This is a genomic window from Delftia acidovorans SPH-1 (assembly GCF_000018665.1).
In the GTDB taxonomy this organism is placed as follows: Bacteria; Pseudomonadota; Gammaproteobacteria; order Burkholderiales; family Burkholderiaceae_C; genus Comamonas; species Comamonas acidovorans.
This window is the reverse complement of sequence record NC_010002.1, coordinates 4796236-4909337: the sequence shown is the minus strand read 5'-3', so window position 1 is coordinate 4909337 and position 113102 is coordinate 4796236. Positions and strand designations below refer to the sequence as shown.

108 protein-coding genes, 3 pseudogenes and 1 riboswitch (2 of these 112 only partly in view) are annotated in these 113102 nt (G+C 66.3%); of the genes and pseudogenes, 72 read left to right on the top strand and 39 right to left on the bottom strand.

Features of this window, described 5'->3' with window-relative positions; translation table 11 throughout:
- The 12 genes and pseudogenes from DACI_RS22585 to DACI_RS22545 form a co-directional block, all read left to right on the top strand.
- On the top strand, window positions 1-294 hold the final stretch of the coding sequence (locus tag DACI_RS22585; protein ID WP_012206285.1) for a branched-chain amino acid ABC transporter permease. Its footprint begins 669 nt before the window's first position; only the last 294 of its 963 coding nucleotides appear in the window; its start codon lies beyond the left edge, outside the window; its stop codon occupies window positions 292-294.
- The gene (locus tag DACI_RS22580; RefSeq protein ID WP_012206284.1) at window positions 291-1085 is read left to right on the top strand and encodes an ABC transporter ATP-binding protein; all 795 of its coding nucleotides are present in this window, start codon (window positions 291-293) and stop codon (window positions 1083-1085) included. Before DACI_RS22585 ends, DACI_RS22580 begins: the two co-directional genes overlap by 4 nt.
- A complete protein-coding gene (locus tag DACI_RS22575; RefSeq protein WP_012206283.1) occupies window positions 1085-1798 on the top strand; it encodes an ABC transporter ATP-binding protein in 714 nt (237 codons plus the stop codon). Before DACI_RS22580 ends, DACI_RS22575 begins: the two co-directional genes overlap by 1 nt.
- Before the next feature lie 235 nt (window positions 1799-2033).
- Window positions 2034-4370 (top strand): type VI secretion system Vgr family protein, encoded by a 2337-nt coding sequence (gene tssI / locus DACI_RS22570; RefSeq protein ID WP_012206282.1) that lies wholly within the window; start codon window positions 2034-2036, stop codon window positions 4368-4370.
- 78 nt (window positions 4371-4448) lie between these two features.
- Entirely contained in the window at window positions 4449-9035 is a 4587-nt protein-coding gene (locus DACI_RS22565; protein WP_012206281.1) for an RHS repeat-associated core domain-containing protein, read from the top strand.
- Window positions 9014-9604: a DUF6714 family protein gene (locus DACI_RS32225; RefSeq protein ID WP_012206280.1), complete on the top strand. Its 591-nt coding sequence runs from the start codon at window positions 9014-9016 to the stop codon at window positions 9602-9604. Before DACI_RS22565 ends, DACI_RS32225 begins: the two co-directional genes overlap by 22 nt.
- 153 nt (window positions 9605-9757) lie before the next feature.
- Window positions 9758-10127: pseudogene (locus DACI_RS32835) on the top strand (RHS repeat-associated core domain-containing protein); the annotation flags it as partial.
- Window positions 10128-10217: 90 nt separating this feature from the next.
- Window positions 10218-11026 (top strand): IS5 family transposase gene (locus DACI_RS31610; protein ID WP_085930546.1). Its coding sequence is split into 2 segments (ribosomal slippage): window positions 10218-10548 and window positions 10548-11026, totalling 810 coding nucleotides; the frame shifts between segments, so codons are not numbered across the junction.
- A 9-nt stretch (window positions 11027-11035) separates the two neighbouring features.
- Window positions 11036-11170 (top strand): annotated as a pseudogene (locus DACI_RS32880) (DUF6973 domain-containing protein); the annotation flags it as partial.
- A gap of 5 nt (window positions 11171-11175) precedes the next feature.
- Window positions 11176-11601 carry a DUF6896 domain-containing protein gene (locus DACI_RS32220; protein WP_012206278.1) on the top strand — a complete coding sequence of 142 codons (426 nt, stop codon included), beginning with the start codon at window positions 11176-11178 and terminating at the stop codon, window positions 11599-11601.
- A gap of 311 nt (window positions 11602-11912) precedes the next feature.
- On the top strand, window positions 11913-12131 hold the full coding sequence (locus DACI_RS32635; RefSeq protein WP_225970982.1) for an SCO4402 family protein: 219 nt from the start codon (window positions 11913-11915) through the stop codon (window positions 12129-12131).
- A gap of 176 nt (window positions 12132-12307) precedes the next feature.
- Window positions 12308-12709, top strand: coding sequence for a hypothetical protein (locus DACI_RS22545; RefSeq protein ID WP_012206277.1), 402 nt, complete (start codon window positions 12308-12310; stop codon window positions 12707-12709).
- Window positions 12710-12728: 19 nt separating this feature from the next.
- On the opposite strand, the gene DACI_RS22540 is transcribed toward DACI_RS22545, so the two are convergent.
- On the bottom strand, window positions 12729-13475 hold the full coding sequence (locus DACI_RS22540; RefSeq protein WP_012206276.1) for a hypothetical protein: 747 nt from the start codon (window positions 13473-13475) through the stop codon (window positions 12729-12731).
- Window positions 13472-13726 (bottom strand): DUF7661 family protein, encoded by a 255-nt coding sequence (locus DACI_RS22535; protein ID WP_012206275.1) that lies wholly within the window; start codon window positions 13724-13726, stop codon window positions 13472-13474. The genes DACI_RS22540 and DACI_RS22535 overlap by 4 nt, the downstream gene beginning before the upstream one ends.
- A 187-nt stretch (window positions 13727-13913) precedes the next feature.
- Between DACI_RS22535 and DACI_RS22530 the strand changes: the two genes are divergently transcribed.
- The 7 genes from DACI_RS22530 to DACI_RS22500 are packed head-to-tail and all read left to right on the top strand — an operon-like array spanning window position 13914 to window position 21699.
- Window positions 13914-16262, top strand: a complete 2349-nt coding sequence (locus DACI_RS22530) for a bifunctional salicylyl-CoA 5-hydroxylase/oxidoreductase (RefSeq protein WP_012206274.1) — start codon at window positions 13914-13916, stop codon at window positions 16260-16262.
- A complete protein-coding gene (locus DACI_RS22525) occupies window positions 16259-17071 on the top strand; it encodes an SDR family NAD(P)-dependent oxidoreductase (protein WP_012206273.1) in 813 nt (270 codons plus the stop codon). The genes DACI_RS22530 and DACI_RS22525 overlap by 4 nt, the downstream gene beginning before the upstream one ends.
- A gap of 45 nt (window positions 17072-17116) precedes the next feature.
- Window positions 17117-17974, top strand: a complete 858-nt coding sequence (locus DACI_RS22520) for an enoyl-CoA hydratase family protein (protein ID WP_012206272.1) — start codon at window positions 17117-17119, stop codon at window positions 17972-17974.
- A gap of 2 nt (window positions 17975-17976) precedes the next feature.
- Complete coding sequence (locus DACI_RS22515) at window positions 17977-19146, top strand: acyl-CoA dehydrogenase family protein (protein ID WP_012206271.1); 1170 nt, start codon at window positions 17977-17979, stop codon at window positions 19144-19146.
- A gap of 41 nt (window positions 19147-19187) precedes the next feature.
- Window positions 19188-20828, top strand: a complete 1641-nt coding sequence (locus DACI_RS22510) for an AMP-binding protein (protein WP_012206270.1) — start codon at window positions 19188-19190, stop codon at window positions 20826-20828.
- A gap of 9 nt (window positions 20829-20837) precedes the next feature.
- Window positions 20838-21290, top strand: coding sequence for an acyl-CoA thioesterase (locus DACI_RS22505; RefSeq protein ID WP_012206269.1), 453 nt, complete (start codon window positions 20838-20840; stop codon window positions 21288-21290).
- Between the two features lie 4 nt (window positions 21291-21294).
- Entirely contained in the window at window positions 21295-21699 is a 405-nt protein-coding gene (locus tag DACI_RS22500) for a RidA family protein (protein ID WP_012206268.1), read from the top strand.
- A gap of 54 nt (window positions 21700-21753) precedes the next feature.
- Here the strand turns inward: DACI_RS22500 and DACI_RS22495 are convergent, their stop codons facing one another.
- Window positions 21754-22032: an H-NS histone family protein gene (locus DACI_RS22495; RefSeq protein ID WP_012206267.1), complete on the bottom strand. Its 279-nt coding sequence runs from the start codon at window positions 22030-22032 to the stop codon at window positions 21754-21756.
- A gap of 767 nt (window positions 22033-22799) precedes the next feature.
- Here DACI_RS22495 and DACI_RS22490 point away from each other — a divergent pair.
- From DACI_RS22490 to DACI_RS22465, 6 genes are all read left to right on the top strand, one after another.
- Window positions 22800-23414: a TetR/AcrR family transcriptional regulator gene (locus DACI_RS22490; protein WP_012206266.1), complete on the top strand. Its 615-nt coding sequence runs from the start codon at window positions 22800-22802 to the stop codon at window positions 23412-23414.
- Between the two features lie 134 nt (window positions 23415-23548).
- On the top strand, window positions 23549-23938 hold the full coding sequence (locus DACI_RS22485) for a DUF2946 family protein (RefSeq protein ID WP_012206265.1): 390 nt from the start codon (window positions 23549-23551) through the stop codon (window positions 23936-23938).
- Window positions 23939-24055: 117 nt separating this feature from the next.
- On the top strand, window positions 24056-26266 hold the full coding sequence (locus DACI_RS22480) for a TonB-dependent siderophore receptor (RefSeq protein ID WP_043782297.1): 2211 nt from the start codon (window positions 24056-24058) through the stop codon (window positions 26264-26266).
- Window positions 26267-26274: 8 nt separating this feature from the next.
- Window positions 26275-27096 carry an ABC transporter ATP-binding protein gene (locus DACI_RS22475; RefSeq protein ID WP_012206263.1) on the top strand — a complete coding sequence of 274 codons (822 nt, stop codon included), beginning with the start codon at window positions 26275-26277 and terminating at the stop codon, window positions 27094-27096.
- Window positions 27093-28520 carry an ABC transporter permease gene (locus DACI_RS22470; RefSeq protein WP_012206262.1) on the top strand — a complete coding sequence of 476 codons (1428 nt, stop codon included), beginning with the start codon at window positions 27093-27095 and terminating at the stop codon, window positions 28518-28520. The genes DACI_RS22475 and DACI_RS22470 overlap by 4 nt, the downstream gene beginning before the upstream one ends.
- Window positions 28517-29881, top strand: coding sequence for a DUF3526 domain-containing protein (locus tag DACI_RS22465; RefSeq protein ID WP_012206261.1), 1365 nt, complete (start codon window positions 28517-28519; stop codon window positions 29879-29881). Before DACI_RS22470 ends, DACI_RS22465 begins: the two co-directional genes overlap by 4 nt.
- Window positions 29882-29995: 114 nt before the next feature.
- Here the strand turns inward: DACI_RS22465 and DACI_RS22460 are convergent, their stop codons facing one another.
- Complete coding sequence (locus DACI_RS22460; RefSeq protein ID WP_012206260.1) at window positions 29996-30421, bottom strand: Fur family transcriptional regulator; 426 nt, start codon at window positions 30419-30421, stop codon at window positions 29996-29998.
- 653 nt (window positions 30422-31074) lie between these two features.
- Between DACI_RS22460 and DACI_RS22455 the strand changes: the two genes are divergently transcribed.
- Entirely contained in the window at window positions 31075-31590 is a 516-nt protein-coding gene (locus DACI_RS22455; protein WP_012206259.1) for a phage late control D family protein, read from the top strand.
- 68 nt (window positions 31591-31658) lie between these two features.
- Here DACI_RS22455 and DACI_RS22450 read toward each other — a convergent pair whose 3' ends face one another.
- The gene (locus DACI_RS22450) at window positions 31659-32435 is read right to left on the bottom strand and encodes an SDR family oxidoreductase (protein ID WP_012206258.1); all 777 of its coding nucleotides are present in this window, start codon (window positions 32433-32435) and stop codon (window positions 31659-31661) included.
- A 145-nt stretch (window positions 32436-32580) separates the two neighbouring features.
- Window positions 32581-33468 carry a LysR family transcriptional regulator gene (locus DACI_RS22445; RefSeq protein WP_012206257.1) on the bottom strand — a complete coding sequence of 296 codons (888 nt, stop codon included), beginning with the start codon at window positions 33466-33468 and terminating at the stop codon, window positions 32581-32583.
- Between the two features lie 122 nt (window positions 33469-33590).
- Here DACI_RS22445 and DACI_RS22440 point away from each other — a divergent pair, with 122 nt between their 5' ends.
- The 14 genes from DACI_RS22440 (at window position 33591) to DACI_RS22375 (ending at window position 47104) form a co-directional block, all read left to right on the top strand.
- Entirely contained in the window at window positions 33591-34454 is an 864-nt protein-coding gene (locus DACI_RS22440; RefSeq protein WP_043782290.1) for an amidohydrolase family protein, read from the top strand.
- Complete coding sequence (locus tag DACI_RS22435) at window positions 34451-35461, top strand: tripartite tricarboxylate transporter substrate binding protein (RefSeq protein WP_012206255.1); 1011 nt, start codon at window positions 34451-34453, stop codon at window positions 35459-35461. The genes DACI_RS22440 and DACI_RS22435 overlap by 4 nt, the downstream gene beginning before the upstream one ends.
- 184 nt (window positions 35462-35645) lie before the next feature.
- On the top strand, window positions 35646-36164 hold the full coding sequence (locus DACI_RS22430) for a hypothetical protein (RefSeq protein ID WP_034395652.1): 519 nt from the start codon (window positions 35646-35648) through the stop codon (window positions 36162-36164).
- A 180-nt stretch (window positions 36165-36344) separates the two neighbouring features.
- Window positions 36345-37469 carry a 4-oxalomesaconate tautomerase gene (locus DACI_RS22425; RefSeq protein ID WP_043782284.1) on the top strand — a complete coding sequence of 375 codons (1125 nt, stop codon included), beginning with the start codon at window positions 36345-36347 and terminating at the stop codon, window positions 37467-37469.
- A 101-nt stretch (window positions 37470-37570) separates the two neighbouring features.
- Window positions 37571-38953, top strand: coding sequence for an MFS transporter (locus DACI_RS22420; protein ID WP_012206252.1), 1383 nt, complete (start codon window positions 37571-37573; stop codon window positions 38951-38953).
- A gap of 49 nt (window positions 38954-39002) precedes the next feature.
- On the top strand, window positions 39003-40031 hold the full coding sequence (locus tag DACI_RS22415; RefSeq protein WP_012206251.1) for an amidohydrolase family protein: 1029 nt from the start codon (window positions 39003-39005) through the stop codon (window positions 40029-40031).
- A 33-nt stretch (window positions 40032-40064) separates the two neighbouring features.
- On the top strand, window positions 40065-40748 hold the full coding sequence (gene ligK, locus DACI_RS22410; RefSeq protein WP_012206250.1) for a 4-carboxy-4-hydroxy-2-oxoadipate aldolase/oxaloacetate decarboxylase: 684 nt from the start codon (window positions 40065-40067) through the stop codon (window positions 40746-40748).
- Between the two features lie 10 nt (window positions 40749-40758).
- Entirely contained in the window at window positions 40759-41676 is a 918-nt protein-coding gene (locus DACI_RS22405; RefSeq protein ID WP_012206249.1) for an amidohydrolase family protein, read from the top strand.
- 48 nt (window positions 41677-41724) lie between these two features.
- Window positions 41725-42183 (top strand): protocatechuate 4,5-dioxygenase subunit alpha, encoded by a 459-nt coding sequence (ligA, locus tag DACI_RS22400; protein WP_012206248.1) that lies wholly within the window; start codon window positions 41725-41727, stop codon window positions 42181-42183.
- A gap of 1 nt (window position 42184) precedes the next feature.
- Window positions 42185-43054, top strand: coding sequence for a class III extradiol dioxygenase subunit beta (locus tag DACI_RS22395; protein ID WP_012206247.1), 870 nt, complete (start codon window positions 42185-42187; stop codon window positions 43052-43054).
- Window positions 43055-43136: 82 nt separating this feature from the next.
- Entirely contained in the window at window positions 43137-44096 is a 960-nt protein-coding gene (locus DACI_RS22390) for a Gfo/Idh/MocA family oxidoreductase (RefSeq protein WP_012206246.1), read from the top strand.
- 51 nt (window positions 44097-44147) lie between these two features.
- A complete protein-coding gene (locus tag DACI_RS22385; RefSeq protein WP_012206245.1) occupies window positions 44148-45032 on the top strand; it encodes a 4-hydroxyphenylpyruvate dioxygenase in 885 nt (294 codons plus the stop codon).
- Between the two features lie 77 nt (window positions 45033-45109).
- A complete protein-coding gene (locus tag DACI_RS22380; RefSeq protein ID WP_012206244.1) occupies window positions 45110-46006 on the top strand; it encodes a sugar phosphate isomerase/epimerase family protein in 897 nt (298 codons plus the stop codon).
- A gap of 72 nt (window positions 46007-46078) precedes the next feature.
- Entirely contained in the window at window positions 46079-47104 is a 1026-nt protein-coding gene (locus DACI_RS22375) for an aldo/keto reductase (protein WP_012206243.1), read from the top strand.
- A 16-nt stretch (window positions 47105-47120) separates the two neighbouring features.
- Here DACI_RS22375 and DACI_RS22370 read toward each other — a convergent pair whose 3' ends face one another.
- Both DACI_RS22370 and DACI_RS22365 read right to left on the bottom strand, forming a co-directional pair.
- Entirely contained in the window at window positions 47121-47558 is a 438-nt protein-coding gene (locus DACI_RS22370) for a nuclear transport factor 2 family protein (protein ID WP_225970981.1), read from the bottom strand.
- Window positions 47559-47575: 17 nt separating this feature from the next.
- Window positions 47576-48346 (bottom strand): IclR family transcriptional regulator domain-containing protein, encoded by a 771-nt coding sequence (locus DACI_RS22365; RefSeq protein WP_012206241.1) that lies wholly within the window; start codon window positions 48344-48346, stop codon window positions 47576-47578.
- 186 nt (window positions 48347-48532) lie between these two features.
- Here DACI_RS22365 and DACI_RS22360 point away from each other — a divergent pair, with 186 nt between their 5' ends.
- The 6 genes from DACI_RS22360 to DACI_RS22335 all read left to right on the top strand — a co-directional run bounded on the left by DACI_RS22360 (window position 48533) and on the right by DACI_RS22335 (window position 54948).
- On the top strand, window positions 48533-49927 hold the full coding sequence (locus tag DACI_RS22360) for an MFS transporter (RefSeq protein WP_012206240.1): 1395 nt from the start codon (window positions 48533-48535) through the stop codon (window positions 49925-49927).
- 48 nt (window positions 49928-49975) lie between these two features.
- A complete protein-coding gene (locus DACI_RS22355) occupies window positions 49976-50809 on the top strand; it encodes a shikimate dehydrogenase family protein (RefSeq protein WP_012206239.1) in 834 nt (277 codons plus the stop codon).
- A 91-nt stretch (window positions 50810-50900) separates the two neighbouring features.
- Window positions 50901-52052 carry a porin gene (locus DACI_RS22350; RefSeq protein ID WP_012206238.1) on the top strand — a complete coding sequence of 384 codons (1152 nt, stop codon included), beginning with the start codon at window positions 50901-50903 and terminating at the stop codon, window positions 52050-52052.
- Between the two features lie 11 nt (window positions 52053-52063).
- A complete protein-coding gene (locus tag DACI_RS22345) occupies window positions 52064-53122 on the top strand; it encodes a Gfo/Idh/MocA family protein (protein ID WP_012206237.1) in 1059 nt (352 codons plus the stop codon).
- 56 nt (window positions 53123-53178) lie between these two features.
- Window positions 53179-53616 (top strand): type II 3-dehydroquinate dehydratase, encoded by a 438-nt coding sequence (aroQ, locus tag DACI_RS22340; protein ID WP_012206236.1) that lies wholly within the window; start codon window positions 53179-53181, stop codon window positions 53614-53616.
- A gap of 84 nt (window positions 53617-53700) precedes the next feature.
- Window positions 53701-54948, top strand: coding sequence for an MFS transporter (locus tag DACI_RS22335; protein ID WP_012206235.1), 1248 nt, complete (start codon window positions 53701-53703; stop codon window positions 54946-54948).
- Between the two features lie 6 nt (window positions 54949-54954).
- On the opposite strand, the gene DACI_RS22330 is transcribed toward DACI_RS22335, so the two are convergent.
- Window positions 54955-55611, bottom strand: a complete 657-nt coding sequence (locus DACI_RS22330) for a GntR family transcriptional regulator (RefSeq protein WP_012206234.1) — start codon at window positions 55609-55611, stop codon at window positions 54955-54957.
- Between the two features lie 187 nt (window positions 55612-55798).
- Between DACI_RS22330 and DACI_RS22325 the strand changes: the two genes are divergently transcribed.
- From DACI_RS22325 to DACI_RS22315, 3 genes are read left to right on the top strand one after another with little or no spacing between them, the layout of a single operon-like run.
- A complete protein-coding gene (locus DACI_RS22325) occupies window positions 55799-56686 on the top strand; it encodes an NAD(P)-dependent oxidoreductase (RefSeq protein WP_080518217.1) in 888 nt (295 codons plus the stop codon).
- A 47-nt stretch (window positions 56687-56733) separates the two neighbouring features.
- Window positions 56734-57720 (top strand): Bug family tripartite tricarboxylate transporter substrate binding protein, encoded by a 987-nt coding sequence (locus DACI_RS22320; protein WP_012206232.1) that lies wholly within the window; start codon window positions 56734-56736, stop codon window positions 57718-57720.
- Window positions 57721-57760: 40 nt separating this feature from the next.
- Window positions 57761-58435: an RraA family protein gene (locus tag DACI_RS22315; protein WP_012206231.1), complete on the top strand. Its 675-nt coding sequence runs from the start codon at window positions 57761-57763 to the stop codon at window positions 58433-58435.
- 55 nt (window positions 58436-58490) lie between these two features.
- Here DACI_RS22315 and DACI_RS22310 read toward each other — a convergent pair whose 3' ends face one another.
- Window positions 58491-58829 (bottom strand): DUF6616 family protein, encoded by a 339-nt coding sequence (locus DACI_RS22310; RefSeq protein ID WP_012206230.1) that lies wholly within the window; start codon window positions 58827-58829, stop codon window positions 58491-58493.
- A 213-nt stretch (window positions 58830-59042) separates the two neighbouring features.
- On the opposite strand from DACI_RS22310, the gene DACI_RS22305 reads away from it, so the two are divergent.
- On the top strand, window positions 59043-60557 hold the full coding sequence (locus tag DACI_RS22305) for a leucyl aminopeptidase family protein (RefSeq protein WP_043783614.1): 1515 nt from the start codon (window positions 59043-59045) through the stop codon (window positions 60555-60557).
- Window positions 60558-60672: 115 nt separating this feature from the next.
- Window positions 60673-62343, top strand: a complete 1671-nt coding sequence (locus tag DACI_RS22300) for an ABC transporter substrate-binding protein (protein WP_012206228.1) — start codon at window positions 60673-60675, stop codon at window positions 62341-62343.
- A 2-nt stretch (window positions 62344-62345) separates the two neighbouring features.
- On the opposite strand, the gene dmeF is transcribed toward DACI_RS22300, so the two are convergent.
- Window positions 62346-63401 carry a CDF family Co(II)/Ni(II) efflux transporter DmeF gene (gene dmeF / locus DACI_RS22295; RefSeq protein WP_012206227.1) on the bottom strand — a complete coding sequence of 352 codons (1056 nt, stop codon included), beginning with the start codon at window positions 63399-63401 and terminating at the stop codon, window positions 62346-62348.
- Window positions 63402-63446: 45 nt separating this feature from the next.
- Between dmeF and DACI_RS22290 the strand changes: the two genes are divergently transcribed.
- Window positions 63447-63722, top strand: coding sequence for a metal/formaldehyde-sensitive transcriptional repressor (locus tag DACI_RS22290; RefSeq protein ID WP_349682252.1), 276 nt, complete (start codon window positions 63447-63449; stop codon window positions 63720-63722).
- A 197-nt stretch (window positions 63723-63919) separates the two neighbouring features.
- Window positions 63920-69970 (top strand): DUF4011 domain-containing protein, encoded by a 6051-nt coding sequence (locus DACI_RS22285; protein ID WP_012206225.1) that lies wholly within the window; start codon window positions 63920-63922, stop codon window positions 69968-69970.
- Window positions 69971-70030: 60 nt separating this feature from the next.
- On the opposite strand, the gene ppk2 is transcribed toward DACI_RS22285, so the two are convergent.
- A complete protein-coding gene (gene ppk2, locus DACI_RS22280) occupies window positions 70031-70951 on the bottom strand; it encodes a polyphosphate kinase 2 (RefSeq protein WP_043782280.1) in 921 nt (306 codons plus the stop codon).
- A gap of 140 nt (window positions 70952-71091) precedes the next feature.
- Window positions 71092-72066: a magnesium/cobalt transporter CorA gene (gene corA / locus DACI_RS22275; RefSeq protein WP_012206223.1), complete on the bottom strand. Its 975-nt coding sequence runs from the start codon at window positions 72064-72066 to the stop codon at window positions 71092-71094.
- Window positions 72067-72247: 181 nt separating this feature from the next.
- Between corA and DACI_RS22270 the strand changes: the two genes are divergently transcribed.
- On the top strand, window positions 72248-73141 hold the full coding sequence (locus tag DACI_RS22270) for an amino acid ABC transporter substrate-binding protein (protein WP_012206222.1): 894 nt from the start codon (window positions 72248-72250) through the stop codon (window positions 73139-73141).
- A 31-nt stretch (window positions 73142-73172) separates the two neighbouring features.
- Here the strand turns inward: DACI_RS22270 and DACI_RS22265 are convergent, their stop codons facing one another.
- From DACI_RS22265 to DACI_RS22240, 7 genes are all read right to left on the bottom strand, one after another.
- A complete protein-coding gene (locus tag DACI_RS22265) occupies window positions 73173-74540 on the bottom strand; it encodes an LLM class flavin-dependent oxidoreductase (protein WP_012206221.1) in 1368 nt (455 codons plus the stop codon).
- A gap of 47 nt (window positions 74541-74587) precedes the next feature.
- On the bottom strand, window positions 74588-75313 hold the full coding sequence (locus tag DACI_RS22260; protein WP_012206220.1) for an ABC transporter ATP-binding protein: 726 nt from the start codon (window positions 75311-75313) through the stop codon (window positions 74588-74590).
- Window positions 75310-75786, bottom strand: coding sequence for an ABC transporter permease (locus DACI_RS32630; RefSeq protein ID WP_232244033.1), 477 nt, complete (start codon window positions 75784-75786; stop codon window positions 75310-75312). Before DACI_RS32630 ends, DACI_RS22260 begins: the two co-directional genes overlap by 4 nt.
- A 32-nt stretch (window positions 75787-75818) precedes the next feature.
- Complete coding sequence (locus tag DACI_RS32625; RefSeq protein ID WP_225970980.1) at window positions 75819-76172, bottom strand: hypothetical protein; 354 nt, start codon at window positions 76170-76172, stop codon at window positions 75819-75821.
- 19 nt (window positions 76173-76191) lie between these two features.
- Window positions 76192-77184, bottom strand: coding sequence for an ABC transporter substrate-binding protein (locus DACI_RS22250; RefSeq protein WP_012206219.1), 993 nt, complete (start codon window positions 77182-77184; stop codon window positions 76192-76194).
- Window positions 77185-77296: 112 nt separating this feature from the next.
- A complete protein-coding gene (locus DACI_RS22245) occupies window positions 77297-77602 on the bottom strand; it encodes an NIPSNAP family protein (protein WP_012206218.1) in 306 nt (101 codons plus the stop codon).
- 26 nt (window positions 77603-77628) lie between these two features.
- Entirely contained in the window at window positions 77629-79185 is a 1557-nt protein-coding gene (locus tag DACI_RS22240; RefSeq protein ID WP_012206217.1) for a methyl-accepting chemotaxis protein, read from the bottom strand.
- A 206-nt stretch (window positions 79186-79391) separates the two neighbouring features.
- Here DACI_RS22240 and DACI_RS22235 point away from each other — a divergent pair, with 206 nt between their 5' ends.
- Both DACI_RS22235 and DACI_RS22230 read left to right on the top strand, forming a co-directional pair.
- A complete protein-coding gene (locus DACI_RS22235; RefSeq protein ID WP_043782279.1) occupies window positions 79392-79655 on the top strand; it encodes a VF530 family protein in 264 nt (87 codons plus the stop codon).
- A gap of 103 nt (window positions 79656-79758) precedes the next feature.
- The gene (locus DACI_RS22230; protein ID WP_157059694.1) at window positions 79759-80259 is read left to right on the top strand and encodes a hypothetical protein; all 501 of its coding nucleotides are present in this window, start codon (window positions 79759-79761) and stop codon (window positions 80257-80259) included.
- A gap of 35 nt (window positions 80260-80294) precedes the next feature.
- Here DACI_RS22230 and DACI_RS22225 read toward each other — a convergent pair whose 3' ends face one another.
- On the bottom strand, window positions 80295-80996 hold the full coding sequence (locus tag DACI_RS22225; protein WP_012206215.1) for a pentapeptide repeat-containing protein: 702 nt from the start codon (window positions 80994-80996) through the stop codon (window positions 80295-80297).
- 451 nt (window positions 80997-81447) lie between these two features.
- Between DACI_RS22225 and DACI_RS22220 the strand changes: the two genes are divergently transcribed.
- From DACI_RS22220 to DACI_RS22195, 6 genes are read left to right on the top strand one after another with little or no spacing between them, the layout of a single operon-like run.
- Window positions 81448-82290: an STAS domain-containing protein gene (locus tag DACI_RS22220; protein ID WP_012206214.1), complete on the top strand. Its 843-nt coding sequence runs from the start codon at window positions 81448-81450 to the stop codon at window positions 82288-82290.
- A gap of 7 nt (window positions 82291-82297) precedes the next feature.
- A complete protein-coding gene (locus tag DACI_RS22215; RefSeq protein WP_012206213.1) occupies window positions 82298-82672 on the top strand; it encodes an STAS domain-containing protein in 375 nt (124 codons plus the stop codon).
- Window positions 82662-83066 carry an anti-sigma regulatory factor gene (locus DACI_RS22210; RefSeq protein ID WP_012206212.1) on the top strand — a complete coding sequence of 135 codons (405 nt, stop codon included), beginning with the start codon at window positions 82662-82664 and terminating at the stop codon, window positions 83064-83066. Before DACI_RS22215 ends, DACI_RS22210 begins: the two co-directional genes overlap by 11 nt.
- A gap of 47 nt (window positions 83067-83113) precedes the next feature.
- Window positions 83114-84100 carry an ATP-binding protein gene (locus DACI_RS22205; RefSeq protein ID WP_232244034.1) on the top strand — a complete coding sequence of 329 codons (987 nt, stop codon included), beginning with the start codon at window positions 83114-83116 and terminating at the stop codon, window positions 84098-84100.
- The gene (locus tag DACI_RS22200; RefSeq protein WP_012206210.1) at window positions 84097-84957 is read left to right on the top strand and encodes a sensor histidine kinase; all 861 of its coding nucleotides are present in this window, start codon (window positions 84097-84099) and stop codon (window positions 84955-84957) included. The genes DACI_RS22205 and DACI_RS22200 overlap by 4 nt, the downstream gene beginning before the upstream one ends.
- Before the next feature lie 45 nt (window positions 84958-85002).
- The gene (locus DACI_RS22195) at window positions 85003-86964 is read left to right on the top strand and encodes a hybrid sensor histidine kinase/response regulator (RefSeq protein ID WP_012206209.1); all 1962 of its coding nucleotides are present in this window, start codon (window positions 85003-85005) and stop codon (window positions 86962-86964) included.
- Here DACI_RS22195 and DACI_RS22190 read toward each other — a convergent pair.
- Window positions 86936-87832: a LysR family transcriptional regulator gene (locus tag DACI_RS22190; RefSeq protein ID WP_012206208.1), complete on the bottom strand. Its 897-nt coding sequence runs from the start codon at window positions 87830-87832 to the stop codon at window positions 86936-86938. The two genes, DACI_RS22195 and DACI_RS22190, sit on opposite strands and share 29 nt — an antisense overlap.
- Before the next feature lie 140 nt (window positions 87833-87972).
- Between DACI_RS22190 and DACI_RS22185 the strand changes: the two genes are divergently transcribed.
- Both DACI_RS22185 and DACI_RS22180 read left to right on the top strand, forming a co-directional pair.
- Window positions 87973-88968, top strand: a complete 996-nt coding sequence (locus DACI_RS22185; RefSeq protein ID WP_085930558.1) for an NAD(P)H-quinone oxidoreductase — start codon at window positions 87973-87975, stop codon at window positions 88966-88968.
- Between the two features lie 166 nt (window positions 88969-89134).
- Window positions 89135-89440, top strand: coding sequence for an antibiotic biosynthesis monooxygenase family protein (locus DACI_RS22180; protein WP_012206206.1), 306 nt, complete (start codon window positions 89135-89137; stop codon window positions 89438-89440).
- Between the two features lie 115 nt (window positions 89441-89555).
- Here DACI_RS22180 and DACI_RS22175 read toward each other — a convergent pair whose 3' ends face one another.
- Window positions 89556-90194, bottom strand: coding sequence for a LysE family translocator (locus DACI_RS22175; RefSeq protein WP_012206205.1), 639 nt, complete (start codon window positions 90192-90194; stop codon window positions 89556-89558).
- The gene (locus tag DACI_RS22170; protein WP_043782274.1) at window positions 90191-91552 is read right to left on the bottom strand and encodes an MFS transporter; all 1362 of its coding nucleotides are present in this window, start codon (window positions 91550-91552) and stop codon (window positions 90191-90193) included. Before DACI_RS22170 ends, DACI_RS22175 begins: the two co-directional genes overlap by 4 nt.
- A gap of 90 nt (window positions 91553-91642) precedes the next feature.
- Between DACI_RS22170 and DACI_RS22165 the strand changes: the two genes are divergently transcribed.
- A complete protein-coding gene (locus DACI_RS22165; protein ID WP_012206203.1) occupies window positions 91643-92578 on the top strand; it encodes a LysR family transcriptional regulator in 936 nt (311 codons plus the stop codon).
- 2 nt (window positions 92579-92580) lie between these two features.
- Here DACI_RS22165 and DACI_RS22160 read toward each other — a convergent pair whose 3' ends face one another.
- The 7 genes from DACI_RS22160 to DACI_RS22135 all read right to left on the bottom strand — a co-directional run bounded on the left by DACI_RS22160 (window position 92581) and on the right by DACI_RS22135 (window position 99523).
- The gene (locus tag DACI_RS22160; RefSeq protein ID WP_043782271.1) at window positions 92581-92955 is read right to left on the bottom strand and encodes a cytochrome c; all 375 of its coding nucleotides are present in this window, start codon (window positions 92953-92955) and stop codon (window positions 92581-92583) included.
- 150 nt (window positions 92956-93105) lie between these two features.
- Window positions 93106-93513 carry a PRC-barrel domain-containing protein gene (locus DACI_RS22155; protein WP_012206201.1) on the bottom strand — a complete coding sequence of 136 codons (408 nt, stop codon included), beginning with the start codon at window positions 93511-93513 and terminating at the stop codon, window positions 93106-93108.
- 164 nt (window positions 93514-93677) lie between these two features.
- Window positions 93678-94247: a manganese efflux pump MntP gene (mntP, locus tag DACI_RS22150; RefSeq protein ID WP_043782270.1), complete on the bottom strand. Its 570-nt coding sequence runs from the start codon at window positions 94245-94247 to the stop codon at window positions 93678-93680.
- 19 nt (window positions 94248-94266) lie between these two features.
- Window positions 94267-94438, bottom strand: a riboswitch (yybP-ykoY riboswitch).
- 93 nt (window positions 94439-94531) lie between these two features.
- Window positions 94532-96316, bottom strand: coding sequence for a putative bifunctional diguanylate cyclase/phosphodiesterase (locus DACI_RS22145; RefSeq protein WP_012206199.1), 1785 nt, complete (start codon window positions 96314-96316; stop codon window positions 94532-94534).
- A gap of 60 nt (window positions 96317-96376) precedes the next feature.
- A complete protein-coding gene (locus tag DACI_RS22140; RefSeq protein ID WP_012206198.1) occupies window positions 96377-96778 on the bottom strand; it encodes a BLUF domain-containing protein in 402 nt (133 codons plus the stop codon).
- A gap of 248 nt (window positions 96779-97026) precedes the next feature.
- The gene (locus DACI_RS32415) at window positions 97027-97182 is read right to left on the bottom strand and encodes a hypothetical protein (protein WP_012206197.1); all 156 of its coding nucleotides are present in this window, start codon (window positions 97180-97182) and stop codon (window positions 97027-97029) included.
- Window positions 97183-97408: 226 nt separating this feature from the next.
- Entirely contained in the window at window positions 97409-99523 is a 2115-nt protein-coding gene (locus DACI_RS22135; RefSeq protein WP_012206196.1) for a metallophosphoesterase family protein, read from the bottom strand.
- Between the two features lie 189 nt (window positions 99524-99712).
- On the opposite strand from DACI_RS22135, the gene DACI_RS22130 reads away from it, so the two are divergent.
- On the top strand, window positions 99713-100792 hold the full coding sequence (locus DACI_RS22130) for a glycosyltransferase family 9 protein (RefSeq protein ID WP_012206195.1): 1080 nt from the start codon (window positions 99713-99715) through the stop codon (window positions 100790-100792).
- A gap of 51 nt (window positions 100793-100843) precedes the next feature.
- Here the strand turns inward: DACI_RS22130 and DACI_RS22125 are convergent, their stop codons facing one another.
- The 6 genes and pseudogenes from DACI_RS22125 to DACI_RS22100 form a co-directional block, all read right to left on the bottom strand.
- On the bottom strand, window positions 100844-102007 hold the full coding sequence (locus DACI_RS22125; RefSeq protein ID WP_012206194.1) for a GGDEF domain-containing protein: 1164 nt from the start codon (window positions 102005-102007) through the stop codon (window positions 100844-100846).
- A 330-nt stretch (window positions 102008-102337) separates the two neighbouring features.
- Window positions 102338-103009, bottom strand: a pseudogene (locus DACI_RS22120) (energy-coupling factor ABC transporter permease); the annotation flags it as partial.
- A gap of 267 nt (window positions 103010-103276) precedes the next feature.
- Complete coding sequence (locus DACI_RS22115; protein ID WP_012206192.1) at window positions 103277-104077, bottom strand: amino acid ABC transporter permease; 801 nt, start codon at window positions 104075-104077, stop codon at window positions 103277-103279.
- Window positions 104074-104736: an amino acid ABC transporter permease gene (locus DACI_RS22110; RefSeq protein WP_012206191.1), complete on the bottom strand. Its 663-nt coding sequence runs from the start codon at window positions 104734-104736 to the stop codon at window positions 104074-104076. The genes DACI_RS22115 and DACI_RS22110 overlap by 4 nt, the downstream gene beginning before the upstream one ends.
- A gap of 3 nt (window positions 104737-104739) precedes the next feature.
- Window positions 104740-105642 carry a glutamate ABC transporter substrate-binding protein gene (locus DACI_RS22105; RefSeq protein ID WP_043782268.1) on the bottom strand — a complete coding sequence of 301 codons (903 nt, stop codon included), beginning with the start codon at window positions 105640-105642 and terminating at the stop codon, window positions 104740-104742.
- A gap of 120 nt (window positions 105643-105762) precedes the next feature.
- Window positions 105763-107073 carry a flavin-dependent oxidoreductase gene (locus DACI_RS22100; RefSeq protein WP_043783611.1) on the bottom strand — a complete coding sequence of 437 codons (1311 nt, stop codon included), beginning with the start codon at window positions 107071-107073 and terminating at the stop codon, window positions 105763-105765.
- 70 nt (window positions 107074-107143) lie between these two features.
- On the opposite strand from DACI_RS22100, the gene DACI_RS22095 reads away from it, so the two are divergent.
- From DACI_RS22095 to DACI_RS22070, 6 genes are all read left to right on the top strand, one after another.
- The gene (locus DACI_RS22095; protein ID WP_012206188.1) at window positions 107144-107749 is read left to right on the top strand and encodes a TetR/AcrR family transcriptional regulator; all 606 of its coding nucleotides are present in this window, start codon (window positions 107144-107146) and stop codon (window positions 107747-107749) included.
- Window positions 107750-107821: 72 nt separating this feature from the next.
- Window positions 107822-108823 (top strand): NADP-dependent oxidoreductase, encoded by a 1002-nt coding sequence (locus tag DACI_RS22090; protein WP_012206187.1) that lies wholly within the window; start codon window positions 107822-107824, stop codon window positions 108821-108823.
- Between the two features lie 30 nt (window positions 108824-108853).
- The gene (locus DACI_RS22085) at window positions 108854-109558 is read left to right on the top strand and encodes an SDR family oxidoreductase (RefSeq protein WP_012206186.1); all 705 of its coding nucleotides are present in this window, start codon (window positions 108854-108856) and stop codon (window positions 109556-109558) included.
- A 166-nt stretch (window positions 109559-109724) separates the two neighbouring features.
- The gene (locus DACI_RS22080; RefSeq protein WP_012206185.1) at window positions 109725-110048 is read left to right on the top strand and encodes an ArsR/SmtB family transcription factor; all 324 of its coding nucleotides are present in this window, start codon (window positions 109725-109727) and stop codon (window positions 110046-110048) included.
- Window positions 110049-110088: 40 nt separating this feature from the next.
- The gene (locus DACI_RS22075; RefSeq protein ID WP_012206184.1) at window positions 110089-110604 is read left to right on the top strand and encodes an arsenate reductase ArsC; all 516 of its coding nucleotides are present in this window, start codon (window positions 110089-110091) and stop codon (window positions 110602-110604) included.
- A 76-nt stretch (window positions 110605-110680) separates the two neighbouring features.
- A complete protein-coding gene (locus tag DACI_RS22070; RefSeq protein WP_012206183.1) occupies window positions 110681-111967 on the top strand; it encodes an arsenic transporter in 1287 nt (428 codons plus the stop codon).
- Between the two features lie 49 nt (window positions 111968-112016).
- Here DACI_RS22070 and DACI_RS22065 read toward each other — a convergent pair whose 3' ends face one another.
- Together DACI_RS22065 and DACI_RS22060 are read right to left on the bottom strand one after the other, a co-directional pair.
- A complete protein-coding gene (locus DACI_RS22065; protein WP_012206182.1) occupies window positions 112017-112397 on the bottom strand; it encodes a hypothetical protein in 381 nt (126 codons plus the stop codon).
- A 450-nt stretch (window positions 112398-112847) separates the two neighbouring features.
- Window positions 112848-113102, bottom strand: partial view of an FAD-dependent monooxygenase gene (locus DACI_RS22060; RefSeq protein ID WP_043783608.1) — the 3' end only. The gene runs 972 nt beyond the window's last position; only the last 255 of its 1227 coding nucleotides appear in the window; its start codon lies off the right edge, out of view; the stop codon is at window positions 112848-112850.

Below are 113102 nucleotides of genomic sequence, written 5' to 3'. Positions count from 1 at the left end.
GGCGCCGTGGCCGGGCTGGCGGGCGCGCTGCTGGCCAACCACAACCTGTTCATCTCCCCCAGCCTCATGCACTGGACCCAGTCGGCCAACCTGCTGATCATGGTGCTGGTGGGGGGCGTGGGCCTGCGCTGGGGCGGCGTGGCCGGCGCCGTCGTCATGCTGACGCTGGAGGAAGTGCTGCGCATGTGGACCGAGTACTGGCACCTGCCGCTGGGCCTGCTGCTGCTGTGCGTGGTGTTCGGTGCGCCGCGCGGCCTGATGGGCCTGTGGCCCGCACGCGGGAGGCAGGCATGAGCGGCGCGGCCACACTTATCTCCATTCCCACTCCGGCCCTGGAAGCCAAGGGCCTGGTGCGCCGCTTTGGCGCGCTGCTGGCCACCGACCATGTCTCGCTGTCGCTGGCGCCTGGCGAGATTCATGCGCTGATCGGCCCCAATGGCGCGGGCAAGTCCACGCTCATCCATCTGCTGTCCGGCACGCTGGCGGCCGATGCGGGCACGCTGGTGCTGGCGGGGCGCGATGTGAGCGCGCTCAACGCCCACCAGCGCGTGGCGGCGGGGCTGTCGCGGTCTTTCCAGATCACCAACATCTTCAAGCAGTCCAGCGTGCTGGACAACCTGGTGCTGGCCGTGCAGGCGCATGCGGGCAGCAGCTTCAGCTTCTGGCGCCCGCGCGCGGCCGAGACCGCGCTCTACGAGCAGGCCCGCGAGCTGGCGCGCGAATGCGCCATTGACGCCAGCCTGCTGCAACGCCCCGCAGGCACGCTGCCGCATGGCGAGCAGCGCAAGCTGGAATTCGCGCTGGCCCTGGCTGCGCGCCCCGGCGTGCTGCTGCTGGACGAGCCCATGGCCGGCATGGGGCCTGATGAAACACTGCGCCTGACCGAGCTGATCGAGTCCCTGCGCGGCCGTGCCGCCATGCTGCTGGTGGAGCACGACATGCAGGCCGTGTTCCGCCTGGCCGACCGTATCTCCGTGCTGGTCTACGGCCGCATCATCGCCACCGGCACGCCCGACGAGATACGTGGCAACGCCGATGTGCGCCAGGCCTACCTGGGCGACGAAGAAGTGAAGGAGGGCGCGTGATGCTCGAAATGCAGGCCGTGCAAAGCGGCTACGGACCCAGCCAGGTGCTGTTCGGCGTGGACCTCCGCATCGAGGCAGGCCAGGTCGTCACCCTGCTGGGTCGCAACGGCATGGGCAAGACCACGCTGCTTCGCACGCTGCTGGGCCAGCTGCCCCTGCGCGCCGGCCGCATGGTGTTTGCCGGGCAGGACATTGCCGGCTGGGCCACCGACCGCATCGCCCGCGCCGGCGTGGCCATCGTGCCCGAAGGCCGCCAGTGCTTTCCCAATCTCACGGTGCGCGAGCACCTGACGGCCTTTGTGGCCCATCGCAATTCGGGCAGCCCCGGCGCGGCCCAGCCCTGGACGCCCGAGCGCGTGTTCCCGCTGTTCCCCCGCCTGCGCGAGCGCGCCTCCAACATGGGTAACCAGCTGTCAGGCGGCGAGCAGCAAATGCTGGCCATAGGCCGCGCCCTGGTCACCAACCCGCGCCTGCTCATCCTGGACGAAGCCACCGAGGGCCTGGCCCCCCGCATCCGCGAAGAGATCTGGGCCTGCCTGGCTCAGCTGCGCGCCGCCGGCCAGACCATCCTGGTCATCGACAAATACGTGGAGCGCCTGCTGGGCCTGGCTGACCGCCACCTCATCCTGGAGCGCGGCAAGGTCGTGTGGAGCGGAGACTCGGCCGCGCTGGATGGGGACAGAGCGCTGTGGGAACGGTATTTGGGAGTGTGAGCACGCGCAATGCATTCGCAGTTCAAGGCGAAATTCAAGGCGCGATGGAGGGTTGAATGGCATTGAAGATCAATGGGTGGCATGCCATTCAAATACATGCCTGTATCCAAGATAGGCAATTGCTTACATTTACAGGATGTATCCGGCCCTGCATTTGATTGCCCTATGGCCATCGGCTTGTCTATGATCCCCGCTCACCAAGAGCAGGGAGGCCGCCCCCAGGGCGGCGCGCACTATGACACGCCGAGTCACCATACACACGCCATTGGGCGAGCAGCTGCATTTCCGTGAATTGCGCGGCCAGGAAAACATCAGCCAACTCTTCAGCCTCGATGTGGAAATGCTCAGCGAAAGCGAAAGCATCGATCCCAAGGCCCTATTGGGTAAAAACGCCACCATAGAAATAGAAACCCAGGGCGGCGGCAGGCGCTTCATCGACGGCATCGTCACCCGCTTTGGCATGCAGGGCCAGGACCACCGCCACTACGCCTACAAGGCCCGCCTGAGCCCCTGGCTGTGGCTGGCCACGCGCAAGAGCGACTTTCGCATCTTCCAGAACCAGACCGTGCCCGACATCATCGAGCAGGTATTGGGCGTCTATGGCCATCCCCTGCAAAAGAAACTCACGCGCGCCTATCGCAGCTGGGACTACTGCGTTCAATACAACGAAAGCGATTGCGACTTTGTCTCGCGATTGATGGAGCACGAAGGCATTTACTACTTCTTCGAGCATGCCTCGGGCCAGCACACCCTGGTGCTGTGCGACGACATCATTGCCTCGCACAGCGTATTGCCCGGGGGCGCCTCCATTCCCTTTTATCCCCCGGAAAAAGCCGCTGCAGGCGATCAGGAAAACATCCACGCCTGGCAGCTGGAGCAGGAAATCAAACCAGGCCGCCATTACAGCGACGACTACGACTTCAAGAAGCCCCGGGCCGACCTCACCCACCTGCGGCGCGACCCGCCGGGCCACGCCCATGACGGCCATGAAATCTACGAATGGCCGGGCGGCTACACCCAGCTGAGCGACGGCGAGGACTACATCCGCGTGCGCCTGAAGGAAAGCCTCACGGGCCAAAGCCGGGTGCGGGGCCAGTCCTGCCACCGGGCGCTGGCCACGGGCTACACCTTCAGCCTCTACAACTACCCGCGCGGCGACCAGAACCAGCAGTACCTGATCACGGGCCTGAGCTACCACTTGAAGGAGAACCCCCGCGTCAGTGCCGTGGCCCCGGGCGCCAAGGGCAGCGCCGCGGAAGACGGCTCCTTCCAGCGCTACGAGTTGCAGGCCCAGCCCACGAGTCTTGCCTACACGCCCGCGCGCACCACGCCCAAGCCGCGCACCACGGGCCCGCAGACCGCCGTCGTCGTGGGCCCGGCCGGAGAAGAAATCTGGACCGACGAATACGGCCGCATCAAGGTGCAGTTCCACTGGGACCGCCTGGGCGCCATGAACGAGAACTCCAGCTGCTGGATCCGCGTGGCCACGAACTGGGCAGGCCCGGGGTTCGGGGCCATCTCCATTCCCCGCATAGGGCATGAAGTCGTCGTCGACTTCCTCAATGGCGACCCGGACTACCCGCTGGTCACGGGCTGCGTCTACAACGCGGCCAACATGCCGCCCTGGGCGCTGCCGGCCAACGCCACGCAATCGGGCATCAAGACAAGATCGAGCAAGGGCGGTGCCGCAGGCGCGGGCCTGAAGAACGGCCCGGGCGACGCCAACGCCATCCGCTTCGAGGACAAGGCGGGCGCCGAACAGCTGTGGCTGCACGCGCAAAAGGACCAGCTCACCGAAGTCGAGAACGACGAGGACAAATGGGTGGGCAACGACCGGCGCAAGACCATCGACCGCGACGAGACCAACATCATCCACCGGGACCGCACCGAGACCGTGGACCGCGACGAGACCATCACCGTGCACAACAACCGCACGGAGCGAGTGGACCACAACGAGAAGATCAGCATTGGCGACAACCGCAACGAGGATGTCGGCATCGACGAGAACATCTCCATCGGCAAGAACCGCAGCAAGACCGTTGGCAAGACCGAGACCGACAAGATAGGCCAGAACTGGCACGTCACGGTGGGCCTGCTCAAGACCCAGACCATAGGCATGGCCTACATGCAGAACGTGGGTGTGATGAAGATGATGAACATCGGCGTCAACTACATGGAGAACATCGGCGTGGCCATGCAGACCACGGTCGGCATGAGCCAGAACCTCACTGTGGGGCAGGAGCGCCAGGTCAAGGTCGGCAGCAAGCAAAGCACGGAAGTGGGCTCGCAGTACTCGCTGACCGTGGGCGGTGGTGGTGGCGCGGGAGGCGGAGGCGGAGCCGGTGGCGGCATGGCCATGAACATCACGTCGCCCGGCAGCGGTGGGGGCGGTGGAGGCGGAGGTGGCAAGGCCTCCCAGCTCACCATGGATGGGCAAAGCATTGAGCTCAACGCCGCCAAGATCCGGCTCGAAGCCCAGCAGGAAATCCTGCTGACCTGCGGCAAAAGCACCATCCGCATCACGCCCGGCGACATCCAGATTCTCTCGCCCACGGACCGGCTCAACTGCTGAGGCCCGCATGTCCTGCAGCCCCTGCATTCCCCTCATCCGCCGTCCCGTTCTCTCTCACCTCTCCAGGAGCAGCCTCGCATGAGTGGCAAACCCGCAGCCCGCATCACCGACAGCGTCGTCAAGGGCAAGATCGTCACCGGTTCGCTCACCGTGCTCATTGGCAGCCAGGGGGGCCTGGCCTGCTCCGTCTGCCCGGGCGGCATCACCGTCGGCTCCCCCGTCAACCCCCAGCTGGGCGCCAAGGTCCTGCTGGGCGCACAAGACCTGGACTTCGCCCTGCCATCGGCTGCGCTGCCTGTGGCCTGGCAGCGCCAGTACAGCAGCTACGTCAACCCCGAGCACGGCGCCGCCTGCGGCCTGCTGGGCCATGGCTGGCACCTGCTGCAGGAGCTCAGCATCCGGCTGCAGGACGAGGCCACCTTGCTGCTGGATGCCAGCGGCCGCGTCATCACCTTCGACCAGCCTCTGGTGCCGGGCGGCCAGCTGCACAGTGCCAGCGAAGACCTCTGGCTGCTGCGCGGCGGCAGCACGGAGCCGGACGGCGGTACCGCGCCTTGGGCCGCCAATCCTCGCTGGTCGCATGTGGAGCAGGCACTGGTGCGCAACCCGCAAGCCATCCTCGCGGTCAGCGGCGATGGCGACACCCTCTGGGGCTTTGGTCCTGCGCCCGGTGAACCTGTCGACGGTCCCTGGCGCCTCATGGCCCAGATCGACCGCTTCGGGCGCCGCCAGCTCTACCACTACAGCGACGGCACCACGCCCGAGGCCGGCCACAGTGCGAGCAAGGACCTCATCCCCGCAGGCCGCCTGGTCTCGCTGAGCGACGGCACGGGCCGGCGCTACCGCCTGCTGCACCAGCGCATCCATGGGGGCAAGGATGCGCAGGGACTGAACGGACTATGGGGCGCCGACGACGGCTGGCGAGTCACAGGCGTGGACCTCACACAGGACCCGTTGAATCCCCTGTCCACCCCCATCGCTCCCATCACGCTCGTGCGCTACGGCTACAGCAGCGCAGGCGACCTCATCACCGTCCACGACCGCGCAGGCCAGCTCGTGCGTGAATTCGAATGGGACCACCACCGCATCAGCGCCCACCGCCATGCCAGCGGACCCTGGCACCGCTACCGCTACGAGAGCGCCCAGCCCGGCGCCCGCGTCATCGAGCACAGCAACCAGGAAGGCCTCAGCTACCGCTTCGACTACCTGGCCCAGCCCCCGGGCCCTGACGGCCAGCCGCGTGCCGCCACCCGCGTCAGCGACAGCCTGGATCGCATCGAGACCTACTACTTCGAAGGCGCAGCGGGCCTGTCGCGCCTCATCGCCCACCACAAGGCCGATGGCAGCCGCTGGCTGCAGGCCTACGACAGCTTCGGCCGCCTGGCCTCGCGCACCGACCCGCTGGGGCGCAGCGTGCACCTCAGGCGTGATGGCCAGGGCCGGCTCATCGGCGTGCAACTGCCCGACGGGCGCAGCACCCAGCAGGAACACGACGAAGCCACCGGCCGCCTGCTGCAAAGCACTGACACCGCAGGGGCCACCACCGGCTACCAATACGACGCCTGGGGCCGCCTCACCCAGATCACCCAGGCCGATGGCAGCACCGAGCGCTACCACTACCCCGACCCCCAGGAAGCGCCGCTCACCTGCGACAGCCCCCGGCGCATCGAAGACGCCCAGGGTGGCAGCAAACAGCTGGCCTGGAGCGACGCGGGCCAACTGCTCAGCTACACCGACTGCTCGGGCCACAGCACGCACTACCACTACGACCGCTGGGGGGCGCTCATCGAAGTGGACAACGCCCTGGGCCAGCGCCAACGCCACCAGCGCGACGGCCAGGGGCGCATCGTGGCCAGCGAACTGCCCAACGGCCAGATCGAGCGCTACCACTATGACAGCGCAGGCCACCTCACGCGCATCGATCCAGCCCAGCCTGCGGGCACCTCCAGCGAAACCCAGACCGCCGACCCCAGCATCCACCTGCGCTACGACCTCTGGGGCAGGCTGGTCCAGCGAACACATGGCGGCCTCACCCTGGCCTTCGAATACGACAGCGCCGGCCGCCTCCTGCGCCTCGTCAACGAGAACGGGTCGCAAAGCCGCTTTGCCTGGGACGCGCTGGACCGGCTCGTGCAGGAAGAAGGCTTCGACCAACGGCTGCAGCGCTACCGCTGGGACGCGGCAGGCCAGCTCATGGAAGCCACGGACGGCAACGCCGCGCAGCAAAGCAGCAGCCACTATCGCTGGGACGAAGGCGGGCGCCTCGCCGAACGCCAGCTGCCCGCTACGCCCCACGCGCCCGCACAAACCCACCGCTACGAATGGGATGCGGCCGGGCGCCTCACGGCGGCCAGCGTCTGGCAGCACACCGGCGAGAACACCGCAGAGAACACCATCCAACGGCAAAGCCGCATAGCATTGGAACGCGACGCCCTGGGCCGCATCACGGCAGAAGTGCAGCAGCTGTACCGCCCAGGCAAGGACGGCAACGTGGGCGGCGGCGCAGACCAGATCGAATACGAACACCGCATCGCCCACACGCTGGACCGCCTGGGCGGACGCCAGCACAGCCAGCTGCAAGGCCTGGGAGAGATCGCCTGGCTCACCTACGGCTCAGGCCATGTGCACGGACTGCAGCTCAACGGAGCCAGCCTCATCGACTTCGAGCGCGACAACCTGCACCGCGAAGTCCGCCGCAGCCTGCACCCACCCACCCCTGCAGCAGACGCACACCACCCCCTGCAGGTGCAACGCCAATGGGACAGCCTGGGCCGCCTCACGGCCCTGGGCACCACGGGCCTGCAAGCGCTGCAGCCCACCGACGCCCAGGCCCACGCCCTCATCGGCCAGATCCTCGGCCGCCGCTACCACTACGACAGCCTGGGCCAGCTCGTCGCCATAGAACAGGCCGGCGCCCCGGGCCAGGCCGCGCAACTGCTGCGCTACGGCTACGACAGCGCCGGGCGCCTGAGAGCGGCCACCGACAGCCAGCACCCCCAGACCACCACCCGCTGGCAGCTCGACCCCGCAGGCAACCGCCTGCCAGCACCCGGTGCACCCGGCGCAACGGGCCAGACGAACACCCAGGACAACTGGGCCGCCCAGGTCCACGCCCACTGGCGGCACACCGACTTCAACCTCATGGGCCTGGGCCACCTTGCAGGCCAGCGGCAAGGCCCCGTGCAGCGCTGGGAAGACAACCGCATAGGCTTCACCGAAGACCGCGTCTGGCGCTACGACCCCTGCGGCAACCGCATCGCGCAAATGCAGGCAGACCACAGCCAGCAGCAACTGCACTACGACGGAGCCCACCAGCTCATAGCGGTGCGCAGCAGCCAGATCCAGGGCAACGCCGAGCAACTGCGCCACCACAGCCGCTACACCTACGACGCCCTGGGCCGCAGGCTCAAGCAGCAAGTGGAAAGCGCAGACGGCAACCCCACCCGCACCCACTACTACGGCTGGGACGGAGACCGCCTCATCCACACCGAACGCCAGCAGCATGGCGACGACACCCGCCACATAGAACACACCATCTACGAACCCGGCAGCTTCACGCCCCTGGTGCGCCTGAGCACTACGGCCAGCGGCGACCCCCAAAACGAGCCCCACCTGCTGGTGCAGGCCATCGCCGCAGGCCTGCCCGACCAGGACGACCCCAATCACAGGCCGGCCCTGGCCCTGATGCAAACCATGCTCAGCGCCATGCCGAGGGACATGCAGCAAGACGCCGCCCGCCACCTGCGCCACACCCTGGAGCACGGCCTGCCGCCCGGCGCCCAAGCCATGCTGGGCGAACAGGCCGAGAGCACCGCGCGCCTGCTCAGCGGCATGCAGGCAAAGCTGCAGGAACAGGAAAAAGAACAGCACGCCCGCATCGCCATCCACCACTACCACTGCGACCACCTGGGCACACCCATGGCCCTGACGGACCAGACCGGCCAGGTGGCCTGGGCCGCAAAGCTGGACCCCTGGGGCAATGTGCTGCAGGAATACAACCCGCAAGGCATCCACCAGGCGATCCGGCTGCCGGGGCAGCACCATGACAGGGAAACGGGGCTGTATTACAACCGGCATCGGTATTACGATCCGGTGGTGGGGAGTTATGTGAATCAGGATCCGATTGGTTTGGCAGGTGGTGTAAATAAAATTTTGTACTCAGAGTCTTCTCCAACATCAAAAATTGATCCCACAGGATTGAATACAGTCGCTATAGGGGCAGGAGTCGGGGCTTCTGTTGGTGGACCAATAGGTGCAGTAGTGGGGGCTGCGATTGGTGTCGCGGTTCTGGGGGTTCTTTGGATGGCATCCAGGCCAAGTTCAAATACGACTTCTGTATCAAAAACGGCAAGTGAATTATCTATTGCACACAATAATGCAGCCCAGATAGGTGATCGCTCATCGTATCAAGGGTACGGAGGGAATTGCACGCCAGATGATCATGACAAACTTGACGATGAAAAGAAAGATGCATGCGATAAATCAAAAGGTCTTACGTGCGGAAAAAATGAAATTGATTATGGGAAGGCGGATAAGATCAAGAAATGTATTGATGCTCGAATAAACATTGCAAGAAAATGCTTTAATGGTGGTGATAAAGGGCATAATACACAAATAAATCAATTGTATTCCATAATAGGAAAATGCACAGGACAGGCGGAATAAATATGAATTTAAATAATATAATTTCAGAAAGATTGCGTGATAGTAAACTTGAGCCTTCTTTACGGGAAAGGTACAACATTGCATTAAAGAAAGAATTTTCTGATGATCTGCCGAATTGCGGATTGTTTATTGATAATACATTCTCCGGGGATGATTCTATTGACTATGAGAAGGGTATTAGACTATTTCTAGGAAAAAAATGGACCGAAGTTGATCTTGATTATTTGTATGAAGAATATGTGCAGTTTTTAATGTTGAATGACGACGGTTTTATTTATTACCTTCCGTCATTTTTGCTATATTTCTATGATCTAAAACATTTTGCATTGGAATATTATATTTATTTTATGGATAAGTTGGAGTTGGGGCTGAATGAATCCAAGGCTACTTACAACGTAGGCAGACGACGGCAGGATTATTCTGGATTCAACAAATTGAGTCACGAGCAATCCAAGCTTGTTGCATTGTTTTTGGTAAATACAGCTAATTTGCTTCCAGATGGATACATGGAGAAGGCGCAAGCACAGAGAGCGCTAACCAACTATTGGGGTAATTTTTTACTATTCTGATTAATAAATCAAGGGGTTCATATAATCTTATTGATTAATGCATTCATTCTTTGATTAATGATAATTAGATTGATATAAAAGATTAATGACCAAGAGTTGGCTATGCTACTCTAATTATTATCTCCAGAACATAGCCTGAAATACTGCTACGACATGCAGACAAAGGTTCAGGAACAGGAAAAAGAACAACACGCCCGCATCGCCATCCACCACTACCACTGCGACCACCTGGGCACGCCCATGGCCCTGACGGACCAGACCGGCTAGGTGGCCTGAGCCGCAAAGCTGGACCACTGGGGCAATGTGCTGCAGGAGCACAACCCGCAGGGCATCCACCAGGCGATCCGGCTGCCGGGGCAGCACCATGACAGGGAAACGGGGCTGTATTACAACCGGCATCGGTATTACGATCCGGTAGTGGGGAGTTATATCAATCAGGACCCGATTGGTTTGATGGGTGGGACTAACCCCTGCGGATATGTTAGAAATTCGCCTGTTAATCTGGCCGACCCGCTTGGTCTTGAGCCAGGAACAATGGCGCAACGGGGCTATTTAGAGTGGCTAACACCACTTCGTCACAGGCCCCCGCAGAGCAGTTATGCTCGCTGCCCTCATGGCAAGACGACCCGTTAGCAAAGAACTGTGGCGACAGCTACAACCCCTGATCCCAGCCTTCGTGCCTTCTGCCAAAGGCGGTGCGCGCAAACTCGCAGTCAGCGATGAAGCTGCCCTCAACGGCATCTTGTTCGTGCTGCAAACAGGCATTCCATGGGAAGACCTTCCCCAATCCCTGGGCTACGGCAGCGGCATGACTTGCTGGCGGCGTCTGCGCGACTGGAATGCCGCTGGTGTCTGGGAGCAGCTGCACCAAGCCATGCTGACTCGCTTGCGTGAACATGACCAAATCGATTGGAGCCGGGCCAGCATTGATGGCTCCTCGGTACCAAGCCCCCGGGGGGCCAGGAAACGGGCCCAAACCCCACGGACAGAGGCAAGCTCGGCTCCAAGCGGCACATCGTCGTAGATGCCAGAGGCATCCCGCTGGTGATCTTGGTCAGCGGCGCGAACCGGCACGACTCCAAGATGTTCGAGAGGTGCGTGGACGCGATTCCTGCGATTGCTGGCCTGCCAGGACGTCCCCGTAGAAGACCGGCAAAGCTGCACGCCGACAAAGGCTACGACTTCAAGCGATGCCGAGCCCACCTGAGGCAGCGGGGCATCATTGGCCGGATTGCCAGACGAGGCATTGAGAGCAGCGAGAGGCTGGGCAAACACCGGTGGGTGGTGGAGAGGACGCACAGCTGGTTTGCAGGCTTTGGCAAGCTGCGAATCCGCTTTGAACGACGGCTGGATATCCACGAAGCGCTGCTGAAACTGGCAGCGGCGATCATCTGTGCGCGCTTCGTGGATCGGTGGTGTTAGCCACTCTTAGTGATCTGGGCCGCAAAGCTGGACCCCTGGGGCAATGTGCTGCAGGAGTACAACCCGCAAGGCATCCACCAGGCGATGCGGCTGCCGGGGCAGGCTCAAGACGCCGCCGCTGCTCGTTTAAATAGAACAAGGTATTGATTATGGTAGATTATTCCCTTATCAAAAATATTGCTTTTGGCATTAAAAAATATGTAGAAAAACAGGAGATTCTACATCTTTCTTTCATCAGAGCCCATAGTGATCTTGTGAAGCTATCAAATATAGAATTTCTTCCTCGCAACGGATTTGTTTTTGATGAAGAAATGAATAAATGGGAATTTAAAAAGCATGGGTGTGGTTATGAATTTTCTCATGAAGGTACGGTTATTGATATAAATGATTATTTCCTGTCGAATGGAGATTTTTTTAGCGCAAATAGATTGTTCTTCTATTTTGAATCGATTAAATTTAATTTCAAAAACCAAGATGCAGACGATGCGATTAAATCTGCCTTGATTTATTTGGAATCTACAGGGGAGATCGTGAAGGTGCTACCAACGGGGTATTATAAGTTCCTTTCGTCTTAATGCTGTCATTAATTTAATTATTAATCTAGTTAATAAAGGAGATAAAATCTTATTGATTTTATAAAGTGCATAACACGCTCCAGGGCTACTCACAATCGGCGGGTAACAGGATAGGAAGATATTGAGATGCCTCGCTTGAGATATCCAGAAATGAGGATGGAGCTGCTAGGCTATCTAAGAAAACTCAAGGATTTGAAGTATCAAATGAAAGCCTGGGTGAACCATGATTTCCCTGCAGACGTTCAATACGACCATCTTGATTTGGCCATACATTTCATTTTGATGATACGGATCTTGGCAGTGATGCTCGTATGGCGATCGGTGAAATTCTTCTCGATGAGCAGGAGGCAGCACTGATGGGGCAATTGGTGGATGCCATCAATGCCGTCTTTGAGGCGTACGGCACGGACATGCCGGACGGCTTCTACATACAAGTTGCCGAATGGACGAGAGTGGTGGCCTGTGCCGAAAGGGCGTTCGATTGTCTGGAGGGGCGCCACGCCGCTGGCTGCCCCGAGCCGCTGGATTGACACGGGCATGCCTGCCAGCCGACTGGTCGGGGCAAGACCATGGCTGATCGTGATGTCCAGTCGGTGGTGAAGACTACCGTACCGTTTCCCGGTTCGTGGAACAGCAAGATGTTTTCCACGCCGGTAGCCCGCCCCCAAACCTGCCGGACAATCCATGGAAACCAAGGCACCGTTCCATGACAACTTCAACCCCCCTTCCCGAACCCGAATTGAGGGCCTTCGCTGCGGCGGCGGCCGAGCAGCAGCGATGCGCGGACTGCGCTGTGCTGTGGAGGCCGGGCTGGGAGTCCTTGTCGGGGGCGGACAAGACTTCGCATCTGCAGCAGGTTGGTGCGCTGGGCACGCCGGAGACACGGGAATTGCTTGATGAATACCACCCCCAGGGCACGAACCAGTGGTCACCGGATGCCCCCATCGCCCTGGGCTGGCACCCGTACAACCGCTGCACGCTCTGGCGCTGCCACCATTGCAATGCCGCCTTTCTGCGCTACACGGAATACGGCGGCTACTACCAGGACGATCGCATCCGGCCGCTGCTGGCGCATCTGATCGTCACGCCTGAGCAGGGCCGCGTCTGAGCGGCGCTGCTCGGCCGGCTCAGGTCCAGTCGAACGTGAACAGCACCGTGCGGCTTTCCGGCTCGTAGAACAGCAGGATGCTGTCCGCACCCGTGGCGCACCAGTTGTAGCCGGCCACGTTGGCCACGTGGAAGAAGGGCTTGCCGTCGCGGGTGATGCGGATGCCGTCGTCTTCCAGTTCATCGCCCATGCCGGCGTTTTCCGCTTCGTCCAGCTGGAAGGCCGGGGGAATGGGCGGGTGGCTGGTCCAGTTGCCGTACCAGATGCCGCCGCCCAGGCTGTCCAGGTAGTCCTGCTCCATGGGCTCGCCCTTGCCGTAGCGCGAGTAGCTGGCCAGGCGGCCGTGCTCGGCGTAGTAGGCACTGGCCTTGGCGTGGCTGGCCAGCATTTCGTCGGTGTGCTCGCAGGCGAAGGCATCCTTGGTGAACTGGCCGCCATGCTGCGGCGCGCGCTGGAAGAAGCCTTCGTTGCCCAGGAAGCGATAGCGGTTGTCGGGCGTCAGCTCCAGCGCAAACCAGTTGGGGGCGGTGAAGGCGTTGTGGTGGGCTTCGGTCTCATCGCCTATGCAGCCCTCGAAGGGCTCGACGGGGCACAGCATGTGGACCACGGTGCCGGCCAGTTCGGGCCGCACCAGGCCCAGGTCGATGGAGATCAGCGGCAGCAGGTGCTCGGCCAGCCAGGGCTGGTCGGCCACGAAGATGTCGGCGGCGGCGGGAAAGGGGCTGAGGCCCGGCTTCAGTTCGCGGACTTCGGTTTGCTGGGTCAAGAGGAACTCCTGGGTGAGGGGTTGGTGGTGCCGGGGGTGATCTCGAAGATGTCCTGGTCCGATGCGGCCGCGCTCTCGTGGTAGATGTCGTAGAGGTACTGCGCCAGTTCGGCATGGGTGACATCGCAGGGAATGGCCAGCAGGGCGGGGGCGCGCTTGCCGTCGGCGCCGACGTTGAAGCAGCGCCACTGGGCCTGCGCGCGTTCGATGGCGATGATGCGGCCGAAGACATTGAACCGGTATTTTTCCAAGGGAGATCCTCCTGGCGATCCGGCATCGTAGCGGCTGTCGGGGGGCTCATGCGTGTTCTCCCTAGGTTCGTGCCGGCGTTTCGTCTATATATTTCAAACCTAAACTATTCAGGCTTAAAGTTCTTGGGCCTGGATTCTGAACCTGGGGCGTCCTGTGCCGTCGCCCTGCGAGAAAAGGGTTTGCGGTATGAAGATCGTCTGTATCGGTGGAGGTCCCGCCGGCCTGTACTTCGGCCTGCTGATGAAGCTGCAGGACCCCGCCAACGAGGTCACGGTGGTGGAGCGCAACCGGCCCTACGACACCTTTGGCTGGGGCGTGGTGTTCTCGGACGCCACCATGGACAACCTGCGCGAGGCCGACCCGGTGTCGGCCCGCACCATTGGTGACGCCTTCAACCACTGGGACGATATCGACATCCACTTCAAGGGCCGCAGCCTGCGCAGCAGCGGCCATGGCTTCATCGGCATAGGCCGCAAGAAGCTGCTCAACATCCTGCAGGCGCGCTGCGAGGACGTGGGCGTGAAGCTGGTGTTCGAGAACTTCGTGCAGGACGACCAGGCGATGGCGCGCGAGTACGACGCCGACCTGGTCATCGCCTCGGACGGCATCAACAGCCAGGTGCGCACGCGCTATGCCGATACCTTTCGGCCCGATATCGACCAGCGCCGCTGCCGCTTCGTGTGGCTGGGCACGACCAAGGTGTTCGATGCCTTCACCTTCGCCTTCGTGCAGACCGAGCACGGCTGGTTCCAGGCCCATGCCTACCGCTACGAAGACGGCATGTCCACCTTCATCGTGGAGACGCCCGAGGAGACCTGGCAGGCCGCCGGCATCGAGCAGATGAGCCAGGAAGAGGGCATTGCCTATTGCGAGAAGCTGTTCGCCCCCTGGCTGGACGGCCATGCCCTGGTCAGCAATGCCACGCACCTGCGCGGCTCGGCCATCTGGATCCGCTTTCCGCGCGTGATCTGCAATACCTGGGTGCACTGGAATGCGCTGGACACGCCGCGCGGCCCGCGCAGCGTTCCCGTGGTGCTGATGGGCGATGCGGCGCACACGGCGCATTTCTCGATTGGCTCGGGCACCAAGCTGGCGCTGGAGGATGCGATCGAGCTGGCGCGCAGCCTGCGGTCTGCGGGGGGCATCGAGGCCGGCCTGCGCCACTACGAGGAGGTGCGCAGCGTGGAGGTGCTCAAGATCCAGAACGCGGCGCGCAATTCCACGGAATGGTTCGAGAACGTGGAGCGCTATGCGGGCCTGGAGCCGGAGCAGTTCGCCTATTCGCTGCTGACGCGCTCGCAGCGCATCTCGCACGAGAACCTGCGCCTGCGCGATGCCGCCTGGCTGCAAGGCTTCGAGCGCTGGATTGCCGAGCATGCGGGCGAGACCGTGCCCGCAGGCCGCCGCCCGCCCATGCCCATGCTCACGCCCTACCAGGCGCGCGGCCTGCGGCTGAAGAACCGCATCGTGGTCTCGCCCATGGCCATGTATTCCTGCACCGACGGCGTGCCTGGCGACTTCCACCTGGTGCACCTGGGCGCGCGCGCCATGGGTGGTGCGGGCCTGGTGATGGTGGAGATGACCTGCACCTCGCCCGACGCGCGCATCACGCCCGGCTGCCCCGGGCTGTGGAACGACGAGCAGGCGCAGGCCTTTGCGCGCATTGTCGATTTCGTGCACGCGCAGGGCGGTGCGCACATTGGCGTGCAGCTGGGGCATGCGGGGCGCAAGGGATCGACCCAGCTGGGCTGGCAAGAGATCGACCATCCGCTGGAGCAGGGCAACTGGCCGCTGCTGTCGGCATCGGCCCTGCCCTATATCGAGGGCCTCTCGCAAGTGCCCGCCGCCATGACCCGCGCCGACATGGATCGCGTGCGCGAGGACTTCGTGGCCGCCACGCGGCGCGCCGCGGCAGCGGGCTTTGACTGGCTGGAGCTGCACTGCGCCCACGGCTATCTGCTGTCCAGCTTCATCTCGCCGCTGACCAACCGGCGCGATGACGAATATGGCGGCAGCCTGGACAACCGCCTGCGCTTTCCGCTGGAGGTGTTCGAGGCGGTGCGTGCAGCCTGGCCGCAGGACAAGCCCATGTCGGTGCGCATCTCGGCCCATGACTGGGTGGAGGGCGGCATCACGCCCGACGATGCGGTGGAGATCGCACGCCGCTTCAAGGCGGCGGGCGCCGACATGATCGACTGCTCCTCGGGCCAGGTCAGCCCCGACCAGAAGCCGGTGTACGGCCGCATGTACCAGACGCCGTTTGCCGACCGTGTCCGCAACGAGGCTGGCATACCGACCATTGCCGTGGGCGCCATCTTCGAGGCCGACCATGCCAACGCCATCATCGCCTCGGGCCGGGCCGACCTGTGCGCGCTGGCGCGCCCGCACCTGGCCGATGCCGCCTGGACGCTGCGCGAGGCTGCGCGCCTGGGCGCCCACGATGTGGATTGGCCGCCGCAGTACCAGCCCGGCAAGCGCCAGTTGGAAACCAACTTTGAACGCGCCGCCGCCATGGCGCAAACGGAATCCAAATGACCATGACTTCACAACCCCTGGAAGGGCGCCATGCCCTGGTGACGGGCGGGGCGCGCGGCATAGGCCTGGCCTGTGCGCGGGCGCTGCTGGCGCGCGGCGCGCGGGTCACGCTGCTGGGACGCGATAGTGCGGCGCTGGAGGCTGCCGTGCGCGAGCTGGGCGGCACGGCACAGGCAGCACAGGAAGCACAGAAGGTGCAGTCCGTGCAGGCGGATATTGCCGACGAGGCCTCGGTGCGCCAGGCCTTCGCGCAGGCCGAGGCGGCCTTCGGCCCCGTGCAGGTGCTGGTCAACAACGCGGGCCAGGCCAGCAGCCAGAAGTTCGAGCGCACCGACGCCGCACTGTGGCAGGGCATGCTGGCCGTCAACCTCACGGGCACCTTCCACTGCATGCAGGCCGCGCTGCCGGGCATGCTGGCTGCGCGCTGGGGCCGCATCATCAATGTGGCCAGCACGGCAGGGCTGATCGGCTATGCCTATGTCAGCGCCTATTGCGCGGCCAAGCATGGCGTGATCGGCCTCACGCGCTCGCTGGCGCTGGAGACCGCAGGCAAGGGCGTGACGGTGAACGCCGTCTGCCCCGGCTATACCGAGACCGACATCGTGCGCGGCGCCGTGGCCAACATCGTGGACAAGACCGGCATGACGGCGGATGAGGCCCGCGCCAGGCTGGCCGAACGCAACCCGCAGGGCCGCCTGGTCCAGCCCGAGGAAGTGGCCGAGACCGTGGCCTGGCTGTCCCTGCCGGCGTCCGCCTCGGTCAACGGCCAGTCCATTGCCGTCGACGGCGGCGAGGTGATGACCGGCTGAACCCGGTCCACTCCCCCCGTTTTCTGAATTCTTGATGGAGACACCATGAGCACCCAGCCCGAAGAACACAGCATGAAGCACCACAAGCGCCCCCTGGCCGGCTACGAGGCCAGGACCTTTGTGTGGCAGGTATCGGCCGACGGCAAGATCGGCACCATCACCCTGAACCGGCCCGAGCGCAAGAACCCGCTGACCTTCGGCTCCTACGCCGAGCTGCGCGACCTGTTCCGCGCCCTGGTCTATGCCACCGACATCAAGGCCGTGGTGGTCACGGGCGCGGGCGGCAATTTCTGCTCTGGCGGCGATGTGCACGAGATCATCGGCCCGCTCACCAAGATGAGCATGCCCGAGCTGCTGGACTTCACGCGCATGACGGGCGACCTGATCAAGGCCATGCGCGCCTGCCCGCAGCCCATCGTGGCGGCGGTGGACGGTATCTGCGCGGGCGCGGGCGCCATGGTCGCGCTGGCGGCCGACATGCGCCTGGGCACGCCCGCGGCGCGCACGGCGTTTCTCTTCACCCGCGTGGGGCTGGCCGGTGCCGACATGGGCGCCTGCACGCTGCTGCCGCGCATGATCGGCCAGGGCCGCGCCTCCGAGCTGCTGTACACGGGCCGCGCCATGACGGCCGAGGAGGGCGCTGCCTGGGGCTTCTTCAATGCCCTGCATGGCGCCGAACAGATCGGCGAAGCCGCCCACGCGCTGGCCGCCCAACTGGCCGCAGGTCCCACCTTTGCCCATGGCGTGACCAAGAAGCTGCTGCACCAGGAATGGAACATGGGCGTGGACGAGGCCATCGAGGCCGAAGCCGAGGCCCAGGCCATCTGCATGCAGACGCGCGACTTCCACCGCGCCTACGAGGCCTTCGTGGCCAAGCAAAAGCCTGTCTTTGAAGGAAACTGAAAATGCGTGATTCCTCCTGGCTGGACTGGCCCTTCTTCGACGACGCCCACCGCACGCTGGCGCATGAGGCCGATGCCTGGTGCGCCCAATCCCTGGGCGACGTGGACCACCACGATGCCGATGCGGCCTGCCGCCAACTGGTGAAGGCCCTGGGCGAGGCCGGCTGGCTGCGCTATGCCGTGCCGTCCGGCCCCGGCGGCGCATGGGGCGGGGCCTTGCCCGAGGTGGACTCGCGCGCGGTCTGCATCCTGCGCGAGACCCTGGCCCGCCATGAAGGCCTGGCCGACTTCGCCTTTGCCATGCAGGGCCTGGGCAGCGGTGCGATATCGCTCATGGGGTCGGATGCGCTGCGCCAGCGCTACCTGCCGCGCGTGGCGCGCGGCGAGGCCATTGCGGCCTTTGCGCTGTCCGAGCCCGATGCCGGCTCCGACGTGGCCGCCATGGCCTGCGAGGCGCGGCTCGAAGGCGACCACTATGTGCTCAACGGCGCCAAGACCTGGATCTCCAACGGCGGCATTGCCGACTTCTACTGCGTGTTCGCCCGCACGGGCGAGGCGCCGGGAGCGCGCGGCATCAGCGCCTTCGTGGTCGATGCGGACACGCCGGGCTTTTCGATCGGCGAGCGCATCGAACTGATCGCGCCGCACCCGCTGGCCACCATCCGCTTCGACAACTGCCGCATACCCGTGTCGCAGCGCCTGGGCGAGCCGGGGCAGGGCTTCAAGCTGGCCATGATGACGCTGGACATCTTCCGCGCCTCGGTGGCCGCCGCCGCACTGGGCTTTGCGCGCCGCGCGCTGGACGAAGGCCTGGCACGCGCCAAGTCGCGCCGCATGTTCGGCCAGACCCTGGGCGACCTGCAGCTGACCCAGGCGGCGCTGGGCGACATGGACACGGCCATCGACGCATCGGCCCTGCTGACCTACCGCGCCGCCTGGATGCGCGATGTGAAGAAGACGCGCACCACGCGCGAGGCGGCCATGGCCAAGATGACGGCCACTGAATCGGCCCAGGCCGTGATCGACCGTGCGCTGCAGATGTTCGGCGGGGCGGGCGTGGTCTCGGGCATGCCGGTGGAGACGCTGTACCGCGAGATCCGCGCGCTGCGCATCTACGAGGGCGCGACCGAGGTGCAGAAACTCATCATCGCGCGCGAGCTGCTCAAGGCCTGAGCGGCAGGCTGCCCATTCAACGCAAAGCCAGGGAACATCGCATGCAAGCCTCCGCCCACATCGATACTTTCGCCCGGGACAATCTGCCGCCGCCCGACCAATGGCCCGAGTTCCTGCTCGACGGGCCGGACGTGGCCTATCCCGAACGCCTGAACTGCGCGGCCGAACTGGTCGATGCCATGGTGGCGCGCGGCCAGGGCGGGCGCGTTGCCCTGCGCTGGAGGCAGGGCGCGGACCAGGCCGCCATGACCTATGCCGAACTGCAGGCACTGACCAACCGCATCGCCCATGTGCTGGTGGAAGACCTGCAGCTGGTGCCCGGCAACCGGCTGCTGCTGCGCGGCCCCAACAACGCCATGATGGCCGCGTCCTGGCTGGCCGCCATCAAGGCCGGGCTGGTGACGGTGCCCACCATGCCGCTGCTGCGTGCCAAGGAGCTGCAGCAGATCATCGCCAAGGCCCAGGTGCAGGCCGTGCTGTGCGATGTGCGCCTCAAGGACGAAGTGCAGCTGTGCCTGCAGCCCGGCCATGAACACCATTGCCCGGGCCTTTCGCGCGTGCTGTATTTCAACGACGGCGCAGCCGATGCGCTGGACGCCCTGGCCGCAGCCAAGCCCGACACCTTTGCCTGCTGCGATACATCGGCAGACGATGTCTGCCTGATCGCCTTCACCAGCGGCACCACGGGCGCGCCCAAGGGCTGCATGCATTTCCACCGCGACGTGCTGGCCATGTGCGACCTGTTCCCGCGCCATGTGATCCGGCCTGGCCCGGACGACATCTTCTGCGGCACGCCGCCGCTGGCCTTCACCTTTGGCCTGGGCGGGCTGCTGTGCTTTCCGCTGCGCGTGGGCGCCAGCACCGTGCTGGCCGAAAAGCTCACGCCCGAAGGGCTGCTGCAGCTGGTGCAGGATTTCCGCGCCACCATTGTCTTCACCGCGCCCACCTTCTACCGGCAGATGGCGGCGCAGGCAGCGCGCTTCGACCTGTCGTCGCTCAGGAAAAGCGTGTCGGCCGGCGAGGCCCTGCCGGACGCCACGCGCCAGCTGTGGAAGCAGGCCACGGGCATCGAGATGATCGACGGCATCGGCGGCACCGAGCTCATCCACGTCTTCGTGTCCAGCCCGCCCGAGGAGGTGCGCGCAGGCGCCATCGGCAAGGTCGTGCCCGGCTACGTGGCCCAGGTGGTGGACGACGACATGCAGCCCGTGCCCGACGGCACGCCCGGCCGCCTGGCCATCAAGGGACCGACCGGCTGCCGGTATCTTGCAGACGAGCGCCAGAAGCGCTTTGTGCAAAACGGCTGGAACCTGCCCGGCGACACCTTTGTGCGCGACGCCGACGGTTATCTGTTCTACCAGGCGCGCAATGACGACATGATCATCTCGGCCGGCTACAACATTGCCGGCCCCGAGGTGGAGGATGCGCTGCTGCGCCACGAGGCCGTGGCCGAATGCGGCGTGATCGGCGCGGCAGACGACGAGCGCGGCCAGGTGGTCAAGGCCTTTGTGGTGCTCAAGCCCGGCTTTGCGGCCGGCGACGACATGGCCGCCACGCTGCAGGCCTTCGTCAAGGCCAGCATTGCGCCCTACAAGTACCCGCGCGCCATTGTCTTCGTGCCGGCCCTGCCGCGCACCGAGACCGGCAAGCTGCAGCGATTCGTGCTGCGCAAGATGCCGTGAGCGCGCGCCATGGCCTCCGCCTTCGTCAGCCAGGTGCAGGTGCTGTTTCGCCATTGCGATCCGGCCGGCATCGTCTTTTACCCGCGCTATTTCGAGATGGTCAACGACCTGGTCGAGGAATGGTTCGACAGGGGAATGGGCCTGCCATTCCACACCCTGCATGTACAGCGCCAGGTGGGCACGCCCACGGTGTCGGTGCAATGCGATTTCACGGCGCCCAGCCGCTGGCACGACACGCTGCGCCAGGTATTGGAGGTGCGCCGCATCGGCGGGGCATCGTTCCAGTTCGATGTGCGTTTCGAGGGGCCAGATGGCCAACGCCGGCTGTCTGCACGCATGACCATCGTCACCATGGATTTGCGCAGCATGAAGGCCACGCCACTGCCTTCCGATCTGCGCGAGCGCCTGCAGGCCTATCTGGTGCCGCAGGACGGTTTTACGGATTCAACGAGAACAGGATGAAGCAATGAAGACTCTGCAACCCCCGGACTGGCTGGCGCCCCGAGGCTATGCCAATGGCATCCTGACCGAGATGACGGTCGGCTCCCGGCTGGTGTTCGTCGGCGGCCAGATTGGCTGGAACGGCCAGCAGCAATTCGAGTCGGACGACTTTGCGGAACAGGTGCGGCAGGCGCTGGCCAATATCGTCGCCATCCTCGCCGAAGGCGGCGCCAGGCCCGAGCACATCGTGCGCATGACCTGGTATGTGACCGACAAGCAGGAATACGTGGCGGCCTATCCGGCCATTGGAAAGCACTACCGCGAACTGATCGGGCGGCATTTCCCGGCCATGACGGCGGTGGAGGTGGCGGATCTGGTGGAAGACCGGGCCAAGGTGGAGATCGAGGTCACGGCGGTGGTGCCTGCATGACGCTCATCCGCGCATGTGCGCCGCCGTGCGGGCGGGCCCATGCGCGGCAGGGACTCACTTGATTTCGAACAGGGTGCGGTCCTTGCCCAGGATCCAGTTCGGCGGCTTGCCGCGGCCGGTCCAGGTCTTGCCGGACTCGGGGTCCTGGTATTTGGCGGGAGCGCTCTTTTTGCCATCGGGCTTCCAGGGGAAGACCTGTTGTGCCGTGAAGCCGAACTCACGGACCAGCTCCTGCACCGATGCCAGGGCCGCTTTGGACTCCAGCTTGCGGGCATCGTCGATTTGCTGGTCGAGCAATTTTTTCTGGGCAATCAGCTCTTGGTATGTAGTCATCTTGATGGAAGAATTTCTAAGTGCGGCTATTTGTGTGAAAACTGCGCAGCAAGAGCCTGGACCCAGGACTCTTTGCAGAATGGTCAATTCTGGTGCATGTGCAGTGGGGATGAAGAACTCACCGTAAGTACAAATACTGATGATGTTGGCGCTCTATGGAGGGTAGGGCGCTTCTTCTCATGCCTGGGCATATTCCAAGGCGATCCGCATTATATCCAGGGCAATCTGGATAACCGGCACTTTACAAAAGCTGTTGTGCCGTTGTTACATTTGCAGAGCACTGTGGTTGGCGCTTCCTCCTCTGGAGACGACGTGCTGTCATGGCTTTTTCAGGGGAGTGCGCAAGGTTGGCCGCGAAAGTTCCGCCTTGGTTATGGAAAACAATCAACATTTGCATTTTAACAATCAAATCATAAAATCGATTTATAAAATATATTACATGTGATTTGATCGAGTTATTCAATGCATTTATTGATGCATGTGGTTTCATTTGAATAATCGATTTGCGGGATAGGTTTTTTTATTGTCAAAGACCGCTTGTTCGAATGGTGAATGGCGGCGCCTTCTGTCTATACAGGACAAGCGCATCGGCTTCCCGATTGCCGGAGCCATTGCAGCCTGCAGTTGTTTCAAGGGTGATTCCTGAATCGGATTTCGCGGCCCGGCCATGCGGCAGTCGGCGGGCGGCAGGCACCGAACGCTTGATTGGCGCGCTACCAACAGCCTGTTAGGATCGCCGCACTACAACGATCCACCACCTGGCAGACATGGCAAGAAGGCAGACCAGCGCCCACGACGGCAACGAGACCCGCGAGACCCTTCTCAAGCTGGCCGCCCGCACCTTCGGTGAGCAGGGCTACTCTGCCACCACCATGCGCAACATTGCCGAGCAGTCCGGGATCGAGGCCGCCAGCATCTACTACCACTTCGCCTCCAAGGAGGAGCTGGTGGACGAGGTCATGGAGCAGGGCGGCAACCGCATCATCAGCCAGCAGCAGGAGCGCCTTGCCGCGCTGGGCGCCGACGCCACGGCCGAGCAGCGCTTTCGCGCAGCCGTGCTGGGCCAGATGGCGGGGCTGGTAAAGCATGGCGACTTCGCCCTGGCCCACGGCCGGCTGCTGGGCCAGCTGCCCGACAAGGTGCGCGAGCGCCAGATCAAGCGCCGCGAGCGCCACCAGAAATTCTGGAGCGGCCTTCTCGAAGACCTGCGTGCCGAAGGCCGCCTGCGGGCCGACGCCGACATCCACCTGGCGCGCATCATGATCCTGGGCAGCATCAACTCCATACAGTCCTGGTTCAACCCCCGCAAGGGCTCGCTGGAGAAGGTGGCGGACCAGATCTGCGACATGTTCTTCCGGGGCGTGGGACCGGCAGATAAATAGGCGCAAGGCTGAAAATCGCCAATCGGCCTGTCACATGCCGGTGGCATATTCCCGCGCTGCTGTCCCGGCCCTGTGCAGAAAATGGCGGCGGGTTGTTAATGATATTCAACTGTCAATAGTAAGATCGCCGTCTTATGCGTCTGCTTGTTTTGCGCCTGCTATTGCTGGCCGTGTTCTTCAACACGGCCATTGGCATGCCCTTGCACGGCGCAACGCATATCCGGCAGGCGGCGGCCGGGCCTGCCCAGGCTTTTGTAGGCCTCAACGGCTGCGAAGATGATGCGCTGACCGGCCAGGCCGGCCAACGCGGCCAGGCTGGCGAAAAGGCTGAAGTCGTCGAAGCCGCCGAAGCCGTCTGCGTATGGTGCATGGGCCATGCACCGCATGCGGCGGCCTGGCTGCCGCACTTCGGCCTGCCGCTGGCCGTGGCCGCGCCGCCCGAGAGGGTGCCGCCGCGCACCGTGGGCGGCACCATCCCCTCGCAGAACCGCTGGGCCTTTGCATCGCGCGACCCGCCGCGCTGAACCCGCAAGCACTTTTCTCCTTCTCTGCCGCCAGCGCCCATTGGTGCTGGCGGCATGTCCGTGTTTGCGCGCGCCGGCTGTGGATGCCGGCGGCATGCGCCTGTGCCCGTTTTCACCATGACTGCTTTCTTCTTCCCCGCGAAGCCGCTTCCCCGCCTTCGCCCGCTGCCGCTTGCCCTGAGCGCTGCCGCCTTCCTGTCCATGCCCGCACTGGCCCAAGGCCAGGATCCGTCCTCCGGCCCCGCCCCCGCCGCCGCCACCGCCGCCTCCGCTTCCCCGCAGGAGCAGGTGCTGCTGCCTGCCGTGGAAGTCGTGGGCCGAACGGCCTCGGGCGCCTATCACACCGACGAGGCGGCCGGCGCCAAGACCGACCTGCCGCTGCGCGAGCTGCCGCAGTCGGTGCGCGTGATCACGCGCCAGGCCATGGACGACCTGGGCGCCACCAAGCTTGACGACGTGCTGGACTACGTGGGCGGCGTCTCGCGCCAGAACAACTTTGGCGGGCTGTGGGACAACATCGTCATCCGCGGCCTGCCCGGCGACCAGAACGTGGGCATGGCCACCCTGTTCAACGGTTTTTCCTCGGGGCGCGGCTTCAATGCGCCGCGTGATCTGGCCGGCGTGGAGCGCATCGAGTTCCTCAAGGGCACGGCCGCTGCGCTCTACGGTAGCAGCGAGCCGGGCGGCACGCTGAACGTCGTCTCCAAGCGCCCGCTGTGGACGTCTTCGCATTCCGTGGAAGCCTATGCGGGCAGCTACGGCCTGCGGCGTGGCGCGCTGGACACCACGGGACCGGTGGGCGAGAACTTTGCCTACCGGCTCAACATCGCCGTGGAGGACCGCGACAGCTTCCGCGATTTCGTGGGCGCCAGCCGCCAGGTGATCGCACCGGCCTTCACCTGGAAGCTGGGGCGCGATACGGTGCTGGAGTACTCGGGCGAGCTGCTGCGCCACAAGACGCCGCTGGACCGCGGCGTGGTGGCCGTGGGCGACCGGCTGGGCGCCATCTCGCGCAGCCGCTTCCTGGGCGAGCCGGGCGACGGCGATGTGACGGTGGAAAACCGCACCCACCAGTTCATCCTCTCGCACGAGTGGAACGCGCAGTGGCGCAGCCGCCTGGGCCTGTCCTATCGCGAAACCTCGATCAACGGCTTTTCCACCGAACCCCACGCGCTGCTGGCCAATGGCGACCTCACGCGCCAGCGGCGTTTCCGCGACTACCAGTCCGACGATATCGCCGTGCAGGCCGAGCTGCAGGGCACGGTGAAAACGGGCGCCGTCGAACACGAGCTGCTGCTGGGCCTGGAGAGCTTTCGCTTCGAGATGGACACGCTGATGCTGCGCGCCAACCCGACGGCGGCCAATCCCTACGCCATCAACATCTACAACCCCATCTACGGCGGCGCGCGCCCCGTGCCCACGGCCAACACCGACACCTTCGAGCGGCAGCGCAACACGGCCTTCTACCTGCAGGACGCCATCAAGCTCTCGCCCCAATGGCGCGTGGTGGCCGGCCTGCGCATGGACCGTTACGACCAGTCGCTGCACAACCGCCGCACGGGGGCGACCACGCAGCAGGACCCGGCCTCGACCTCGCCGCGCTTGGGCCTGAGCTGGCTGCCGCTGCCGCAATGGACCTTCTATGCCAACGCGGGCCGCTCGTTCCGGCCCAACGTGGGCATCGATGTGGCCGGTGCGGGCTTCAGCCCGGAATCCGGCCGTTCCATGGAGCTGGGCGCCAAGTGGGAAAGTGCCGACCAGCGCATGGGTGCCACGGCCGCGCTGTTCGACATCCGCAAGCGCAATGTGCTGACGGCCGACCCGGGCAACGCCGGCTATTCGGTCTCGGCCGGCGAGATCCGCAGCCGGGGCCTGGAATTCGACTTCGCCGGCCAGGTCACGCAGCGCTGGCGCCTGAATGCGAGCCTGGTGCTCAACGATGTAGAGATCTCCCGCGACAACACGCTGGAGGTGGGCGGGCGCCTGCTCAACGTGCCCAAGGTCAACGGCAGCGTGCTGGCGGTCTACGAGAACGCCTTCTCCAACGGCCAGCGCTACGGCATCGGCGGCGGCGTCACCCACATGGGCAAGCGCCTGGGCCAGGCCCGCACGCAGGCCGAGGCCGATGCCGGCAAGGCCGCCTTCGAGCTGCCCAGCTACACCACGGCCAAGCTGGTTGCCTACTGGCGCATCAGCCCCACGCTGCGCCTGACGCTGGACGTGGACAACCTCTTCGACAAGACCTACTACACCAGCTCGTACAGCCGGCTGTGGGTGACGCCGGGCACGGCCCGCACCGTCACCGTAGGCCTTCAAGCAAAGTTCTGAGCCCCGCCATGCATCCATCCCTTCCTGTTTCTTCCAACCCCACTTCTGCCTCCACGCCCGTGCTCCAAGCGCTGGGCGCCGTGGTGGACTATGGCGAGCGCACCATCCTCCAGGGCCTGGACCTGGCCGTGAATGCGGGCGAGATCTATGCGCTGCTGGGCGCCAACGGCGCGGGCAAGACCACCACGCTGAGCATGCTGCTGGGCTTTGTGCGGCCGCGCAGCGGACAGGTGCGCGTGCAGGGCGTGGACCCGGTGACGGCGCCTGCGCAGGCGCGTGCCCTGATCGCCTATATCCCCGAGAACGTGGCGCTGTACGAGCACCTGAGTGCGCGCGAGAACGTGGCCTACCTGCTGGAGCTGGCGGGCCAGCCGGCCGCGGCCGGCGCCATCGGCCAGGCGCTGTCTGCCGCAGGGCTGGACGCTGCCGCGCACGACCGGCGCGTCTCCGGTTTTTCCAAGGGCATGCGCCAGAAGGTGGCGATTGCGCTGGCGCTGGCGCGCAGGGTGCCGGCGCTGCTGCTGGACGAACCCACCTCGGGCCTGGACCCGCAGGCCACGGCCGAGTTCAGCCGGCTGCTCATGCAGTTGCGCGGGCAGGGCGTGGCCATTCTCATGGTCACGCACGACCTGCTGGGCGCCGCCGACGTGGCCGACCGCATGGGCTTCATCGCAGGCGGGCGCCTGGTCGAGGAAGTGGCGGCCAGCGGAGAGGAGCGCTTCGATGTGCGCGCACTGCACCGCCACTATGCAGGGGTGGGCACACACACGGGCACGGACACGGACGCGCACACGCACATTGAAGCCGACACGCAGGGGGCAGCGGCATGAGCGCGGCCTGGACCATTGCGCGCGAGGAATGGCGCCTGCTGCTGCGCGACCGCGTGGCCGTGCTGGGGATGGCGCTGTGGCTGCTGCTCAGCGCCGCTGCCGCCTTCACCGCCTGGGACCAGCGCAGCGCGGCCCAGGCCCAGCGCGAGCGCCACCAGTCCCAGGTGGACAGCGAGTTCGAAGCCCAGCCCGACCGCCATCCGCACCGCATGGTGCATTACGGCCATTTCGTGTTCCGCCCGCTCAATCCGCTGGCGGCCTTTGATGCGGGCATCGACGCCTACACCGGCCACACGCTGTTTCTGGAGGGCCACCGCCAAAACAGCGCCAACTTCGGCGATGTGCGCCAGTCCTCGCTGCTGCTGCGGTTCGGCCAGCTCACGCCGGCCTTTGTGCTGCAGGTGCTGGCGCCGCTGCTGCTGATCTTCATGGGCCATGCCTGCATTGCACGCGAGCGCGAGGCCGGCACCCTGCGCGTGCTGCTGGCCCAGGGCGTGGGCACGCGGCAGTTCTTGGCCGGCAAGCTGCTGGCGCTGGCGGGCGTGGCGGCCCTGGTGCTGCTGCCGGCCCTGCTGGCCCTGGCCTGGATGGCCGTGGCCACGCCGGTGCCCATCAGCCTGGTGACCACGCTGGCGGCAGGCCATGTGCTGTGGCTGATGCTCTGGGCGGTGGGCATCGTCGCTGTCTCGGCCTTCATGCGGCGCGGGCGCGATGCCTTGCTGGCCCTGCTGGCGGCCTGGGCCGTCGCCGTGGTGCTGCTGCCCCGTCTGGTGCCTGAGCTGGTGGGATCTGCCCTGGCGCTGCCCACGCGCTTCGAGACCGACATCGCCACCGCGCGCGAGCTGGCGGCGCTGGGCGACAGCCACAATCCCGACGATCCCTATTTCGCCGCTTTCCGCGCCAGGGTGCTGGCGCAGTACGGTGTCTCGCGCGTCGAGGACCTGCCCGTCAACTACAAGGGCCTGGTCGGCATGGAAGGCGAGCGGCTGACCAGCGAACTCTTCAGGCGCCATGCCGAGGCCAGCTTCGATCTGCAGGCCGAACAACTGCGCCGGGCTGACGCATTTGCCCTGATCAGCCCCGTGATCGCGCTGCGCCGCCTGTCCATGGCCGTGGCCGGGACCGACCTGCAAGGCTACCGGCGCTTTCTGGAGCAGGCCGAGCAGCATCGCTACCGCATGGTGCAGGCCCTCAACCGCCTGCAGGTGGACAAGCTCAGCTATGCGGGCGACCGATCGAGCCGCGACAACCGCATCGGCCACGAGCACTGGCGCGGCGTCTCCGATTTCCACCACGAGCCCGATCCACCGCTGGTGGCCCTGCGTCGCGCGGCGCCTGCCGCCTATGTGCTGCTGGCATGGCTGGCTGTATTGACGGTGGCCTTGCTGCTGGCCACGCAACGGCTGGGGAGGGTGGCGCGATGAGCTGGCTTCTGCATGAATGGCGTCTTCTGACGCGCTCGCGCCTGGCGCTGTGCGCCCTGGCCCTGCTGTTGCTGCTGTCCACGCTGGCCGTGCTGTCGGGCCTGCGCGAGATCGCCTCGCAACGCCTGACCCTGGACCGCCTTGCGCAACTGCAGCAGCAGGACATGGCGGCCCAGGCAAGCCGGCATGCGCAGTCCGGCGATGCAGGCTCGGTGGCCTACTACGGCTTTCACGCCACCTGGGATGCGCCATCGTCCACGGCCTTTCTGGCCCTGGGCCTGCGCGATGCCGCGCCCTATGTGCTGCGCGTGCGCGCGCTGGCGCTGCAGGCACAGCTGCATGAAGGCGAAAGCTTCAACCCGGAACTGGCGCTGGCGGGCCGCTTCGACTTCGCCTTTGTGCTGGTCTACCTGGTGCCGCTGTTCCTGATTGCGCTGCTCTACGACCTGGTCTCGGGCGAGCGCGAATCGGGCCGCCTGGGCATGCTGCAGGCCATGCCTGGCACCGGGCGGCGGCTGTGGCTGCGCCGCGCGGGACTGCGTTCCGTGCTGGTGCTGGCCTGCGTGGCGCTGCCTGCCCTGGCAGGCGCACTGGCCGGCGGGGCAGCGGCGGGCGCCCTTGCCACGGTGCTGCTGTCCGCCACGGCCTATGTGGTTTTCTGGAGCGGCCTGTGCCTGGTGGTTGCCGCGCTGGGCGGCAGCTCGGTCGCCAATGCCATGGCCCTCATGGGCTGCTGGGCCGTGCTGACCCTGGTGCTGCCCACGCTGGCCAATGCCGCACTCTCGCGCGCCATCCCCGTGAGCCAGGGCGTGGAGCTGATGCTGGCCCAGCGCCAGACCGTGCATGGCGCCTGGGACCTGCCGCGCGAGCAGACCATGGAGCGCTTTTTCCGCAGCCACCCCGAATGGCGCGACACCGCGGCTCTGCCTGCAGGCTTTCACTGGAAGTGGTACTACGCCTTCCAGCAGCTCGGCGACGAAAGTGTCGCATCCCAGTTCGCCGCCTACCGCGCAGGCCTGCAGGCACGCCAGGCCTGGACCGGGCGCCTGGGCTGGCTGCTGCCCGGCGTGGGCGTGCAGGCCGCATTGCACCGCCAGGCCGGCACCGACCTGCTGGCGCAACTGGCCTATCAGGACGACATCGCCGCCTTTCACGCGCGCCTGCGCGCCTTCCTCTATCCCTACCTGTTTGAGGACCGCACATTCGGTGCGCAGGATTTTGCAGCCCAGCCCGTCTTCACGGCCAGCCCACGGCCTGCGCGGCAGGCCTGGGGGCAGACGGCAATGCTGTGGGTGGTGGCTGCGCTGGCCTTGCTGGCCGGCGGTGCTGCCGCAGGCCGCGTGCGGCCGGGCAGGCGCTGAGGCCAAGGGCGGGTGAAAAAAGAAACAGCCATGGTTCAGGCAGGGCCTGCACCATGGCTGTCATCTTCTTGGATCCGTGGGCCCGAGACTGAGCCCGAGGCGGGCGGCTCCCTGTTATTGCACGTTCTGGTGGCAGTCGCTGCAGACGCCGTACAGCGTCATCTCATGGCGCTCCACCACAAAGCCTTCGGGGGCGATGCGCTGCATGTCGCCCGGACAGCCGGGCACGTTGAACACGCGGTTGCAGCTCATGCAGCGGAAATGGTGGTGGTGGGCGCGGCCGCTGAGTTCGTAGCGCGTGGCCTCGCCGGGCAGGTCCACGGCCTGCACTTCGCCCGCTTCCATCAGCTGCTTGATGTTGCGGTACACCGTGGCCAGCCCGATGGCCGGCACCTCGCGCTGCGCTGCGCCGAGGATCTCGGCCGGAAGCAAGGGGCGTCCAGCCTCTTCCATGACCGTGCGTATCGAGCTGCGTTGACGGGTCGAGCGTTCCATAGGCCTGAACAAGCGCTCCACGATGGGCTGAGTGTGTCTAGTCATGGTGATTCCGTTATTTACTATAACAATCTCGACGCGATTAATCAGTGCTCACGAGCGCTCACAGCTGAAATTTACACTGTGTTTACCTGCGGGTCCCGCAAGCATGGAGACGCAGTGTGTGCAATGGATCTCTGCCCCAAGGAGAAGAAATTCCATTTGACAGACACCAGATGCTCCATTCCTGCCAGTTTTCGCGAGTATATGTTGTGAGCATTCGATGGACCTTATGCGCCGGTTAAATGCCATAGCCGTCAACAATGCTGTAATGGGATGTAATTGATCTATTGATTGAAGAGTGCTTGGAATGGGGTGTGTGCGGTGCTTCCCGTCTGGGCTGCAAGAGGCGGTGCTGGCCCAAGGTGAGATGCAATTACTTACATGGACAGTGTATTGCCAATACGGGTAGATTGCCTCAATGCGCTTCGTTTGTCCATGATCCGTTTCCTTGAAAGGGGAAGGGAGGCCGCCCCGGAACTGACAACCAGGGTGGTTTGCACAATGACATGCCGATTCGCGATCCACAGACCATTGGGCCATGAAGTGCATTTTCTCGAATTGCGCAGCCGGAAAAAAGTCAGCCAGCCTTTCAGCCTCGATTGGGAAGTGCTCAGCGAAAGCATCTACGCAAAGGCGCTATTGGGTAAAGCACCACCATGGAAATACAAATCCAGGGCGGCGCAATGCGCTACATCGACGGCATCGTCGCCCGCCTGGGCATGCAGGGCCAGAACCACCGCGGTTACGCCTGCAAGGCCCGCCTGAGCCCCTGGCTGTGGCTGGCCACGCGCAGGAGCGACGTTCGCATCTTCCAGAACCAGACCGTGCCCGACATCATCGAGCAGGTATTGGGCGCCTATGGCCATCCGCTGCGAAAGAAACGCACGCGCGGCAATCGCAGCGGGGACTGCTGCGCTCAATTCAACGAAAGCGATTGCGGCCTTGTCCCGCGGTGGATGCTGCACGAAGGCATCTACTTCTTTTTCGAGCATGCCTCGCATGGCGCATTGCCCGGGGATGAATCCATTCCTTTCCATCCTCCTGGAAAAGCCGGCGCAGGCGATCCGCAAAACATCCACGCCCGGCAGCTGGAGCAGGAAATCAAGCCGGGCCGCCATTGCAGCGACGGCCCCGAAGTTGCACGGGCAGGCATGGCCAGGACGTACCGGTAAGCCGCAGGGGACAGATGCGGTCCAGGCGCCGCGGCCCCTGGCCTGGGCATGCCGGCCAGGGGTCTCGTTCAAATCCGGTTGATGGACACGCCACCATCGACCACCATGGCCGTACCCGTGATGAAGCTGGATGCGTCCGACGCCAGAAACAGCGCCGCCGCCGCGATTTCTGCGGGGGTGGCGAGGCGCTTGAGCGCGTGCAGGTTTTCGACGAAGGCGCGCGCCTCGGGCGTGGGGGTGCTGGCGCGGCCCATGGGAGTGTCGGTGCCCCCGGGCAGCAGGGCGTTGGCGCGCAGGCCGCGGGGGCCGTATTCGGCGGCGATGACCTGGGTGAGGCCGACGAGGCCGGCCTTGCTGGCGGCATAGGCTCCCATGCCGGGCAGGCCCGCCGTATGGCCCACGAAGGTGGAGGTGAAGATCAGCGAGCCGCCACCGCGTGCCAGCAGGGCCGGTATCTGGTGCTTGGCGCCCAGAAAGGCACTGGTGAGGTTGGTGGCGATGGCGTCCTGCCAGGCCTGCAGCGAGAGATCGGGCAGGGCACAGGGATCGCCGGTCATGCCTGCATTGTTGAAGGCGATGTCCAGGCCGCCAAAGCGCTCCGTGGCGGTCTCGACCAGGGCCTGTGCCAGCGGCTCGTCCCGCACGTCGCCGGCCAGCGCGATGGCCTGGCCGCCGTCCTGCTCGATCTCCGCCACCAGGGCCTGCAGTTCCGGCTGGCGGCGGGCCGTGAGGACCAGCCTGGCGCCGTGGCGCGCAAACAGCCTGGCGGCTTCGCGGCCTATGCCTGAGCTGGCGCCCGTGATGAGGGCGACTTTTCCGTGGAGTTGCTGTGGCGATGGCTGCATCTCGCACCTTTTCTTTCCGTGAATGAGGGAAAGCGGTTTGTAGTGCGGCGCAGGCGGACGTGCATCCCGCTTCTTGCACGAGCGCCGGGCCGCCCTTGGTGGAGCCGTGCCGCGCTGCACATGGTCGCAGCGGGCTAGGGAGAGCTCAGTCTTCCCCCAGATCCAGGTGCGCGAACAGGTCGGCCAGCGTGGGCGTGGAGCGTGCGGGCCAGATGGCGCTGAGGTCCAGGCTGGGCAGGGCCTGGCCGTCACGCACCTCGCAAAAGCGCACGCCGCGAAAGTCCATGGAGCGTATCCAGCTGGGCAGAAGGGCCACGCCGCAGCCGCCGGCCACGCAGGCCAGCACGGTGAGGGTGCGGTTGGCTTCCTGCGCCACATGGGCCTCGTGCCCGGCCTTGCGCAGCGCGTCGAGGATGCCGGCATGCAGCACGGGCAATTGCGCCTGCGGGTACATCACCAGCCCGGCCTCGGCGATCTGGGCCAGGCTGACCTGGCCGTCCTCGCCGATCTGGAATTCATCGGGCACGGCGGCCACCAGGCGCTCGCGCAGCAGCTGGCGCTCGCGCATGCGCCCGCCCACGGCCACGGGCGTGTGCATGAGGCCGATGTCGATGGCGCCGGTCTGCAGGGCCTCGGCCTGCTCGGCATTGCTCATCTCGCGCAGGATGACCCGCACGCCGGGCGCCTGCTGCCGCAACGCGCGCAGGGCGCGGGGCAGGGTGCCGAACAGCGCCGAGGACACCAGGCCCACGGTCAACTGGCCCGCACTGCCCCTGGCGATCTCGCGCGCGCGGCTGGCGGCGGCATCTATGCGGGCCACGCTGGTGCGCACATCGTCCAGCATGGCCAGGGCGGCCGGGGTGGGCAGGGCGCCCTGGCGTGAGCGCTGGAACAGCTGCACGCCCAGGTCTTTTTCCATGCGGGCCAGGGTCTGGCTCAGGGCCGGCTGTGCAATGCCCAGCCAGTCGGCTGCGCGGCTGACGCTGCCCTGGTCCACCACCGCGAGAAAGTAGCGCAGATGCCGGGTTTCCATATTGATCCGGTATGAATAAATCCGTTTTGAAGAATGGAAATATATACCCCCCGTTCCTAGAATCCGGCCCCATGCCCCCAGCGCCGCGCCTTGCGTGGCGCAACCCACAAGGAGTTCTTCCCGTGTCTGCCGTGCCCCGGTTCGCCATTGCGTCCAGCGTCGATACCCACGCCCATGTCTTCGAGCGTGGCCTGCCCATGCCGGATGCGCGCCGCTACGCGCCCGACGAGGACGCGCTCCTGGGCACCTATCTGCACCACCTGGACACGCACGGCATGGCCCATGGCGTGCTGGTGCAGCCCAGCTTTCTGGGCACGGACAACAGCTACCTGCTCCAGGCGCTGCGCGCCCAGCCGCAGCGCCTGCGCGGCGTGGCCGTGGTGGATGAGAGCACGGGCGATGAACAACTGCAGGCCCTGGCCGATGCCGGCGTGGTGGGCATGCGCCTGAACCTGATCGGCCTGCCTTTGCCCGATCTGAATGCGCCCGGTTGGCGCCGCGTGCTGGAGCAGGCCAACACCCTGGGCTGGCATGTGGAGCTGCACCTGCAGGCCGGGCGCCTGCCGGACCTGCTGCCCGCCTTGCTGGCGGCCGGCTGCCGCGTGGTGGTTGACCACTTCGGGCGTCCTGACCCGGCCCTGGGCGTGCGCGACCCGGGCTTTGGCTATCTGCTGCAGCAGGCCGGCAGCGGCCGTGTGTGGGTCAAGCTGTCCGCGCCCTACCGCATCTGGCAGGCCGCCGACTGCGCCGCCTCGGGCCGGCAGGCCACCGCGCAATTGCTGCAGGCCTTCACGGCCGGGCGGTTGCTCTGGGGCAGCGACTGGCCGCACACGCAGCACGCCGGCCAGGCCAGCTATCCGGCGGCCGTGCGCTGGCTGCAGGACTGGCTGGACGATGCCGGCCCCCTGCAGGCCGTGCTGGGCCGCACCGCCTTCGAGCTGTTCCGATTCCAAAACGACATGCCAAACCAAGGAGACACACCATGAATTCCCTGTCCAGACGCACCGCCAGCCTGTGGGCGGCAGCAGGCCTGCTTTCGGCCGTTGCCGGCATGGCCGCGCCGGCCGCTGCGGCTGCAGCGGCTGCAGTGGCCAACTACCCCGAGCGCCCCGTCACCCTGGTCGTAACCTATCCGCCGGGCGGCACCGTCGATGTGGTGGCGCGCCTGATCGGCCCCAGGCTGTCTGCCGAGCTGGGCCAGCCCGTGGTGATCGAGAACCGGGGCGGGGCAGGCGGCATGATTGGCGGTGCCCAGGTGGCCAAGGCCCAGCCCGACGGCTACACGCTGATGCTCGATGCCTCCAACCACGCGCAAAACCCCGCCATCCACGCGCGCATGCAGTTCGACACGCTCAAGGCCTTCGCGCCCGTGTCGCTGCTGCTGCGCGTGCCCAATGTGCTGGTGGTTGCGCCTTCGTCGCCCATCAAGAGCGTGCAGGACCTGATCCAGGCCGGCCGCTCCGAGGGGGGCGGGCAACTGTACTTTGCGTCCGCAGGCCCGGGCTCGGCCCAGCACCTGGCGGGCGAACTGTTCAACCTGCTGGCCAGGACGCAGCTGCACCATGTGGCCTACAAGGGCGGCGGCCCGGCCATGATGGATGTGATGTCGGGCCAGGTGCCGCTGATGTTTGCCAGCATGGGCTCGGCCTGGCAGCACGTGAAGACCGGCAAGCTGCGCGCGGTGGCCGTGGGCGGGCTGGAGCGCTCCAAGGCCGCGCCCGAGCTGCCGACCATTGCCGAGTCGGGCGTGCCCGGCTACGAGACCTATGAATGGAACGCCATCTTTGCGCCGGCCGGCACGCCGCCCGCCATCGTGAACCGGCTGTCCACGGTGCTGGCCAAGGTGCTGCGCGAGCCCGCCATCGTGGAGCGGCTCGCTGGCATAGGCGCCGAGCCCATAGGCTCCACGCCGGCCGAGCTGGAGACCTTCCGCCGCGCCGAGATCGCCAAATGGCAGAAGGTGGTGAAGGATTCGCGGCTCAAGCTGGACTGAGCGCGTGCAGGCCAGAAAGCGGACCATTGCGGTCTGCTGTACACCGCAGGCAGCCCTGGCGCGTTGAACAGGAACGGGCGCTGGCTTGAACGGGTTCTTACACCTTTTCAGGCGCAGCGGTCCACGCGGCCCCGCGCGCTTGGTAGAAACGGGGCCTTTCCTGTTTCACCCAATTCAAAAGAACATGGCCCTGCTCACCTTGCGAACCACCTTGCGCGCCGCGGCCGCCTTTGCGCTGGCCTGCTCGGCCCTTGCGGCCCAGGCGCAGACCTACATCAGCGGCTCGGTCTCGGGCCAGCTGGCACCGGGCGTCTACGGCACCGTGGACATCGGCAACGCGCCGCCGCCAGCGCTGCTGTACCAGCGCCCCGTCATCATTGCGCCGGCCCCCATGGCTCCGCCGCCTGTCTACATGTGGGTGCCCCCGGGCCACGCCAAGCACTGGGGCAAGCACTGCGCCCGCTACGGCGCCTGCGGCCGCCCGGTGTACTTCCTGCGCAACCCGCCGCCGCACTGGCATGCCGGGCCGCCGCGTCCCGATCCGCGCTGGCGCGAGGAGCGCCGCCACCGCGAATGGGAGCACCGCCGCGATGACCGCCGCTGGGACCGTGACGACCGCCACGATCGCCATGGCGGGCGTGGTGATGACCACCGTGGCCCCGGGCATGGCCATGATCGCGGCCGGGGCCATGGCCGCGATTGAGCGGCACCGCACAAAAATAAGTTGTATCAAGCAGTTGCGGCGCACGGGCGCCGCAACCCGCAGCGCAAGCCTGGTACTGAGCTATGCCGGTTTGCTATAGCTGCTAGCGGGCTTGCTCAGTGGTGCCTGGCCCGCGCCATGCTCACAATAGCTGTCATACCCATACTGATAGAGACAGCCATGCAAACGGCCATTCCCTGCCTGCTGATGCGGGGCGGTACTTCCAAGGGCCCCTTCTTCCGGGCCACCGATCTTCCCTCCGACCTGCCCACGCGCGACCGCGTGCTGCTCGCGGCCATGGGCTCGCCCGACAAGCGGCAGATCGACGGCGTGGGTGGTGCGCATCCGCTGACCAGCAAGGTCGGCATCGTCAGCCTCTCCGACAAGGAGGGCATCGACCTCGAATTCCTCTTCGCCCAGCTGCAGCCCGACAAGGACACGGTGGACACCACGCCCAACTGCGGCAACATGCTGGCCGGCGTGGTTCCCTTTGCGCTGGAGACCGGCATGGTCTCCTCGCGCGGCGAGACCAGCACCTTCCGGGTGCTGACGCTGAACACCGGCATGGCGGCCGACATCACCGTGCAGACGCCCGGCGGCCAGGTGGAGTACGAAGGCTCGGCCCGCATCGACGGCGCGCCCGGCAGCTCGGCACCCATCGAAATCAGTTTCCTGGACACGGCCGGCTCGGTCTGCTCGGGCCTGCTGCCCACGGGCAAGCCCCGGGACACGGTCACGGTGACGGGCGAGGGGTTCGAAGACTTCACGCTTGACGTCACCTGCATAGACAACGGCATGCCGCTGGTGATCTTCAAGGCCGCCGACGTGGGCGCCACCGGCCTGGAGACCGTGGCCGAGCTCAACGCCGACACCGATCTCAAGCGCCGCATCGAGGCGCTGCGCCTGCAGATCTCCCGGACCATGGGCCTGGGCGATGTCTCGGCCAAGAACTACCCCAAGATGACGCTGATCGCGCCGCCCCAGCATGGCGGCGCGCTGACCACGCGCAGCTTCATCCCCCACGTCTGCCATGACGCCATCGGCGTGCTGGCAGCCGTCACCGTGGGCACGGCCGTGAAGATGCCGGGCACCGTGTGCGACGGCGTGGCGCAGCTCACGCAGGGCGCGGGCCCGCTCACGGTGTCGGTGGAGCATCCCACGGGCGAATTCAGCGTGACGCTGGACAGCGATCCGGCCCATCCCGAGGTGGTGACCAAGGCGGCCCTGCTGCGCACGGCGCGCCTGCTGATGCGCGGCGAGGTCATGGTGCCGCGCTCGGCCTGGGACGGCCGCAGGCAGGACTGAAGAAACAGCGCAGGGGCTTGCCGGCCCCTGCGGTGCAAGGTGCGGGCCGCGCGCGCAGATGCGGTATCCGCCAGGCCGAGAGACAGTGGAAGAGACAAGTCATGACATCCGTCCAGAAGGACGCCGCAGCAACCGGCGTCAATGTGCAGACCCTGCTCAACGAGCACCCGTTCTCGGGATTCCAGTGGGTGATCTTTGCGCTGTGTTTCCTGATCGTTCTGCTCGATGGCTTTGACACGGCGGCCATCGGCTACATCGCGCCCTCGCTGATCGGCGAGTGGGGCGTGAGCAAGCCTGCACTGGCGCCCGTGCTCAGCGCGGCGCTGTTCGGCCTGGCCGCAGGCGCCCTGTTCTCTGGTCCGCTGGCTGACCGGCTGGGCCGCAAGACCGTGCTGGTGGGTTCGGTGGCGGTGTTTGCCGTGTCCTGCCTGGCTTCGGGCTTTTCGCCCGACATCTGGACGCTGGCCATGCTGCGCTTCGTCACCGGCCTGGGCCTGGGCGCCGCCATGCCCAATGCCGTCACGCTGATGAGCGAGTACTGCCCTGATTCGCGCCGCGCCACGCTGACCAACGCCATGTTCTGCGGCTTTCCGCTGGGCGCGGCCTTCGGCGGCTTCCTGGCGGCCTGGATGATCCCCCATTTCGGCTGGCGCAGCGTGCTCATCCTGGGCGGTGCAGCGCCGCTGCTGCTGCTGGTGGCCCTGATCGTGCTGCTGCCGGAGTCGGTGCGCCACATGGTGGCCAACAACTACCCGGCCGAGCGCATCCGCAAGGTGCTGGCGCGCATTGCCGGTGATGCCGTGCAGGGCGTGCAGCGCTTCGTGATGACCGAGTCCAAGCCCCAGCCCGAATCTCGGGCCAGCAGCGGCATGGGCGTGGTGCTGTCGCGCGAGTACCGCGTGGGTTCGATCATGCTGTGGATCGCCTACTTCATGGGACTGGTCATCTTCTACGCGCTGATGAACTGGATGCCCGTGCTGTTCAAGGAAGCGGGCCTGGACCCCAAGACCGGCACCCTGGTGGCCGCGCTGTTCCCGCTGGGCGGCGTGGGCGCCGTGCTGTTCGGCTGGCTCATGGACCGCTTCAATGCCAACCGCATCATCGCCATCGGCTATGCGCTGACGGCGGCCTCCATCTGGTGGATAGGCCAGACGGCCGGTCACCTGGGCTGGCTGGTGGTGGCCGTTTTCCTGGCCGGCACCATCATGAACACCGCCCAGTCGTCCATGCCGGCGCTGGCCGCCGCCTACTACCCCACGCGGGGCCGTGCCACGGGCGTGGCCTGGATGCTGGGCATTGGCCGCTTCGGCGGCATTGCGGGCTCCTTCCTGGTGGCCGAGCTGTCGGCGCGCCAGCTGGGTTTCAGCGAGATCTTTGCCGTGGTGGCCATTCCGGGCGTGATCGCCATGGCCGCCCTCATCATCAAGCAGTACAGCAGTCCCGAGCCGCAGGGCGGCGCGGCGCCTGCCGCACCCCTCCACTGACCCCTCCACTGACACATTCCCACCCCATAAAGACGCAGGAGACCATCCGATGATCATCGACGTACACGGCCACTACACCACCGCGCCCGCGGCCCTGGGCGCCTGGCGCGACCTGCAGATCGCAGGCCTCAAGGACCCGTCCAAGGCCCCCAGGGCCAGCGACCTGAAGATCAGCGATGACGAGATCCGCGAGACCATCGAGACCAACCAGCTCAAGCTGATGAAGCAGCGCGGCTCCGATCTCACCATCTTCAGCCCGCGCGCCAGCTTCATGGCCCACCACATCGGCGACTTCCAGACATCGAGCACCTGGGCCGCCATCTGCAACGAGCTGTGCTACCGCGTCAGCGAACTGTTCCCCGAGCATTTCATCCCCGCCGCCATGCTGCCGCAGTCGCCGGGCGTGGACCCCGCCACCTGCATCCCCGAACTGGTCAAGTGCGTGGAGCAGTACGGCAACGTGGGCATCAACCTGAACCCCGATCCTTCAGGCGGCCACTGGACCTCGCCCCCGCTGTCGGACCGCTCCTGGTATCCCATCTACGAGAAGATGGTGGAGTACGACATCCCCGCGATGGTCCACGTCTCCACCAGCTGCAACGCGTGCTTCCACACCACGGGCGCCCACTACCTGAATGCCGACACCACGGCCTTCATGCAGTGCCTGACCAGCGACCTGTTCAAGGACTTCCCCACGCTCAAGTTCCTGATCCCCCATGGCGGCGGCGCCGTGCCCTACCACTGGGGCCGTTTCCGCGGCCTGGCGCAGGAGCTCAAGAAGCCGCTGCTGGACGAGCACCTGCTCAACAACATCTTCTTCGACACCTGCGTCTACCACCAGCCCGGCATCGATCTGCTGACCAAGGTGATACCCGTCAAGAACATCCTGTTCGCCAGCGAGATGATCGGCGCCGTGCGCGGCATCGACCCGACCACGGGCCACTACTACGACGACACCAAGCGCTACATCGAGGCCACGGCCAACCTCACCGAAGAGGAGCGCTACCAGGTCTACGAAGGCAACGCGCGCCGCGTGTTCCCGCGCATGGACGCCGCCCTCAAGCAAAAGGGCCTGTAAGCAGGCCGCCACCACAGATCCAAGGAGAACACCATGTACGAACTCGGTGTGGTTTACCGCAACATCCAGCGTGCCGACCGCGCGGCCGCCGACGGCCTGGCTGCCCTGGGCTCGGCCACCGTCCACGAGGCCATGGGCCGCGTGGGCCTGCTCAAGCCCTATATGCGCCCCATCTATGCGGGCCAGCAGGTCTCGGGCACGGCCGTCACCGTGCTGCTGCAGCCCGGTGACAACTGGATGATGCATGTGGCCGCAGAGCAGATCCAGCCCGGCGACATCGTGGTCGCGGCCGTGACCTCGGAATGCACGGACGGCTACTTCGGCGACCTGCTGGCCACGAGCTTCCAGGCGCGTGGCGCACGGGCGCTGATCATCGACGCCGGCGTGCGCGACGTGAAGACGCTGCAGGAAATGAACTTCCCCGTGTGGAGCCGCGCCATCTCCTCCAAGGGCACGATCAAGGCCACGCTGGGCTCGGTCAACATCCCCGTGGTCTGCGCGGGCATGTGGGTCACGCCTGGCGACGTGATCGTGGCCGACGATGACGGCGTGGTCTGCGTGCCCGCCGCCAAGGCCGCCGAAACCCTGGCTGCCGCACAAAAGCGCGAGAGCTTCGAGGGCGAAAAGCGCGCCAAGCTGGCTTCCGGCGTGCTGGGCCTGGACATGTACAAGATGCGCGAGCCCCTTGAAAAGGCCGGCCTCCGTTACATCGACTGAAGGAGGGAACATGAGCGCTTTTGAAAAAACCCCCGGCTGGCTGGACTGGTACGCCGGCCCCTCCAAGCCCAAGTTCCAGGTGCCTGCAGGCGCTGTGGATGCCCACTGCCACGTCTTCGGCCCCGGCGATGAATTCCCGTTTGCGCCCGAGCGCAAGTACACGCCCTGCGACGCCAGCAAGCAGCAGCTGTTTGCGCTGCGCGACCACCTGGGCTTTGCGCGCAACGTCATCGTGCAGGCCACCTGCCACGGCGCCGACAACCGCGCCATGGTCGATGCCTGCAAGGCCGCCAACGGCAAGGCGCGCGGCGTGGCCACGGTGCGCCGCAGCGTGACCGATGAGGAGCTGCAGGAGCTGCACGCCGCCGGCGTGCGCGGCGTGCGCTTCAACTTCGTCAAGCGCCTGGTGGACTTCACGCCTAAGGACGAGCTGATGGAGATCGCGGGCCGCATCGCCAAGCTCGGCTGGCATGTGGTCATCTACTTCGAGGCCGTGGACCTGCCCGAGCTGTGGGACTTCTTCACCAGCCTGCCCACCACCGTGGTCGTGGACCACATGGGCCGCCCCGACGTGAGCAAGCCCGTGGACGGCCCCGAGTTCGAGCTGTTCCTCAGGTTCATGCGCGAGCACCAGAACGTCTGGAGCAAGGTCAGCTGCCCCGAACGCCTGTCCGTCACCGGCCCCAAGGCGCTGGACGGCGAGCAAAATGCCTACCGTGACGTGGTGCCCTTCGCCCGCCGCGTGGTCGAGGAGTTCCCCGACCGCGTGCTGTGGGGAACCGACTGGCCCCACCCCAACCTCAAGGACCACATGCCCGATGACGGCCTGCTGGTCGACTTCATCCCGCACATTGCACCGACTGCCGAGCTGCAGAAGAAGCTGCTGGTCGACAATCCGATGCGCCTGTACTGGCCGGAAGAAGCCTGACGGCAACCATGTCCGGCCTGGGTGCCGGACATATTCAAGGAGATATCCATGGCATTGGACAAACCCTATCTGGACGTGCCCGGCACCATCATTTTTGATGCCGAGCAGTCCCGCAAAGGCTACTGGCTCAACCAGTTCTGCATGTCGCTGATGAAGGCCGAGAACCGCGAGCGCTTCAAGGCCGACGAGCGTGCCTACCTGGACGAATGGGCCATGAGCGAGGAACAAAAGCAGGCCGTGCTGGCCCGCGACCTCAACTGGTGCATGCGCACGGGCGGCAACATCTACTTCCTGGCCAAGATCGGCGCCACGGACGGCAAGAGCTTCCAGCAGATGGCCGGCTCCATGACCGGCATGTCCGAAGAGGAATACCGCAACATGATGGTGGGCGGAGGCCGTTCGGCCGAAGGCAACCGCCGCGTGGGCGAGGAGGGCGATGCCCAGGCCCACCGCCAGCCGCAGGGCAAGGCCGGCAGCGTGGACAAGAACAACAAGGAAGGCAACTGACATGGCGCGCATCACCGCATCCGTCTACACCTCGCATGTACCCGCCATCGGCGCGGCCATGGACCTGGGCAAGGCCGACGAGCCCTATTGGCAGCCTTTGTTCAAGGGCTTCGAGCACTCGCGCCAATGGCTCAAGGACAACAAGCCCGACGTGATCTTCCTGGTCTACAACGACCACGCGACCGCGTTCAGCCTGGACTTCATCCCGACGTTTGCCATCGGCACGGCCGCTGAATACCAGCCCGCCGACGAAGGCTGGGGCCCGCGCCCCGTGCCCAAGGTCGTCGGCCATCCGGAGCTGGCCAGCCACATCGCGCAGTCGGTGATCCAGCAGGACTTCGACCTCACCATCGTCAACAAGATGGACGTGGACCACGGCCTGACCGTGCCGCTGTCGCTGATGTGCGGCGAGCAGGACGCGCGCACGGGCGCCTGGCCCTGCCCGGTGATTCCGTTTGCCGTCAACGTGGTGCAGTACCCCGTGCCGTCGGGCCAGCGCTGCTTCAACCTGGGCCGGGCCATCCGCCGCGCCGTGGAAAGCTTCGACGAAGACCTGAACGTGCAGATCTGGGGCACGGGCGGCATGAGCCACCAGTTGCAGGGCGCGCGTGCGGGCCTGATCAACAAGGAGTGGGACAACCGCTTCCTGGACCTGCTGATCGAGAACCCGGCCGGCCTGGCCAAGATGCCGCATATCGACTACGTGCGCGAGGCCGGCTCCGAAGGCATCGAGCTGGTGATGTGGCTGATCGCGCGCGGCGCCATGGCCGATGTGGATGGCCCCGCGCCGCTGCCCAAGGTCAACCACCGCTTCTACCATGTGCCCGCGTCCAATACGGCCGTGGGACATCTCATCCTGGAGAACGGCTGAGGCCCCCACGTTCATCACTGCGTGTATTCACTGCCCCCCGAGGGGGCCTTCGCCTCCTTGAGGCGGCTCTACGGAGACTCATATGAGCAACAAGACCATTAAAGTCGCCCTGGCGGGCGCCGGTGCCTTCGGCATCAAGCACCTGGACGGCATCAAGAACATCGACGGCGTTGAAGTCGTCTCCCTGGTGGGCCGCGAGCTGGCCAAGACCCAGGAAGTGGCCGACAAGTACGGCATCAAGCATGTGACCACCGAGCTGGCCGACAGCCTTGCCCTGCCCGAGGTGGACGCCGTCATCCTGTGCACGCCCACGCAGATGCATGCCGCCCAGGCCATCGAATGCCTGAAGGCCGGCAAGCATGTGCAGGTGGAGATCCCGCTGGCCGACAGCCTCAAGGACGCCCAGGCCGTGGCCGATCTGCAAAAGCAGACCGGCCTGGTGGCCATGTGCGGCCACACGCGCCGCTTCAACCCCAGCCACCAGTGGGTGCACAAGAAGATCGCGGCCGGCGAGTTCAACATCCAGCAGATGGATGTGCAGACCTATTTCTTCCGCCGCACCAATATGAACGCGCTGGGCCAGGCCCGCAGCTGGACCGATCACCTGCTGTGGCACCACGCCGCCCACACCGTGGACCTGTTCGCCTACCAGGCCGGCAGCCCCATCGTGAAGGCCAACGCCGTGCAAGGCCCCATCCATCCGGAGCTGGGCATTGCCATGGACATGAGCATCCAGCTCAAGGCCGCCAATGGCGCGATCTGCACGCTGAGCCTGTCGTTCAACAACGACGGCCCGCTGGGCACCTTCTTCCGCTACATCGGCGACACCGGTACCTACATCGCGCGCTATGACGATCTGGTCAACGGCAAGGAGGAGAAGATCGACGTTTCCAAGGTTGATGTCTCCATGAATGGCATCGAGCTGCAGGACCGCGAGTTCTTCGCCGCCATCCGCGAAGGCCGCGAGCCCAATTCCAGCGTGGCCCAGGTCCTGCCCTGCTATCAGGTCCTCCATGATCTAGAGCAGCAACTGCAGGCCTGACCCGCCCGGCGAGCCGTCGCAGCGCACCATGTTTCCATCCGGAGTACCGCAATGACCGATTCCTCCTCCAGCAGCCGGGAAGACGTGCCCGAGGCGTCCAATCGCCTCGGGATCGACGGCATAGAGTTCATCGAGTACACGACCAGCCAGCCCCAGGCCCTGGGCCAGGTGCTGGAGGGGCTGGGTTTTCGCCCCGTGGCGCGGCACCGCTCGCGCGAGGTGACGCTGTACCGGCAGGGGGACATGAACCTGGTGGTCAATGCGGGCGCTGCCGATGCGCTGGCCAATGCCGCCTCGGACGGGCAGCCCGTCATCTCGGCCGTGGCGCTGCGCGTGCAGGATGCCCTGCAGGCGCATACGCGCTGCATCGAGCTGGGGGCCTGGGCGGCGCCCAGCCAGGCCCAGGCGATGGAGCTGCACATCCCGGCCATCCACGGCCCGGGTGGCAGCCGCTTCTACTTTGTCGATCGATGGCAGGAGTTCTCCATCTATGACATCGATTTCAAGCCCATCGCCGGGGCCGATCCCCATCCACCGGCGCTGGCCGGCCTTGGCTATTTCGGCGTGGTCCAGTACATAGGGCGTGGCCGCAGCGCCGACTGGATCACCTACTTCGAACGCATGTTCGACTTCCACCTGCTGCCCGACGCGCAGCGCTTCGGCATCCTGCCCAAGGGCAAGCTCATGCGCAGCCCCTGCAAACGCTTCCTGTGGCAGCTCATCGAGCCCGATCCGGGCCTGGAGTGGGACGACATGCCCGAGCGCCTGCAGCGCATCGGCCTGGGCACCACCGACGTGCCTGGCGCCGTGCAGGCGCTGCGCCAGCGCGGCGTGGAGTTCGTGGAATCGAGCCGCCTGCACCCCGATGACCGCGGCGCGCTCACGCGCAACGCCATGGGCACCGTGGTGTTCGAGCTGGTGCACCGCGACGCCTAACGCGAAACTTAGTGCGACGTCTAGCGCGCCGCCGTCCGATTCAACCGCCGATACACACAACGATCCTGGAGGGCAGCATGGGCTTGCTGGACAGCTATGGCATGGACACCATCACTCTGAATGGCTCGCTGGAGGCCAAGCTCGACGCCATACGGCGCGCGGGCTTCACCCAGGTCATGCTCAGCGCGCGCGACCTGGCCGGCCACCCGGGCGGCGTCAAGGCGGCAGCGGCGGCCGTGCGCGCCAGCGGCCTGCGGCCCACGGGCTTTCAGGTGCTGCGCGACTTCGAGGGCCTGTCCGACCACCTGCACCACTACAAGGTGGACATCGCCAAGTCCATGCTGGAGATGTGCGCCGAGATCGGCAGCCCCGTGCTGCTGGCCTGCTCGTCCACCTCGCGCCATGCCACGGGCGATCTCGACGTGATTGCGCGCGACCTGCGCAAGCTGGCCATGCTCGGCATTCCGCTGGGCGTGAAGATCGCCTACGAGGGGCTGTCCTGGGGCCGCTCCGTCAATGAGTTCACCACCAGCTGGGACGTGGTCTGCCGTGCCGACACGTCCAACCTGGGCATTGGGCTGGACTCCTTCCACATCCTGGCGGCCAAGACGCCGCTGGACGCGCTGGAGCTGATCGACCGCGACAAGATCTTCCTCGTGCAGCTGTCCGACTTCATGTGGCACGACGCGCCCACCTTCGAGGAACGCATGGCCACGGCGCGCACCTTCCGCGTGTTCCCGGGCGAGGGCGTGCACAGCGAGCGCCTGGCCGACCTGGTGCTGCGCCTGGACCGCCTGGGCTACCGGGGCGACTACAGCTTCGAGGTCTTCAACGACGACTACCAGCAACTGCCGCTGGACACCGTGGCCGAGCGCGCGCGCCGCAGCGCGCAGTGGCTCAACGACGACGTGCTGCACCGGCCCGTGCCGCTGCCGGCCTGGGCGCGCACGGGCGTGCGGGGCACGTCGGTTTGACGGCAAAATGGGCCTTCGACATTGCAAGGGAGCGCTGGCCGCTCCCTTGCTTCTTTTCCCTGTGAGAAAACCATGACCAACCTGTCCACACGCCACCTGGGTCCCTTCTCCGTCAGCGCCGTCGGCCTGGGCTGCATGAACCTCAGCCACGCCTATGGCCATCCGCCGTCGCCCGAGCAGGGCAAGGCCGTGCTGCATGCGGCGCTGGACGCCGGTGTCACGCTGTTCGACACGGCGGCGCTGTATGGCTTCGGCGCCAACGAATCCCTGGTCGGCCCCGTGCTCAAGTCCCACCGCAACCACATCACCCTGGCCAGCAAATGCGGCATGGCCGGCGTGCGCGGCGACGACGGCGTGGTGCGCCGCGTGATCGATGGCCACCCCAAGACCCTGCGCCGCAATTGCGAAGACAGCCTGCAGCGCCTGGGCACCGATGTCATCGACCTCTACTACCTGCACCGCTGGGACCGCCGCGTGCCCATCGAGGAATCGGTGGGCGAGATGTCGCGCCTGGTGGAAGAGGGCAAGGTGCGCGCCCTGGGCCTGTCCGAGATCGGCGCCGACGCGCTGCGCCGCGCCCACGCCACCTTCCCCATCGCCGCGCTGCAAAGCGAGTATTCGCTGTGGTCGCGCAATGCCGAGCTGGGCACGCTGCAGGCCTGCAAGGAACTGGGCATTGCCTACGTGGCCTTCAGCCCGCTGGGCCGCGCCTTCCTCACCGGCAAGCTCCAGGAGGTCGAGGGCCTGGTCAAGGGTGATATCCGCGCCGCCATGCCGCGCTTCGCGCCCGAGGCCTATGCGAAGAACCTGCAGCTGCTCGCGCCCATGCAGTCCATTGCCGAGCGCGCCGACTGCACGCTGGCCGAGCTGGCCATCGCCTGGGTGCTGCACCAGGGCGAGCATGTGATTGCCCTGCCGGGCACCACCAGCGTGGACCACCTGCACGAAGACCTGCGCGGCGGCGCCGTGCGCCTGGACGCTGCCCTGCTGGCCGAACTGGACGACCTCTTCAAGCCCGAGCGCATCCAGGGCGACCGCTATGCCGTGGCTTCGCAGCGCGAGGTGGACACGGAAAAGTACGCGTTCGAAACCGTCTGAACACGCCGCAGGCCGCTCATGGCATGGATGCGGCCAGGTCGAATGGCGCCGTGGGCGTGCCCTGGTGGAAGCGCATCTGCCAGCCCCGGGCCGTGCGCAGCCAGACCGAGGAGCGCAGCGTATGCCGGCCGGCCGTTCCATCCTCGGCCACGCTGGCCGAGCGGTAGGTCAGCAGCGCGCTGTCCGGTCCCAGGCGCGCCAGGGCAAAGCCGCCTGACACCAGCCGGGCAGGGGCCTGTGCTGGCAAGGCGGCCGCCAGGCTGTCCACGGTGGCGGCCCGGTCGTGCACGCCGCCCGAGCGGCCGAATTCCAGGAAGTCTTCATGCAGCAGCGCCTGCAGCTGGCCTGCGTCCGATCGCACCTGCGGATCGTGCAGCCGCACTTCCAGTGCCTGCAGATGCTGCAGCAGACGGACGTCGCCGCCATGCATGTCCAGGTCAGGAAGTTGCGCCATGGCCATGTCGTTCACCATCAGATCAGATCCCGCATCGCCTGCGCCGTCTCGCGCAGCATGGGCAGCACGCGCGCCACGGCGTCCTTGCCGGTCTCGCGGCCCATGGGCATGGTGATGTTGAGGGCGCCTGCCAGCGCGCCGTGGCGGTCGCGCAGCGGCACGGCAATGCCGCGCGAGTCCAGGTTGAGCTGCTGCTCGCACAGCGCCCAGTCCTGGGTGCGGATCAGGGCCAGCTCGCGGCGCATTTCGGCGGGGCAGGTGATGGTGTGCGAGGTGAAGACCGTCAGCGCGCGGTTGTCCAGCCAGTGCTCCAGCTCGGCGTCGCTGCGCATGGACAGCATCAGCATGCCGGCCGCCGTGACCTGGGCCGGCACGCGTGCGCCCAGCACATAGCCGGTGTTCATGTTGCGGTTGGGGCCGTTGCGCGCGATATAGACCACCTCGTCGTCGTCCAGCACCGCCAGGTAGGCGGTTTCATGGGTGCCGGCCGCCACGCGCTGCAGGAACGGCTGGACGATGCGCGGCAGCCGCGCCGACTCCAGGTACGACTGCCCCAGCCGCAGCACGCGCGGCGTGAGCCAGAACAGCTTGCCGTCCCCCGCCACGTAGCCCATGTGCTGCAGCGTCAGCAGGTAGCGCCGCGCAGCGGTGCGCGTCATGCCCGTGCGCTGGCCGGCCTCGGCGGCCGTCATGCGCGGGTGGGCGTCGTCAAAGGCTTCGATGATCGATACGCCGCGTTCCAGTCCGGCAATCCAGTCGCGCTGGGCGAGGGTGGAAGGTGTTGTCATGGCGAGCTTGAGTTTTCCGTATTAACCCTGGGTGCGTGCGATTATCGAACAGCGCGGTGCGATCAGCGCACATGCCTTTCGAAATTGGCTTGGGCGCATCCATAGGCGGGAACTACATTTTTTACATCCCGCTGGCCTGGCCGCAAGCATCGAGCAGGGGCCTTTTCTACATGGAGGAGACAACACATGAGCGCAACCCCGATACACACACAGCCCACCGGGCACCAGCCGCGCAAGGCCGCTACCAGCGGCTGGATAGGCTCGGCCCTGGAGTACTACGATTTCTTCATCTACGCCACGGCTGCGGCGCTGATCTTTCCGCAGATCTTCTTTCCGCAGGGTGATCCGGCGATTGCCATCATCGCCTCGCTGGCCACCTATGGCGTGGGCTATGTGGCGCGGCCCATCGGCGCCTTCGTGCTGGGCCACCTGGGCGATACGCACGGGCGCAAGCAGGTGCTGGTGTGGTGCATGTTCCTGATGGGCTTTTCCACCATCGCCGTGGGGCTGCTGCCCACCTATGACCAGGTCGGCCTGTGGGCGCCCGCGCTGCTGGTGCTGATGCGGCTGATCCAGGGCTTTGCGGTGGCCGGCGAGATCTCGGGCGCCAGCTCGATGATCCTGGAGCATGCCCCGTTCGGGCGTCGCGGCTTCTTCGCCAGCTTCACGCTGCAGGGCGTGCAGGCCGGCCAGATCCTGGCAGCGGCCGTGTTCCTGCCGCTGGCGCACTACATGCCCACCGAGCAGTTCAACAGCTGGGGCTGGCGCATTCCCTTCATCCTGAGCTTCGTGGTCATCATCGCGGGCTGGATCATCCGCCGCGAGGTCAACGAGACCCCGGCCTTCACCGCCGCAGGCCGCAGCGAGGCGCGTCCGCGTTCGCCCGTGGTCGAGGCCTTCCGCCACCATTCGCCCGACATGCTGCGCGTGGTCTGCATGGCGCTGATGAACGTGATCCCCGTGGTGGCCACCATCTTCGGTGCCGCCTATGCGGTGCAGCCCGCCTACGGCATCGGCTTCGCCAAGGACATGTACCTGTGGATTCCCGTGGTGGGCAACATCGTCGCGGTGCTGGTGATCCCCATGGTGGGCAACCTGTCCGACCGCATCGGCCGGCGCCCGCCCATCATCTTCGGCGCGCTGCTGTCCGGGCTGCTGGCCATCGGCTACCTCTACGCCATCAGCACGCGCAACATGCCGCTGGCCTTCGCCATGTCCATCCTGATGTGGGGCGTGGTCTACCAGGGCTACAACGCGGTGTTCCCCAGCTTCTACCCCGAGCTGTTCCCGACCCGCACACGCGTGTCGGCCATGGCCATCTCGCAGAACGTGGGCACGGCCATCACCGCCATGCTGCCCGCGCTGTTCACGGCCGTGGCGCCTCCGGGAGCGCACAACATCTGGCTGACCGTGGGCCTGATCGCCTTCGGCATCACCGTGGTCGCAGCGCTGGCCGCCTGGAGCGCCCGCGAGACCTACCGCGTGCGCATGGAAGATCTGGGCGAGGCCGGTGCGCAGCCTGTGGACGCCGCCGAGTACGAGCGCCTGCGCACCCAGGCCCTGGCCCAGTCCGCCCGCTGAATTGCACACGCCACATTCCGCCAACCCAAGCATCCGAAAGCCCAGGGAATGATTTCCGGAAAAACCACCCTCATCGCCCACATCGGCGACCCGACCGAGACCTTCAAGTCGCCCATGATCTACAACCCGTGGTTCGACAGCCGGGGCATTGATGCCTGCGTCGTGCCCATGGGCGTGAAGGCGGCGCATTTCGCGCCGGACTTCGCGGCCATCATGCGTTTCACCAACCTGCGCGGCGCGCTGATCACCATGCCGCACAAGGTGTCCGTGGTGGACCTGGTGCACGAGGTCACGCCCGCCGTGCACATTGCAGGCGCCTGCAATGCCGTGCTGCGGCGCGAGGACGGCACGCTGCTGGGCGACCAGTTCGACGGCGCGGGCTTTGTGCGCGGCGTGCTGCGCAAGGGGCGGCAGCTGCAGGGCGCGCGGGTGCTGATTTCCGGGGCAGGTGGCGTAGGGTCGGCGATTGCCGCCTCGCTGGCGGCAGCCGGCGTGGGCGAGCTGATGCTGTTCGACACGCGGGCTGAGAGCGCGCAGGCCCTGGCAGGGCGGCTCGCTGCCTACTACCCGAGGATGAAGGTGGGCACGGGCTCCAGGGACCCGCAGGGCTTCGACGTGGTCGTCAACGCCACGCCGCTGGGCATGAAGGACGATGACCCGCTGCCGTTCGATGTGCAGCGCATCGCGCCCACCACCTTTGTGGGCGAGGTGGTGATGAAGTCCGAGTTCACGCCCCTGCTGCGCGCCGTGCGCGACAAGGGCTGCGACTTCCAGGTGGGCACGGACATGCTGTTCGAGATGATTCCCGCCTACCTCGAATTCTTCGGCTTCGGCAGCGCCACGCCCGACGAGCTGCGCGCCACCGCCCACATCTCCTACTGATCCAGCCGACAGACAACCGGCCCTGAATGCGTCCAGGGCAGGGCGCAGCCACGCCCGAAAAAGCATTTTTCACAGAGAAGGAGACAAGACCATGCAACAGCAAATGCACCAGACACCGCGAGTGCCGCAGCGCGGGGCCCTTCGCATCCTGGCCCTGACCACCGTGCTGGGCGCCTGGGGCGCGGGTGCCCACGCCCAGTCCTCGGTCACCATCTACGGCAGCGTGGACCAGTACATCAACCACATGCGCAGCAGCTCGGGCGCATCCATGACCACGCTGGAGGACGGTGCCCTGCTGCGCAGCCGCCTGGGCTTTCGCGGCCACGAAGACCTGGGCGGCGGCCTGTACGCGAAGTTCCAGCTGGAGATGGGCATCAACGCCGACAACGGCACGCAGGCCGACAGCACGCGCGGCTTCGACCGCCAAAGCTGGGTGGGCCTGGGCGGCGGCTGGGGCGAGGTGCGGCTGGGCCGGCAGAACACCGTGATCTTCGGGCGCGGCGACTACATCGACTTCACCTCGCGCACGTTGGGATCGATGGTCAACAACTTCGGCGTGCCCTCGCGCTTCGACAACGACATCTCCTACACCTCGCCGCGCATGGCCGGCTTCCTGTTCGAGGCCCACTACGCCATGGCCGAAACGGGCGCTCCCGCACGGCAGGCCATCTACCAGCTGGGCCTGGACTACCTGAACGGCCCCTACCGCGTGGGCTATGCCGGGCTGTATGCGCGTGCGCCGCAGAACGCGGCCTATACCGACGCGGTCCGCTACGACAACCTCTACGCCAACTACGACTACGGCAAGGGCAAGGTCCAGCTGGCCTTTGTGCGGTCCAACAACAGTACGGCGGGCTCGGCGGGCAACAACACGGGCACGGTGCTGGGCAATGTGGGCGGGCTGGTGGCGGGCACGAATGCCGATGTGCGCCGCTTCTACCGCGTCTGGCAGCTGTCGGCCGACTACCGCGTGACGCCGCAGCTGCGCGTGGGCGCACTGTGGGGCCGCATACAGGATGGCTCGGACAGCGGGCGCGGCGCATCGGGCGGCGCGGTCGCGGCCTACTACGACCTGTCCAAGCGCACCATGCTCTACGCGGTGGCCGAGCAGTTGAAGAACGACCGCAATGCGGGCTTTAGGCTGGCGGCCTCGGGCGGCATGAAGCCCAACTTCACATCGGCCGACGACGTCAACGGCCGCACCATCAAGGGCGTGCAGCTGGGCGTGCTGCACCGCTTCTGAGGGGGCATGCCATGGCACAGTTGCACCCGCTTCGCATTGCCGTGGCCGGCGCCGGCGCGATCGGCCAGGCGCATATCGCCGCCATCGGGGCCCAGGCGGATTGCCGCCTGTCCGCCATCGTGGACCCGGCGCCCGCAGCCCGGGAGCTTGCCCAAAGGGCCGGGGTGCCCCTGTGGCCCGACCTGGGCGAGCTGATCGCCCATGACCGGCCCGACGCCGTGGTGCTGGCCACGCCCAACCGCCTGCATGCCCCGCAGGCAGCGCAGTGCATGCATGCGCGCCTGCCCATCCTGCTGGAAAAGCCCGTCACCTCCACCGTTGCCGAGGCGCAGCGCCTGGCCGCGCTGGCCGAGCGCAGCGGCGCCCGCGTGCTGGTGGGCCACCACCGCGCCCACAGCCCGATCATGGCGCGGGCCGCAGCCCTCATCGCCCAGGGGCGGCTGGGCCGCCTGGTGGCCGTGACCGGCGCGGCCCTGTTCTACAAGCCGGACGCCTATTTCGAGGAAGGCCCCTGGCGCCGCGAGGCCGGGGGCGGCCCCATCCTGCTCAACATGATCCACGAGGTCCACAACCTGCGCATGCTGTGCGGCGACATCGTGGCCGTGCAGGCCTTCGCCTCGCATGCCACGCGCGGTTTTGCCGTGGAAGACACGGTGGCCATCAACCTGCGCTTTGCCAGCGGTGCGCTGGGCAGCTTTGTGCTTTCGGACACGGCCGCCAGCGCGCGCAGCTGGGAGCAGACCTCGCAGGAGAACAAGGCCTATGCCAGCTATGAGGACGAAGACTGCTATCTGGTGGCGGGCACCTTCGGCTCGCTGGCCATACCGAGCATGCGGCTGAAGACCTATGCATCGGCCGGCCAGCGCTCCTGGAATGAGCCCTTCGACCTGGATGTGGCCGCCGTGGAGCGCGAAGACCCGCTGGTGCGCCAGATGGCGCATTTCGCGCAGGTGGCGCGCGGCCTGGCGCAGCCCCTGGTCAGCGTGCACGACGGCCTGCGCAACCTGCAGATCACCGAGGCCATTGCAGAAGCTGCCCGCATGGGCGCCGCCATCGACACCACGGTGTGACCCGGGCATCACCGGCGCGCCATCCTTCATCCATGACATCGAGCCACGGAGCCTCCATGAAAAAGATCCTGATGCTGCACGGCATCAACCACAACATGTTCGGCCAGCGCGACCCCGCCCAATACGGCACGGTCACGCTGGCCGAGATCGACGTCTCGCTGCGCAGCCTGGGCAGCCAGCTGGGCTGCGAGGTAGACAGCTTCCAGACCAATTGCGAAGGCGCCATGTGCGATCGCATCCACCAGGGCTTTCGGGACGGCGTCGATGGCGTGCTCATCAACGCCGGCGCCTGGACGCACTACAGCTACGGCATCCGCGACGCGCTGGCCATGCTCACCGTGCCCGTGGTGGAGATCCACATGAGCAACATCCACGCGCGCGAGCCCTTCCGCCACCACTCGGTGTTTGCCGACATCGCCCGGGGCCAGATCTGCGGCTTCGGCGCGGACAGCTATCTGCTGGGCCTGCGGGCCGTGCTGTCCGCCGTCGCATAGGATGCATGGCGCGCAACTGGCCATGTATCGTCCTTCGAACTCCCTCGCTCGACGCGCTGCATGCCGTGACCAGGCTTCATTGAGATGAACTTCGCCGATCCCGGCCCGCGCCGCTCCGTTTCCTTCCTCCTGCTGCTGCCGCTGCTGCTGGCCGCGCAGCCGGTCGCCACCGATGGCTATCTGCCGGCGTTGCCCGAGATCGCGCGCGACCTGGGCTCGGCCAGCAGCAGCCTGACCGTGTTCATGCTGGCCTTCGGTGTCGCCCAGCTGGTGTGCGGGCCGCTGGCCGACCGCTTCGGGCGCCGGCCCGTTCTGCTGACGGGTTTGGCCTGCTACACGGCAGCGGCGGCAGGCTGTGCGCTGGCGGGCAGCGCGGACGCACTGGTGGCCTGGCGCGCCGTGCAGGGCGCGGCCATGGCGGCCATCCTGGTGTGCGCCCGGGCTGCGGTGCGCGACCTGTATCCGGCCCATGAAGGGCCGCGCATCATGGCCCGCGGCCTCACAGGCCTGGGGCTGGTGGCCCTGGTGGCGCCGATTGCCGGTGCATGGGGAGTCCAGGCCACCGGCTGGCGCTGGGTGCTGGTGGCGATGGGCGTCTACTCGCTGGCTTTGCTGGCACTGTGCTGGCGCACTTTCAGCGAGACGCGGCAAGCGCCGGCGGAGTCTGCCCCGGTCCTCGTACCCGTATCCGTATCCGCTGGCGGTGTGCGCCAGGTGATCGCCGACCCCGGCTTTTGCGCCTGGACGGCACTGGCCGCAGCCACCTACGGCGGCATCTTCTGCTTTTTGCTGCTGTCGCCGATGGTGTACGTCGACCTGTTCGGCCTGTCGCCCGTGCTCTACGGCTGGATTCCAGCGGGCGGCTCGCTGGTCTACATCCTGGGCATCACATGGTGCCGGCGCCTGCTGTCGCGCCACGGGCCGGTGCGCACGGTGCAGCTGGGCGCTTCGCTCAGTCTGCTGGGGCCGTGCATCCAGATCGCCGGCTGCGTGCTGGCGCCGGCCTCGCCCTTTCCACTGCTGCTGGGGCACGCGGTGTATGCGCTGGGCCATGGCCTGCACCAGCCTTGCGGCCAGGCGGGCGCGGTGGGTGGCCTGCCGCCGCAGCTGGCCGGGCGGGCCGTGTCGTGTTCGGGCTTCGCGATCATGTGCGTGGCCTTCTGCGCCGGCCAGCTGGCGGCGCAATTTGTCGATCCGACAATGCGCCACGGTGCCTGGCCAATGGTGTTGCCCATGGCGCTGGCAGGCGTTGTGCTGGTCCTTATCGCCTTTGTCTGGCTGCCGTGGCTGTACCGGTTGCGGTCAGCGCAAAGGGTTCAGCCTCGGTCATGACACTGTTCATGCATCCGCGCGGTATTCCCCCCGATGCTTCATGAACCGGTGGTAGGACATGCGCAGGTGCAGCTGCATCACCTGGCGTGCCAGCTCTCCATCCCTGGCACGTATGGCGATCACCAGGTCGCAGTGGTGGTGCAGGCTTTGCACCAGCTCTTCGGGCGTGTAGATGTAGAACGACCGCTTGATGATCGGCATGTCGATCATCGTCGCCAGCATGGTCTTGAGGCGCGGCGAGCCCGATGCCTCGATCAGCGCGTGGTGAAAATCCCGGTTGGCTGACTGCACCTCGCCAATGCCGTCGTGGCCAGCGGCAATGCCGGCCTCCATGCGCTGGTTGCTGGCCTCCAGCTCATCGGCCAGCCCCTCGCCGCCGCGCGTGGCCGCGAGGAACGAGGCGTACGGCTCCAGCAGCATGCGCAGCTGGAAGGTCTCCTCCACATCCCAATCGCTCCACTCCGACACGCGGATACCCTGGCCCGCGCCGTCGGTGGCCAGGCCATCTTCCACCAGGCGGTGCAGCGCATTGCGCACCGGCGTGCGGCTCAGTCCCAGGTCGCGGGCAATGGGTTCCTCCTTGAGCTGTTCGCCGGGTCGGTAGTGGCCGCCGATGAGCCGCTGCCGCAGAACCTCGTACGCCTTGTCTTTCACGTTTTGCACTGTGTTTGCACCAGGTGGGTGGGATGGTGCGCCGATTCTAGGTGACGGCGGAAGGGCTCGCTGCGCTGCGCTTCATTCGGAAAAATACAAAACAAGTACAAATATTCGCAGTTCTACGGGAAATCTCTATGGATGGATCGGAGGTGCACTCCATAGACTGCGCTCAATGTTTTAAATTTGTACTTTTATGAAGTTCGCAATACTGGGTGGTGGAATGGTCGGCGCCTGCTACATGCAGGCCTTTGTGGAGCAGGGGCACAGCCTGGTGGGCCTGTGCGACCTGCAGCCCAACGCTGCGGTGGCCGACGCCGTGCAGGCCGCTGGTGCGCAGGTGCATACCGCGCCCGGTGCCTGGCTGGCCGAGGCCGACGTGGTGGTGAGCGCCGTGTTCGGCACCGTGGCGCGCAGCCTGTTCGAGGCCTGCCTGCCCCATCTGCGCCATCTGCGCGAGGGCGTGGTCTATGTGGACATGACCACGGCCGACCCGCAGGAGATGCGCGAATGCGGCGAGCTGGCCCGGCGCGTCGCCCAGGGCAGGGCGGTGCACTTCGTGGACGTGGCCATCACCGGCGCGGTCAACCTGGGCGGCAGGAAGACGCCGCTGCTCGTGGCCGGTGGCAAGGCCGGTTTTGTACAGGAATTGTTCTTGCCCTTTGGCGGCTCGGTTCGCGTGGTGGGCGGACAGCCGGGCGATGCTGCCGCGCTCAAGCTCCTGCGCAGCATCTACACCAAGGGGACCGAGGCGCTGGCCGTGGAGTGCCTGGTGACGGCCCAGCAGATGGGCCTGCGCGAGCAGCTGCATGCCGTGCTGCAGGACATCGACGAGACACCGCTGCGCACGCTGATGGAGTCCATGGTGCGCACGCACATCCCGCATTCCGCACGCCGCCGCAACGAGGTGGCCGAGGCCCGGCAGCAGATGGCCCGCAACGGCCTGTCGCCCATCGCCTCGCCCGCCGTCGAGGCGCTGTTCGCCGCCACGGCCCGGGCGCATGCGGCCCAACCGTTCACCGGCACCTCCACCGACGAGGCCATCGATTGGCTGGGCAGCCACGTGCTCGCCAGCCAAGCCTGATCACCGTACCCCTGCGCCAACCGACACCACCAAAGGAGACATCCGCAATGACGACCCCGACCCGACGCCGCCTGGCCCTCGCCGGCCTGCTGGCACTGACCGCTGCCGCCATGGCCCCGGCCCATGCCCAGGGCACCTATCCGCAGCGGCCCATCAGGTTCATCGTGCCCTTTCCGGCCGGTGGCGGCACCGACAACCTCACGCGGCTGGTCGGCACCAAGCTCACCGAGGCCCATGGGTGGGCCATCGTGGTGGAGAACAAGCCCGGTGCCGGTGGCAACCTGGCTCTGGACCAGGTGGCCAAGGCCCCCGCCGACGGCCTGACCCTGGTGATGGCGCAGACCGACAACGTGGTGCTCAACCCGCTGCTGTACTCCAAGCTCACCTACAACCCCGACAAGGACCTGCGCGCCGTGGCCCTGGTCGCAGCCGGCCCGGCCGTGCTCGTGGTGAATGCCGATTCGCCGTACAAGTCCCTGGACGACATCGTCCAGGCGGCGAAGAAGGACCCCGGGCGCCTGAGCTTTGCCACGCCGGGCACCGGCACCATTTCGCACCTCATCAGCGAGGCCTGGCAGAAAAGCTCGAATGTGAAGTTCACCCACGTGCCGTTTCGCGGCATGGCGCAGGCCATGCCCGACCTGCTGGGCGGGCGCATCGACATGTACATGGGCTCCGTCCCCACGCTGCTGTCGCACATCCAGTCGGGCAAGGTGCGCGCCATCGGCGTGACCACCGCGAGCCGCTCCAAGCTGCTGCCCGACGTGCCGACCTACACCGAATCCGGCATCAAGGGCGTGGAGCTGGCCAGCGTGTGGGGCGTGATGGCCCCGGCCGGCACCTCCGACGCCATCGTCAAGCAGCTCAACGAGGCCATCAACAAGGTGGTGAACGCACCCGACACGGCCAGGAAGATCGCCGACTCCGGCGCCGAACTCATCACCGGCACACCGCAGGACATGGCCAGGCTCTACGCCAGCGACCGCGCACGCCTGGCACCCATCGTCAAGAGCTCTGGCACCACGCTCGATTGAGCGGCACGGCTTTCATTCCATCCACTCTGAGAACCACACCATGATCGGTCTTCAAATTCTGAAGCGGCAACGCGCTGTCAGCCTTGATATTGCCAGGCGCTATCTCGACGTGCCTGTTGCCAACGTCAGCGACTGCATGGCCCGCATGACGGCGGGCGGCGCGCGGTTGCGCCCCATGCACGGCGGCGGGCGCATGGCCGGCCCCGCGCTGACCATCAAGACACGCCCGGGCGACAACCTCATGCTCCACAAGGCACTTCAACTGGCCAGCCCAGGTGACGTGATCGTGGTGGATGCGGGGGGCGACCTCACCAACGCACTCATCGGAGAAATCATGGTCGGAGACGCCATGCGTCGCCAGCTGGGCGGCGTCGTGATCAACGGCGCGATCCGGGACGCGGCATGGATTCGTGCTGGCAGCTTCCCGGTATTCGCAGCGGGCGTCACGCACCGCGGACCCTACAAGGACGGCCCTGGCGAAATCAATGTGCCCATCGCCATCGATGGCATGGTGATCGAGCCCGGTGACCTCATGATTGGCGACGACGATGGCTTGCTGTGCGTACCGTATGCGCAGGCGCAGGCCTTGCTGGATGCAGCACTCGGGAAGCAGGTCGTTGAGGCCAGGATGGTGGCCGACATCGCTGCCGGTACCTACAGCGCGCCATGGATAGACGAGACGCTCAAGCGTCTGGGGTGTCCGATTCAGCCGTAGGGCCGGCGCTGCATCATCCATACAGCACCCATCCAGCACCCATGGCCCGTCCGCCTCAGGCCTCGGCCAGCGCCTTCAGATGGCTTTCCAGGCCGCCCGTGCCGCTGGCCGCGTTCACATGGTCGAAGTAGCCGTACCAGCCGCTGGCCTTGATGCCCGCCAGCAGGGCATCGCGGGCGGCGGTATCGGGAAAGCGCCAGATGCCCAGGAAGCGGTGCGGGCTGGCCTGGTCCAGGCCGCGCTCGGTCTCGGCCAGGGCCAGCACCTGCACGCCCATGGCAGCCAGGCCGCCCATGGCGCTGGCAACCGCGTCCAGAAACTGCTGGCGCTGCGCGGCGGGCAGGGCCAGCCAGGCGGGGTTGGGGGAATAGAGCTCGACCAGATAGTGGGACATGGTGTTTCCTGGGGTTGAGGCGCTGTGCGCCGGGTGTGATGCTGGCATATTGTATGGTAGCTAATTATATGTTGGCACCATGGCATGCAGCCTGTGCCGTCCATGGCTATGCTCTGGCGCTGCCTTCCATCAGGGGTTTGCGCATATCCATATGCGGCAGGCTTGTTTGCGATGGCCGGGCTGGCCTTTAGGCTGGCGCGCTTTGACCATGCCATGTCCAGCCCCGTTACAACCGTCCATTCCGATTCCCGCCCCGGCGCCTTTGCCATTTCATCCCAACCCGCCACGGCCTTGCACCGTGCCACGCCCGCCACTCTGGCGGCCGTGCTGGAGCAACTGCCCCCGGCCCAGGCCCGATGGGCGCGCGCCGCAGGCTTTGATGCGCAGCCGGGCCGCATCCTCCTGTTGCCCGGCATGCAGAGCGAAGGGCAGAGGGAAGGACAGAGTGAAGTGCAGGGCGAGTGCACCGCCCTCGCTGGCGTGCTGGTCGGCGTGGACCCGGACCAGCCGCTGTGGCAACTGGCCGGCCTGCCGGCTGCGCTGCCGCCCGGCACCTATGCGCTCGCCGATGCGGATGAGGCTCAGAGGCCGCATCTGCTCCTGGGCTGGGCATTGGGCGCGCTGCCATCGACCCGCCAGGCGCGGCAGTCGGATGCGGCAACCGCTCCATCACTCGCTCTATCACTCGCTCGGTTGGTGGCAAGCCCCGATGAGCAGGCCGCCGTCGCGCCAATGGCCGCCGCCATTGGCGAGGTGCGGCGGCTGGTCAACCTGCCTGCCAACCAGCTGGGCCCCGAACAGCTGGCCCAGGCCGTGGCCGACTTGGCCGCGCGCCATGGCGCGCGCTACCGGCAATGGGTGGGCGACGAGCTGCCCGCCGCAGGCTTTGCGCTGGTGCACGCCGTGGGCCAGGCTGCCCAGACGGCGGCTCAGGCGCCGCGCGTGGCCGAGCTGACCTGGGGCGATGCCGCGCTGCCCCATGTGGTGCTCATCGGCAAGGGCGTGTGCTTTGACTCCGGCGGGCTGGACCTCAAGCCCGCCGCAGGCATGCGCTGGATGAAGAAGGACATGGGCGGCGCCGCACACGCCCTGGCCCTGGCCGATCTGCTGATGCAGGCGGGCCTGCCCATCCACCTGAAGCTGCTGGTGCCTGCGGTGGAGAACGCCGTGGGTGCCGGTGCGCTGCGGCCCGGCGACATCATCGAGGCCGGAGACGGCCGGCGCGTGGAGATCGAGAACACCGATGCCGAAGGCCGGCTCCTGCTGGCCGATGCGCTGCACCACGCCATTCGCAGCGCGCCCACGCCGCCCGCGCTGCTGATCGACCTGGCCACGCTCACGGGCGCTGCGCGCACGGCGCTGGGGCCGGACCTGCCTGCGCTGTTCAGCAACCATGACGGCTGGGCCGATGCGCTGCTGGCCCAGGGCCGCGCGCAGGCCGACCCGCTGTGGCGCCTGCCCCTGTGGGCGCCGTACCGCCGCATGCTCCATTCCGACCAGGCCGACCTGCTCAATGCCGCCAGCACGCCGCAGGGCGGCGCCATCACGGCTGCCCTGTTCCTGGAGAGCTTTGTGCCGCCCGAGCTGCCCTGGCTGCACCTGGACCTGTTCGCCTGGAATCTGGAGGAGCGCCCCGGCCGGCCCAGGGGCGGCGAGGCCCAGGGCCTGCGTGCGCTGTACGCCCTGCTGTCGCAGCGCTTTGCATCTGCGCGCAGCGCATTTGCATAGGCGCAATCGGGCTTTGCGGCGGGCTGGTGGCTCCACACAATCGGCCGTCTGGTGCAGCCGGCGCGGCACCCGCCGCCGCCTTTCTGCGATCTTGTTCCGGCTGCCAGGACACTTCATGACCCAAAGACGCTTCCTGCCTCGCCTTTCCCTGCTGCGCACCCACTTGCGCACCCTGCGAATTTCCGCACTGCTTCCCGCCCTGGCCGCAGCCCTGCTGTGCGCACCGCCCGCCCAGGCCGAAACCCTGCGCTGGGCGCGCTCCACCGACGCATCCACGCTGGACCCGCATGCGCTGAACAACGGCCCCAACCACAACCTGCTGCATCAGATCTACGAGCCGCTGATCATCCGCACGGCCGATGGCAAGCTGCTGCCCACCCTGGCCACGTCCTGGGCGCTGACTGCCGACCCCTCGGTCTGGGAGTTCAAGCTGCGCAAGGGCGTGAAGTTCCATGACGGCAGCCTGTTCACGGCCGACGACGTGCTGTTCTCGCTGCGCCGCGCGCGCTCGGCCACCTCGGACATGCGCTCGCTGCTGACCTCGATCACCGACGTGACCAAGGTCGATGCCTTCACCGTGCACATCAGGACCAACGGACCCAACCCGCTGCTGCCGGCCAGCCTCATCAACATCCAGATCTTGAGCGCCGCCTGGGCCAAGGCCCATGGTGCCGAGCAGCCGCAGAACGCGCTGGCCAAGGAAGAGAACTACGCCACGCGCAACGCCAACGGCACGGGGCCCTACGTCATCGCCTCGCGCGAGCAGGACACGCGCACCGTGCTGCGGCAGTTTCCCGGCTACTGGGGCAAGGGGCTGTTCCCGCTGGAAATCGACGAACTGGTCTACCTGCCCATCAAGTCCCAGGCCACGCGCGTGGCGGCGCTGCTGTCGGGCGAGGTGGACTTCGTGCAGGACCTGCCCATCCAGGACATTGCGCGCCTGAGCGCCGACCCGCGCTTTCGCATCAACCAGGCCGCCGAGAACCGCACCATCTTCCTGGGTCTGAACGTGGGCGCCGCCCCGCTGTCGCATTCCGATGTGAAGGACAAGAACCCCCTGGCCGACCTGCGCGTGCGCCAGGCCTTCCAGCTGGCCATCGACCGGCAGGCCATACAGCGCGCCGTGATGCGCGGCCTGTCCGTGCCCACCAACATCATTGCGCCGCCCTTTGTGCACGGCTACGAGAAATCCTTTGGCGCCGTGGGCAAGGCCGACCTTGTCCAGGCCAGGAAGCTGCTGGCCGAGGCCGGCTATCCCAACGGCTTCGGCATCACCCTGCATTGCACGAACGACCGTTATCTGAACGACGAGGCCATCTGCCAGGCCATCGCCGGCTTTCTGGGCCGCATCGGCGTGAAGACCGCCGTGTCGTCGCGGCCGCTGGCCATCCAGACGGCGGCCATCAACAACCAGGAGACGGATTTCTACCTCTACGGCTGGGGCGTGCCCACCTATGACTCGGCCTATGTCTTCGACTACCTGGTGCACACGCGCGGCAAGAACGGCCGGGGCAACACCAATGCCACGCGCTACAGCAATGCCGAGCTGGACAGCCAGATCGTCTCCCTGGCCTCCGAGGGCGATGCGCGCAAGCGCGATGCCACCATCCACTCCATCTGGAGCACGGTGCAAAAGGAGCTGATCTACCTGCCGCTGCACGACCAGATCCAGACCTATGCCATGGTGCGCAAGTTCGACATCCCGGTGAATCCGTCGAACACGCCTTACTTCAAGCTGTTCAAGCAGCCCGGTGCGCGCCAGGCTGCGGTGGCCGGCGCGCAGTAGGCTCAGTGTGTCGCAGCCGGCTGCGGCCGGTTGACCTCCACCGTGACGTGGACCAGTTCCTCGTGCACGCCAAGCAACTGGCGCACGGCATCGGGGTCCACGCCTGCGGGCGCGTCCAGCGCCACGATGCAGGCGTAGCGCGCCTTGCCCACGCGCCAGACATGCAGGTCGGAGATCTGCGCGGCAAACGGCGCCTGGGCGATGGCCTCACGCACCTCGCTGACCACGGGGGCGTGCATCTCGGCGTCCAGCAGCACGCGGCTGCTGTCGCGCAGCAGGCCCATGGCCCATGCCGCCACCAGCACGGCGCCGGCCAGGCCCATGGCCGGGTCCAGCCATCCCAGGCCCCAGGCCATGCCGCCGAACAGGGCGGCGATGGCCATCACCGAGGTGGCGGCATCGGCCAGCACATGCAGGTAGGCCGAGCGCAGGTTGAGATCGCCGTGGTCGCCATGGTCACCGTGGTCGCCGTGGTCGCCGTGATGGCGGTCGCCCGCGTGGCCGCCGTGCGCATGCCTGCCGTGCCCGTGGTGATGTCCGTGGTCGTGACCGTGACCGTGACCGTGACCATGGTGATGCCCGTGCCCGCCCTTCAGCAGCCAGGCGCAGACCAGGTTGACCAGCAGGCCCAGCGCGGCCACGCCCAGTGCCTGCTCGTAATGGATGGGCGAGGGCGAGAACAGGCGCTGCACCGACTGCCAGGCCATGCCGCCCGCCACCAGCAGCAGCAAGATGGCGCTGGTGTAGCCGGCCAACACCTCGATCTTCCAGGTGCCGAAGGCAAAGCGCGTATCGCCCGCCAATCTGCGCGCGGCCGCATAGGCGCCAGCTGAGAGCCCCAGCGCCAGCGCGTGCGATCCCATGTGCCAGCCATCGGCCAGCAGCGCCATGGAGTTGAATCCGTACCCGCCTGCGATCTCCCCGACCATCATGGCCGCCGTCAGCCCCGCAGCCAGCATGGCACGGCGCTCGCCCAGCGGGTTGCCTTCGTCGAAACGGTGTGAATGCTGCCTGGGGCTGGCGCCGCCAGCGGTCGAGAGGGATGGAATGCTGTGCATGAAGATACTGTACCCCAGTATGTGCAGGCGCCTAGAATGGCCCTCATGGCACATACGATTCAGAACAAGAAGCGCTTGCTCACGCGCATCCGCCGCATCCAGGGCCAGGCCCAGGCGCTGGAGCGCGCGCTTGAGGCCGAGCACGACTGCGCGGCCATCCTCCAGCAACTGGCAGCCGTGCGCGGCGCCGTCAACGGCATGATCTTCGAGGTGCTCGAGGGCCATGTACGCACCCATCTGGGCGAGGGCACGGCCGGCGGCCAGGCCCGTGAAGACGACGTGGACCTGGTGCTGTCGGTGATGCGCTCGTACATGAAGTGATTGATGAAGTGATGGCCGGCCCTGCGGATTGGCGCTCTCGGCGCGGTTTCCTGCTCTCATTTTTTGCAAACAGTGACCCCTGAAAACCGCCCATCTCGGACACGGCGCCCCATTCGCAGCGGACAATCGTCGGGCCAGGAATATGACGGGATTTCGACAGTTCCCGCCGCCTGCTGGCCAGCCAAGGACTACCGCGCATGACAGAAGACCCCCGCCGAGATTCCCCCGCAGATGCCGCCCCCGCCGCCGCCCAGGCGCCGCAGACGGCCCCGCAGCTGCGCATCGGCACCGTCGCCAAGCTCAATCTCGCCGACTTCCAGAACGCCGTGCCCGCGCTGCTGGAGCTGGCCATCGTCAACGAGGGCGAGCTGCCGCTGCAGGCGCTGAGCCTGCACCTGGCCTCGGAGCCTGCCTTCATCAAGCCGCGCACCTGGCGCCTGGAGTCGGTGGCCGCGCACAGCACCTATGCGCTGACCGACCTGGATGTGGCGCTGGACGGCGCCTTGCTCTCGCGCCTGACCGAGGCCGAGCCTGCCGTGCTGCGGCTGGAGCTGCGCAGCGGCCAGCCGGCAGAGACGGTGCTGGCCCGGCACGAACACCCGCTGGAACTGCTGGCACGCAACCAGTGGGGCGGCCTGGGGCATTTGCCCGAGATGGTGACGGCCTTCGTGCAACCCAACGACCCGGCCGTGGACCGCATCCTTAAAGGCGCGGCGCAGGCGCTGGAGTCGGCGGGCAAGTCCGGCGCCATCAACGGCTATGAACAGGGGCCGCAGCGGGCCTGGGAACTGGCCTCGGCCATCTGGACTTCCGTGCTCCAGAAGAAACTCAACTACGCGCTGCCGCCGGCCAGCTTCGAGCATGCGGGCCAGAAGATACGCGGCGCGACCCAGGTGCTGGATGCGGGCCTGGCCACCTGCCTGGACCTGACGCTGCTGTTCGCCTCCTGCCTGGAGCAGGCGCACCTGAACCCGCTGCTGGTCTTCACGCGCGGCCATGCCTTCGTGGGCCTGTGGCTGGGCAGGCAGGAATTCTCGACCGCCGTGGTCGATGACATCACGGCCGTGCGCAAGCGGCTCAAGCTGCAGGAGCTGGTGGTCTTCGAGACCACGCTGGCCGCGCAAGGCCAGGCCGTGGCCTTCAGCCAGGCCATTGCCCAGGGCGCGCGCCAGCTGGCCGAAGAGCATGAGGACCAGTTCGAGCTGCTGGTGGACGTGCGGCGCGCGCGCATGCAGCGCATCCGCCCGCTGGCGCTGGCCCAGCCGCAGGACACCGCGCCCGAGGCCGGCGAAGGCCAGGCCGAGCCACGGCTCACCGTGGAGCCGCCGCCCGAACTCCTGGCGCAGGCGCAGGCACGCGAAGTGCCCACCTCCCAGCTCGATCCCAAGGACAGGCTGGCGCGCTGGCAGCGCCGGCTGCTGGACCTGTCGCTGCGCAATGCCCTGCTCAACTTCAAGCCCGGCAAGAAATCGCTGCTGCTGCAGGTGGCCGCGCCCGCGCTGGAGGACACGCTGGCCCGGGGCCAGGTGCTCAAGCTGCTGCCCAGCCCCGATCTCATGCAGGGCAAGGATCCGCGCAGCCAGCCATTGCACGAGGCGCGCAGCCTGGAAGACCTGCGCGGCGCGCACGCCGAAGAGGCGCTGCAGCGGCGCGAGGTCTTCATCGACCTGGAGCCGCTGGAGCTGGACAGCCGCTTTGTGGAGCTGTTTCGCGGCGCGCGCAATGCACTGCAGGAAGGCGGCGCCAACACCTTGTTCGTGGCCCTGGGCTTTCTGGTCTGGAGCCGGCCCGACAAGCCCGATGTGCGCGTGCGCGCGCCGCTGATCCTGCTGCCCGTCACGCTGGAGCGCAAGAGCGCGCGTTCGGGCTTCACGCTGCAGGCGCATGAGGACGAGCCGCGCTTCAATCCCACGCTGGTCGAGATGCTGCGCCAGGACTTCCAGCTGGAGCTGGGCGTGCCCGCAGGTGACCTGCCGCGCGACGAGGCCGGGCTGGACATCGCCGGCATCTGGGCCCGCGTGCGCGAGGCGATCAAGGACGTGCGCGGCTGGGAGGTCAGCGAGGACGTGGTGCTGTCCATGTTCTCCTTCGCCAAGTACCTGATGTGGAAGGACCTGGCCGAGCGCGCCGACCAGCTGCGCAGCTCGCCCGTGGTCGCCCACCTGATCGACACGCCGCGCGAGCCCTATCGCTCGGAGATCGCCTTTCCCGACACGCGGCGGCTGGACCAGGAGTTCGCGCCGCAGCAGGTCTTCAGCCCGCTGCCGGCCGATTCATCGCAGCTGTCGGCCGTGATGGCCGCTGCGCGCGGCAAAGACTTCGTGCTCATCGGCCCGCCGGGCACGGGCAAGAGCCAGACCATTGCCAACCTGATCGCGCAATGCCTGGCCGAGGACAAGCGCGTGCTCTTCGTGGCCGAGAAAATCGCCGCGCTGGACGTGGTCTACCGCCGCCTGCGCGAAGTGGGCCTGGGCGAGTTCTGCCTGGAGCTGCACTCCAACAAGAGCCGCAAGCTCGACGTGCTGGGCCAGCTGCAGAAATCCTGGGACTCGCATGGCCAGGTGGATGCCGAGGCCTGGGCCGCCAAGGCCAGCCAGCTCGGCCGCCTGCGCGAGCAGCTGTCGGCCTATGTGCAGCACCTGCACCGGCGCCACGCCAACGGCTGGACCATCTACCGCGCCATTGGCGCCGTGGCCGGTGGCGAGGCGCTGCCGCGCCTGGGATTTCACTGGCCCACGCCCCAGGCCCATGACGAAGCGGGCCTGGCCCTTTTGCGCGAGACTGCGGGCCGCCTGCAGGCCAATGCCCAGGCCGTGGGCACGCAGCATCTGAAGGACGGGCCGCTGGCCACGGTTCAGGCCAGCGACTGGTCCGTGCGCTGGCAGCAGCAGATGGTGGATGCCGCCCAGGCGCTGCACGATGCAGGCCAGGGCTTTGCCGAGGCGGCGCAGCAGCTGGGCCGGCTGCTGCGCATCGAGTGGCCGGCGCTGGGGCGCCAGGCGCGCTCGGCGCTGGGCGTGATCGCACGGGCGCTGCCTGCGGCCGCAGGCCGCAACCTGGCTTTCTGCGTGCTGCCTGACGGCGCGCGCATTGGCGAATCCCTGCAATCGGGCCTGCAGCTGCTGGCGCAGCACGGTGATCTGTCCGCACAGATTCCGGCGCCCTGGCCGGCCGAGCTGCAGGCGCGCCTGGCCCAGGCGCTGGACCTGCTGGCGCAGCGCCGGCGCCTGCAGGCCGGGCTGGGCACCCCCTGGCCCGTGGCCCTGGGCGACGAGCTGGAGCGCGGCCTGCAGTGCATCGACGAGATCGCGGCGCTGCTCCAGGGCCTGTCCGTCAAGTACGGCGCGGGCGTGGGCCAGCTCAACGTGGCGCAACTGCAGCGCGAATGGGCCAGGGCCGGCAAGTCCTTGTGGCCGCTGTCCTGGCTGGGCCGGCGCAAGGTGCGCGCGGCGCTGGAGGCCACCATCGAAGGCGCGGGCGAGCCGCGCGTGGCCGATGACCTGGCCGCCCTGGTGCGCATCCGGGGCCTGCGCGAGGAACTGGACCAGATCCAGCCGGGCGCCGCAGCCGACGGCCTGTGGGCCGGACACCGGACGCGCACCGACCATGCGCGCAGCGCCCTGAAGGCCAATGCGGCCCTGCTGGCCGCGCGTGCGCAGAAATCCTTCTCGCTCGACGGCCTGGAGGCCGTGGCCGAAGGCCATGGCGGCGAGCGCTGGGCTGCCGAAGTGCAGCGCCTGCAGGCCCTGTACCAGATCGACCGCCAGCTCGATGGCTACCTGCCGCTGGCCGATGCCAGCCACGGCCTGTGGCGCGGCCTGGAAACCGATGCCCAGGCCTTGCAGGACGCGCTGGCCTTCGAGCGCGAGCGCCTGCAACTGACGCGGCGCGGCGGCCTGATGGCCTCGCACGCCGCCGTGGCCCAGGGCCGCTGTGGCGCGGCACTGCAGCAGGCCCATGCGCAGCTGGCGGCCCGCAGCGCCATCGAGGAACAGCTGCTGGCGCTGGACGATCTGCGCTTGCGCTGCCCCGGCGTCTGGGACGGCCTGGACACGCGCCCGCAAGCCGTGGAGCATGCGCTGCGCCTGCAGGGATCTCTGCAGGCAGGGCTGACCGGGCTGGGCTGGCAGGAGGCCGAACTGGCCCAGGCACGCCAGGCCCTGCACCAGGTGCTGGCCTTGCGCAGCGCCGAGCTGGGCGAGGGCGCCGCGATCGGCATGGCCTGCCAGCAGTTGCTGGACAGCCTGGCCGGCCTGCACGCGGCCATAGACCCCTTCAGCGCGGCGGCAGCCCATGGCGAGCCGCAGCAGCGTGCCCTGGCCCAGCGCACGGCCGAGCAGCTGGCGGCCACGGCGGGCGGCGTGCTGGCCGGGCAGGGCGGCCTGCATGCCTGGTGTGCCTGGCGCAACGCCCAGGCCGCGGCCCGCGCGGGCGGGCTGGGTGCGCTGGCCGATGCCATCGAGTCCGGCAGCCTGAAGCCGGCCCAGGCGCCCCAGGCCTTCGAGGTCAACTACGCGCGCTGGTGGCTGGCGCTGGCCGTGGACGAGGACGAGGTGCTCAAGCGCTTCGTCTCTGCCGAGCATGAGCGGCGCATTGCCGACTTCCGCGCGCTGGACGATGAATTCACCTCGGTCACGCGCCAGTGGATACGTGCGCGGCTGTGCGCGGGCCTGCCGTCGGCCGACAGCATCCAGCGCAACAGCGAGTGGGGCATCCTGCGGCGCGAGATCACCAAGAAGCGCCAGCACCTGCCGCTGCGCCAGCTGCTGGAGCAGATCCCCTCGGCCGTGCTGCGCCTGACGCCCTGCCTGCTGATGAGCCCGCTGTCCATTGCCCAGTACCTGAGCGCCGAGACCAGCAACTTCGACATCGTCATCTTCGACGAGGCCTCGCAGATCCCCGTCTGGGACGCCATCGGCGCCATGGCGCGTGCCAGGCAGGTGGTCATGGTGGGCGATCCCAAACAGCTGCCGCCCACCAGCTTCTTCGGCCGTGCCGACACCTCCGACACCTTCGACGAGGACACGCAGGGCGTGGAAGGCGACATGGAAAGCATCCTGGACGAATGCCTGGGCGCCAGCCTGCCCACGCGCAACCTGTCCTGGCACTACCGCTCGCGCCATGAAAGCCTGATCGCCTTCAGCAACCACCGCTACTACGGCGGCGGGCTGGTGACCTTTCCCTCGCCCGTCACGGACGACCGCGCCGTCAGCTTCCACGCCGTGCAGGGCCGCTATGAGAAGGGCGGCGCCCGCATCAACCAGCCCGAGGCCAAGGCCCTGGTGGCCGACCTGGTGGCGCGGCTGCAGTCGCCGGGGTTTGCGCAGTCGGGTGCCACCATCGGCGTGGTCACCTTCAACTCCGAGCAGCAAAGCCTGATCGAGGATTTGCTGGACGAGGAGCGGCGCAAGGACCCGGGGCTGGAGCCGTTTTTCTCCGATGCGCTGCTGGAACCCGTCTTCGTCAAGAACCTCGAAAGCGTGCAGGGCGACGAGCGGGACATCATGTACTTTTCCATCACCTACGGGCCCGATATCTCGGGCGCCGTGTCCATGAACTTCGGCCCGCTCAACCGCGATGGCGGCGAGCGGCGGCTGAACGTGGCGGTGACGCGCGCGCGGCAGGAGCTGCGCATCTTCTCCAGCCTGCGCGGCGAGCAGATGGACCTGTCGCGCACCCAGGCGGCGGGCGTGCGCGACCTCAAGCACTTCCTGGAATTTGCCGAGCGCGGCCCGCGCGCGCTGGCCGAGTCGCACCATGGCAGCCAGGGCGATTTCGACAGCCCCTTCGAGGCCAGCGTGGCCCAGGCGCTGGAGCGCAAGGGCTGGCGCGTGCACACGCAGATCGGCGCATCCTCGTTCCGCGTGGACCTGGGCGTGGTGCATCCGGACCATGCGGGCAGCTACCTGGCGGGCGTGGAGTGCGACGGCGCCACCTACCACCGCTCGGCCACGGCGCGCGACCGCGACAAGCTGCGCGAGCAGGTGCTGCGCGGCCTGGGCTGGCAGATTCTGCGCATCTGGTCCACGGACTGGTGGGTCAACCCGGGCGGCACACTGGAGCGCATCCACGCGGCGCTGACCGCGCTGCTGGAGCAGGACCGGCGCAAGCGTGCGGCCGAGGTTGTTGAGGTGCCGCAGGCGGCCGCAGTCGCCGGGGCAGAGCCAGCGCCAGAGACGCCTGAGGCGTCCGAGGCCTCCGCGTCCTCCGAGGCATCCGTGGAGGATGGCGAGGCGCAGAAGGCGTGAGGAAACGGGTCTTGAGAAGACGGGTCGCGGGAACGCCGGCAGCCCGCTGCCGGCCGCCGCTCAGTACAGATCCGGCACGTACATGTGCTGGGGAACGGGGTTGCGTGTGTATTCGGGATTGCGCGTGCGCTCGGGCAGCACGATGGCCGGGTGCTCTATCTCCTCGTAGGGCAGCTGGGTCAGCAGGTGGGAGATGCAGTTGAGCCGGGCCTTCTTCTTGTCCACGGCCTGCACCAGCCACCAGGGCGCCTCGGCGATGTGGGTGCGCTCCAGCATGGCTTCCTTGGCCTTGGTGTAGTCCTCCCAGCGGCGGCGGCTCTCGAAGTCCATGGGACTGAGCTTCCACTGCTTGAGCGGGTCGTGCACGCGGCCCAGAAAGCGCAGGTGCTGCTCGTCGTCGGTGATGGAGAACCAGTACTTCACCAGCGTGATGCCCGAGCGCACCAGCATCTTCTCGAACTCGGGCACGGAGCGGAAGAACTCCTCGTACTCCTCGTCGGAGCAAAAGCCCATCACGCGCTCCACGCCCGCGCGGTTGTACCAGCTGCGGTCAAAGAGAACGATCTCGCCGCCCGCAGGCAGGTGGGAGACATAGCGCTGGAAATACCACTGCGTGCGCTCGCGGTCGTTGGGCGCGGGCAGGGCGGCCACGCGGCACACGCGCGGGTTCAGGCGCTGGGTGATGCGCTTGATCACGCCGCCCTTGCCGGCCGCATCGCGGCCCTCGAAGAGGATGACCACCTTTTTCCTGTGGTGCTGCACCCAGTCCTGCAGCTTGACCAGCTCGCCCTGCAGGCGCAGCAGTTCGCGAAAGTAGGTCTGGCGGCTCACGGAGTCGGCACCGTCCACATCGTCGCCAACGCTGCCCAGGCGGGCGTCGTCTATCTCCATCTCCAGTTCTTCGTCGTAGCTGTCGAGCAGATCGCGTTCGATGCGCTGCATCAGCGAATCATGGTGGTCGGGCAGAAGTTCGTCGTACATGGTGGGGAATCCGGGCGTCCAGGAGTTGGCGCCTGGGATGGTGGCGTGGATGTGTGACGCGGCTGTGACGGTGCGGCTGGGTGAATACCCTGGCACCGCTCGCCTTCCCGCTGCCTACAGCCACCCCGCCTTCCCGCTGCCTACAGCCACCCCGCCTTGCGGAACTTGTAGTAAAGCAGGCCGCAAACACCCAGCACGAACAGCAGTGCGGCCGGATAGCCGTATTGCCACTTCAGTTCGGGCATGTTCTCGAAGTTCATTCCCCACACGCCGAAGAAGGCCGTGCAGATGGCGAAGATACTGGCCCAGGCTGCCAGCCGCTTGGTGACTTCGTTTTCCTCGATGGACACCATGGACAGGTTCACCTGGATGGCCGTGCCCACGGTGTCGCGCATGGTGTCGATCTGGGCGTTGATGCGGCCCAGGTGATCCATCACATCTCGGAAGTAGTCCCTGGAGCCCACGCAGATCTGGGGGACGCGCCCGCCGTTGAGCTTGCCCACGGCTTCCAGCAGGGGGGCCACGGCGTGCTTGAGGTCCATGGCGCGGCCCTTGAGTTCATACAGCTGCTTGATGTTGTCGCGCGCCGCGCCCTTGGTGAAGATCTGCTGCTCGATCTGCTCCAGCTCCACCTCCAGCGCGTCGATGATGGGAAAGTAGCGGTCCACCACCGCATCCATCAGCGCATACAGCACAAAGCCCGAGCCGTGGCGCAGCAGCTCGGGCTCGCTCTCGCAGCGCTCGCGCACGCCCAGGAAGCCGCGCTTGCTGCGGTTGCGCACTGACAGCACATAGTTGGAGCCCACGAAGACATCGACCTCGCCGTGGTTGAAGTGGCCGGGCCGCTCGGGCTCGGGCTCCAGCAGGTGCATCACGGCAAACAGCGAGCTGCCGTACTCCTCCAGCTTGGGCCGCTGGTGGCCGTGCAGCGCATCCTCCACGGCCAGGGCATGCAGGCCGAATTCCTGGCGCATCTCCTCCAGCTCGGCCGGCGTGGCGTCCGCCAGCGCCACCCAGACGAAGCAGCCGGGCCGCTCTATGTAGTTGCTGATGTCGGCGACGGGAATGTCCGCCAGCTTGGCCCCGTTTTCGTAGGCGACGCAGTTGATCAGCATGGGAGTTCCCTCGGTAATTCTGGTGCTGGTGATCCTGCCATAACGGGGAGTGGGAAAAGCCAGTGGCCAAGGTGCCGGCAAAACCGCCAGCAGCCCAGGTTTGCGCATCTGGTAACAATACGTGTATAACCTGTCACGACACTGCTGGGCGCCGCCCGGCGCTTGCGATCCAAGGACTTCGATGATCTTTCGCCAGTGGGGAATTGCGTTGGGTGCGTTGGGCCTGTCGGCCTTGAGTTGTGTATCTGCAGCCGGTGTGCTGGACAAGGTCCAGGCCGGTGGCGCGCTGGTGATTGCGCACCGGGAATCGTCGGTCCCCTTTTCCTACATCGACACGCGCAGCGGCAAGCCCGTCGGTTATGCGCTGGATCTGTGCCTTCGCCTGGCCGAGGCGGTGCGCAAGCAGACAGGCAGGAAGGACATGAAGGTGGAGTTCCTGATGGTCACGCCCGCCAATCGCATGGCCGTGATCGAGCAGGGCAAGGCCGACATGGAGTGCGGCTCGACCACGAACAACGCGCAGCGGCGCCAGACCGTGGCGTTCACGGTCCCCCATTTCATCACCGGCGCCCGGATGCTCGTGAAGGCCGACAGCACCATCAACGCGATGGAGGATCTCAAGGGCAAAAAGCTGGTTTCCACCAAGGGCACCAGCCCGATGGCCCTGGTGACTCAGGCCAACAGGCAGCGCCTCATGGGCATCACCATTGTGGAGGCCCCCGATCACGCGAGGGCCCTGGAGATGGTGGAGAAGGGCGAAGCCGACGCGTTCGTGATGGATGACGTGCTTCTCAACGGGCTGGCCGCTGCACGGCCCGATCCACGTGCCCTGAAGGTGGTGGGCAAGTTCCTGTCCACCGAACCCCTGGCGATCATGCTGCCGAAGGCCGATACCGCGTTCAAGAAACTGGTCGATGAAGAGATGAAGCGGATCATCACCAGCCGCGAAATCCACCCCATCTACGAGAAGTGGTTCCTGCAGCCGATTCCACCCAACTCCACGAATCTGAACCTGCCGATCAGCTACCTGCTGCGCGACTTCTGGAAGTACCCCACGGCGGACATTCTGCTGTAGGCCCGTCTGTGCAGCCGCAGCGCCGCATCGGTCAAGCCGCCAGCGCTTGCTCCCTTGGGCGGGCGGCTGGGGCACCACCCGCCCCCGTCCCCGCCAGCCCCCCCAGCCCGAAATGCCCGCGCAGCGTGCGGCTTTCGTATTCCTCGCGGAACAGGCCGCGCTTGCGCAGCAGGGGGACGACTTCGCTGGTGAACAGCTCGAACTGCTGGTTGAGTATGGGCGGCATGACGTTGAAGCCGTCGGCTGCGCCGTGCCTGAACCAGTCTTCGATGATGTCGGCCACCTGTTCGGGCGTGCCGGCCACGGCCAGGTGGCCGCGGGCGCCGGCCAGGCGCTTGAGCAGGCCGCGCAGGGTGAGGCCGTCGCGCAGGCTGGTTTCCACGTAGCCCACGGCGCGGCTGCGCGAGGCTTCGACCTTGTCGGGATCGGGGAAGTCGTCGCGCGTGAGCAGGCGGTCCAGCGGCACGGCCGAGAAGTCGTGGCCGCCAAAGCGTGCGGACAGGCGGGCCAGGCCGACCTCGATGCTGGTCAGGCTGTCGAGCTCTTCCCAGACCTGGCGCGCCTCGTATTCGGTGGAGCCGATGGCGGCGCTGATGCCGGGCAGGATCACGATGTCCTGCGGGCGGCGGCCCAGCCGCTGCGCCTGTCCCTTGATGTCGGCATAGAAGGCCTGGGCCGATTCCCGCGAGCCGTGGGCCGTGAAGATGGCCTCGGCCCATTGCGCGGCAAAGGCGCGGCCGGACTCGGACTGGCCGGCCTGCACGAAGACGGGCCGGCCCTGCGGGCTGCCGGGCACGTTGAGCGGGCCGCGCGTGCGGATGTATTTGCCCTCGAAGTGGATGGGCCGGATCTGCGATGCGTCGAGGAACTGGCCGGCCGCCGTGTCGTCCAGCAGGGCGCTGGCTGGAAAGCTGCGCCACAGCGCATCGACGGCGGACACGAATTCCTCGGCGATGCGGTAGCGGTCGCCGTGGTCCACGCTGTCGGCCAGGCCGTAGTTCAGGCCCGCATTGGGCGCCCAGGAGGTGACGATGTTCCAGCCCGCCCGCCCCTTGGACAGATGGTCCAGCGAGGCGAACTGGCGCGCCAGCGTATAGGCATGGCTGTAGGTGGTGGAGGCGGTGCCGATCAGGCCGATGCGCTCGGTGCGCAGCGCCAGTGCCGTCAGCAGCACCAGCGGGTCCAGCAGGCCCGAGGTGATCTGCTGGCCGTTCTCGGGCCCGACCAGGCTGTCGGCCAGGAAGACGGCGTCGAATTTGGCGGCCTCGGCGATGCGTGCGGCATCGACGTACAGCTCCAGGTCGGTGAGCGCCTTGCGGTTGGCGCCGGGATGGCGCCAGGCGCCTTCGTGGTGGCCGCGCGTCATGAGGAACAGGTTCAGGTGCAGTTGCCGAGACATGGGAGCAGTCCTTTGTTGTGTGGGTTGTTTCGCGGGCGGGGCCGGCGTCAGGCGATCTCTGTCTCGACGCCCAGGCTGCGCAGCAAGGTGGCGCGCAGCTGCATGAAGGCAGGATGGTCGGGGCGGCGGGGATGGGGCAGGCCCACGGCATGGTCCTCGGCGATGCGGCCGTCCCTGAGCACCAGGATGCGGTCGGCCAGCAGCAGGGATTCGTCCACGTCGTGCGTGACGAGGATGACCGTGGGCCGTATGCGCTCGACCAGGCGCAGCAGCAGTCCGTGCATGCGCATGCGCGTGAGCGCGTCCAGCGCGCCGAAGGGCTCGTCGGCCAGCAGCACGTGCGGGTCGCGCAGCAGGCTGCGGGCCAGCGATGCGCGCTGCTTCTGGCCGCCCGACAGCGTGGCGGGCCAGGCGCCAGCCTTGTCCTGCAGGCCCACGTCGTGCAGGATCTGCTCGGCTGCAGGCAGCACGGCGCGGGCGTCCAGCCCCAGCGTGAGGTTGTCCAGCACCGACAGCCAGGGCAGCAGGCGCGCGTCCTGGAACAGCACGGACACATTGCCCTGCGCACTGGCCGCGCCGCTGGACTGCGCATGGCCGTCCAGCCCGGCGAGCGCGCGCAGCAAGGTGGTCTTGCCCGAGCCGGACTCGCCCAGCAGGGCCACGAACTGGCCCGGGGCAATGTCCAGGTCGATGGCGTCCAGCACGTTCTTGCCGCCAAAGCTGCGCGTGAAGCGCTGCAGCCGCACGGCGCCCGGGGTGGGGTGATGGCTCATGATCCCAGCGACCTCCGGTAGGACAGCACATGCGCCTCGATGCGGCGCACCACGGCGTCGGACAGCAGGCCCAGCAGGGCGTAGATGAGGATGCCCACCACGATCACATCGGTCTGCCCCCAGTCGCGGGCGCGGTTCATGAGGTAGCCGATGCCGGTCTGCGTGTTGATCAGCTCCAGCACCACCAGCGCCGTCCAGCACAGTGACACGGCAATGCGCAGGCCCACGAAGAAGCCCGGCAGTGCGCCCGGCAGCGCCACCTTGCGGATGAATTCGGCGCGCGACAGGCCCAGGGTCTGGGCCAGCTCCACATGGCCGATGTCGATGCCGCGCAGGGCCGCGTGGGTGTTGATGTAGACGGGCACCAGCACGGCCGTGAAGATCAGAAAGATCTTCATGGACTCGCCAATGCCCAGCCAGATGATGGCCAGGGGAATCAGCGCCAGCGTGGGCACGGCGCGCTTGATCTGCACCAGGCCGTCGAGCAGGGCCTCGCCCGTGCGCGTCAGGCCCGAGCCAGGGCCAGCAGCACGCCAGCCACCACGCCCAGCAGCAACCCGCTGTAGGCACGGCCTGCCGATGCCAGCAGGTGGGGCAGCAGGCTGCCGTCGGCCACCATGCCGTAGCCGGCGACCAGGGCCTGCGAGGGCGCGGTCAGCGTCTCGGGCGACAGCCAGCCCAGGCGCGAGGCCGCCTCCCACAGCACCAGCAGCAGGCCGGGGCCCACCAGCAGCGCGCCCTGCGACAGGCGCGCGGGCACCAGTTGCACGGCGGCCCGGGTGGCGGGCGCGTATTGAGCGGTTGCTGCGGTGGCCGGTGCCAGACCGGCCGTGTTGATGTCCAGTTGCGCTTGCGTCATCGTGTGTTTTCTGGCCGGTTCATCGGTTGGCCACGATCACGCGGTCGTAGGTGGACACGAAGGAGCCGGCCGCATCCAGCCGCTGGGGCAGGCTGCCGGCGGCGTGCAGGATGTCGATCAGCTTCTGGTGGTGGGGTTGCGCCTCGGCGGCCGTCTGGAACAGCAGGTCGGACTGCGATGCCAGGATGGCCGCCGTGCTCTCCGCATCGATGCGCTGGAACTGCGTGTAGTAGTGGCGGCCCCATTCCTGCTCGTGGCCATTGCTCCACTTGCCTGCGCGCACGAAGGCGCCCAGGAAATCGACGATGGCCTGGGACTTGGCCGGGTCGGCCAGCACGTCGGGCCGTGCGTAGATGTACGAGGTGGCGGGCAGCAGCGTGCGCTCCTGCGGATCGGGCACGGGCCGCGCGCCGATCTGCTTGCCCAGGCGCGTGACATGGGGCTCCATGAGCACGGCCACGTCCACGGCCTTGGCGCGCAGCGCGTCGTTGAGTTCGGCCACGCGCAGGTTGACCAGCTTCACGTCGGCCAGCGTCAGGCCCGCGCGTGTCAATGCCTCGATCAGGAAGACCTGGCGGCCCGAGCCTTCCACATAGCTCAGGCGCTTGCCGCGCAGGTCGGCCAGGCGCTCTATGCCTGCATCGGCGCGCTGCACCAGCCGGTACTGGGCGCGCTCGCGCGTGAAGGTGGCGATGATGGGCAGCTGCACGCCGGCGGCGCGCGCCTGGATGGGCGGCGTGTCGCCCACATAGGCAATGTCCAGCGCGCCTGCGCGTATGGCCTCGAAGATGGCCGGGCCGCCCGCGAAGTTGGGCAGCTCCAGCTGAAAGCCCAGGCGCTTGCGCTCGCCGCTGGCATCCAGCAGGTGGCGCAGCAGCTCGCTCTGGTCGGCGACGACCAATCGGGTCCTGGGGTCGGCCGCAGCCCGCGCGGCGGTGGTGGAAGCCAGGGCGGCAGCGGCCAGCAGGGAAGGGCCGGCCAGCAGGAAACGACGCTTGTTCACGCGCTCCATCCTCAAAAGATTGCAATGGGATGGATGCTAGTTAGCGTGCTTCAGTTGTGAAAATACCGATTCCGTATTTGCAAACGCGCGCCACGCACATGGACGTGGCGCGGGGGGAGGTTCAGCCGAACACCGGGCGCATGAAGCTGCGCTCGTAGCTCAGGATGCAGCGCGTGTCCTCCGCGTAGCGGAAGGCGGCCTGGCACTCGGGGTCCTGCATGGACTTGATGCGGTACTCCTCGTACAGCGCCATGCTGGGGAAGCTGAACATGGCCAGCGCCACATTGTTGGCGCCTTCGGACGGCAGGAAGTAGCCGTGGTGCTTGCCGCCGAATTTCTCGACCAGCGGAATCCAGGTCTTGCCGTACTCCTCGAATTCCTTGGCCTTGAACGGGTCGATGATGTAGCGCAGGTAGCAGGTGATCATGTCTGAAAAGAGAAGGGAAGCGAAGCCTAGAGTTTGAACGATGCCGTCAGGCGGGAGAGCTTCTCCGACTCCTGCTGCAGCACCTGCGTGGCGGCCGAGGACTGCTCCACCAGTGCGGCGTTCTGCTGGGTCACGCGGTCCATGTCGGTCACGGCATGGCCCACCTGCTCGATGCCGGTGCTTTGCTCGCGGCTGGCCGAGGCGATCTCGGTCACGATGCCTGTGATGTTGCGCACCGTGGTGACCACTTCGCGCATGGTCTGCCCGGCCTGGTCCACCAGGGTGGCGCCGGCATCCACACGCTCCACCGAGGCCTGGATCAGCGTCTTGATCTCGCGCGCGGCCGAGGCGCTGCGCTGCGCCAGGGTGCGCACCTCACCCGCCACGACCGCGAAGCCGCGCCCCTGGTCGCCAGCGCGCGCAGCCTCCACGGCCGCGTTCAGCGCGAGGATGTTGGTCTGGAAGGCGATGCCGTCGATCACGCCGATGATGTCCACCACGCGGCGCGACGAGGTATTGATCTCGCCCATTGTGCTCACCACCTGGTCCACCACGGTGCCGCCGCGCTCGGCCACCGCGCAGGCGCCCGAGGCGATCTGGCTTGCCTGCTGCGCGTTTTCCGCGTTCTGGTGCACGGTGGCGGTCAACTGCTCCATGGACGCCGCCGTTTCCTCCAGCGAGCTGGCCTGCTGCTCCGTGCGCTGCGACAGGTCCAGGCTGCCCGTGGCGATCTCGCCGGCCGAGCGGTGGATGATGCCCGCCGTGTCATGGATGCGCGTCACCAGTTGGCGCAGCTGCTCGCTCATGCGCTGCACCGCCGCGATCACGCTGCCTTCCGGTGCGTGCGATGTCCCCTCCAGCCCGGTTTGCGACAGATCCCCGGCGGCGATGCGGTTGGCGATCGCTGCTGCTACGGCCGGCTCTCCGCCGATGGCCTGGAGCACGCTGCGCGTGACCATCCAGGCGATCAACGACAGCAGTGCGCCCAGCACCGCCAGCGCCGCCACCGACTTGATGATGGTGGCGATGAAGGCCTGCTGGATGTCATCCACATAGTCACCCGCGATCAGGTCCCAGTTCCAGGAGGTGGATCGCTTGGCATAGGCCAGCTTCTCGCTGGGCTCCTTCGCGCCGGGACGGGGCCACCAGTAGGTGAGGTAGCCGTTGCCCTGGGCAGAAGCGCCCACGGCGGCAATGTTGCGGTAGAGGTAGCTGCCCTTCGCGTCCTGGAAGCCGGCCATGTTCTTGCCGTTGATGCCCGGGCTTGCGGGGTTGTTCAGCACCACGGAATCCGTCGTGATGCTGGTGATGTAGCCCGCACCACCGGCATAGCGCAGCTGCCCCACGCGGGCAATGGCCGTGGCCTTGGCGTCTTCTTCAGGCAGCTTGCCGGCCTTGGCCTCTGCCGCAATGGCGGCAATCAGGCTGTCTGCCGAATCGACAAAGTCCCGCAGCGCCTGCTGCCGGGCCTCATAGGCCTTGCTGCGTGCCTGGTAGGCGTTGAACAGGGTCAGCGCAAGCAGCGCCAGCAGGCAGAAAACCAGCGGAGCCAGCAGTTTCTGGCGAAGGGACAGGGCAGGCATGGAAGCGGGTTCGAAGAAGAGGCAGGGACGCCGTGAATGCTACATAAACTTCTTCTTTGGTTTCATGTGTTTACAAATTTTTCCGCGCTCGCACAGTGCCGGCGCGGCCCCGTTTCTGCCGAACCTGTCCTGCCGCTGCCAACCTCGGCACCGGCGCGTGCACCGCACTGCCAGGCTTGCGGTCCATCACAAGGGAGAATCACCCCATGCAAGAAACTCCGTCCCCCGCCGCCCAGCCCCGCAATCCGCTGCACGGCGTCACGCTCGAAGCCATCGTCCGTGCCCTGGAGGCCCGCTATGGCTGGCCCGCCCTGGCACGGCAGGTTCCGGTGCGCTGCTTCACGCTGGACCCCAGCGTCAGCTCCAGCCTCAAGTTCCTGCGCAAGACGCCCTGGGCGCGCGAGAAGGTGGAAGCGCTCTATCTGGACATGCTGCGCAAGGACAGGCGCAGGCCCGCTTCCACAGACTGAAGGCGCAAGCCGGATGCCACCGGACAAGATGTCCAGTGCGCAGGCACAGGCTGTGCCTATCATCGGCACCGTCTCCGATCCCGCAACCCTTCCAGACACCACCATGACCCAGAGCCAGAACCCTGTCGCCGTGATTGCCTCCGCCATGAAGACGCACGGCATCGTGCCTGCGGATTTCGACATCGCCTCCATCGAGGACGAGTACGCCTTGATGGCGGCACTGCGCCAGCACACCAAGGCCGCCCAGGTCAAATTGTTCGATGGCGGCATTGGCGAAGACAACGATGCCGACGAAGACTACGTGGCCCTGCTCAAGCGCTTCGCCAAGGCTTGCGGTGGCGCCATCGGCTATGAGGGCATCGAATCCGGCATGGAGGGCGACACCGTCACGCTGCGCTTCCAATCGGGCGGCCAGGAGCACAGCTGGTCCTTCGAGCAGGACGGTGACCGCGTCAGCGAGGAGTTCCTGGACTTCATCATTGACCACTCCAAGTCCTGCACGGCGGGGGAGTTCATCAATCTGCTGGACGAGAACTCGCTGCTGACAGGCTTTGTGCCCAAGGACATCTCCAGGCTGCTGTACGAGCACGACATCGTTTACTGAGTGCGGATGGCGGTGGCGGCGCACCCGCCTCGACTTCACATCACGCGCACGCCCAGCCCGCCCACCAGCTCGGCAGCCTGCTCATGCGAGATCAGGCTGCCCTTGAAATGCTGGCTGAGCGAGGCAATCGTCAAGCCGCGCAAGTCCGCCGAGCGCAGGTCCGCGCCATCGAACCGGGCATTCTTGAGGTGGGCATCGCGCAGGCTTGCCTTGTGGAAAACGGCATCGCGGAAGTCGCAGCCGGCCAGATCGGCATCGCTGAAGTTCAGGCCCTCCAGCGTTTTCTTGCGGAAGGACACGCCGCGCAGATCGGCACCAATCAGCAGGGACTCATGAAAATCAATGCCCAGGGTTTGCGCACCGCCAAACCTGGCGCCGGTCAGCTTGACTTCAAGAAAGCGCGCTGAGGCCAGCTTGGCCAATTCCCAGTTGGTGTTGTTCAGGTCGCTCTGGCAAAACAGGGCGTCCGTCAGGTTGGCCAGCCGAAAATCGGCGCGGCCCGCCTTGCAATGCAGCCAGCGGGTGCCGGCCAGTTGGCAGCTTTCAAAGCAGGTGTCGGCAAAACTGCACTCCACAAATTGCGCGCCCTGCAAATCGAGTTGATGGAGATTCAATCCATCGAATTCGCATTGCTCGAAAACCAGGCCATGAGAGGCTTCTTGTTTCAATAGCTCCGATAGACTGTCCTGATCAATAATCTGATTGACGATGGTTTTTGTGGAAGGCGTTGTATGCATGGTCAATATCAGGCATGGCGTATTTCAGAAAGGCTGGGCAGTGTATGGCCTTGCCGCGCCCAGGTGTGAAATGCCCTTGGAATTTTCCAAGGGCATGCATTGCGCAGTTTGACGGATGAGAAAACCTGTGAGCACACGGTTTGCGGGCTGCTTCCCGCGCCGGTTGCGCCCTCCAGGAAGGGCGGAACCGGCGTGCCCATGTCACCCGTGGCTGCTTACCGGGAGCTTGCTGGCCGGGGGCTTGCTGACCAGCTGGCGGCTTGGCGGACATGCATCTGTCGAAAAACCCTTACAGGAAGATGCCATTTGATATTACAAATTGTGTCTCGTGTGGCGAGGGCATCAGTGAATAATCTGTAGAAAAACATGGTTGGTACACCATCTGTATTTTCACCAATGCAGTTCTCTGGCAGCCTCAACGAATAATTTATTTGAAATCCAGCAAATATCTATGACCGGAATTATCCAGCAAACACTCCAAAATGATATTGATGCCTTGATCCATGATTGGATGGCCCAGGCCAGCGTGGGTGATTCCACGCTCGGGAAGAATGCTGAAAAAGATGCGCGCGGGATTATCAACGCCATTGTGGGCGCCTTCGCTTCCGGCGCCGATCCGCAAAGGTTTTCGGACGAGGGCTGGAATCCCGCGCGGCGCCTGCTGGCCGAGCTGTCCCGCACCCGCGCCGCCCAGGGCCAGCGTGCCGGTGAAACCAGCCAGTTCATCCTGTCGCTGAAAAAGCCGCTGTTCGCACACATCCAGCGCGGGCTGTCGGGCGATCCTGCTGCGGCCATCCAGGAAATCTGGAGTGCCACCGTGCTGGTGGACAACATGGCCCAGCACACGGTCAGCAGCTTCCAGCAGGCACGCGAGGAGATCATCATCCGCCAGCAGGAAGAGCTGCTGGAGCTGTCCACCCCCGTCGTCAAGCTGTGGGAGGGGGTGCTGGCCATTCCGCTGATCGGCACGCTGGACAGCAACCGCACCCAGGTGGTGATGGAGTCCTTGCTGCAAAGCCTGGTGTCGACCGAGTCTGAGCTGGCCATCATCGACATCACCGGCGTGCCCACGGTGGACACGCTGGTGGCCCAGCACCTGCTGCGCACCGTGACGGCCATTCGCCTGATGGGCGCGGACTGCATCATCAGCGGCATCCGGCCCCAGATTGCCCAGACCATCGTGCACCTGGGCATCGACATGCGCGACATCACCACCAAGGCCACGCTGGCCGAGGCGCTCAAGCTGGCCATGGGCAAGACCGGCTGGCGCATCACCCGCCAGACACAGGAGTGAGCCATCCATGGACCGCATTCCAATCCTGCGCATGGGCGATGTGCTGCTGGTTTCCATCCAGATCGACATGCAGGACCAGACGGCGCTGGCGCTCCAGGACGACCTGGCCGAGCGCATCGCGAGCACGGGCGCCAGCGGCGTCATGATCGATATCTCGGCGCTGGAGGTGGTGGACTCCTTCGTCGGGCGCATGCTGGTGACCATCTCGGGCATTGCCCGCATCCTGTCTGCCGCCACCGTTGTGGTGGGCATGCAGCCTGCCGTTGCAATCACCCTGGTGGAGTTGGGCCTGTCCCTTGGCGGGGTCAGGACGGCGATGACCGTCGAGAGGGGAATGGCCCTTTTGCGGGCCCAGCAGTCGGGAGCCACCCTTGGAACATGATCGCAGCGGCCAAATGCCGTTACAAAACGAGCAGCAGATTGTTGCCACGCGCCAAACGGTGCGCTCGCTTTGCCAGATGCTGAAGTTCTCGCTGGTCGATCAGACAAAGATGATTACCGCTGCAAGCGAGCTGTCCCGCAATACGCTGATTCATGGAAAAGGTGGCCACATGAACTGGGCCATCATCGAAGTCAATGGAAAACAGGCCTTGCAATTGATTTTTGAAGACACAGGGCCTGGAATCAAGGATCTGAAAATGGCCATGACCGATGGTTTCACCACCGGCATGGGAATGGGCCTGGGCCTGCCGGGAAGCAAGCGGCTGGTGAATGATTTCAAGATAGAAACCGAGCTGGGTCAGGGCACACGAGTGAGTATCACCAAGTGGAAGTAACCCGGGGCTGGACCCATCGTTCATTTCCAATAGGCGATGCGAGCCGTGTGGGTGAGGTCAGGCGCCATGTGGTTGCACTGGCCTCCGACATGGGCTGGGGCGACGAGGACATGGGCCGTTCTGCGCTGGTGGCGACCGAGCTGGCCACCAACCTGGTGCGGCATGCCCGGGATGCTGAAATCTGGATAGCCGAGCGGCCGCCCCTGCACGACATCGAAATCATCTGTGTCGACCGCGGCCCGGGCATCGAGGACATCGCCACCGCCATGCAGGACGGGGTGAGCACCGGCTCGGGCTCGCCGGGCACGGGCCTGGGGGCCATCTCCAGGGTGGCAGACGACTTCTTTGTCGTCTCCGAAGCCACCGGCACGGTAAGCCTGGCGCGGCTGCGCGAAGGCCGCAGGGCGCCGTCGGCACTGTCGCTGCGCATGGGCGCCGTTTGCCTGGCCGTTGCGCCCGAGACCATCAGCGGCGACGCCTGGGCGGTCAGGTCGGGCGCGGGGCTGGCCGAGGTGCTGGTGGCCGATGGCCTGGGCCATGGACCGCTGGCGGGCGAGGCGGCCCGTGCGGCGGTCGATGTCTTTGCGTCGCAGAACTGGAATGGGAACGGGAACGGCGGTGCCGATGCCGCCATGCCGCTGGAGGAGTTCGTGGCCCAGGCCCATGCAGCGCTGCGCGGCACGCGCGGGGCGGCCCTGTTGGCGGTGCGCTTCGGCGCACAGACCGTGCACAGCTGCGGTGCGGGAAACATCAGTGGCAGGCTTTTCAATGGCGTGGCCAGCCTTTCCCTGAGCAGCCAGCACGGCACGGCAGGTGTACAGATCTCGCGGCCCAGGGTGGCCGACTGCTCCAGCCTTGACCATGGCGTTCTGGTGCTGCACTCCGACGGCGTGTCTGCCCGCTGGAAGCATGAGGACTATGCGGGCCTGCTGGGCAGGGACCCCGGCCTGCTGGCCGCCTGCCTTCTCTGGCACAACACCCGCAGCAGGGATGACGCCACCGTGGTCGTCCTCAAGGCCGAGGAAGCGCAATGAACGAAGACGATCTCAAAGCTGAACTGGAACTGTGCCGCGCCGAGATCAGGTCCTTGCGCGAGGAGCTGGACGAGACCAATCGCGGCGTGGTCGCGCTCTACGGCGAGCTGGATGTGCAGGCCGAGAAGCTGCGCAAGGCCACCGAACTCAAGAGCCATTTCCTCTCCTACATGAGCCATGAGTTCCGCACGCCCATAGGCGCCATCCGCAGCAACGCGCGCCTGCTGCTGGACCATGTGGATGGACCGCTCACCACCGAGCAGACCCGGCAGGTCGGCTTCATCCAGGAAACCGCCGCCGAGTTTTCCGAGATGGTCAACGACCTGCTCGACCTGGCCAAGATCGAGGCGGGCCGCCTGGAAATCTCGCCGGGCTGGTTCGAGATGATGGATTTGTTTGCCGCCTTGCGCGGCATGTTCAAGGCCATGGCGGACAACGTGGAGTTGAGCCTGGTGTTCGAAGAGCCCGGTGATCTGCCGCGCTTCTACACCGACAACCGCAAGCTCTCGCAGATCCTCAGAAACTTCATCTCCAATGCACTGAAATTCACGCCGCAGGGCGAGATCAAGGTGTCGGCAGAACTGGTGGGGGACATGCTGGTGAAATTCTCGGTGGCGGATACCGGCATAGGCATCGCCTCGGAATTCCACGACGCGATTTTCAATGACTTTACCCAGGTCGATTCACCCATCCAGAAGCGCCTGCGGGGCACGGGCCTGGGCCTGGCCCTGTCCAAGCAGCTGGCACAGCTTCTGGGGGGCTGGGTGGAAGTGCAAAGCGCCCTGGGCGAAGGCTCTACCTTTTCCGTGATCGTTCCCGCGCATCTTCCGGTCGATACCAAGGATCTGAAGGCCTGATACGGCCAAGCCGGTCTTCATCCCATCAAAAACAACAGGAACATCATGCCCAAGAACACGACTGGAATGATTCTTCCCTCATTCGACCGAAGCCTGCACACCATTCTTGTCGTTGACGACAACCCTGCCACGCGCTACTCCACGGCACGGGTCATCAGGGCGGCGGGATTCCAGACGGTCGAGGCGGAAACCGGGGAAAAGGCCATTGCCCTGTCGGAGACCGGCGTGGCAGCCGTGGTGCTGGATGTGCACTTGCCCGATATCTCGGGCTTCGACGTATGCCGCACCATCCGCGGTGCGCGGCATACCAGCCTGATTCCCGTGGTGCACCTGTCGGCCGAGTATGTGCAAAGCAACCACCAGGTGGCGGGCCTCAACGCCGGGGCCGACGCCTACATGGTGCACCCCGTGGAGCCGCAGCTGCTGATTGCCACGCTGCATGCCCTGATCCGCGCACGCCTGGCGGAAGACGGGCTGCGCCGCAGCGAGTCACGCTTTCGCGCCATCTATGACCAGGCGCCGGCGGCCATGATGCTGGTCAGCGCCGACGGCCTGATCAGCGATGCCAACTCCCAGGCGCAGGCACTGCTGCAGCGCGGCATTGATGACCTGGCGGGCAAGCCGCTGGCCGGCTTTGTTCCGCAGGCCGTTCGGGAAAAAGCTGCGCAGCAATTGGCAGAAGACCCCGAAAAGTCCTGGCGCGGCGAGTTCCCCATCCTCCCGGCAGACGGGCAGGAGCGCCTGATCTCCTGGAAGTTCTCCGATCCCATCGAGCCCGGCATCCGCCTGGCCGTGGCCCAGGACCTGACGGAGTCCCTGGAGTTCGAGAGGCAGCGCCAGCAGATGCTGGAGCAGGAGCAGGCGGCGCGCGTGGCCGCAGAGCGCATCAGCCGCACCAAGGATGATTTTGTCGCCGTGCTCTCGCATGAACTGCGCACGCCGCTGTCCCTGCTCAACGGGGGCACGCATTTGCTCAAGCGCGCCAACCTCAGCGAGGCCATGCTCAAGAAAGGCATAGATGCCATCGAGAAAGGCGTGAAGGCGCAAAGCCGCATCATTGCGGACATTCTGGATATCTCGCGCCTGACGACGGGAAAACTCAATCTGCACCGCGAGGAGGTCAATGTCTGCTCATTGGCCGTGCAAAGCCTGGAGCCGTTGCGCGACAACGCTGCCGACAAGAACATCACCCTGCAGTTCGAGGCGCCGTCCGATGACATCATGGCTTGGATCGATGTCACGCGATTCCAGCAAATCCTGTGGAACCTGGTCTCCAACGCCATCAAGTTCTCCAATGCGCGCAGCGTGGTGAAGGTGGGCCTTGAAATCAGTGACGAAAGCCTGGTGATGAGCGTGGCGGACGAGGGCGTGGGCATCGCGCCTGAATTCCTTCCGCATGTCTTCGAGCGCTTCTCGCAGGCCTCCGCCCCCGCCACCCGTGGGCATTCCGGCCTGGGATTGGGGCTGTCCATCGTCAAGCACCTGGTGGAGCTGCATGGGGGCACCGTGCGTGCCCACAGCGAAGGCGTGGGCCGTGGCGTCACCATGCGGGTGGAGATTCCGCTGCACGAGGCAAGCGCCTCCCAGGCCGACCCGATGAATGCGCATCTTGAAAATGGCGAATCCCTGGAAGGCAAGGACATCGTCATCGTTGAAGACAATGCGGACACCAGCGAAATACTGAAAGTGGTGCTGACCGACCAGGGCGCCACCGTCAGGAGTGCCGAGAACTTCGACCAGGCCATGGCCCTGGTCCAGGCGCAGTGGCCCAGCCTCATCGTCAGCGACATAGGGCTGCCGGGAAAGGACGGGTTCCAGCTGGTCAAGGCCCTGCGCGAAGCGGAGGCCGCGCACTTTGGCGGAACAAGACAGGTAAAGATCGTGGCGCTCAGCGCCTTTGCCCGCGAGCAGGACCGCACCCAGGCGCTGCAGGCAGGCTTTGACCAATATCTGGAAAAGCCGCTGCAGCCGCACCTCCTCATCCGGGTGCTGCTGGGGCAGGGCTGATCGTCTGGCCCAGCGCCTGGGCCAGGAACTCGGCCGTGACGCGCACCCTTGTCGTGCGCTGCAGATCGGGGTGCATGACCTGCCAGACCTCGTAGTCGTCCGAGCGCTGGCGCTGGGGCCAGATGCGCAGCAGGCCTTCGCGCTCGCCCATGCTCACGGGCATTTCGCCCAGGCCGATGCCGGCCGCCACGGCCTTGCGCACCAGCAGGCTGGAGTTGGCGGCCATGGCGATCCGGGCATGGCGCGCGGGCACATCGACCATGGTGGGAACGGGCCGCTGTTCCAGAAAAGGGCCATAGACCACGAGGTGGTGGCCGCGCAATTCGTCCTCTGCCGACGGCTGGCCAAAGCGCGCCACGTAGGCTGCGCTCGCAAACAGTCCCACGGGCCAGGCGACCACGCGGCGCACCACCAGCTCGGGTGCCTCGGGGCGAACGTTGCGAAACGCGATATCGGCCTGGCGGCGGCCCAGGTTCAGCATGTGCGTGGATACCTCCAGATCCACGCGGATGCCGGGCCAGCGCTGCTGCAGGCGCTCGATGGCGGGCAGCAGGAATTCGGTGGCGATCGAGTCGGTGCTGGTCACGCGCACCAGGCCGGCCGGGCTGTCGTCCAGCCCCTCGATGCGCGTGCGCAGGTCCAGCGCCGCGCCTTCCATGCGCCGCGCGGCGCCCAGCGCGGCCTCGCCGGCGGCGGTGAGCAGGTAGCCATCCCTGGCGCGCAAAAACAGCTTGCTGCCCAGCTCGGCCTCCAGCGCGTTCAGGCGCCGGCCCACGGTGGCCTGGTCCACGCCCAGGCTGCGCGCGGCGGCGCGCAGGGAGGGCGTGCGCGTCAGCGCGAGAAAGATGCGGGTGTCATCCCAGTTCATGGCGGTTTTGGTGATGCAGATTTGCAGCACTGTAGAGCGAAATCGCTGCGTTTGAGCGGCCTGGAGCAGTCGTAAGCTTTGGGTATCGGACCTTCAACCCTTTTTTGAATACTCATTGCGCAATGAAAGACAGCACAAGCATGCAAGCCATTGTTTTCGACGACTTCGGCGGCCCCGAAGTGCTCGTGGCCCGCGACGTGGCCCGGCCCGAAGTCCGGCCCCATGACCTTCTGGTGCGCAACGCCGCGATTGGCGTGAACCGGGCCGATGTATCCCACCGCAAGGGCGCCTATGGCCGCGCCCACTTTGGCGAATCCGACCTCATGGGCCTGGAGATCGCCGGCACCGTGGTGGAGGTGGGCGCGCAGGTGCAGGGCTTTGCCGTGGGCGACCGCGTCATGGGCATCGTGGGCGGCGGCGCCTATGCCGAGCTGTCGCGCATCGACCACCGCATGGCCATGCATGTGCCCGAGAGCCTGTCGCTGACCGACGCCGGCGCGGTGGCCGAGGTCTTCGTCACCGCGCATGAGGCGCTGTTCCACCTGGCCAGCCTGCAGCCCGGCGAATCGGTGCTGATCCACGCGGCGGGCAGCGGCGTGGGCTCGGCGGCCGTGCAACTGGCGCATGCGGCCGGCGCGCGCGTGTTTGCCACGGCCAGCGGCGACAAGCGGGACGCCGTCACGGGCCTTGGCGCCGATGTGTTCATCGACTACCGCAGCGAAGACTTCCAGGCCGTGGTGGCCGACAGGACGGACGGCAAGGGCGTGGATGTGGTGGTCGATTTCATTGGCGCCCCCTACCTGGAGCGCAATATGCGCTCGCTGGGCATGGGCGGGCGCATGGTCTGCGTGGGCCTGCTGGGCGGCGCGCTGGCGGCGGCCGTGCCCATGGATGTGCTGCTGTACAAGCACCTGCGGATCTTCGGGACGGTGATGAAGTCGCGCCCGCCCGAAGTCAAGCAGGCCATGGTCCAGCGCTTCGCCCAGCGCTGGCTGCCCGCGCTGGCGGCCGGCACCATCCGCCCGGTGATCGACAGCACCTACCCGCTGGCCGAGGCCGCGCAGGCGCACCGGCGCATGGAATCGGGCCAGAGCGTGGGCAAACTGCTGCTGATCCCCGAGCAGGCCGGACAGTAAGGCGCCTGCCCGGGGCGCGCATCCCCTGGGCAGGAATCCTCAAGTTCTGCAATATTCCAAGTCTCCGGATGCGCGCAGCCCTGCGCGCATCCAGTCTCTCAACCAGGAGCGATGACCCCGGCCGCCCTCCTGCGCCGACATCGAGCCGCCTCTCCAGGAGATATCCATGATTGTTGAAATTGCCGAACTGAGGGTCGATCCCGCCAGGCACGAGGAATTCGGCCAGGCCCTGACCCAGGCCGTGGCCGAGGTGCTGTCCAAGGCCGGTGGATACCGTGGGCACAGCATTCTTGCCTGCATGGAAACGCCCGGCCGCTACGTGCTGCAGGTGAACTGGGAGACCCTGGAAGACCACACCGTGGGCTTTCGCGAGTCACCCGCCTTCGCGCAGTGGCGCGCCATCATCGGCCCGTACTTTGCGCAGGCACCGCATGTGGAGCATTTCGTGGTGAAGGATGCGCAGGCGAACTGAGCCTGGCATCTGCGGCCGCGCCGCCCGCCCTTCGTGGGCGTGGCGGGCGCTGGGGACGGGCTTGCATTGGCTTGCGCAGCGGGCCAGCCCGTGCGAGCAAGGGCTGCGCACGCACTCAGCCCAGCTTGTGCCGTGTCCTGAGCAGTCCCACGCCCAGCGCGATGAAGGTGCCGCCCACGATGCGGTTGAACAGCTTGGCGTGTGCCACCAGGTGGCCCTTGATCAGGGAGATGAGCAGCACGTAGCAGGCGTGCGAGATCAGGGCGCAGACCGCGAAGGTGGTGGTCAGCACCAGGTACTGAGTGAGCAGCGGCTCGCCCGGGACGACAAACTGGGGAAACAGCGCCGAGAAGAACAGGATGGCCTTGGGATTGGTCAGCGACACGCCCATGCCCTGGGCCACCAGTTGCCAGTTCCTGCGCTCGCGCCGCTGGGTGGGGGCCAGGCCCGCATCGCTGCCCAGCAAGCCGTCCTTGCTGCGCCAGCGCTTGACGCCCAGCCAGATCAGGTACATGGCGCCCGCCACCTTCATGGCCAGAAATGCATGGGCCGACATGGCGAGGATGGTCCCCATGCCGATCATCGCCAGCCCGGACACCACAAAGATGCCGACCGAGCTGCCCAGCGAGCTCAGTGCCGTTCGCCTTGCGCCCACGTCCACCGAGTTGGAGATGGCCAGCAACACGGCGGGGCCAGGGGTGAAGCACATCAGCAGCGAGACGCCGCAGAAAACAAGCCAGTGGGCGATGGTCATGATCGGGGGGAGGTCGGTGGGGTAAGACAGCCGACATTCTCGTGCAATTGGGGGGTCTTCGCGGCCTTGGCGTTGCCAATGGCACCGGCCCGTGCAAACAGCTGCATGGCCCAGCCCGCGCAGGCCGCCGCACAGGCCCAGACCAGCCCCCAGCCCTGGGCCGACAGCAGATGCGGTATGGCCAGGGGCACCAGAAAGCAGACCGCGAACACGGAGGTATTGGCCATGCCCAGCGCCGTGCCCGCGCGGGCTGCACCGGCCAGCCCGGCCAGCTGCGTGTAGGCCACGCCATGCCAGGCGGACACGCAGATGCCGCAGATGCCCAGCATCACCATGAGAGCCACACCCATCGCGGCAGACCCGGCCGGGTGGCCGGCCCAGCTCAGGACCGCAAGGCCCGCGAACAGCGCCAGGGTGAGCTGGCAGCAGGCGCGCAGAAAGGCGGGCCTGTTCCGGTGCCTGTCGGTCCAGCGGCCGCTCCAGATCCGCAAGGCCATGGAAGCCAGTTGCACGACCGACATGACGGCCGCTGCCGCGCCCAGCCCCAACTGGGCATGGTCATGCAGGAACACCGTACCGAAGGACAGCACGGCGAACTGCGGGGCGCACAGGATGCCGATGCCGGCGGCCATGCGCCAGGCCTGCAGATCGCTCAATGGGCTGGGCGTGGGGGTTGCGGCGCGGTCCGGCGCGGCGGCCTTGCCTCGAAGCGGGGACTGCGGCGGCTCCTGAATCCACAGCGGGGCGAATGCGGCAGCCCCAAGGCACAGCGCAGCCAGCACGCCATAGACGGCGGCAAAGCCTGCATGCGTGGCCAGGCCGGTCAGCAAGGGCGCGCCGATGGCGCCACCCAGCGGCACGGCGGTCTGGCGGATGCTCATGGCCAGGCCGCGCTCGCCTTCGGCAAACCAGCCCATGACTGCCCGGCCGCTGGCGCCGTTCACGCTGCCGCCCAGCAGTCCCACCAGCACCAGGCCGCCAGCCAGCAAGCCAAACGGCGGGATATGGGCCGGCGACGGCGAAGCCCATAGCGCCATGGCCGCCAGGGCCACGGCCGTGCCGCACAGGCCGAGCAGCAGCACCGGCCGGTCGCCCCAGCGGTCCGTCAGCAATCCCCAGGGCAATTCACTGAGCGCAATGCCCAGGCCCATCAGCCCCAGCGCCAGGCCCAGCGTCCGGGTGTCCAGCTGGTAGCCCGAACGCATGAGGATGGCCGTCATGGGAATCCCGCTGAAAACCACGGAAAACGCGGCATTGGCGATGACGCCTGCCGCCAGCACCTTCCATCGGTGGCGGGGCGGGGCGGGCAAGGGCAGGGGGCCCGGATCGGCGCCGGGTGCAGGAGAAGAGGAGGTCATGGGCGTCAGTATGTTGGGCCTCAACCATCCTGAAAATCACATAATTTCGTATCTACAATCCATTTTTTCAGCACGATCGGGAGCTTGGCAATGACACGCGTTCTCTATGACCTGGATGTGCTGCGCACTTTTTGCACCGGCGTCGAACTGGGCAGCTTTGCCCGGGCGGCGGACCGGCTGGGCCGCTCCACATCGGCCGTCAGTGCCCAGCTCAAGAAGCTGGAGTCCCAATGCGGCACGCCCTTGCTGCGCAAGTCCGGCCGGGGGCTGGTGCTGACGGAGGCGGGGGAAACCTTGCGCGGCTACGCGCTGCGCCTGCTGGAGCTCAACGACCGCGCCGTGGCGGCCGTGCGCGGCAGCGAGCTGCGCGGCCTGGTGCGCCTGGGCCTGCAGGAAGACCTGGGCGAAAGCGTGCTGCCCCATGTGCTGGGGCAGTTCGCGCGGGCCCACCCGCATGTGCGCATCGAGGCCAGCGTGGCCCGCAGCGATGAACTGCGCGAACGCATGGCCCTGGGCCAGTTCGACCTGGCGCTGCTCTGGGATGTGGGCATGAACCATGCCTGCGTGCATGGCGAGCACATCATGCGGCTGCCGCTTCAGTGGATTGGCCCGGCATCGCTGGATGCGGCCGAAGCCGGCTGGGCGCGCGGCCTCAACGGCGGGGCGCAGGGCGATGAGGCGCTGCCCCTGGCCATGCTTGAGGCGCCTTGCCCCCTGCGGGACATCGTGACGGCCGCCCTGGACAAAAAGGGCCTGGCCTGGCGGCACGCCTTCAACAGCGCCAGCCTGACCGCCGTCTGGGCCGCCACGGCGGCCGGCCTGGGCCTGTCCGTGCGCACGCCGTTCGGCCTGCCCGCCCACGTCAGGCCGCTGGATGCGCAGGCCCTTGGCCTGCCGGCCCTGCCGTCCATGGACCTGATCCTGGGCCGCGCCGCGCTGGATGCCCCGGAGCCCGTGGACCGCCTTGCGCGCATCCTGGTCGATGCAGTGCGCGAGCATGTGCGCAGGCAGGAAATCGCAATTTGAATTTATTTCTTCGTGATCAGGCCACTGAAATACTCATTCAAGTCACGAAAATCCTTCACCGTCCAGGCATGGGGCGGTACTTTCACGCCGTTTTCCCGCAAGGTCCGGGGAATCAAATCTCCATTCGGGCGAAGAATGACGGACGAGACAATCACGCCCGGATAATCATGCAGCCTTTTTCTGAAGGCGGCGGTCGTGAGGTCGGGCGTGGGAGGGTTGCTCTTGTTGGCCAGCGGGCCCGTGCCCCTGGCGTCTGCCCCGTGGCACATGGCGCATCTCGATGAATAGAGCTGCTTCCCATTGCTGTTGTCCGCAAAGCAGGGCGATGCCTGAATGGCCAACGATATTCCCAATGACGCGGCGAGGAGTATTTTCATTTGCTCGTGGATTTTTTGTATGAATCTGATCCGCCGCGATCATATTGCCTTCCACGGCCACGCTGGACGCTTGCCTGGCTGCCAGCCACGCGCCCACGAAAAAGCCCTGCAGTGCAGGGCTTGTGAATGAGGCGACAGGGCGCGCCTGGCTTACTTCTTCGCGTATTCGAACTTGGGCAGTGCCTTCAGCGCGTCCTTGGTGGCGCCGGGCAGGGTGATCTTGTTGTTTTCCACGCGGAACTGGTTAACGGGAATGGCCACGTCATGCTTGCCCATGCCCAGGAAGCCGCCTGCGCCGATGATGGCGTACGACACGGCCTTGTCGGGTGCGACGATCACATCGTCGATCTTGCCCACGGACTTGCCTTCCTCGTTGTAGACGCTCTTGCCCAGCACGGACTTCTTCAGGCTCCAGCCCGTGGCCACGGCCTGGACTTCAGTGGCCGCCACGCCCAGCGTGGTGGTGCCTGCCACGGGCTGGGCCCAGCTGGTGGAGGCTGCACCTGCGATCAGTGCGGCAGCGATCAAACCCATCTTCAGCGTCTTGTGACCTGTCATAGAGAACTCCTGGAAAACAAAATTTGAAGCCCTCATTAGGAGCGCTGCGCAAGCGCACGGAGATCGGAAAAGCAAGCAAAGGCCTGTCAGCCAATCGAGCGGCGCGGCGAGGAGCTTGCCTACAAGCTCCCGCAACCGTGCGCTGGCGGGGTGCAGGCCCCCAATCAGATGGCGCTCAGATGCTCATACAGAATCACCGAGCCGATGCCGATCAGCAGCACACCGCCAACGGCCTCCGCCCAGCGGCCCGCAATGCTGCCCAGCAGGCGGCCGACCATGACGCCCAGGGTCACCATGGCGAAGGTAGCAAAGCCGATGGCCAGGGCCACGGTGGTGATGCTCACATCCAGGAAGGCCAGGCCCACGCCCACGGCCATGGCGTCGATGCTGGTGGCGAATCCGGTGGCCACCAGCAGCCAGAAGCCGTGCCGGGCGGGCTTGGCCTCTTCTTCGCCGTCGGCGGCCTTGAGGGCGCCCAGCAGCATGCGGCCGCCCAGCACCAGCAGCAGCACGAAGGCAATCCAGTGGTCCCATGCCTTGACATAGTCGGAAGCCGCATAGCCCAGCGCCCAGCCGGCCAGCGGTGTCAGGGCTTCGATGATGCCGAAGATGGCGCCTGTGCGCAGGGCTTCGGACCAGCGGGGTTTGAGCAGGGCGGAGCCCTTGCCCACGGCAGCGGCAAAGGCGTCGGTGGACATGGCAAAGGCCAGGAGCAGGATGGATGCGGCGTTCATCTGGGAGGGGTTCTTCACGGCCGGGCAAGCGCACAACGGCACTTCACCGCCGCCCGACCTTGTGACCTGTGTCGCGGTGAAATGCCGATGGTCTCGCCAACCGAAGAACGGATGCCTGCACCACAGCATGCAGGATGCCGAGTGTGTTGACGCAGGCGCTTGCAGGTTGCAAGCAGGCTACTCCCCAAGGGATGCGCGATTCTAGGAGCGCGGGGCGTGATCGGGGCCTATGCCCCCATCGGCATGCGGCTCTCTGGAAATGATTCGTATCTTCGCGGCTGCCGCTATTTTCCGTTGGCGTACCGGTTGCGCTCTTCAACGAATTTCCTGATTTCCGACGCTTCAATGGGCCTGCTGAAATAGTAGCCCTGTATTTCATCGAAACCCAGGGAAACCAGTAAATCAAAGACTTCGGCGCTGTCAACGCCCTCTGCCACCAGGCGATAGCCAAGATCCGAGGCCATGGTCATGATGGATTTCAATACGGACAGGGCCCGGTCATTGGTATCGATGTCGCAGACCATGGACCGGTCTATCTTCAATATCTCGGCAGGCAGATTCTTGAGTGATGCAAGATTGGAATATGCGGCGCCAAAATCATCCAGTGCAACCTTTATGCCGAGTTTTCTGATGTCTTGAAGCGCCTGAACCGTGCCCTGGCCTGTCAGCACATCGCTTTCTGTGCACTCGATCACGATGTTTTTCAGCGGAACGCCGTGCTGGTTGCACATGGCGTTCAGGTAGTCCGGAAAATCGACCTCATCCAGATTGCGCGGGGAGATGTTGATGGAGACCTGAAGATCGAGTTTCTCGGCTTTCCAGGCCGCCACCTGCGCCAGCGCCGTTTTGATCACGAACCGTGTCAGGCTGTGGATCAACGGCGTGGCTTCAACCAGGGGGATGAATTCGCTGGGCGGGATTTCTCCCATTTGAGGATGCTTCCAGCGTATGAGGGCCTCCAGCCCCTTGCAGCTGAAACTGTGGTTGTCGAATTTGGGCTGGTACACCAGCCGCAGCTGCCCATTGCCCAGCGCATGTCCGAAGTCCCGCAGGAGCCGATAGGACCTTTGCTGGAGACTGTCCTCATTCTCCTCATAGCGGTGAAATGATCGTGCGTTGTATCCGGCCTGCTGCACGCACACCATCGCGTTGCGGATGACATCGTCCACCTCGTGCTGGTTCAGGTAGAACCGCACCACGCCTGCCCTGGGTTGAAGTTCGAACCGCAGATCGGCGCTGGTGATGGGTTTTTGCAGGTATTCCAGCAATTGGTTGACCAATGCCTCCTCATCTTCTTGCCTGCCTGCGCTGATCACCCAGGCAAACCTGGCCAGGCCCACGTGGTAGACGGTAGCGTGCGTCCCCGTCATGTCCGTGACCGCCTTGGCAATGTCGCGCATGAGCTGCTCGACATAGCTCAAGCCCAGCGCATTGCTCATTTCCAGCAGGCTGGCGTGGTTGAGCACCTCCATCAATACCAGGCCGCGTGCCGCTCCCGGGGCCAGAATGCAAAGGCTCTTCAGGTCCAGCTTGAGTTGCGTGCGATTTGGCAGGCCCGTGACTTCGTTTGTTTTTCCAATTCTGTGATGGTATTGGAGTTGAGCCTGAACGATGGCGGCCATGGCTTGCAGTTGCTGGCCTTGCTCTTCGGAGAATGTCCTGGGCCGGGTATCGATGATGCACAGGCTGCCGATGGCGTGACCGGATTCCATGATCAAAGGCACACCTGCATAGAACCTGATATTGGGCTTATGGGTGACCAGGGGATTTTCTGAAAATCTGCTGTCCAGGTGCGTATCGGGAATCACCATGATTCCTTCGTTTCTGATGGTGTGGTCACAGAAGGCATCCGTGCGCAGGCTGCCATCCATATCCACACCCACAGGTGCCTTGAACCATTGCCTGTGCTCGTCCAGAACCGTGATGATGGCAATTGGAGCCATGAACATGCGGCTGGTGAGCTCGGTGATGCGCTGAAATTCCTTTCTGGCATTCAGGTCCAGGATTTCAGCGGTCTGCAGTCCGAGCAGTTGCTCTTTCTCGGATTCGGTAGTCCAACGGGTAAGCATCGATTTCCTGCCTCAGTGAACCCATACTATAAAACTGCCGCGCCTTTGGGGGTAAAGGGATTACTGGGCATCCAGCAGCGGTAAAAGCTCCTGCAGTTTTTCCAGTGCGCCTGGGCCTTGAAGCTCGGAGATGGTGCCCAGCGGCTCCGTGTCTTCCACAATCACATAGGCCATGGACCACTTGGCAAAACGCCTTTGATCAATGCGTGCCTGCGGAAACAGGGGCGTGAAGTTGATGTGTCTTTCATCGCGCGAGATGGACTCCACCAGCAGCGCCAGTTGCTCTGGCGGCCCTTCGACATACTGGAAGAAGCGTTCACCGTCGAAAACCAGCATGCCCGTGATCCCGGCCGACCAGTTGAAGGTGCGCGCCGCCTTGATGATCGCCGCGATGCATGTGGTGTCAGCCCCTGGGGCCAGCTGGCTGTGATAAAGGAAACATTCGAGAGAATTTTCTTGCATACCCTCCGCCTTTCTGAGTTGTTGGGCGGCGATGGTATTCGTTGCGCGAGGGGGGGTCACGTAGGTGCGCAACCCGTTGTTGCATATGTAACCATACTCCTTGCACCCTGGGCCTGGGCGGCTGCGGGGCCAACGAGAACAAGCCCCCACAAACGCTGGCGGGCAGGGCTTGCGGGGGCTTGTGCAAGAGGAGGACGGTGTTCCAGTCCTGGATTGACGTGGCCGGCCTCACAGGCGCGGCATAGCCTTCATTGCTGCTGCTTTTGCGGCAAGGGCTGGCCTATCTGGCGCTGGTTGGCCTTGGTCTGCTGCTGGGTGTAGTTGCCGTCGCTGATGGGCTGGCCCATCTGCATGGGGACATACGAACGGTGGTGGGACCCTGCCATGGGAATGAGCTGCTTCATGGAGAGAACTCCTGATCCGGCGGGTGGCGTCCGGGGCCGATGTCGCCGGTCTTTAGGGATTGCGGGAAGAATGCAGCAAGTGTGTGGCGCGCCGTGAAATCCAGGTGTAGGAAAGATCGGAAGCCGTGTAGTCAAGCCTGCGCAAATGCAAGAAAGCGCTGACCTGCACGAAGGGGCAGGGCACCCCTTGGCACAGATCAGCGCTGTACAGGCCGTGCCTTGTCCGTCAGAACTTCAGGCTGTCGCTGCCTTCGGCGCGCAGCGTCCTGGCGTCGAAGTCCACCGAGAAATGGTCGCTGGGCTTGCCCGAGCCCAGGCCCTTGAGGATGGAGAACACCTGCTTGAAGCTGTACTGGAAGGGCTGGCCCACGGGCGTGCTGTCGGCCAGCTTGTCGCCTGTTTTCTGGGGCGCCGAGGTCAGGGCAGGGAAGGCACTCATCAGCAGGCGGTACTGCTCCACGCGCTGCTTGCCCATGTCGTTCAGCGACAGGCCGCCCGCGTAGACGGTGCGGTGGAAGTCGCCGTAGAAGGTATAGGCCGACACCTTGGCCAGCGCGTTGAAGTCCACGCCCGCGGCCTGGGCCTTGGCGCGGGCGGCGTTCTCGGCCACGCTCCAGTCGGCGGCCCACTGCGCGGCATTGCCGGCCACGGGGCTGCCTTGCAGGCAGCCGGCGCTGGGCTTGAACGGCACGGCAACGCCTTGCGCGGCCAGGCCGGCGAGCTGGGCGTAGGTGACCTTGGTGTCCAGCTGGGCCATGGTCAGCATCTGCTGCAGGTTGAGCTGGCTGACCAGGTCCTTCATGTCGCAGGCCCAGTACTCGTCCAGGAAGCGCAGGCGCGACAGCTCGCCGAAGTAGCGGCTGGTGAAGTCGCCATAGCTGGTGCTGGACAGAATGGCCTTGTCCCAGCGGCGCTTGGCGTCCTCGGGCTTGCTGCTGCCTTCCACGTACTTCCATTCCATCTCGTACAGCGGAAAGAGCTCGTTGAAGCGCGGCACGTTGTTCAGCGCCACGGTCTGCACGTCCACCTTGCGCGGCGTGTCGAAGCGCACGATCTTGTAGGCCGCGCCATAGACGGCCAGCGACGGCGACTGCACGTTCACCAGGTACTTGCCGCTCTTGCTCAGGTAGTCGTTGGTGCCGTTGAAGTGCATGTGGCCGCCGATGTGCAGCGGCAGGCCCGTGGCGGCCACCGCCTCGGCCGTGGCCTGCTCGGGCACCCGCGCCGTCTGGAAGGCGCCGGGCTTGAAGGCGGCCTTGATGGCATCGGTCTGGTTGGCGTAGAAGTCCATGGTCGGGTAGTGCGAGAAGGCCACCAGCTGCTTGCCCTGGGCCTTGGCGCGCGCGCTCACCGATTCGATCCACGCCATCACGCTCTTCTTGTGCGTGGTCATCTTGTTCCAGCCTGCATTGCCGGCGCCGGTGAAGCCCTTGGGCGAGTTGGGCTTGGCGGGGTCCAGCTTGTCCGGCACGAAGACGTTGGCGTCCACCGACAGCAGCCACAGGCCCTTGACGGGCTCGACCAGGTAGCTCACATCGGCAATGCTGGTGCAATTGGTGTAGCCGGCCTGCTTGAACCTGCCGCCTTCGCCTTCCTTGCAGATCTCGTAGCTGCGCTGGCCCAGCTGGGCCTGTCTGGCCGCCTCGGCATAGCTGTACTTGTCCTGCGCGTAGGTGCTGTAGGGGGTCTCCCAGTACACGTCCTTCTCATTGGGCATCAGGCCGTAGGGGGCCAGGTCGCGCAGCAGCGAGGCATAGCCTTGCTCCATCAACTGGTCGGTACAGACCACGTTGGCTTCGGCGTTCAGGCAGCCCTGGTAGTTCTTGGCGTAGACCTTGACCGTGCTGCCGTTGGCGGCCATGAAGTCGTCCTTGCCCTTTTCGTCGTCGTCGTAGGGGGCGACAGGGTCATGGTTGCCGGGCGCGATGAAAAAGCGCATGCCCTTTTTCTCGTACTCGGCCAGCACGGCGCGAAAGCCGTTCACGTTCAGCGGCTGGCCGTCGTCGGAGAAGTCGCCGGGAAAGGCCACCAGCTTCACGCCCTTGGCCAGCGAATCGTCCAGCGCGGCGCGGAAGGCGAAGTAGTTCTCGTTGAACAGCCGCGTGGAAGTCAGCTGCGCATACATGGTGCGGATGGTGGCGAACATGCCATTGGCGGTGGGCACGCCCTTGAAGCTGCTGTTCTTGAGGTCGCCGTACACATCCTGGAAGTGCACATCGGCCATGAAGGCCACGGCCTGGCTGTTCGTTCCCCCATCTGCCCTATCGCCATCGCTGCCACCGCAACCCGCCAGGACCAGCGCTGCGGCACCGGCCACCATTCCCAATTTCCAGACTTGCATTCTTCGTGTTGCGCGGGGCGCTCTGATTGACAAAGTCCGGCATTGTCTGCAGCCGATGTTTCATGGGTGTGACAGGGCAACCCAGCCTGGCGTGGTAGACGGCGTCCGACTTTTGCACGGGGGCGGGCGCGCGGCGGGCACGCCGATTGCCATGTATCCATGGCCTGCAACCACAGGCGGAGAGTGCCCATGAATTCCATGAATCACCCCTTGCTGAGGCTGGCCGATTCAACCTCGGCTCTCAGGCCCGGCAAGTACACGGACCACCGCAGGTCGGCCGTCTTGCCGCAGCTGCGCAGAATCGGCGTGTTCCGCGCGCGCCGCTTTGGGGATCTGCTGTGCGCCACGCCCGTTCTGCGTGCATTGGCTGCGGCCTGGCCCAAGGCACGCATCACCCTGGTGGGGCTGCCCGAGGCCGAAGGCCTGGCGCAAAGGCTGTCTTCGGTCGATGACTTCGAGCTGTTTCCCGGCTGGCCCGGTCTGCCCGGCGTGCCCTCGGCCAAGGCCGATGAATACAGCTTCTTCCAGCGCCGCATGCGTTCGCGCCGCTTTGACCTGGTGGTGCAGCTGCACGACTCGGGCCGCAACACCAATGCCCTGGTCGCCAACTTTGGCGCGCGCCGCAACGCGGGCTTTGCGGACCCCGATGACTGGGTGCCCGAGGCGGATGCGCTGCGCTTTGTGCCCTGGCCCGGGCACGGCAGCGAAGTGCTGGGCCTGCTGGCCCTGACCGACTACATGGGCCTGCCGCGCCGCGGTCTCAAGCTGGACCTGCCGCTGAATGCCGATGACCGCGCCCGCGTCCGCCCGCTGCTGCCCGCAAGCCGCCGCTACGCCATCGTGCACCCGGGCGCGCGGCTGGCTGTGCGCCGCTGGTCCGCCAGCGGCTTCGCGGCCGTGGCCGACCGGCTGGCGCAGGCGGGGCTGGAAGTGGTGCTCACCGGCAGCGAGGACGAGCGCGCCCTGGTGGCATCGGTGGCCGCGCAAATGCGCCACCCCGCGCTGGATCTGAGCGGCCGCACCGACATCTGGATGCTGGGCGCGGCGCTGGCATCGGCCAGCGTGGCCGTGTGCAACAACACCACCGTCTCCATGATGGCTGCTGCCCTGGGCACGCGCAGCGTGGTCGCCTCGCAAGCCGGCGAAGTGGACCGGGGCCCGCCGCTGGACCCGCAGCGCCACCGGGTCTTCACCCCCGGCAGCGATGCGCATGCCGCCGAACTGCTGGCGCAGGCAGCGCTGGCGCTGGCCGATGAAGAGCTGGCGTGAGGCATGCCCAGGGCCAGGGTACCCTCGGCACCCTCGGCACCCTCGGCGCCCTCAGTGCGGCCGCCCGGGCGCAAGCGGGACCAGTTCCATCCGGTCCCGTCCCTTGCGCTTGGAGGTGTAGAGGGCTTCGTCGGCCTGCTTGAGCCAGTGGGACAGCTCCACCCCGGGCTGGTCGAACAGGGTGGCACCGATGCTCAGCGACACCGGCTCCGGCGTCTCGAACAGGGTCCGCGCCTGCTGCGCGAAGGCCTCGCGCAAGTCCTGGCCCAGCGCCTGCGCTGCCGCGTGGTCGACGCTGCGCAGCACGATCACGAACTCGTCCCCGCCCAGCCGTGCGGCCAGTGCGCCGCGCGGCAGCGCGCTGCGGATGAGGTCGCTCAGGGTCAGCAGCAGGCGGTCGCCGGCATCGTGGCCGTGCAGGTCGTTGACCTGCTTGAAGTGGTCGATATCGATCAGCAGCAGGGCGCAGGGGCTGGCCGCTGAGGCCTGCTCCAGCAGTTGGGGTGCGCGCAGATAGAGCGCGCGGCGATTGTCCAGTGCGGTGAGCGGGTCGCGGGCGGCGATCTGCGCGATGCGTTCCTCGCGGCGATGGCGCTCCGTGCCGGTCATGGACATGGCGAGCAGCATGATCGCCATCACGCCTTCCACCAGCGAGACCAGGATCACCGTGCCGTGGAAATTGGCCAGGTTGATGAAGGTGTCCAGCGCCACGGCCGAGGCGGCCTTGGTGAAATAGAACAGGCCGTGGACCAGCAGAACGAAGCGCAGCTGCGCCGCGCCCACGCCCAGCGTGCCGCCGTGCGGGCGCAGCAGCAGGCTGGCGCGCAGGCTGATGACGGCGATCAGCAGCGACTGCATGCCCAGCATTGCCCTGGACCACCACGGCCCGCTGGGCAGAAACAGCATTGCCAGCCAGACGACGGCCACCAGCCACCACAGGCGCGGCAGCCGGGTGTGCGTGAACGCGGCAACGCCGGCCAGGAACAGCCAGTGCGCGCAGATCAGCAAGCCGTTGGGAAACCAGATGCCCAGCAGCATATGGCCGCTGGAGCGCAGCAGGGCCAGCACACAGCCCACGGCGATGATGGCAAACCCCCCGCTCCACAGCAGCAGCGAGCGTTCGCGCACGCTGCCCCATTCCGCAGCCAGATACAGCGCCGAGGCGGCGGCCATGGCCGTGGTGAGAACGAGCAGGGTGAAGGGATCGAGAACCATGGACGATGAAGATATCGGCGCAGGCAGGCCCCGTGCAATAGCTGCCGGGCAAGGCGCAATGCGGCGCAGGTCGGGGCCGTCGCATTGAAATGGAGCGGAGCGCGCGGGCCGAATTGTCGCAGGATGCGGGCCTTCAGGCCCTTGCTGCGCGGCAGTCCGTTGGGTGGAAGTCACGGATCGGGCGGCCCGTGAACGGGAGCCCGTTGCCTGATTTTCGGCCTGATTTCCGTGATGCAGCCGCCGTGGTGCCGGTCAGCGCGGATGCGGCTGGAGTCTTGAACAGCCCGCCACAGCGGAGCACCGAGGGTGCGGTGACCGGGAAGCCGGCTGTCAGATGGCCGCTGCGTGCAGGCGGGTGTTGAAAAGCGGCCCTTGCGTGAAGGCGGCCAGACGCTTGGCCAGCCACAGCACGGCCAGGTCCACCAGGGGCTCCACCAGCACCACGCACATGTAGGCGGCACCAAAGCTTGCGACCTCGGTCATGGTGGCCAGGCTGGCGCCATGGCCGTAGATGGCCCAGAAGGCGACCCACAGCACGATGCCGCCCTGGTAGGTGGTGGACAGGGCCAGGGCCTGCCGGTAGCTGATGTCCACATAGGCCGTGCCGGCCGGAATCAGCCGGCGCGCCAGCTGGCTCACCGCATACAGCGGCACCAGCAAGGTGGTGACGTTCATGCCGTACTGCGGCAGGTCGAAGGGTGCAAAGAACAGGCCCTGGACCAGCAGGCCGCACGCCAGGCCAATGGCCGCAGCACCCGCGCCGAACATCAGCAGCAAGGTCGAGCCCAGAATCAGATGGACCTCGGATACGCCGACCGGCTCATGCGGAAACACCTCGAAGAAGCTGAACACCAGCGCGGTGGTGATCACACTGCGCACCAGCAGCGCGAGCGCGCCGCCGTTGTCGCGCAGGCTTTGCCGTGCCAGGGCGGCGGTCAGGCCGAAGGCCGCTGCGGCAGTGACGTAACTGAGGGCGATTTTCTCGGGGCTGACGACGCCGGGTTAGATGTGCATGGGAGGTCCTGGACAGGCAAGGTCCGTTGGAGAGCCGGCGGGCACCGACTGCGCAACGGCAAAGGCACCGAGCATAGCCGGGGATGGTGTGCTGCGCCATGCCGCGCAGCCACGGAGGCAGATTTTCGGTGCCGGTCAAGCGGGCTTTGCCGCGCATCGGCACGGGCGCAGCCCAGGCTGCTGGCCTGCACCGGAGCCCCCTCCTGAAGCACCGGGCCACCTTCCACCACCTTCGGTTGACCGGCGCCGACCACCTCAGTGCACCGGCCGGTTCAGCCGCCTGCTCGCCCTCGATATCGCGTAGTTCACCAGGCAGTACAGCACCGCCACCACCAGGTACACGGGCACCAACGCGTGGTAGTTGGCGATGAGTACCTTGGCGTTCTGCATGAGCTCGCCGTAGGTGACGATGTAGCCGAAGGTGGTGTCCTTGACCACGATGACCAGCTGCGCGACCAGGGCCGGGACGATGTAGCGCAGGGCTTGCGGGAAGACGACGAACCGGAAGACCTGGACCTCGGTCAGCCCCAGGCTTCGCGCGGCATCGGTCTGGCCGCGAGGGACGGCCAGCACGCCTGCGCGGTAGACCTCGGCCACCACGGCGGCAGTGCTCAGGCCTATGGGCAGGGTCAGCATCCAGTACGTGCCGAGCTTGATGCCGGCTGCGGGAAGCACCAGAAAGCACACGTAGATGAGCAGCAGCGTGGGCGTGCCGCGCAGGAATTCGATGACGGCGATGCTGGGCCAGCGCACGATGCGGGGCCGTGCCAGGCGCCCCGCCAGCAGCACCAGCCCGAGGCTCAGCGCAATGACGGCGGCCATGGCCGAGGATGCCAGCGTGCCGAGCAGGCCCTTGGCCAGAAAGGCCCAGGTGGTGGGCCAGGCGAAGAATTCCCAGAACCGGGCCTCGAGCTGGCCTGCGGAATGAAAACGCCACACGACGCCCGCAGCCAGCGCAATCAGCCCGGCCGCGGCGATCAGGCTGACCGCCTGCGTGATCTTCCTGGCCTGCGGGCTGGGCGCGCCAAACAGAATGTCTTCCAGAGAACGGCTCATCGCAGTATCCGCAGCTTCTTTTCCAGGATGGCGCCCACCCAGGCAATGAGCAATCCGGTGGCCACGTACAGGGCGGCGGCCACCGCGAACGCGGCCATGCCGGCAGCGGAGTCGTTGGCGATCTTGGACACGAGCGCCGTGAGCTCCCGGCCCGCCAGCGGCACCTGGGACGCCAGCGAGGTGGACAGCATCAGCGCAATGAGCAGCGACGTCATCGGCTGCACCACCGAGCGCAGCGCCTGCGGCAGCACCACGGCCGAGATGATCTGCATGGGCCGCATGCCCAGGCTGAGCGCGGCCTCGATCTGGCTGCCGGCAATGGTGTTGATGCCCGCGCGCAGATAGTCCGCCGTGAACGCGGAGCAGACCAGGGTCAGGGCCAGGATCACGCTGGGTTCATAGTCGATCACGACATTGAGATCGGGCAGCGCGAACACGATGAAGATCAGCAGCGCCACGCTGGGAATGTTGCGGAAGATCTCGACGTAGCCCGTCAGCACGAAGCGCAGCGGCGGCAGCGGAAGCAGCCTGAGCACCGTCACGACCACGCCCAGCAGGAAGCCGGGCAGGAACGAGAAGGCGGTGAGCTTCCAGGTCAGCAAGAGGGCCTGCCAGAAGGCAGGCCCGTGGTCGGAAAGGAGCCGGGAGATGTCACCCATCGTTCAGGGCAGGGCGGGCGGCGTGGGAACGGCCGTGCTGCCGGTGCGCTGTCCGATGGAGATGGTCCAGAGCTTGGCCCAGGTGCCATCGGCTTCGATTTTCTTCAGGAAGGCGTTGATGAAGGCCACGCCGTCCGAGCCCTTGGGCAGGCCGATGCCGTAGGAATCCTGGGCGCCAAAGGGCGCGCCTGCCAGCCGCGCGTCGCCGGTGCCCAGGCTCAGGGTGTTGAGCAGCAGGGTGTAGTCGGTCACATAGGCATCCACACGGCCTTGGCGCAGGGAGTCCAGCGCCTCCTGGTGGGTCTGGAACTCCTGCACGACCGCCTTGGGCGCGTGCTGCGCCAGGATGGCGGGGCCCGTGGAGCCGGCCTGCGTGGCCACCTTCTTGCCTGCCAGGTCGCTGTAGGACTGCACGGTCTTGTTGCTTGCCTTGACCAGCACCCCGGCCTGCGAGGTGTAGTAGGGGCCGGCAAACGAGATCTTCTCGGCACGTGCGGGGGTGATGGAGTAGGTGGCGATCACCATGTCCGCCTGGTTGTTGATGAGCACCTGCTCGCGCGTGGACGAGGTCACCTGTGCGAACTGGTACTTGGACGCATCGCCCAGGATGTAGCGCGTGAGCAGCTGGGCCAGGCCTGCGTCGAAGCCGCGGATCTTGCCGTCCTTCTCGTTGAGCAGGGAGAACAGATTCGAGGTCTGGGTGCTGCCCAGGCGCAGCGTGCCGGTCTGCTTGATCTTGCTGGCCCAGGTGCTCGATGCGATGGTCGCGGCGTCGGCCACGGGGCCTTGCGCCACCAGGGCGTCAAACGCCGCTGTGTTCAGGGGTGCGCCCTGCGCAAAAAGCGATCCACTGCCCACGATCGCCAGCGTCACCACGGTGGATTTCAGAATGGATTTGATGGGCATGTGGTCTTCCTGCTTGGTCTGTGATGTAAATCTGGGGATGGCTGCCAGGGGCAAGGGCCGATTATGGCGACTCGCGGCCCTTGCTGCCGCACAAGGGCTCAGTCCCTGGTCACGCGCCGGTCATGCGCCGGCCATGCGCCGACCGGGTGCGATGGTGGGGGCTGCGGCATTGAGCGTCTCGATCGCATAGCCGGCCGCTGCCTTGTAGCGGGCCATGAAGCCCTCGCGCTCCTCGCGCGGCAGCACCTCGTCGATATGGTCGAAGACGCCGCCGCAGCGCTCGTCCACCAGTCCCAGCAGGCCGAAGGGGCCGGCCCCGCGGTTGCGCAGCACCAGGGCCGAGATGTCCTTGCACAGCCTGTCGTCATAAGCGCGCAGCGCCTGCGGACCCACGCCGTGGTCCAGCAGCTGCGCGCCCAGCACGCGCGCGTCCACGATGGCCTGGCTGGCGCCGTTGGAGCCCACCGGGTACATCACATGCGCCGCATCGCCCAGCAAGGCCACGCGACCGTCCACCCAGGTGGGCACGGGGTCGCGGTCGATCATGGGGTACTCGAAGACATCCGTGGCGCCGCGCAGCATGGCCGGCACGTCCAGCCAGCCGTAGTCCCAGCCGTCGAAGTGGTGGATGAATTCCTCCAGCGCCACGCGCCGGTTCCAGTCGCCTTGCTGCCAGCCGCCGTCGTTGTCCACCGTGATCTCGGCGATCCAGTTGATGGTGGCCAGGCCCGTGACGGGGTCCGGCGGCGTGATGGGGTACAGCACCACGCGATGGCGCAGCGAGCCCACGCCCACGAAGGACGCACCGGTGCGCACAGGCACCCCGGGCGTGGTGCCGCGCCACATGATGGCGCCGCCCCACTGGATGGGCGGCTGCGCGGGGTGCATCTGCGCGCGCACGGCCGAGTGCAGGCCATCGGCCGCCACCAGCAGCGAGCCCTGCACCTCCAGCCGCTGGCCATCGCGGGTGTCGATGAGCGCGGTCACGCCGTCGGCATCCTGCCGGTAGCCCACCACGCGCTGGCCCAACTGCACGGCGTCGTCGCCCAGGCGCTCCCGCACGGCGTTGAACAGCATCATCTGCAACTGCCCGCGGTGCACCGCGTACTGCGGCCAGTGGTAGCCCGCCTGCAGCCCGCGCGGCTCGGCATACACCTCGTTGCCGTTGCGGCCCACCAGCGCCCATTCCCGCGCCTGCAGGCCGATGGTGTCCAGCACATCGTTGCCGAAACCCAGGTCATGCAGTTCCCGCACCGCGTTCGGCTGCAGGTTGATGCCCACGCCCAGCGGCTGCAGCTGCGCCACCGACTCGAACACGATGCAGGGCACGCCGATCTGGTGCAGCGTGAGGGCAGTGGCCATGCCACCGATGCCGCCGCCGGCAATGAGCACGGGGCGGGATGGTTTGTTGTGTGAAGCAGCAGCAGACATGCCGGGATTGTCCATGCAATGGCTGCGGGCGGATGTCCCATCTGCGGCGCGTGCATGGCGCAAACAATGTATGATGACCATCATGCGAAACACAAATTCCAGCGCCCGGGCTTCCGCCAAGGAGGCCACGCATGAGCGCATCGTGTCCGTGGCGGCGCGTGCCATCCGCCGCAGCGGCTATGGCGGCACCGGGGTGGCGGACATCATGAAGGAGGCGGGCCTGACGCACGGCGCCTTCTACGCCCATTTCGCCTCGCGCGATGCCATGCTGGCCGAAGCGGCGGGCAAGGCCTGCGCCGAGTCCTGCGCCGCTGTCGCCGACGTGGTGGCCAAGGCGCCGCCCGGCATGGTGCTGCAGGCCATGCTGGCCGCCTACCTTTCCAAGGAACATGTCCAGCGCGCCGAGGTGGGCTGCCCCCTGGCGGCCCTGGGTTCCGAGACCTCGCGCCAGGCGCCGGAGGTGCGCCGCGTGGCCACGGGCCACATCAAGGAAATGGTCGATCTCATCGCCCGCCAATCGCCGGACTGGGGACAGCCCGCCGCCCATGAACGTGCGCTGGTCACCTTGTCCACCATGGTCGGCAGCCTGCTGCTGGCACGGGCGGTGGACGATCCGGCCCTGTCCGACAGCCTGCGCGAGGCAGCACTCAAGCACCTGGCGCCGGCCAGCCAGTGATGGCGCATGCCCTGTGCATGTGCCTGGTTTTTTTCGTCTTTACATATGATGGTCATCATATAAAGGAAAGCCATGAAGGCATTCATTCTGGAAAGCTATGGAGCGAACCGCGCCTTGCAGCTGGCAGAAGTACCCGAGCCGCAGTTGCGTGACGACGAAGTCCTGGTCCAGGTCCATGCCGCAGGCGTGAACCAGCTGGACTCCAAGATCAAGGACGGGCAATTCAAGCTCATCCTGCCCTATCGCCTGCCCCTGATCCTGGGCCACGACGTGGCCGGCGTGGTGGTCAAGGCCGGCCCGCGCGTGCGGCAGTTCAAGCCCGGCGACGAGGTCTATGCACGCACGGACGATTTCCGGATCGGCACGTTCGCGGAGTTCGTGCCGGTCAAGGAGTCATCGCTGGCGCCAAAACCGAAGGGGCTCACGATGGAAGAGGCCGCCTCCCTCCCCCTGGTGGGCCTGACGGCCTGGCAGGCCCTGGTGGAGACGGCGAAGCTGTCGAAGGGGCAAAAGGTCTTCATCCAGGCCGGCTCCGGTGGCGTGGGCACGTGCGCCGTCCAGCTGGCCAGGCACCTGGGCGCCACTGTGGCCACCACCACAAGCGCTGCCAACTTCGAACTGGTCAGGAGCCTGGGTGCGGATGTCGTCATCGACTACCGCACGCAGGACTTCGAGGATGTCCTGCACGACTACGACGTGGTGCTCAACAGCCAGGACGGCAAGACGCTTGGCAAATCCCTGCGCGTGCTCAAGGGCGGCGCGAAGCTGATCTCCATCTCCGGCCCGCCCGATCCCGCATTTGGCAGAAACATCGCGGCGCCCGCATTCGTGCGGCTGGTGATGCGGCTGCTCAGCTCCGGCATCAGGCGCCGGGCGCGAGGCCGTGGCATTGACTACTCCTTCCTCTTCATGCGGGCCAACGGCGGCCAGCTGCGCGATATCACCCGCCTCATCGAAGCGGGCGCCATCCGCCCGGTCGTGGACAAGGTCTTCGCATTCGAGTCCACCAACGAGGCCCTTGCCTATTCCGAAGCCGGCCATGCCAAGGGCAAGGTCGTCATCAAGATCCGTTGAATCTGTTTTCCCCCACCCCTGGAGTGCTCCATGAAAATTGAAAACGCTGTTGTTCTCGTCACCGGTGCCAATCGCGGCATCGGCCTGGCCTTCGCACGCGAGCTGCTTGCCCGTGGCGCCCGCAAGGTCTACGCCGGCGCGCGCGACCCCGCCACTGTCACCCAGCCCGGCGTGCATGCCCTGCAGCTGGACGTGAACCGCCCGCAGGACGTGGCCGCCGCCGCGGCGCTGGCGTCGGACGTCACGCTGGTGATCAACAACGCCGGCATTGCCCAGCCCGGCGGCTTCATGGCGCCCGACAGCGAAGAGGTCGCCAGGCGCATCTTCGAGACCAACTTCTTCGCCGTGCTGCGCATGAGCCAGGCCTTCGCGCCGGTTCTCAAGGCCAACGGCGGCGGGGCCTTGCTCAATGTGCTGTCGGTGGCCTCCTGGGTGAACGGCGGCGAGCTGGCCGCCTATTCGGCCAGCAAGTCGGCCGCCTGGTCGCTCACCAACGCCCTGCGCAGCGAGCTTGCAGGGCAGAAGACACAGGTGCTGGGCCTGCACATGGCCTATGTCGACACCGACCTCACGCGTGGGCTTGACGCGCCGAAGTCCAGCCCCGAGGACATCGTCAGGCGCGCGCTGGACGGACTGGAGGCCGGGCTCGATGAAGTGCTGGCCGACGAGCTCACCCAGCAGGTCAAGCGCGGCATGACGGCGGCCCGGCCAAGCTATCTGCCGCAGGGCGCCTGAGGTCGGACCGTGCCCGGTTGCCTGCGCTTTTCAGCAACCGGGCGCGGCGGTCAGCCATGGGTGCCCATCCGCATGGGGTGGCGTGGGTTGGCATGGGCAGGCACGATCGGTCAGCGCCGATTTGGCCTATATTTCCATATTTGTTGAAATATCGTATGATTTGCCCATGGATGAATCTGAAGTCGTCGAATCCCTGGCCGCGCTTGCCCACCCCTTGCGCCTGCGCATCTTCCGCGCGCTCGTCGTGGCCGGGCCCGAGGGGCTGACGCCGGGCGTCATGGCAGAAAGCCTGGGCGCCGCCAACACCACGCTGTCTTTCCATCTCAAGGAACTGACCCGCTCGGGCCTGGTGACGCAGGAGCGGGCCAGCCGCAACCTGGTGTACCGCGCCGCCTATGAGCGCATGAACGGCCTGCTTGGCTTCCTGACGCAGAACTGCTGTGCAGGCGCGGCATGCGAGGTGGCCGACATGTCCTGCAAGTCCTGCTGACGCTGCTCCCCTGGTTTCCCCGCCCCGAACATTTCCTGCCATGACTTCCGACAAACCCCTGAACGTCCTGTTTCTGTGCACGCACAACTCTGCCCGGAGCATCCTGGCGGAAGGCCTGCTGAATCACCTCGGCGGCGGGCGCTTCAAGGCCTACTCCGCAGGCAGCAGCCCCCGCGACAACCAGCAGCCCCATCCGATGGCGATTGCGGCGCTGGAGCAGGCGGGCGTGTGCACCGAAGGCCTGCGCAGCAAAAGCTGGGATGAGTTCGGTGCGCCCGATGCACCCCCTATGGACCTGGTCATCACCGTCTGCGACAGCGCCGCTGGCGAGGCATGCCCCTATTGGCCGGGCCAGCCCGCCACCGCGCACTGGGGCTACGCGGACCCGTCGCGGGCCGAAGGAAGCGACGAAGGCAGCGACGAAGGCCGGCAGGCCGCATTCCGCCAGACCCTGCTGGCCATGCGGCAGCGCCTGGAGCGGCTCGTCAACCTGCCGCCATCGTCCCTGGCCAGGCATGCGCTGCAGCAGTCTGCCCGCGACCTGGCCCGTGACTGACGCCTGCCACCGACACCCGCCACCGAAACCGCTGCGGCCCCCGCTGCCGCCTGCACATCCTCGAAGAAAACAGCACATGCTTGCGGCCCTCCTGATCTTTGCAGCCACCCTTGTCCTGGTCATCTGGCAGCCCGCAGGCCTGGGCATCGGCTGGAGCGCGTCGCTCGGCGCCATCGTGGCACTGGCCCTGGGGGTGGTGCACTGGGCCGATGTCGCCGTCGTCTGGGGCATCGTCTGGAACGCAACCGCTACCTTCGTGGCGGTCATCATCATCAGCCTGCTGCTGGACGAGGCCGGGTTCTTCGAATGGGCTGCACTGCACGTGGCCCGCTGGGGGCGCGCAAGCGGCAGGCGCCTGTTTGCCTTCATCGTGCTGCTGGGCGCCGTGGTGTCTGCGGTCTTTGCCAACGATGGCGCCGCGCTCATCCTGACGCCCATCGTGATGGCCATGCTGGTGGCCCTGGGCTTTTCTGCCGCAAGCACCCTGGCCTTCGTCATGGCGGCAGGGTTCATCGCGGACACGGCCAGCCTGCCGCTGGTGGTGTCCAACCTGGTCAACATCGTCTCGGCGGACTTCTTCGGCATCGGCTTCAACGACTACGCGTCGGTCATGGTGCCGGTGAACCTGGTTGCCGTAACCGCCAGCCTGGGCGTGCTGTTCCTGTTCTTCCGCAAGGATCTGCCCCGCACCTACGCCTTGGAGCGCCTGCAGCCCCCATCGGCCGCCATCCGGGATCTGGCCACCTTCCGCGCAGGCTGGGCCGTGCTGGCGCTGTTGATGCTGGGCTTCTTCGGGCTGGAGCCGCTGGGCGTTCCCGTCAGCGCCGTGGCCGCAGCCTGTGCGCTGCTCTTGCTGGCCGTCGCCGCCCATGGCCGGGTCATCAGCGCAGGCCGGGTCCTGAAGGGCGCGCCTTGGCAGATCGTCGTGTTCTCACTGGGCATGTACCTGGTGGTCTATGGCTTGCGCAACGCTGGGCTGACCGGCGCCCTGGCCAGGGTGCTGGAAGTATTTGCGGGCGGCGGCGTGTGGGGCGCCGCAATAGGCACCGGCTTTATGTCGGCGGGCCTGTCTTCCGTGATGAACAACATGCCCACGGTGCTGGTGGGCGCCCTGTCCATCGAACACTCCGGGGCCACGGGGCTGGTGAAGGAAGCCATGGTCTATGCCAATGTGATCGGCTGTGACCTGGGCCCCAAGATCACGCCCATCGGCAGCCTGGCCACCTTGCTCTGGCTCCATGTGCTGGCCCGCAAGGGCATGACGATTGCCTGGGGCTACTACCTGCGCGTCGGCATCGTCCTGACCCTTCCGGTCCTTGCCATCACGCTGGTCGCGCTTGCCTTGCGGCTGAGTGTGGGCTGAGCGTGGTCTGGGCGTGGTCTGAACGCCGGCCGGCCGGCGTGCTGGCGCATCAGCTGCTGCCGTCCTGCGCAGACATCGGCACATTGGCGCGGCGTTCAAACAGGTGGGCCATGGCCTTTGCCGCCGCCTCGGCCGCTTCGGCGCGGCGCATCTCGGCCGCGTCTTCGAACCCGCAGCCCATGGCCTGGGCCTCGGTGCCCGCGTAGTCGGCCAGCGTCTCCGCGCTGTCGCGGATGCTTTGCAGTGCGCGGGCCACCACGTCCATGTGGCGATGGCCCTTGGGCGTCTCCAGCCATGCCAGGGCGAGCTGGGCGATGGCGGAAATTTCTGCACAGCCTTGCTGCACGAGATGGTCCACCTGGGTGAGGGCGTTGGACAGCTGCCGGGTGCTGTGGCTGTCTGTGGTGGGGGAGGGCTGGGTGGGGTTCATGCCATGTCCCTCCGCAGTTGGCCGGGCACAAAGGGCTGGCATGAGGGAGGGACTGCGCCAAAAGACAGCGCGCAGGCGAGAGAAACGGCGTTCATTGTTCCGTGCTCCATTGCGGATCGAATCCACAGGCCATTGCATCTGCATTGACTGATGGATTCGGTGTACCAAGCCTCGCTTTCGGAGAGGCTGTGCCGCTATACGACGGATGTTTTGAAGCATCAGCCCCGGGACAGGGGGCCGGGGCTGATGATAGCGCGGGTAGGAAGGGGGCGAGCCGTTTTTGGGGATGCAGCTCGTAGTGGTGGAGTTGTCTGCTGCCGGACCTGAGCCACCATTCGCGCAGTTGGTGCAGATGGCAGCTTTGCAGCGATAACTGTGCCCACTGCCTCATCGCGAGCGTGCGGTCACAACCACATGCGAATTGATCGGATGCAGGGAGTCCAGCGAGCATCATTCGATGCGCAAGAGACTGCCGAAGCCCTCCCCTTGCGCTGGCGCGCCGTCGGTGCAGACAGGCATTGGCAGGCCCTGTGCCCATCCGGCTGCCAAGACCTGCACGTCGTGCATCGGATTGGACGCCTTGGCACGCTCATTGCGTATGCGGCAGGCTTCCGGATCGGTGCCGAACAGCCCGCGTGCGAAGACCCGACCCTGTTCCGTCAGCCTTGCTGTTTTCGGGGCACGGATTCTCGCAAACGCCTGGAA

Coding starts and splice junctions, on each gene's coding strand:
- DACI_RS22580 (WP_012206284.1), top strand. CDS start 291: ATGAGCGGCGCGGCCACACTTATCTCCATTCCCACTCCGGCCCTGGAA.
- DACI_RS22575 (WP_012206283.1), top strand. CDS start 1,085: ATGCTCGAAATGCAGGCCGTGCAAAGCGGCTACGGACCCAGCCAGGTG.
- tssI (WP_012206282.1), top strand. CDS start 2,034: ATGACACGCCGAGTCACCATACACACGCCATTGGGCGAGCAGCTGCAT.
- DACI_RS22565 (WP_012206281.1), top strand. CDS start 4,449: ATGAGTGGCAAACCCGCAGCCCGCATCACCGACAGCGTCGTCAAGGGC.
- DACI_RS32225 (WP_012206280.1), top strand. CDS start 9,014: ATGCACAGGACAGGCGGAATAAATATGAATTTAAATAATATAATTTCA.
- DACI_RS32220 (WP_012206278.1), top strand. CDS start 11,176: ATGGTAGATTATTCCCTTATCAAAAATATTGCTTTTGGCATTAAAAAA.
- DACI_RS32635 (WP_225970982.1), top strand. CDS start 11,913: ATGGCGATCGGTGAAATTCTTCTCGATGAGCAGGAGGCAGCACTGATG.
- DACI_RS22545 (WP_012206277.1), top strand. CDS start 12,308: ATGACAACTTCAACCCCCCTTCCCGAACCCGAATTGAGGGCCTTCGCT.
- DACI_RS22530 (WP_012206274.1), top strand. CDS start 13,914: ATGAAGATCGTCTGTATCGGTGGAGGTCCCGCCGGCCTGTACTTCGGC.
- DACI_RS22525 (WP_012206273.1), top strand. CDS start 16,259: ATGACCATGACTTCACAACCCCTGGAAGGGCGCCATGCCCTGGTGACG.
- DACI_RS22520 (WP_012206272.1), top strand. CDS start 17,117: ATGAGCACCCAGCCCGAAGAACACAGCATGAAGCACCACAAGCGCCCC.
- DACI_RS22515 (WP_012206271.1), top strand. CDS start 17,977: ATGCGTGATTCCTCCTGGCTGGACTGGCCCTTCTTCGACGACGCCCAC.
- DACI_RS22510 (WP_012206270.1), top strand. CDS start 19,188: ATGCAAGCCTCCGCCCACATCGATACTTTCGCCCGGGACAATCTGCCG.
- DACI_RS22505 (WP_012206269.1), top strand. CDS start 20,838: ATGGCCTCCGCCTTCGTCAGCCAGGTGCAGGTGCTGTTTCGCCATTGC.
- DACI_RS22500 (WP_012206268.1), top strand. CDS start 21,295: ATGAAGACTCTGCAACCCCCGGACTGGCTGGCGCCCCGAGGCTATGCC.
- DACI_RS22495 (WP_012206267.1), bottom strand. CDS start 22,032: ATGACTACATACCAAGAGCTGATTGCCCAGAAAAAATTGCTCGACCAG.
- DACI_RS22490 (WP_012206266.1), top strand. CDS start 22,800: ATGGCAAGAAGGCAGACCAGCGCCCACGACGGCAACGAGACCCGCGAG.
- DACI_RS22485 (WP_012206265.1), top strand. CDS start 23,549: ATGCGTCTGCTTGTTTTGCGCCTGCTATTGCTGGCCGTGTTCTTCAAC.
- DACI_RS22480 (WP_043782297.1), top strand. CDS start 24,056: ATGACTGCTTTCTTCTTCCCCGCGAAGCCGCTTCCCCGCCTTCGCCCG.
- DACI_RS22475 (WP_012206263.1), top strand. CDS start 26,275: ATGCATCCATCCCTTCCTGTTTCTTCCAACCCCACTTCTGCCTCCACG.
- DACI_RS22470 (WP_012206262.1), top strand. CDS start 27,093: ATGAGCGCGGCCTGGACCATTGCGCGCGAGGAATGGCGCCTGCTGCTG.
- DACI_RS22465 (WP_012206261.1), top strand. CDS start 28,517: ATGAGCTGGCTTCTGCATGAATGGCGTCTTCTGACGCGCTCGCGCCTG.
- DACI_RS22460 (WP_012206260.1), bottom strand. CDS start 30,421: ATGACTAGACACACTCAGCCCATCGTGGAGCGCTTGTTCAGGCCTATG.
- DACI_RS22455 (WP_012206259.1), top strand. CDS start 31,075: ATGGAAATACAAATCCAGGGCGGCGCAATGCGCTACATCGACGGCATC.
- DACI_RS22450 (WP_012206258.1), bottom strand. CDS start 32,435: ATGCAGCCATCGCCACAGCAACTCCACGGAAAAGTCGCCCTCATCACG.
- DACI_RS22445 (WP_012206257.1), bottom strand. CDS start 33,468: ATGGAAACCCGGCATCTGCGCTACTTTCTCGCGGTGGTGGACCAGGGC.
- DACI_RS22435 (WP_012206255.1), top strand. CDS start 34,451: ATGAATTCCCTGTCCAGACGCACCGCCAGCCTGTGGGCGGCAGCAGGC.
- DACI_RS22430 (WP_034395652.1), top strand. CDS start 35,646: ATGGCCCTGCTCACCTTGCGAACCACCTTGCGCGCCGCGGCCGCCTTT.
- DACI_RS22425 (WP_043782284.1), top strand. CDS start 36,345: ATGCAAACGGCCATTCCCTGCCTGCTGATGCGGGGCGGTACTTCCAAG.
- DACI_RS22420 (WP_012206252.1), top strand. CDS start 37,571: ATGACATCCGTCCAGAAGGACGCCGCAGCAACCGGCGTCAATGTGCAG.
- DACI_RS22415 (WP_012206251.1), top strand. CDS start 39,003: ATGATCATCGACGTACACGGCCACTACACCACCGCGCCCGCGGCCCTG.
- ligK (WP_012206250.1), top strand. CDS start 40,065: ATGTACGAACTCGGTGTGGTTTACCGCAACATCCAGCGTGCCGACCGC.
- DACI_RS22405 (WP_012206249.1), top strand. CDS start 40,759: ATGAGCGCTTTTGAAAAAACCCCCGGCTGGCTGGACTGGTACGCCGGC.
- ligA (WP_012206248.1), top strand. CDS start 41,725: ATGGCATTGGACAAACCCTATCTGGACGTGCCCGGCACCATCATTTTT.
- DACI_RS22395 (WP_012206247.1), top strand. CDS start 42,185: ATGGCGCGCATCACCGCATCCGTCTACACCTCGCATGTACCCGCCATC.
- DACI_RS22390 (WP_012206246.1), top strand. CDS start 43,137: ATGAGCAACAAGACCATTAAAGTCGCCCTGGCGGGCGCCGGTGCCTTC.
- DACI_RS22385 (WP_012206245.1), top strand. CDS start 44,148: ATGACCGATTCCTCCTCCAGCAGCCGGGAAGACGTGCCCGAGGCGTCC.
- DACI_RS22380 (WP_012206244.1), top strand. CDS start 45,110: ATGGGCTTGCTGGACAGCTATGGCATGGACACCATCACTCTGAATGGC.
- DACI_RS22375 (WP_012206243.1), top strand. CDS start 46,079: ATGACCAACCTGTCCACACGCCACCTGGGTCCCTTCTCCGTCAGCGCC.
- DACI_RS22370 (WP_225970981.1), bottom strand. CDS start 47,558: ATGGCGCAACTTCCTGACCTGGACATGCATGGCGGCGACGTCCGTCTG.
- DACI_RS22365 (WP_012206241.1), bottom strand. CDS start 48,346: ATGACAACACCTTCCACCCTCGCCCAGCGCGACTGGATTGCCGGACTG.
- DACI_RS22360 (WP_012206240.1), top strand. CDS start 48,533: ATGAGCGCAACCCCGATACACACACAGCCCACCGGGCACCAGCCGCGC.
- DACI_RS22355 (WP_012206239.1), top strand. CDS start 49,976: ATGATTTCCGGAAAAACCACCCTCATCGCCCACATCGGCGACCCGACC.
- DACI_RS22350 (WP_012206238.1), top strand. CDS start 50,901: ATGCAACAGCAAATGCACCAGACACCGCGAGTGCCGCAGCGCGGGGCC.
- DACI_RS22345 (WP_012206237.1), top strand. CDS start 52,064: ATGGCACAGTTGCACCCGCTTCGCATTGCCGTGGCCGGCGCCGGCGCG.
- aroQ (WP_012206236.1), top strand. CDS start 53,179: ATGAAAAAGATCCTGATGCTGCACGGCATCAACCACAACATGTTCGGC.
- DACI_RS22335 (WP_012206235.1), top strand. CDS start 53,701: ATGAACTTCGCCGATCCCGGCCCGCGCCGCTCCGTTTCCTTCCTCCTG.
- DACI_RS22325 (WP_080518217.1), top strand. CDS start 55,799: ATGAAGTTCGCAATACTGGGTGGTGGAATGGTCGGCGCCTGCTACATG.
- DACI_RS22320 (WP_012206232.1), top strand. CDS start 56,734: ATGACGACCCCGACCCGACGCCGCCTGGCCCTCGCCGGCCTGCTGGCA.
- DACI_RS22315 (WP_012206231.1), top strand. CDS start 57,761: ATGATCGGTCTTCAAATTCTGAAGCGGCAACGCGCTGTCAGCCTTGAT.
- DACI_RS22310 (WP_012206230.1), bottom strand. CDS start 58,829: ATGTCCCACTATCTGGTCGAGCTCTATTCCCCCAACCCCGCCTGGCTG.
- DACI_RS22305 (WP_043783614.1), top strand. CDS start 59,043: ATGTCCAGCCCCGTTACAACCGTCCATTCCGATTCCCGCCCCGGCGCC.
- DACI_RS22300 (WP_012206228.1), top strand. CDS start 60,673: ATGACCCAAAGACGCTTCCTGCCTCGCCTTTCCCTGCTGCGCACCCAC.
- dmeF (WP_012206227.1), bottom strand. CDS start 63,401: ATGCACAGCATTCCATCCCTCTCGACCGCTGGCGGCGCCAGCCCCAGG.
- DACI_RS22290 (WP_349682252.1), top strand. CDS start 63,447: ATGGCACATACGATTCAGAACAAGAAGCGCTTGCTCACGCGCATCCGC.
- DACI_RS22285 (WP_012206225.1), top strand. CDS start 63,920: ATGACAGAAGACCCCCGCCGAGATTCCCCCGCAGATGCCGCCCCCGCC.
- ppk2 (WP_043782280.1), bottom strand. CDS start 70,951: ATGTACGACGAACTTCTGCCCGACCACCATGATTCGCTGATGCAGCGC.
- corA (WP_012206223.1), bottom strand. CDS start 72,066: ATGCTGATCAACTGCGTCGCCTACGAAAACGGGGCCAAGCTGGCGGAC.
- DACI_RS22270 (WP_012206222.1), top strand. CDS start 72,248: ATGATCTTTCGCCAGTGGGGAATTGCGTTGGGTGCGTTGGGCCTGTCG.
- DACI_RS22265 (WP_012206221.1), bottom strand. CDS start 74,540: ATGTCTCGGCAACTGCACCTGAACCTGTTCCTCATGACGCGCGGCCAC.
- DACI_RS22260 (WP_012206220.1), bottom strand. CDS start 75,313: ATGAGCCATCACCCCACCCCGGGCGCCGTGCGGCTGCAGCGCTTCACG.
- DACI_RS32625 (WP_225970980.1), bottom strand. CDS start 76,172: ATGACGCAAGCGCAACTGGACATCAACACGGCCGGTCTGGCACCGGCC.
- DACI_RS22250 (WP_012206219.1), bottom strand. CDS start 77,184: ATGGAGCGCGTGAACAAGCGTCGTTTCCTGCTGGCCGGCCCTTCCCTG.
- DACI_RS22245 (WP_012206218.1), bottom strand. CDS start 77,602: ATGATCACCTGCTACCTGCGCTACATCATCGACCCGTTCAAGGCCAAG.
- DACI_RS22240 (WP_012206217.1), bottom strand. CDS start 79,185: ATGCCTGCCCTGTCCCTTCGCCAGAAACTGCTGGCTCCGCTGGTTTTC.
- DACI_RS22235 (WP_043782279.1), top strand. CDS start 79,392: ATGCAAGAAACTCCGTCCCCCGCCGCCCAGCCCCGCAATCCGCTGCAC.
- DACI_RS22230 (WP_157059694.1), top strand. CDS start 79,759: ATGACCCAGAGCCAGAACCCTGTCGCCGTGATTGCCTCCGCCATGAAG.
- DACI_RS22225 (WP_012206215.1), bottom strand. CDS start 80,996: ATGCATACAACGCCTTCCACAAAAACCATCGTCAATCAGATTATTGAT.
- DACI_RS22220 (WP_012206214.1), top strand. CDS start 81,448: ATGACCGGAATTATCCAGCAAACACTCCAAAATGATATTGATGCCTTG.
- DACI_RS22215 (WP_012206213.1), top strand. CDS start 82,298: ATGGACCGCATTCCAATCCTGCGCATGGGCGATGTGCTGCTGGTTTCC.
- DACI_RS22200 (WP_012206210.1), top strand. CDS start 84,097: ATGAACGAAGACGATCTCAAAGCTGAACTGGAACTGTGCCGCGCCGAG.
- DACI_RS22195 (WP_012206209.1), top strand. CDS start 85,003: ATGCCCAAGAACACGACTGGAATGATTCTTCCCTCATTCGACCGAAGC.
- DACI_RS22190 (WP_012206208.1), bottom strand. CDS start 87,832: ATGAACTGGGATGACACCCGCATCTTTCTCGCGCTGACGCGCACGCCC.
- DACI_RS22185 (WP_085930558.1), top strand. CDS start 87,973: ATGCAAGCCATTGTTTTCGACGACTTCGGCGGCCCCGAAGTGCTCGTG.
- DACI_RS22180 (WP_012206206.1), top strand. CDS start 89,135: ATGATTGTTGAAATTGCCGAACTGAGGGTCGATCCCGCCAGGCACGAG.
- DACI_RS22175 (WP_012206205.1), bottom strand. CDS start 90,194: ATGACCATCGCCCACTGGCTTGTTTTCTGCGGCGTCTCGCTGCTGATG.
- DACI_RS22170 (WP_043782274.1), bottom strand. CDS start 91,552: ATGACCTCCTCTTCTCCTGCACCCGGCGCCGATCCGGGCCCCCTGCCC.
- DACI_RS22165 (WP_012206203.1), top strand. CDS start 91,643: ATGACACGCGTTCTCTATGACCTGGATGTGCTGCGCACTTTTTGCACC.
- DACI_RS22160 (WP_043782271.1), bottom strand. CDS start 92,955: ATGAAAATACTCCTCGCCGCGTCATTGGGAATATCGTTGGCCATTCAG.
- DACI_RS22155 (WP_012206201.1), bottom strand. CDS start 93,513: ATGACAGGTCACAAGACGCTGAAGATGGGTTTGATCGCTGCCGCACTG.
- mntP (WP_043782270.1), bottom strand. CDS start 94,247: ATGAACGCCGCATCCATCCTGCTCCTGGCCTTTGCCATGTCCACCGAC.
- DACI_RS22145 (WP_012206199.1), bottom strand. CDS start 96,316: ATGCTTACCCGTTGGACTACCGAATCCGAGAAAGAGCAACTGCTCGGA.
- DACI_RS22140 (WP_012206198.1), bottom strand. CDS start 96,778: ATGCAAGAAAATTCTCTCGAATGTTTCCTTTATCACAGCCAGCTGGCC.
- DACI_RS32415 (WP_012206197.1), bottom strand. CDS start 97,182: ATGAAGCAGCTCATTCCCATGGCAGGGTCCCACCACCGTTCGTATGTC.
- DACI_RS22135 (WP_012206196.1), bottom strand. CDS start 99,523: ATGCAAGTCTGGAAATTGGGAATGGTGGCCGGTGCCGCAGCGCTGGTC.
- DACI_RS22130 (WP_012206195.1), top strand. CDS start 99,713: ATGAATTCCATGAATCACCCCTTGCTGAGGCTGGCCGATTCAACCTCG.
- DACI_RS22125 (WP_012206194.1), bottom strand. CDS start 102,007: ATGGTTCTCGATCCCTTCACCCTGCTCGTTCTCACCACGGCCATGGCC.
- DACI_RS22115 (WP_012206192.1), bottom strand. CDS start 104,077: ATGAGCCGTTCTCTGGAAGACATTCTGTTTGGCGCGCCCAGCCCGCAG.
- DACI_RS22110 (WP_012206191.1), bottom strand. CDS start 104,736: ATGGGTGACATCTCCCGGCTCCTTTCCGACCACGGGCCTGCCTTCTGG.
- DACI_RS22105 (WP_043782268.1), bottom strand. CDS start 105,642: ATGCCCATCAAATCCATTCTGAAATCCACCGTGGTGACGCTGGCGATC.
- DACI_RS22100 (WP_043783611.1), bottom strand. CDS start 107,073: ATGTCTGCTGCTGCTTCACACAACAAACCATCCCGCCCCGTGCTCATT.
- DACI_RS22095 (WP_012206188.1), top strand. CDS start 107,144: ATGATGACCATCATGCGAAACACAAATTCCAGCGCCCGGGCTTCCGCC.
- DACI_RS22090 (WP_012206187.1), top strand. CDS start 107,822: ATGAAGGCATTCATTCTGGAAAGCTATGGAGCGAACCGCGCCTTGCAG.
- DACI_RS22085 (WP_012206186.1), top strand. CDS start 108,854: ATGAAAATTGAAAACGCTGTTGTTCTCGTCACCGGTGCCAATCGCGGC.
- DACI_RS22080 (WP_012206185.1), top strand. CDS start 109,725: ATGGATGAATCTGAAGTCGTCGAATCCCTGGCCGCGCTTGCCCACCCC.
- DACI_RS22075 (WP_012206184.1), top strand. CDS start 110,089: ATGACTTCCGACAAACCCCTGAACGTCCTGTTTCTGTGCACGCACAAC.
- DACI_RS22070 (WP_012206183.1), top strand. CDS start 110,681: ATGCTTGCGGCCCTCCTGATCTTTGCAGCCACCCTTGTCCTGGTCATC.
- DACI_RS22065 (WP_012206182.1), bottom strand. CDS start 112,397: ATGAACCCCACCCAGCCCTCCCCCACCACAGACAGCCACAGCACCCGG.